Annotated in this window: 91 protein-coding genes, 2 tRNA genes, 1 rRNA gene and 1 pseudogene; 68 read left to right on the top strand and 27 right to left on the bottom strand. The window is 72.4% G+C overall.

The window, feature by feature from the left end; translation table 11 throughout:
• The 8 genes from rrf to pucL form a co-directional block, all read left to right on the top strand.
• Window positions 1-82 (top strand): 5S ribosomal RNA (gene rrf / locus IF651_RS18365); the annotation flags it as partial.
• Window positions 83-179: 97 nt separating this feature from the next.
• The gene (gene gatC / locus IF651_RS15580; RefSeq protein WP_191830051.1) at window positions 180-476 is read left to right on the top strand and encodes an Asp-tRNA(Asn)/Glu-tRNA(Gln) amidotransferase subunit GatC; all 297 of its coding nucleotides are present in this window, start codon (window positions 180-182) and stop codon (window positions 474-476) included.
• Window positions 476-1,999 (top strand): Asp-tRNA(Asn)/Glu-tRNA(Gln) amidotransferase subunit GatA, encoded by a 1,524-nt coding sequence (gatA, locus tag IF651_RS15575; protein ID WP_191830050.1) that lies wholly within the window; start codon window positions 476-478, stop codon window positions 1,997-1,999. Before gatC ends, gatA begins: the two co-directional genes overlap by 1 nt.
• Before the next feature lie 4 nt (window positions 2,000-2,003).
• Entirely contained in the window at window positions 2,004-3,533 is a 1,530-nt protein-coding gene (gatB, locus tag IF651_RS15570; protein WP_191830049.1) for an Asp-tRNA(Asn)/Glu-tRNA(Gln) amidotransferase subunit GatB, read from the top strand.
• A gap of 4 nt (window positions 3,534-3,537) precedes the next feature.
• Window positions 3,538-4,143, top strand: coding sequence for a GNAT family N-acetyltransferase (locus IF651_RS15565; protein WP_338404001.1), 606 nt, complete (start codon window positions 3,538-3,540; stop codon window positions 4,141-4,143).
• A 320-nt stretch (window positions 4,144-4,463) separates the two neighbouring features.
• A complete protein-coding gene (gene uraD, locus IF651_RS15560; RefSeq protein ID WP_191830048.1) occupies window positions 4,464-4,961 on the top strand; it encodes a 2-oxo-4-hydroxy-4-carboxy-5-ureidoimidazoline decarboxylase in 498 nt (165 codons plus the stop codon).
• Window positions 4,958-5,326 (top strand): hydroxyisourate hydrolase, encoded by a 369-nt coding sequence (gene uraH / locus IF651_RS15555; RefSeq protein ID WP_191830047.1) that lies wholly within the window; start codon window positions 4,958-4,960, stop codon window positions 5,324-5,326. Before uraD ends, uraH begins: the two co-directional genes overlap by 4 nt.
• 1 nt (window position 5,327) lies before the next feature.
• Window positions 5,328-6,239, top strand: coding sequence for a factor-independent urate hydroxylase (gene pucL, locus IF651_RS15550; RefSeq protein WP_191830046.1), 912 nt, complete (start codon window positions 5,328-5,330; stop codon window positions 6,237-6,239).
• Window positions 6,240-6,320: 81 nt separating this feature from the next.
• Here pucL and IF651_RS15545 read toward each other — a convergent pair whose 3' ends face one another.
• On the bottom strand, window positions 6,321-7,130 hold the full coding sequence (locus IF651_RS15545) for an IclR family transcriptional regulator (protein WP_191830045.1): 810 nt from the start codon (window positions 7,128-7,130) through the stop codon (window positions 6,321-6,323).
• A gap of 128 nt (window positions 7,131-7,258) precedes the next feature.
• On the opposite strand from IF651_RS15545, the gene IF651_RS15540 reads away from it, so the two are divergent.
• The 8 genes from IF651_RS15540 (at window position 7,259) to alc (ending at window position 18,220) form a co-directional block, all read left to right on the top strand.
• Complete coding sequence (locus IF651_RS15540) at window positions 7,259-8,773, top strand: NAD-dependent malic enzyme (RefSeq protein WP_191830044.1); 1,515 nt, start codon at window positions 7,259-7,261, stop codon at window positions 8,771-8,773.
• 51 nt (window positions 8,774-8,824) lie between these two features.
• Window positions 8,825-10,480, top strand: coding sequence for a malate synthase A (gene aceB / locus IF651_RS15535; RefSeq protein ID WP_191830043.1), 1,656 nt, complete (start codon window positions 8,825-8,827; stop codon window positions 10,478-10,480).
• A gap of 110 nt (window positions 10,481-10,590) precedes the next feature.
• Entirely contained in the window at window positions 10,591-11,850 is a 1,260-nt protein-coding gene (locus IF651_RS15530) for a DUF6986 family protein (RefSeq protein WP_338404003.1), read from the top strand.
• Window positions 11,851-12,089: 239 nt separating this feature from the next.
• On the top strand, window positions 12,090-12,902 hold the full coding sequence (locus IF651_RS15525) for a hydroxypyruvate isomerase family protein (protein ID WP_191830041.1): 813 nt from the start codon (window positions 12,090-12,092) through the stop codon (window positions 12,900-12,902).
• Between the two features lie 67 nt (window positions 12,903-12,969).
• Window positions 12,970-13,866, top strand: coding sequence for a 2-hydroxy-3-oxopropionate reductase (locus tag IF651_RS15520; protein ID WP_191830040.1), 897 nt, complete (start codon window positions 12,970-12,972; stop codon window positions 13,864-13,866).
• 62 nt (window positions 13,867-13,928) lie between these two features.
• On the top strand, window positions 13,929-15,716 hold the full coding sequence (gene gcl, locus IF651_RS15515) for a glyoxylate carboligase (RefSeq protein ID WP_191830039.1): 1,788 nt from the start codon (window positions 13,929-13,931) through the stop codon (window positions 15,714-15,716).
• 51 nt (window positions 15,717-15,767) lie between these two features.
• Complete coding sequence (gene allB / locus IF651_RS15510) at window positions 15,768-17,120, top strand: allantoinase AllB (protein WP_191830038.1); 1,353 nt, start codon at window positions 15,768-15,770, stop codon at window positions 17,118-17,120.
• Window positions 17,120-18,220 carry an allantoicase gene (alc, locus tag IF651_RS15505; RefSeq protein WP_191830037.1) on the top strand — a complete coding sequence of 367 codons (1,101 nt, stop codon included), beginning with the start codon at window positions 17,120-17,122 and terminating at the stop codon, window positions 18,218-18,220. The genes allB and alc overlap by 1 nt, the downstream gene beginning before the upstream one ends.
• Window positions 18,221-18,266: 46 nt before the next feature.
• On the opposite strand, the gene IF651_RS15500 is transcribed toward alc, so the two are convergent.
• Window positions 18,267-19,646, bottom strand: coding sequence for a cryptochrome/photolyase family protein (locus IF651_RS15500; protein ID WP_191830036.1), 1,380 nt, complete (start codon window positions 19,644-19,646; stop codon window positions 18,267-18,269).
• A 51-nt stretch (window positions 19,647-19,697) separates the two neighbouring features.
• On the opposite strand from IF651_RS15500, the gene IF651_RS15495 reads away from it, so the two are divergent.
• From IF651_RS15495 to ilvD (IF651_RS15485), 3 genes are all read left to right on the top strand, one after another.
• Window positions 19,698-21,239 carry a peptide MFS transporter gene (locus IF651_RS15495; RefSeq protein WP_191830035.1) on the top strand — a complete coding sequence of 514 codons (1,542 nt, stop codon included), beginning with the start codon at window positions 19,698-19,700 and terminating at the stop codon, window positions 21,237-21,239.
• A 354-nt stretch (window positions 21,240-21,593) separates the two neighbouring features.
• Entirely contained in the window at window positions 21,594-23,456 is a 1,863-nt protein-coding gene (gene ilvD, locus IF651_RS15490; protein WP_191830034.1) for a dihydroxy-acid dehydratase, read from the top strand.
• Window positions 23,457-23,734: 278 nt separating this feature from the next.
• Entirely contained in the window at window positions 23,735-25,447 is a 1,713-nt protein-coding gene (gene ilvD / locus IF651_RS15485; protein WP_191830033.1) for a dihydroxy-acid dehydratase, read from the top strand.
• A 23-nt stretch (window positions 25,448-25,470) separates the two neighbouring features.
• Here the strand turns inward: ilvD (IF651_RS15485) and IF651_RS15480 are convergent, their stop codons facing one another.
• Complete coding sequence (locus IF651_RS15480; RefSeq protein ID WP_191830032.1) at window positions 25,471-26,241, bottom strand: 4'-phosphopantetheinyl transferase superfamily protein; 771 nt, start codon at window positions 26,239-26,241, stop codon at window positions 25,471-25,473.
• 170 nt (window positions 26,242-26,411) lie between these two features.
• On the opposite strand from IF651_RS15480, the gene IF651_RS15475 reads away from it, so the two are divergent.
• Window positions 26,412-27,080 (top strand): VOC family protein, encoded by a 669-nt coding sequence (locus IF651_RS15475; protein ID WP_191830031.1) that lies wholly within the window; start codon window positions 26,412-26,414, stop codon window positions 27,078-27,080.
• A 75-nt stretch (window positions 27,081-27,155) separates the two neighbouring features.
• Entirely contained in the window at window positions 27,156-27,965 is an 810-nt protein-coding gene (locus IF651_RS15470) for a hypothetical protein (protein WP_191830030.1), read from the top strand.
• Window positions 27,966-27,983: 18 nt separating this feature from the next.
• Here the strand turns inward: IF651_RS15470 and IF651_RS15465 are convergent, their stop codons facing one another.
• A complete protein-coding gene (locus IF651_RS15465) occupies window positions 27,984-29,288 on the bottom strand; it encodes a cytochrome P450 (protein ID WP_338404000.1) in 1,305 nt (434 codons plus the stop codon).
• Between the two features lie 188 nt (window positions 29,289-29,476).
• On the opposite strand from IF651_RS15465, the gene IF651_RS15460 reads away from it, so the two are divergent.
• From IF651_RS15460 to IF651_RS15400, 13 genes are all read left to right on the top strand, one after another.
• The gene (locus tag IF651_RS15460; RefSeq protein ID WP_191830028.1) at window positions 29,477-30,541 is read left to right on the top strand and encodes a ketoacyl-ACP synthase III; all 1,065 of its coding nucleotides are present in this window, start codon (window positions 29,477-29,479) and stop codon (window positions 30,539-30,541) included.
• A complete protein-coding gene (locus tag IF651_RS15455) occupies window positions 30,538-31,290 on the top strand; it encodes a glycosyltransferase (RefSeq protein ID WP_191830027.1) in 753 nt (250 codons plus the stop codon). The genes IF651_RS15460 and IF651_RS15455 overlap by 4 nt, the downstream gene beginning before the upstream one ends.
• Entirely contained in the window at window positions 31,287-32,534 is a 1,248-nt protein-coding gene (locus IF651_RS15450) for a cytochrome P450 (RefSeq protein ID WP_191830026.1), read from the top strand. The genes IF651_RS15455 and IF651_RS15450 overlap by 4 nt, the downstream gene beginning before the upstream one ends.
• On the top strand, window positions 32,531-34,285 hold the full coding sequence (locus IF651_RS15445) for an AMP-binding protein (RefSeq protein ID WP_191830025.1): 1,755 nt from the start codon (window positions 32,531-32,533) through the stop codon (window positions 34,283-34,285). Before IF651_RS15450 ends, IF651_RS15445 begins: the two co-directional genes overlap by 4 nt.
• 66 nt (window positions 34,286-34,351) lie before the next feature.
• Complete coding sequence (locus IF651_RS15440) at window positions 34,352-36,259, top strand: alpha-glucosidase (protein WP_191830024.1); 1,908 nt, start codon at window positions 34,352-34,354, stop codon at window positions 36,257-36,259.
• A gap of 115 nt (window positions 36,260-36,374) precedes the next feature.
• Window positions 36,375-37,367, top strand: a complete 993-nt coding sequence (locus tag IF651_RS15435) for an ATP-binding cassette domain-containing protein (protein WP_191830023.1) — start codon at window positions 36,375-36,377, stop codon at window positions 37,365-37,367.
• Window positions 37,368-37,559: 192 nt separating this feature from the next.
• Window positions 37,560-38,147 carry a hypothetical protein gene (locus tag IF651_RS15430; RefSeq protein ID WP_191830022.1) on the top strand — a complete coding sequence of 196 codons (588 nt, stop codon included), beginning with the start codon at window positions 37,560-37,562 and terminating at the stop codon, window positions 38,145-38,147.
• Between the two features lie 465 nt (window positions 38,148-38,612).
• Window positions 38,613-40,511, top strand: a complete 1,899-nt coding sequence (locus tag IF651_RS15425) for an acetolactate synthase large subunit (protein ID WP_191830021.1) — start codon at window positions 38,613-38,615, stop codon at window positions 40,509-40,511.
• 13 nt (window positions 40,512-40,524) lie between these two features.
• Complete coding sequence (gene ilvN / locus IF651_RS15420; RefSeq protein ID WP_191830020.1) at window positions 40,525-41,049, top strand: acetolactate synthase small subunit; 525 nt, start codon at window positions 40,525-40,527, stop codon at window positions 41,047-41,049.
• Between the two features lie 55 nt (window positions 41,050-41,104).
• Window positions 41,105-42,130 carry a ketol-acid reductoisomerase gene (ilvC, locus tag IF651_RS15415; RefSeq protein ID WP_191830019.1) on the top strand — a complete coding sequence of 342 codons (1,026 nt, stop codon included), beginning with the start codon at window positions 41,105-41,107 and terminating at the stop codon, window positions 42,128-42,130.
• 163 nt (window positions 42,131-42,293) lie between these two features.
• Window positions 42,294-42,812 (top strand): ASCH domain-containing protein, encoded by a 519-nt coding sequence (locus IF651_RS15410; protein WP_191830018.1) that lies wholly within the window; start codon window positions 42,294-42,296, stop codon window positions 42,810-42,812.
• 100 nt (window positions 42,813-42,912) lie between these two features.
• Window positions 42,913-43,956, top strand: a complete 1,044-nt coding sequence (locus tag IF651_RS15405) for a 3-isopropylmalate dehydrogenase (RefSeq protein WP_191830017.1) — start codon at window positions 42,913-42,915, stop codon at window positions 43,954-43,956.
• A gap of 184 nt (window positions 43,957-44,140) precedes the next feature.
• On the top strand, window positions 44,141-45,277 hold the full coding sequence (locus tag IF651_RS15400; protein ID WP_191830016.1) for a branched-chain amino acid aminotransferase: 1,137 nt from the start codon (window positions 44,141-44,143) through the stop codon (window positions 45,275-45,277).
• A 66-nt stretch (window positions 45,278-45,343) separates the two neighbouring features.
• Here the strand turns inward: IF651_RS15400 and IF651_RS15395 are convergent, their stop codons facing one another.
• Window positions 45,344-45,937 carry a hypothetical protein gene (locus IF651_RS15395; RefSeq protein WP_191830015.1) on the bottom strand — a complete coding sequence of 198 codons (594 nt, stop codon included), beginning with the start codon at window positions 45,935-45,937 and terminating at the stop codon, window positions 45,344-45,346.
• A gap of 353 nt (window positions 45,938-46,290) precedes the next feature.
• Between IF651_RS15395 and cimA the strand changes: the two genes are divergently transcribed.
• The gene (cimA, locus tag IF651_RS15390) at window positions 46,291-47,940 is read left to right on the top strand and encodes a citramalate synthase (protein ID WP_191830014.1); all 1,650 of its coding nucleotides are present in this window, start codon (window positions 46,291-46,293) and stop codon (window positions 47,938-47,940) included.
• A gap of 48 nt (window positions 47,941-47,988) precedes the next feature.
• Window positions 47,989-49,038, top strand: a complete 1,050-nt coding sequence (locus IF651_RS15385; RefSeq protein WP_191830013.1) for a lipoate-protein ligase LplAB — start codon at window positions 47,989-47,991, stop codon at window positions 49,036-49,038.
• A 51-nt stretch (window positions 49,039-49,089) separates the two neighbouring features.
• On the opposite strand, the gene IF651_RS15380 is transcribed toward IF651_RS15385, so the two are convergent.
• The 3 genes and pseudogenes from IF651_RS15380 to IF651_RS15370 form a co-directional block, all read right to left on the bottom strand.
• On the bottom strand, window positions 49,090-50,151 hold the full coding sequence (locus IF651_RS15380) for a glucose 1-dehydrogenase (protein WP_191830012.1): 1,062 nt from the start codon (window positions 50,149-50,151) through the stop codon (window positions 49,090-49,092).
• A pseudogene (locus IF651_RS15375) lies at window positions 50,148-52,019 on the bottom strand (glycoside hydrolase family 15 protein); the annotation flags it as partial. The gene IF651_RS15380 and the pseudogene IF651_RS15375, both read right to left, overlap by 4 nt.
• A 72-nt stretch (window positions 52,020-52,091) precedes the next feature.
• Window positions 52,092-52,829 (bottom strand): YggS family pyridoxal phosphate-dependent enzyme, encoded by a 738-nt coding sequence (locus IF651_RS15370; RefSeq protein ID WP_191830010.1) that lies wholly within the window; start codon window positions 52,827-52,829, stop codon window positions 52,092-52,094.
• A 95-nt stretch (window positions 52,830-52,924) separates the two neighbouring features.
• Between IF651_RS15370 and IF651_RS15365 the strand changes: the two genes are divergently transcribed.
• Window positions 52,925-53,326, top strand: coding sequence for a YccF domain-containing protein (locus tag IF651_RS15365; protein ID WP_191830009.1), 402 nt, complete (start codon window positions 52,925-52,927; stop codon window positions 53,324-53,326).
• A gap of 43 nt (window positions 53,327-53,369) precedes the next feature.
• On the opposite strand, the gene ybaK is transcribed toward IF651_RS15365, so the two are convergent.
• Complete coding sequence (gene ybaK / locus IF651_RS15360) at window positions 53,370-53,885, bottom strand: Cys-tRNA(Pro) deacylase (protein WP_338403999.1); 516 nt, start codon at window positions 53,883-53,885, stop codon at window positions 53,370-53,372.
• Window positions 53,886-54,006: 121 nt separating this feature from the next.
• Between ybaK and IF651_RS15355 the strand changes: the two genes are divergently transcribed.
• Together IF651_RS15355 and IF651_RS15350 are read left to right on the top strand one after the other, a co-directional pair.
• Window positions 54,007-54,894, top strand: a complete 888-nt coding sequence (locus IF651_RS15355) for a GNAT family N-acetyltransferase (protein ID WP_191830007.1) — start codon at window positions 54,007-54,009, stop codon at window positions 54,892-54,894.
• Window positions 54,895-55,068: 174 nt separating this feature from the next.
• A complete protein-coding gene (locus IF651_RS15350) occupies window positions 55,069-55,473 on the top strand; it encodes a carboxymuconolactone decarboxylase family protein (RefSeq protein WP_191830006.1) in 405 nt (134 codons plus the stop codon).
• A gap of 42 nt (window positions 55,474-55,515) precedes the next feature.
• On the opposite strand, the gene IF651_RS15345 is transcribed toward IF651_RS15350, so the two are convergent.
• Entirely contained in the window at window positions 55,516-58,254 is a 2,739-nt protein-coding gene (locus IF651_RS15345) for a DUF3516 domain-containing protein (RefSeq protein WP_191830005.1), read from the bottom strand.
• A gap of 160 nt (window positions 58,255-58,414) precedes the next feature.
• Between IF651_RS15345 and IF651_RS15340 the strand changes: the two genes are divergently transcribed.
• The 5 genes from IF651_RS15340 (at window position 58,415) to IF651_RS15320 (ending at window position 75,437) form a co-directional block, all read left to right on the top strand.
• Window positions 58,415-62,080 (top strand): GH92 family glycosyl hydrolase, encoded by a 3,666-nt coding sequence (locus IF651_RS15340; RefSeq protein ID WP_206715361.1) that lies wholly within the window; start codon window positions 58,415-58,417, stop codon window positions 62,078-62,080.
• A 130-nt stretch (window positions 62,081-62,210) separates the two neighbouring features.
• Window positions 62,211-65,726 (top strand): GH92 family glycosyl hydrolase, encoded by a 3,516-nt coding sequence (locus tag IF651_RS15335; protein WP_191830004.1) that lies wholly within the window; start codon window positions 62,211-62,213, stop codon window positions 65,724-65,726.
• Between the two features lie 112 nt (window positions 65,727-65,838).
• Window positions 65,839-70,782 carry a glycoside hydrolase domain-containing protein gene (locus IF651_RS15330; RefSeq protein ID WP_191830003.1) on the top strand — a complete coding sequence of 1,648 codons (4,944 nt, stop codon included), beginning with the start codon at window positions 65,839-65,841 and terminating at the stop codon, window positions 70,780-70,782.
• Window positions 70,783-70,880: 98 nt separating this feature from the next.
• Window positions 70,881-74,723, top strand: a complete 3,843-nt coding sequence (locus tag IF651_RS15325) for a carbohydrate-binding protein (RefSeq protein WP_191830002.1) — start codon at window positions 70,881-70,883, stop codon at window positions 74,721-74,723.
• A gap of 108 nt (window positions 74,724-74,831) precedes the next feature.
• Window positions 74,832-75,437, top strand: coding sequence for a YdeI/OmpD-associated family protein (locus IF651_RS15320; protein WP_191830001.1), 606 nt, complete (start codon window positions 74,832-74,834; stop codon window positions 75,435-75,437).
• A 42-nt stretch (window positions 75,438-75,479) separates the two neighbouring features.
• Here IF651_RS15320 and IF651_RS15315 read toward each other — a convergent pair whose 3' ends face one another.
• Both IF651_RS15315 and IF651_RS15310 read right to left on the bottom strand, forming a co-directional pair.
• The gene (locus IF651_RS15315; protein ID WP_191830000.1) at window positions 75,480-76,301 is read right to left on the bottom strand and encodes a phosphotransferase; all 822 of its coding nucleotides are present in this window, start codon (window positions 76,299-76,301) and stop codon (window positions 75,480-75,482) included.
• Between the two features lie 111 nt (window positions 76,302-76,412).
• Entirely contained in the window at window positions 76,413-77,381 is a 969-nt protein-coding gene (locus tag IF651_RS15310) for a 3-methyladenine DNA glycosylase (RefSeq protein ID WP_422110498.1), read from the bottom strand.
• Window positions 77,382-77,586: 205 nt separating this feature from the next.
• Between IF651_RS15310 and IF651_RS15305 the strand changes: the two genes are divergently transcribed.
• Window positions 77,587-78,624, top strand: coding sequence for a DUF3824 domain-containing protein (locus IF651_RS15305; protein ID WP_191829999.1), 1,038 nt, complete (start codon window positions 77,587-77,589; stop codon window positions 78,622-78,624).
• Between the two features lie 20 nt (window positions 78,625-78,644).
• On the opposite strand, the gene IF651_RS15300 is transcribed toward IF651_RS15305, so the two are convergent.
• Genes IF651_RS15300 through IF651_RS15290 form a run of 3 tightly spaced genes read right to left on the bottom strand, consistent with a single transcriptional unit; the run spans window position 78,645 to window position 81,277 of the window.
• Window positions 78,645-79,022 carry an MmcQ/YjbR family DNA-binding protein gene (locus IF651_RS15300; protein ID WP_191829998.1) on the bottom strand — a complete coding sequence of 126 codons (378 nt, stop codon included), beginning with the start codon at window positions 79,020-79,022 and terminating at the stop codon, window positions 78,645-78,647.
• A 33-nt stretch (window positions 79,023-79,055) separates the two neighbouring features.
• Window positions 79,056-80,075, bottom strand: a complete 1,020-nt coding sequence (locus IF651_RS15295) for an aldo/keto reductase (RefSeq protein WP_191829997.1) — start codon at window positions 80,073-80,075, stop codon at window positions 79,056-79,058.
• Window positions 80,072-81,277 carry a heparan-alpha-glucosaminide N-acetyltransferase domain-containing protein gene (locus IF651_RS15290; protein ID WP_191829996.1) on the bottom strand — a complete coding sequence of 402 codons (1,206 nt, stop codon included), beginning with the start codon at window positions 81,275-81,277 and terminating at the stop codon, window positions 80,072-80,074. Before IF651_RS15290 ends, IF651_RS15295 begins: the two co-directional genes overlap by 4 nt.
• A 100-nt stretch (window positions 81,278-81,377) precedes the next feature.
• On the opposite strand from IF651_RS15290, the gene IF651_RS15285 reads away from it, so the two are divergent.
• Genes IF651_RS15285 through IF651_RS15265 form a run of 5 tightly spaced genes read left to right on the top strand, consistent with a single transcriptional unit; the run spans window position 81,378 to window position 86,549 of the window.
• On the top strand, window positions 81,378-82,268 hold the full coding sequence (locus IF651_RS15285) for a methyltransferase domain-containing protein (protein WP_191829995.1): 891 nt from the start codon (window positions 81,378-81,380) through the stop codon (window positions 82,266-82,268).
• 25 nt (window positions 82,269-82,293) lie between these two features.
• Entirely contained in the window at window positions 82,294-83,076 is a 783-nt protein-coding gene (locus IF651_RS15280) for a fumarylacetoacetate hydrolase family protein (protein ID WP_191829994.1), read from the top strand.
• 20 nt (window positions 83,077-83,096) lie between these two features.
• Entirely contained in the window at window positions 83,097-84,209 is a 1,113-nt protein-coding gene (locus tag IF651_RS15275) for a magnesium and cobalt transport protein CorA (RefSeq protein ID WP_191829993.1), read from the top strand.
• Between the two features lie 25 nt (window positions 84,210-84,234).
• A complete protein-coding gene (gltX, locus tag IF651_RS15270; protein ID WP_191829992.1) occupies window positions 84,235-85,731 on the top strand; it encodes a glutamate--tRNA ligase in 1,497 nt (498 codons plus the stop codon).
• Window positions 85,728-86,549: an HAD family hydrolase gene (locus IF651_RS15265; RefSeq protein ID WP_338403998.1), complete on the top strand. Its 822-nt coding sequence runs from the start codon at window positions 85,728-85,730 to the stop codon at window positions 86,547-86,549. Before gltX ends, IF651_RS15265 begins: the two co-directional genes overlap by 4 nt.
• A gap of 88 nt (window positions 86,550-86,637) precedes the next feature.
• On the opposite strand, the gene IF651_RS15260 is transcribed toward IF651_RS15265, so the two are convergent.
• The gene (locus IF651_RS15260) at window positions 86,638-87,858 is read right to left on the bottom strand and encodes a YeiH family protein (protein WP_206715359.1); all 1,221 of its coding nucleotides are present in this window, start codon (window positions 87,856-87,858) and stop codon (window positions 86,638-86,640) included.
• Between the two features lie 69 nt (window positions 87,859-87,927).
• On the opposite strand from IF651_RS15260, the gene IF651_RS15255 reads away from it, so the two are divergent.
• The 5 genes from IF651_RS15255 to IF651_RS15235 all read left to right on the top strand — a co-directional run bounded on the left by IF651_RS15255 (window position 87,928) and on the right by IF651_RS15235 (window position 90,766).
• Window positions 87,928-88,845, top strand: a complete 918-nt coding sequence (locus IF651_RS15255; RefSeq protein ID WP_191829991.1) for a LysR family transcriptional regulator — start codon at window positions 87,928-87,930, stop codon at window positions 88,843-88,845.
• Window positions 88,846-88,892: 47 nt separating this feature from the next.
• The gene (locus IF651_RS15250; protein WP_191829990.1) at window positions 88,893-89,888 is read left to right on the top strand and encodes an aldo/keto reductase; all 996 of its coding nucleotides are present in this window, start codon (window positions 88,893-88,895) and stop codon (window positions 89,886-89,888) included.
• 95 nt (window positions 89,889-89,983) lie between these two features.
• Window positions 89,984-90,055 (top strand) — tRNA-Gln (locus tag IF651_RS15245).
• Window positions 90,056-90,153: 98 nt separating this feature from the next.
• A tRNA-Glu gene (locus IF651_RS15240) sits at window positions 90,154-90,226 on the top strand.
• A 135-nt stretch (window positions 90,227-90,361) separates the two neighbouring features.
• Entirely contained in the window at window positions 90,362-90,766 is a 405-nt protein-coding gene (locus IF651_RS15235; protein WP_191829989.1) for a phage holin family protein, read from the top strand.
• Between the two features lie 68 nt (window positions 90,767-90,834).
• Here the strand turns inward: IF651_RS15235 and IF651_RS15230 are convergent, their stop codons facing one another.
• The 3 genes from IF651_RS15230 to IF651_RS15220 all read right to left on the bottom strand — a co-directional run bounded on the left by IF651_RS15230 (window position 90,835) and on the right by IF651_RS15220 (window position 92,891).
• Window positions 90,835-91,800 carry a PH domain-containing protein gene (locus tag IF651_RS15230; RefSeq protein WP_191829988.1) on the bottom strand — a complete coding sequence of 322 codons (966 nt, stop codon included), beginning with the start codon at window positions 91,798-91,800 and terminating at the stop codon, window positions 90,835-90,837.
• Window positions 91,801-91,804: 4 nt separating this feature from the next.
• Entirely contained in the window at window positions 91,805-91,972 is a 168-nt protein-coding gene (locus tag IF651_RS15225) for a hypothetical protein (RefSeq protein WP_191829987.1), read from the bottom strand.
• Between the two features lie 199 nt (window positions 91,973-92,171).
• A complete protein-coding gene (locus tag IF651_RS15220; RefSeq protein ID WP_191829986.1) occupies window positions 92,172-92,891 on the bottom strand; it encodes an IclR family transcriptional regulator in 720 nt (239 codons plus the stop codon).
• A gap of 161 nt (window positions 92,892-93,052) precedes the next feature.
• On the opposite strand from IF651_RS15220, the gene leuC reads away from it, so the two are divergent.
• Both leuC and leuD read left to right on the top strand, forming a co-directional pair.
• Complete coding sequence (gene leuC, locus IF651_RS15215; RefSeq protein ID WP_191830054.1) at window positions 93,053-94,534, top strand: 3-isopropylmalate dehydratase large subunit; 1,482 nt, start codon at window positions 93,053-93,055, stop codon at window positions 94,532-94,534.
• A gap of 87 nt (window positions 94,535-94,621) precedes the next feature.
• Complete coding sequence (leuD, locus tag IF651_RS15210; RefSeq protein WP_191829985.1) at window positions 94,622-95,260, top strand: 3-isopropylmalate dehydratase small subunit; 639 nt, start codon at window positions 94,622-94,624, stop codon at window positions 95,258-95,260.
• Between the two features lie 9 nt (window positions 95,261-95,269).
• On the opposite strand, the gene IF651_RS15205 is transcribed toward leuD, so the two are convergent.
• Genes IF651_RS15205 through IF651_RS15195 form a run of 3 tightly spaced genes read right to left on the bottom strand, consistent with a single transcriptional unit; the run spans window position 95,270 to window position 98,558 of the window.
• The gene (locus tag IF651_RS15205; protein ID WP_194720281.1) at window positions 95,270-96,205 is read right to left on the bottom strand and encodes an LLM class flavin-dependent oxidoreductase; all 936 of its coding nucleotides are present in this window, start codon (window positions 96,203-96,205) and stop codon (window positions 95,270-95,272) included.
• A gap of 10 nt (window positions 96,206-96,215) precedes the next feature.
• Complete coding sequence (locus tag IF651_RS15200; protein ID WP_191829984.1) at window positions 96,216-97,556, bottom strand: hemolysin family protein; 1,341 nt, start codon at window positions 97,554-97,556, stop codon at window positions 96,216-96,218.
• A 57-nt stretch (window positions 97,557-97,613) separates the two neighbouring features.
• Window positions 97,614-98,558 carry a DUF808 domain-containing protein gene (locus IF651_RS15195; RefSeq protein WP_191829983.1) on the bottom strand — a complete coding sequence of 315 codons (945 nt, stop codon included), beginning with the start codon at window positions 98,556-98,558 and terminating at the stop codon, window positions 97,614-97,616.
• Between the two features lie 192 nt (window positions 98,559-98,750).
• Between IF651_RS15195 and lpdA the strand changes: the two genes are divergently transcribed.
• Both lpdA and IF651_RS18390 read left to right on the top strand, forming a co-directional pair.
• On the top strand, window positions 98,751-100,154 hold the full coding sequence (lpdA, locus tag IF651_RS15190; protein ID WP_191829982.1) for a dihydrolipoyl dehydrogenase: 1,404 nt from the start codon (window positions 98,751-98,753) through the stop codon (window positions 100,152-100,154).
• Between the two features lie 220 nt (window positions 100,155-100,374).
• On the top strand, window positions 100,375-100,665 hold the full coding sequence (locus IF651_RS18390; protein ID WP_479682364.1) for a hypothetical protein: 291 nt from the start codon (window positions 100,375-100,377) through the stop codon (window positions 100,663-100,665).
• On the opposite strand, the gene IF651_RS15185 is transcribed toward IF651_RS18390, so the two are convergent.
• On the bottom strand, window positions 100,562-100,783 hold the full coding sequence (locus tag IF651_RS15185) for a DUF3024 domain-containing protein (RefSeq protein WP_241744518.1): 222 nt from the start codon (window positions 100,781-100,783) through the stop codon (window positions 100,562-100,564). The two genes, IF651_RS18390 and IF651_RS15185, sit on opposite strands and share 104 nt — an antisense overlap.
• A gap of 91 nt (window positions 100,784-100,874) precedes the next feature.
• Between IF651_RS15185 and IF651_RS15180 the strand changes: the two genes are divergently transcribed.
• Complete coding sequence (locus IF651_RS15180) at window positions 100,875-101,348, top strand: hypothetical protein (RefSeq protein WP_191829981.1); 474 nt, start codon at window positions 100,875-100,877, stop codon at window positions 101,346-101,348.
• Between the two features lie 262 nt (window positions 101,349-101,610).
• Here IF651_RS15180 and IF651_RS15175 read toward each other — a convergent pair whose 3' ends face one another.
• Together IF651_RS15175 and IF651_RS15170 are read right to left on the bottom strand one after the other, a co-directional pair.
• Window positions 101,611-101,922 carry a hypothetical protein gene (locus IF651_RS15175; protein ID WP_191829980.1) on the bottom strand — a complete coding sequence of 104 codons (312 nt, stop codon included), beginning with the start codon at window positions 101,920-101,922 and terminating at the stop codon, window positions 101,611-101,613.
• 31 nt (window positions 101,923-101,953) lie between these two features.
• Window positions 101,954-102,796 (bottom strand): NAD(P)H-binding protein, encoded by an 843-nt coding sequence (locus tag IF651_RS15170; protein WP_191829979.1) that lies wholly within the window; start codon window positions 102,794-102,796, stop codon window positions 101,954-101,956.
• A gap of 124 nt (window positions 102,797-102,920) precedes the next feature.
• On the opposite strand from IF651_RS15170, the gene IF651_RS15165 reads away from it, so the two are divergent.
• From IF651_RS15165 to IF651_RS15130, 8 genes are all read left to right on the top strand, one after another.
• Window positions 102,921-103,304, top strand: a complete 384-nt coding sequence (locus IF651_RS15165; RefSeq protein ID WP_191829978.1) for a winged helix-turn-helix transcriptional regulator — start codon at window positions 102,921-102,923, stop codon at window positions 103,302-103,304.
• Window positions 103,305-103,489: 185 nt separating this feature from the next.
• Window positions 103,490-103,927 carry a ribonuclease HI gene (rnhA, locus tag IF651_RS15160; RefSeq protein WP_191830052.1) on the top strand — a complete coding sequence of 146 codons (438 nt, stop codon included), beginning with the start codon at window positions 103,490-103,492 and terminating at the stop codon, window positions 103,925-103,927.
• Window positions 103,928-104,025: 98 nt separating this feature from the next.
• On the top strand, window positions 104,026-105,066 hold the full coding sequence (locus IF651_RS15155; protein WP_191829977.1) for an adenosine deaminase: 1,041 nt from the start codon (window positions 104,026-104,028) through the stop codon (window positions 105,064-105,066).
• A gap of 236 nt (window positions 105,067-105,302) precedes the next feature.
• On the top strand, window positions 105,303-106,619 hold the full coding sequence (gene murA, locus IF651_RS15150) for a UDP-N-acetylglucosamine 1-carboxyvinyltransferase (RefSeq protein WP_191829976.1): 1,317 nt from the start codon (window positions 105,303-105,305) through the stop codon (window positions 106,617-106,619).
• A gap of 94 nt (window positions 106,620-106,713) precedes the next feature.
• Entirely contained in the window at window positions 106,714-108,027 is a 1,314-nt protein-coding gene (locus IF651_RS18305) for a histidine kinase (RefSeq protein ID WP_191829975.1), read from the top strand.
• Window positions 108,024-108,629, top strand: a complete 606-nt coding sequence (locus IF651_RS15140) for a response regulator (RefSeq protein ID WP_191829974.1) — start codon at window positions 108,024-108,026, stop codon at window positions 108,627-108,629. Before IF651_RS18305 ends, IF651_RS15140 begins: the two co-directional genes overlap by 4 nt.
• Window positions 108,630-108,690: 61 nt before the next feature.
• Window positions 108,691-109,410 (top strand): 1-acyl-sn-glycerol-3-phosphate acyltransferase, encoded by a 720-nt coding sequence (locus IF651_RS15135; RefSeq protein ID WP_191829973.1) that lies wholly within the window; start codon window positions 108,691-108,693, stop codon window positions 109,408-109,410.
• Window positions 109,407-110,432 (top strand): NAD(P)H-dependent glycerol-3-phosphate dehydrogenase, encoded by a 1,026-nt coding sequence (locus IF651_RS15130; protein WP_191829972.1) that lies wholly within the window; start codon window positions 109,407-109,409, stop codon window positions 110,430-110,432. Before IF651_RS15135 ends, IF651_RS15130 begins: the two co-directional genes overlap by 4 nt.
• Window positions 110,433-110,434: 2 nt before the next feature.
• On the opposite strand, the gene IF651_RS15125 is transcribed toward IF651_RS15130, so the two are convergent.
• Window positions 110,435-111,202 carry an AMIN-like domain-containing (lipo)protein gene (locus IF651_RS15125; RefSeq protein WP_191829971.1) on the bottom strand — a complete coding sequence of 256 codons (768 nt, stop codon included), beginning with the start codon at window positions 111,200-111,202 and terminating at the stop codon, window positions 110,435-110,437.
• Window positions 111,203-111,347: 145 nt separating this feature from the next.
• The gene (locus IF651_RS15120) at window positions 111,348-112,523 is read right to left on the bottom strand and encodes a trans-sulfuration enzyme family protein (RefSeq protein ID WP_191829970.1); all 1,176 of its coding nucleotides are present in this window, start codon (window positions 112,521-112,523) and stop codon (window positions 111,348-111,350) included.
• Window positions 112,524-112,717: the final 194 nt, after the last annotated feature.

Raw genomic sequence — 112,717 nt, 5'->3', positions numbered from 1 at the left:
CATACCGAACCCGGAAGCTAAGCCCTTCAGCGCCGATGGTACTGCCCTGGAGACGGGGTGGGAGAGTAGGACGCCGCCGGACACCCTTCACCGAAGGCCCACCCCACACGGGGTGGGCCTTCGGCATGTGTGCACCCGCCCATTTCTGCACCTCGTCGTTGACCTCTAGGATGGCTTGCATGTCCACCATCTCCCGTGCCGAGGTCGCGCGCGTCGCCGCGCTGGCCCGCATCGAACTGCGACCCGAGGAGCTGGACCGGTTCGCCGGTGAGCTCGACGTCATCGTCGACGCCATCGCCAAGGTGAGCGAGGTCGCCACGGCCGACGTGCCCGCGACGAGCCACCCCCTGCCGTTGACCAACGTCTTCCGGGACGACGTGCCGGAGCCGGCACTGCCCGTCGCGGACGTCATGGCAGGTGCACCGTCCGCCGAGGACGGCCGGTTCGCGGTCCCGCAGATCCTCGGGGAGGAATGATGAGCGACCTGACACGACTGAGCGCCGCCGAGCTCGCAGCGCGGTTGGGCGCGGGCGACGTCAGCAGCGTGGAGGTGACGCAGGCCCACCTGGACCGCATCGACCAGGTGGACGAGTCGGTCCACGCCTTCCTGCACGTCAGCTCCGAGGACGCTCTCGCGACTGCGCGCGACGTCGACGCGCGTCGGGCGTCGGGCGACGAGCTCCACCCGCTCGCGGGCGTGCCTGTCGCCGTCAAGGACGTCGTGGTGACCAAGGGCATGCCCACCACGGCCGGCTCGCGGATCCTCGAGGGGTGGGTGCCGCCGTACGACGCGACGCTCGTCGAGCGCATCCGTGGTGCCGGTCTTCCCATCCTGGGCAAGACCAACATGGACGAGTTCGCGATGGGGTCGTCGACGGAGCACTCCGCGTACGGCAACACGAGGAACCCGTGGGACCTGGACCGGATCCCCGGTGGGTCCGGTGGTGGCTCTGCGGCGGCGGTCGCCGCGTTCGAGGCCCCCCTCGCGATCGGCACCGACACGGGCGGGTCCATCCGCCAGCCCGGGGCCGTCACCGGCACCGTCGGCGTGAAGCCGACGTACGGCGGGGTGTCCCGGTACGGCCTCATCGCGATGGCGTCCTCGCTCGACCAGGCCGGGCCCGTGACGCGCACGGTGCTCGACTCGGCGCTGCTCCACGAGCTGGTGGGTGGGCACGACCCGCGCGACTCCACGTCGATCCGCGAGAAGGTCCCCGCGCTCGTCGCCGCCGCCCGGAAGGGTGCTGCCGGTGATCTCGCCGGCGTGCGCGTCGGTGTGGTCCGCGAGCTGAGCGGGGACGGCTACCAGCACGGTGTCAGCGCCCGGTTCTCCGAGTCGCTCGAGCTGCTGCGCGGTCTCGGGGCCGACGTCGTCGAGGTCTCCTGCCCGCACTTCGAGTACGCGCTCGGTGCCTACTACCTGATCATGCCGAGCGAGGCGTCGAGCAACCTCGCCAAGTTCGACGGAATGCGCTTCGGCCTGCGGGTCGAGCCGGAGGACGGACCGGCGACCGCCGAGCGCGTGATGGCGGCGACCCGTGGCGCGGGGTTCGGCGACGAGGTCAAGCGGCGGATCATCCTGGGCACGTACGCGCTGTCCGCCGGCTACTACGACGCGTACTACGGCAGCGCGCAGAAGGTGCGAACGCTGATCCAGCGAGACTTCGCCACCGCCTTCGACCAGGCCGACGTGCTCGTGTCGCCCACGGCACCGACCACGGCCTTCCGCTTCGGTGAGAAGCTCGACGACCCGCTCGCCATGTACCTGAACGACGTCGCGACGATCCCGGCGAACCTTGCGGGCGTGCCCGGGATGTCGGTGCCCGCCGGGCTGTCGGACGACGGCCTTCCCGTCGGCTTCCAGGTGCTCGCACCCGCGAAGGCCGACGACCGCCTGTACCGCGTGGGAGGAGCCCTCGAGGCCGCGCTCGAGAACTCCTGGGGTGGCCCGTTGCTGGACCGGGCCCCGGTCCTCCCGACCACCGAGCAGAAGGGCTGAGGCCATGGTCGAGTCACAGAACCTCCCGGCCGCCGCCGGAGGAGTCGAGCTCGTCGACTACGCGGAGGCGACGCGCCGCTACGACCCCGTCATCGGGATCGAGGTGCACGTCGAGCTCGGGACCCTGACCAAGATGTTCTGCCCCGCCGAGGTGAGCTTCGGTGCAGGCCCGAACACCCAGGTCACCCCCGTCTCGCTCGGTCTCCCCGGTGCTCTCCCCGTCGTGAACGGCAAGGCGGTGGAGTACGCGATCCGGATCGGGCTGGCCCTCAACTGCCAGATCGCCGAGACGTGCCGGTTCGCCCGCAAGAACTACTTCTACCCGGACGTGCCGAAGAACTTCCAGACCTCGCAGTACGACGAGCCGATCGCCCACGACGGCTGGATCGATGTCGAGCTCGAGGACGGCACCGTGCACCGCGTCGAGATCGAGCGCGCGCACATGGAGGAGGACGCGGGCAAGAACACCCACGTCGGCGGCGCCGCCGGGCGGATCCACGGGGCCGAGTACTCGCTCGTCGACTACAACCGCGCCGGGATCCCTCTCGTCGAGATCGTCACCCGTCCGATCACGGGCATGGGCGACCGCGCTCCTGAGGTCGCGCGCGCCTACGTCCAGACGCTGCGCGACATCTTCCGCGCCCTGGACGTGTCCGAGGCGCGCATGGAGCGCGGCAACGTCCGGGCCGACGTGAACCTCTCGCTGCGGCCGACGGCCGAGGACCCGCTGGGCACCCGGACCGAGACCAAGAACGTCAACTCGTTCCGCTCGGTCGAGCGAGCGGTGCGCTACGAGGTCTCGCGCCAGGCCGCGGTGCTCGACGCCGGCGGCACGGTGACGCAGGAGACGCGCCACTGGCACGAGGACACGGGCATCACGACGTCGGGCCGACCCAAGTCCGACGCCGAGGACTACCGCTACTTTCCCGAGCCGGACCTGGTTCCCGTCGCCCCACCGCGCGAGTGGGTCGAAGAGATCCGGTCGGGCCTGCCCGAGCTGCCCGTCGCGCGTCGTCGGCGTCTGCAGGGCGAGTGGGGCTACGCGGACGCCGAGATGCGTGACGTGGTCAACGCGGGGGCGCTCGATCTCGTCGAGGCGACGGTAGCGGCCGGGACGAGCCCGGCCGGAGCACGCAAGTGGTGGATGGGCGAGCTCGCGCGGCGCGCCAAGCAGGACGAGCTCGAGCTCGGCGACCTGAACGTGACGCCCGCGCAGATCGCGCAGCTCCAGGGGCTCGTGGACAGCGGGCGCCTGAACGACAAGCTGGCACGTCAGGTCCTCGACGGCGTGCTCGCCGGCGAGGGCGACCCGGAGCTGGTCGTCGCCGCGCGTGGGCTGGAGATCGTCTCGGACGACGGCGCGCTCCTCGTGGCGATCGACGAGGCGCTCGCCGCGCAGCCTGACGTCGTCGCGAAGGTACGAGGCGGCAACCTCGGGCCGGTCGGGGCGATCATCGGCGCGGTCATGAAGGCGACCCGCGGGCAGGCCGACGCAGGTCGCGTGCGGGAGCTCGTCCTCGAGCGGATCGGCTGACGCCGTGACACGAGGGCCGGTCCTGCTGGGCGAGATGGTCCAGCTGCGCCCGATCGAGGCGCGCGACGCCGACCGGATGTGGGAGTCGCTCCAGGACCCGGAGTCGAGGCGGCTGACGGGTACCACCGCCTCGTTCACGCGCGAGCAGATCGACGAGTGGACGGCGACGATCAGTGACCGTCCGGGCCGCGTCGACTGGTCGATCACGTCGGGCGCGGTGCGCGACGGTCAGCTCGTCAGCGACGAGATGATCGGGGAGATCGTCCTCAACGAGATCGATGCCGCCGCACGGTCCGCGAACCTGCGGCTCGCGCTCCTGCCCAACTATCGCGGTCGGGGGTACGGGCGAGAAGCGATCTACGAGGTGCTCCGCTTCGCGTTCGACGGCACCACGGACGTCGACGGTCGTCGGCACGGGGGCCCGCACCTGCACCGCGTGAGTCTCGACGTGCTCGGCATCAACCCGCGTGCCCGCATGCTCTACGAGTCGCTCGGTTTCCGCGAGGAGGGCCGGCTGCGCGACGTCTACCCCGACGGCGACGGGTGGTCCGACACCATCGTCATGAGCATCCTCGAGGACGAGTTCCGCGCCGGGGCAGGCACGTCCTGAGCTCTCGACGCACCTGACGGCGCACGCGCACCCGACGCGCAGGTCCCCCGCAGGGGTGGGCCTGACGGCGGCCACGAGGCGCGGCCACGGGCCCGGCAGCATCCGCTGCCGGGCCCTTCGTCGTCCGCCGGTGCTTCACGTGCGCCCGCGACACCCCGCTGGGGGGAGCGCTGGCGGAGCGCGGACAGGGACGCGAGGGTGGTTGACAGCGCGGCGAGGCTCGTCGTACATTCGTAGTGCGGAAACGAACTTCCACAAAGTGGAATGAATGCGAGACGTGCAACGCAGAATCCGAGCGGTCGAGAGGCAGGGCAACGGCGATGAGGCTGGACCAGTTCAACGCTCTGACGCAGCACCAGGCGCGCGACGTCCTGCTCGCCTGTGCGGACGTCGCGCGGTGGGCGGACGAGGTCGCCGCGGCGCGTCCCTACGCGAGCGTGGGCGACGCCGTCCGGTCGGCCCGGACCGTCGCGGACCCGTGGACCGACTCCGAGATCGATGCCGCGCTCGCGCGCCACCCACGCATCGGCGAGAGAGCGCAGGGCGACGACGCGGACGCGCAGATGTCACGCACCGAGCAGGCCGCCGTCGCCACGGACGACGACGAGGTCGGCCGCCGCCTCACCGAGGGGAACCGCGCGTACGAGGAGAAGTTCGGTCACGTCTTCCTCATCCGGGCGGCCGGCCGCAGCGCCGAGGAGATCCTCGAGCACCTCACCCGGCGTCTGGACAACGACGCCTCGACCGAGCGGGCCAACGCCGCCCGCAACCTGCGCGAGATCGCCGCGCTGCGGCTGGAAGGGGTGCTGTCCGCATGAGCGCGCACGCCAGCCACATCACCACACACGTACTCGACGCGGCCAGCGGTAGGCCCGGCGAGGGGATCTCCGTCCGCCTCGAGGCGGCTCCGGGGATCGCGGACGGGACGACGGGGCAGGGATGGTCCCTGGTGGCGTCCTCCCGCACGAACGACGACGGACGGGTGCCCGAGCTCGGGCCGCAGTCCCTCGTCCCCGGTACGTACCGGCTCGTGTTCGACACAGCCGAGTACTTCGACCGGACGAGCACCGTGTCCTTCTACCCGGAGGTCGTCATCGTCTTCCGGGTGGCGAGCGCCGAGCAGCACTACCACGTCCCCGTCCTGCTCAGCCCGTTCGCCTACTCGACCTATCGAGGGAGCTGACATGAGCGAGACCCAGAGCAACGGCGCGATCGTGCTGGGCGACAACCAGTGGGGCAAGGCGGAGGTCCGCCTCGTGCGGATCGACCGCGCGACACCGCGCCACGAGATCACCGACCTCAACGTGTCCTCGCAGCTGCGGGGTGGCCAGGAGGCGACCCACCTCGAGGGCGACAACTCGAGGTGCGTCGCGACCGACACGCAGAAGAACACGATCTACGGGTTCGCGCGCGCCGGCGTCGGCGCGATCGAGGAGTTCGCGATGCGTCTCGGGACGCACTTCGTCGAAGACTTCCAGTGGATCACCGGTGGCCGGTGGGAGGTGGAGCAGTACACGTGGAACCGCATCAGCACGGCGCAGGGCGAGCACGACCACGCCTTCGTCCGTGACAACCAGGAGACGCGCACGACCGTCGTCCAGCGTGACGGCGACGAGTTCTTCGTCGTCTCGGGCCTGACGGACCTCGTCGTCCTCAAGTCGACCGGGTCGGAGTTCCACGGCTTCCCCCGGGACCGGTTCACGACGCTGGTCGAGACGGACGACCGCATCCTCGCGACGTCGGTCTCCTCGCGCTGGCGCTACACGACCACGGACATCGACTTCGACGCGGTGTACGCGAAGGTCCGCGCGATCCAGCTCGAGCAGTTCGCCACGACGCACTCCCTCGCGCTGCAGCAGACGCTGTTCGCGATGGGCAAGGCGGTCCTGGAGGCGGTCCCCGAGATCGCCGAGATCAAGTTCTCGATGCCGAACAAGCACCACTTCCTCGTGGACCTGGAGCCGTTCGGCCTCGACAACCCGAACGAGGTCTTCTTCGCCGCCGACCGCCCGTACGGGCTGATCGAGGCGACCGTCCAGCGCGAGGGCGTGCCGGCCGAGCCGCGCGCCTGGGCGACCGTCGCCGGGTTCTGCTGACCGATGACGCGACGGCGCACCCCGGAGCACCGCGGGAGCCCCGCGGCGGGCCGGGGCGCGCCGTCGTACGGTCGGCCGTCGTCAGGGCGCGGTGCTGACCAGCTCGCGCGTCAGCTCGGCGGCGACGCGCTGGAGCACGGGCACGGCGCGCTCGCCGAACTCGTAGGTGACGCGGGCCGCGGGGCCGGAGACGGACAGCGCGGTCGGGGTGGGCGTGCCGGGCACCGGCACCGCGAAGCAGCGCACGCCGAGCTCCTGCTCGCCGTCGTCGATCGCGTACCCGCGCTCGCGCGTGGCCGCGAGGTCGGCGAGCAGCGCGTCGACGTCGGTGATCGACAGGTCCGTGGCCGGCGGCATGCCGACGCGCGCGACGATCTCGCGGACGGTCTGGTCGGGGAGCTGAGAGAGCACCGCCTTGCCGACGCCCGTGCAGTGCGTGTAGACGCGCCGGCCGACCTCGGTGAACATGCGCATCGAGTGCTGCGACGAGGCCTGTGCCACGTACACGGCCATGTCGCGGTCGATCATCGCGAGGTTGGCAGACTCGCCGAGCTCGACGGCGAGGCGCTCGAGGTGCGGGCGTGCTCCCGCCCCCAGCTGGCGACCTGCCGACTCACCGAGCCGGATCAGCCGCGGGCCGAGCGTGTAGCGCCGGTTCGGCGTCTGGCGGACGTATCCCTGTGCGACCAGCGTGCGCAGCAGCCGGTGGATGGTCGGCAACGGCAGGCCGGTGTGCTGAGCGAGCTCGCTCAGCCCCGACTCGCCGCCGAAGTCGGCGAGCAGCTCGAGCAGCTCGATCGCACGGTCCACGGACTGCACGCCGCCGGACCGCGCACCGGCGCGGCCCGTCTCGTTCTCCTGGGGCTGCCTCCCCGCGGCAGTGGGGGCCATCTCCATCTCCTGTCCGCGAGGCCCGTCCCGGTACCGGGCGAGCCTCGTGCTCCGGTCGCTGGACATTCCCGCGACATTCTTCCGCATCACGGAAACCGTACGTCAGCATACGAGAAGAAGGAACGATCATGACTTCCGATTCGCAGAGCGGGACCGCATCGGCTGCGAGCCACGTGTCGACGAGTCCCAGCTACTCCATCACCTTGCGCGTCGAGGCGCCGAGCGGTCACCGCACCGCGAGCGACATCGTCGCGGCCGTGAGCGCCGCGGGTGCCGCCATCACGGGCGTCGACGTCTCGGAGTCCGGGGCGGACCGGCTCGTCGTCGACATCACCGCCGACACGGTCGACAGCGCGCACGTCGAGCGGATCCGCGACTCGCTCGGCGCGCTCGACGGCATCACGGTGCGGCACGTGAGCGACGCGACGTTCCTCATGCACCTCGGCGGCAAGCTCGAGGTCAACCCCAAGGTGCCGCTGCGACACCGCGCGGACCTCGCCCGGGCGTACACGCCCGGCGTCGCGCGCGTGTGCCTCGCGATCGCCGAGCGCCCGGAGGACGCGCGGCGACTGACCATCAAGCGCAACACGGTCGCCGTCGTCACCGACGGGACCGCGGTCCTCGGTCTCGGCGACATCGGCCCGGCCGCGGCGCTGCCCGTCATGGAGGGCAAGGCGGCGCTGTTCAAGCAGTTCGCCGGGGTGGACGCCTGGCCGGTGTGCCTGGACACGAAGGACACCGAGGAGATCATCCGGATCGTCAAGGCGATCGCGCCCGTGTACGGGGGGATCAACCTCGAGGACATCTCCGCCCCGCGGTGCTTCGAGATCGAGCGGCGCCTGCGCGACGAGCTCGACATCCCCGTCTTCCACGACGACCAGCACGGGACGGCGATCGTCGTCCTCGCGGCGTTGACGAACGCGTTGCGGGTCGTCGACAAGGCGATCGGGGACGTGCGGATCGTGGTGTCCGGCGTCGGCGCGGCCGGGTCGGCCATCATCAGGCTCCTCCAGGGTCAGGGCGCGCGGAACATCGTCGCGTTCGACCGCAAGGGCGCGGTGCACGCGGACAACGCGGGCGAGGACGAGACCAGGCGCTGGATCGCGTCCACGACCAACCCGGACGGTTTCGCCGGCTCGCTGCGTGAAGGTCTCGCCGGCGCGGACGTGTTCGTCGGGGTCTCGGGCCCGAACATCCTCACGGGGGACGACGTGGCGACGATGGCGGACGACGCGATCGTGTTCGCGCTCGCGAACCCGACCCCCGAGGTCGACCCCATCGCGGCGGCCCAGCACGCGACGGTGGTCGCGACCGGGCGCAGCGACTATCCGAACCAGATCAACAACGTCCTCGCGTTCCCGGGCCTGTTCCGTGGTCTGCTCGACGCCGGGGCGAGCGAGATCACGGACGAGATGCTGCGCGTGGCTGCGGTCGCGATCGCCGACGCCGTGGAACCGCGGGAGCTGAGCGCCAGCTACATCGTGCCCAGCGTCTTCGACGCCGCCGTCTCGCCCAACGTGGCCCGCGCCGTCGCGGAGGTCGCCGAGCGGAACCGCGCGCACCGCGAGCGCGGTACCTCGTCCGGCACCCCGTCCGACAGCCCGTCCGGCAGCTCGTCCGGCCCGGCGCGGTCGCACGGCTGACCGGTCCGATCCCGACTGTCTCGTCCGTACGTTCGAGAAAGGACGTCCATCATGACCACCACGACTCCCGCAACGGTCCGCGGTCCCGAGGTCGACCGGTCCGCCGAGATCCTCACACCGGAGGCGCTCGCGTTCGTCGCCGAGCTGCAGCGGCGTTTCGGCCCGCGGCGTGACGAGCTCCTCCGCGCCCGGCGCGACCGGCGTGAGCAGGTCTCGCGCACCGGTCGCCTCGACTTCCTGCCCGAGACCGCGGGGGTGCGGTCGGGGGAGTGGAGCGTCGCGGCGGCACCTGCCGACTTGGTCGACCGCAGGGTCGAGATCACCGGACCGCCGACGCCGAAGATGGCCATCAACGCGCTGAACTCCGGCGCGAAGGTCTGGCTGGCCGACCTCGAGGACGCGTCCACCCCGCACTGGGCGAGCGTCGTCGGCGGTCAGGTCGTGCTGCACGACGCGACCCGGCGCAGGCTCGCGTTCGCGTCGCCCGACGGCAAGCAGTACGCGCTGCGGCCCGAGACCCCCGACGACCGGCTGGCCGTCATGGTCGTCCGGCCGCGTGGTTGGCACTTCGACGAGGTGCACGTCCTGGTCGACGGCGCCCCCGCCGTCGGCGCCCTCGTGGACTTCGGCCTGCACTTCTTCCACAACGCCGCCGAGCTGCTCGCCCGCGGGTCGGGTCCGTACTACTACCTGCCCAAGATGGAGTCGCACCTCGAGGCGCGCCTGTGGAACGACGTGTTCACCTATGCCCAGGAGTCGCTGGGCATCCCGCACGGCACGGTCCGCGCGACCGTGCTGATCGAGACGATCCCGGCGGCGTTCGAGATGGAGGAGATCCTCTACGAGCTGCGCGAGCACGCGTCGGGGCTCAACGCGGGTCGCTGGGACTACCTGTTCTCGGTGATCAAGTACTTCCGCGACTCCGGTCCGTCCTTCACCCTGCCGGACCGTGGCGCGATCACGATGACGGCGCCGTTCATGCGGGCGTACACCGAGCTCCTGGTCTCCATCTGCCACCGGCGCGGCGCCTTCGCGATGGGCGGCATGGCGGCGGTCATCCCGAACCGGCGCGAGCCGGACGTGACGGCCCAGGCGTTCGAGAAGGTGCGTGCGGACAAGCAGCGCGAGGCCGCCGACGGGTTCGACGGGTCGTGGGTCGCCCACCCGGACCTCGTGCCCGTGTGCCGGGTCGTGTTCGACGCCGTCCTCGGCGACCGCCCCAACCAGCTCGACCGGCTGCGGCCCGACGTGCAGGTCACGGCGGACCAGCTCCTCGACACGGCGTCGGCCGCGGGGGCGATCACCGAGACGGGCCTGCGCAACAACCTCTACGTCTCCGTCGCCTACGTCGCCGCGTGGCTCGCGGGCAACGGTGCGGTCGCGATCCACAACCTCATGGAGGACGCGGCCACCGCCGAGATCGCCCGCTCCCAGGTCTGGCAGTGGGTGCGTTCCGGCACGACGTTCACCGACGGCCCGGGCGCGGGCGCGACCGTCACCGCCGATCTCGTGCGCACGCTGCTCGTCGAGGAGACGGCCCGGCTGCGGGACGACGTCGGGCACGAGGTGTACGACGGCGGGCCGTACGACGCCGCCCGCCGCCTCGTGGAGGAGATCGCCCTGGGCGAGGAGTACGTGGACTTCCTCACGCTGCCCGCCTACGAGGCGATCGTCCGTGCGGAGGCCGACGGCGGGGTGACCCCGTGACGGCCGGACCGCTCGCGCGACCGGCGGGCTCGGCCGGCAGCGAGAGGCCGCACGCAGCGCGGTCGCTCGACGCCGCGCTCGACGCAGAGCTCGATGCACGGCTCGAGGCCGTGGACGTGCTGCTCGAGCAGGGCTATCCGGGGGACGACGGCTCACGTCAGCCCGTGCACACGGTCTACGTGCCGGGCGACCGGTACGACCGCGACCTGCCCGCCCGGTGGGGTGAGCAGGCGCGGGCGGCCCTGCGGGCGGCCGGGGGCTCGCGCCACCTCGTGCGTGCGCTGGGTGTCGACCCTGCGCTCGGTGTCGCCCCGCTGGTGGACGCCAAGCTCGCGGCGGAGCCGATCGAGGACCTGCGGATCGACTTCGAGGACGGCTACGGCGACCACGGCGACGCGGCGGAGGACGCGGCGGCGCACGCGGCGGCGCACGAGCTCGTCGCGGCGCTCGCGGCGGGCAGCAGCCCTGCGTTCGTGGGGATCCGGATCAAGTCGTTCGAGCGCGCGACCCGTCGTCGTGGCGTGCGCACGTTCGACGTCTTCACGACGGCGCTCGTCGCGGGCCTGCGTGCGAGCGGGACCGACGCCTCCGGCGTCGGCGGGGACCTGCCCGCGGGCTACGTGGTCACGCTCGCGAAGGTGTCCGCGGTCGAGCAGGTCGAGGCGATGGTCGCGGTGTGCGAGCGCCTCGAGGCCGCGCTGGACCTCCCGGCCGGGCGGCTGCGGTTCGAGATCCAGGTCGAGACGCCGCAGGCGGTCCTGGGGCCCGACGGCACGGCGACCGTCGCGCGCATGGTGCACGCGGCGGGTGCGCGCGCCGTCGGGCTGCACTACGGGACGTACGACTACAGCGCGTCGCTCGGGATCGCCGCCGAGTACCAGTCGATGGAGCACCCCGCGGCGGACCACGCCAAGGCGGTCATGCAGCTCGCGGCCGCGGGGACGGGCGTCCGCGTCTCGGACGGGTCGACGAACGTGCTGCCCGTGGGCGACACGCGGACCGTCGGCGCGGCGTGGGTGCTGCACGGCAGGCTCGTGCGGCGCTCGCTCGAGCGCGGCTTCTACCAGGGGTGGGACCTGCATCCGGCGCAGCTCGCGAGCCGGTACGCGGCGACGTACGCGTTCTTCCGCCGCGCGGCGCCCGCGGCGGTGAAGCGGCTGCGGGACTACGTGCGGGTCGTCGACGGTCTCGGCGAGCCCGGGGGAGTGCTCGACGAGCCGGCGACGGCGAAGGCGCTCGCGTGGTTCCTGCTGCGCGCGCTCGACTGCGGCGCGCTCACGCCGACCGAGGTGGCGGGAGACGACGAGACGCTGACCCGACGTCGCCTCGAGGCGTTGCGCGACGCACGCCCGGGGGTCGACGCGCACTGAGCCGGTCGGCGATCCCGGAGGGCGGTCGTGGAGCGCCGGCTCCGCGACCGCCCTCCGTGCGTCCTCCCCGCTCCCGCACGGCGGATCGCCGTGCCCGGCGGCTCGGTGCGGGGTGCGGCGCAGGGGTTGACGATCGCCACGACCCGGCCTAGGATTTCACATAGCAGAAGAGAACTTCCACAAGACGGAATAGCGTGGGAGGCTCGACGGAACGACGACGAGACGCGAGGAGCACGACCATGGCTGAGGCGATCACCCCCACCTGGACGGTGAACTGCTCGATCCTGCTGACCAACCTGCCGCTGCTCGAGCGCCCGGCGGCCGCCGCCGCAGCCGGCTTCCGCGGCGTGGAGTTCTGGTGGCCGTTCGCGACGCCGACCCCCGCGCACGAGGAGGTCGACGCCTTCGTCGGCGCGATCGAGGCGGCGGGCGTCCGGCTCACCGGACTCAACTTCGACGCCGGCAACATGCCGGGCGGGGACCGGGGGCTCGTGTCGTGGCCCTCCCGGTCCGCGGACCTGCGCGCCAACCTCGACGTGGTGACCACCATCGGGGAGCGCACCGGCTGCCGCGCGTTCAACGCGCTCTACGGCAACCGCCAGGAGGACCAGACTCCCGAGGCGCAGGACGAGCTGGGCGCGTACAACCTCGCCCTGGCCGCGCGTGCCGTCGGCCGCATCGGCGGCACGGTGCTGGTCGAGCCCGTGAGCGGAGCGCCCGCCTACCCCCTGAAGACTGCGGCGGACGCGATCGCCGTGCTCGACCGGGTCGCGTCCGAGCACGGCGAGACGAACCTCGGTCTGCTGTTCGACGTCTACCACCTCGCCGTCAACGGCGACGACGTCGACGCGGCACTCGCCGCCCACCGCGACCGCGTCGCGCACGTCCAGGTCGCCGACGCACCGGGACGCGGCGAGCCGGGGACGGGCGACCTGCCGATCGACCGCTGGGTCGAGGACCTGCGCGCAGGCGGCTACGACGGCTGGGTCGGCCTCGAGTACAAGACCGCCGCCGCAGACCCGTTCGTCTGGCTGCCCGCCTCCGAGCGCTGAGCAGCCGGCCCGACGGATCCACGGCGCCCGACAGACCTCCCGACCTCCCCGACCGTAGGAGACAGACATGACCTCCATCGCCTTCATCGGACTCGGCATCATGGGCAGCCCCATGGCCGTCCACCTGCAGGACGCCGGCCACGACGTCGCGGGCTACAACCGCAGCCCCGAGAAGACCCGACCGCTCGTCGAGGCGGGCGGGACCGCCGCGGACTCGATCGCCGACGCCGTCCGCTCGGCCGACGTCGTCGCGATCATGGTCCCCGACTCCCCGGACGTCGAGCAGGTGCTCACCGGGGAGGGCGGGGTCCTCGAGCACGCCCGACCCGGGACGCTCGTCGTCGACTTCTCCTCGATCCGTCCCGACGTCACCGTGCGCCTCGCCGAGGCAGCCCGTGAGCGGGGGCTGCGCTACCTGGACGCACCGGTGTCGGGGGGCGAGGCCGGCGCCAAGAACGCCGCGCTGTCCATCATGGTCGGCGGTGAGCCGGCGGACTTCGAGGCCGCGCGCCCGGTCTTCGACGCCGTCGGCAAGACGGTCGTGCACGTCGGGCCGACCGGCTCCGGGCAGACCGTCAAGGCCGCGAACCAGCTGATCGTGGCTGCCAACATCCAGGCGCTCGCCGAGTCCGTGGCGTTCCTCGAGGCGTACGGGGTGGACCTCCCCAGCGCGCTCGAGGTGCTCGGTGGCGGGCTCGCCGGGTCCAAGGTCCTGGACCAGAAGAAGCAGAACATGATCGACAAGTCCTTCACCCCGGGCTTCCGCATCGCGCTGCACCACAAGGACCTCGGCATCGTCACCGCGGCGGCGCGCGAGAAGGGCGTCGTCGTCCCGCTCGGCGGCCTCGTCGCCCAGCTCATGGGCTCGGCCCTCGCGAACGGCGACGGCGACCTCGACCACTCCGGTCTGCTCCGCGGCGTCGAGCGCCTCTCCGGCCGGCTCGGCACCGACCGGACCTCCTGACCACACCGACCACGCGCCGTCGGGCCGACGACGACCCGGCGCATCCCAGCAAGGAGCGAACCATGCCTCGTATGCGTGCGGTGGACGCCGCCGTGGCGATCCTCGAGATCGAGGGAGCCACCCAGGCCTTCGGCCTGCCCGGTGCCGCCATCAACCCCTTCTACTCCGCGATGCGCGCCCACGGCGGCATCGACCACGTGCTCGCGCGTCACGTCGAGGGTGCCTCGCACATGGCCGACGGGTACTCGCGTGCCAAGCCGGGCAACATCGGCATCTGCATCGGGACGTCCGGCCCGGCCGGGACCGACATGATCACGGGCCTGTACGCCGCGATCGCGGACTCGGTCCCGATCCTGTGCATCACCGGTCAGGCGCCCGTCGCGAAGCTCGACAAGGAGGACTTCCAGGCCGTCGACATCGCGAGCATCGCCGCCCCGGTGACGAAGATGGCCAAGACCGTCCTCGAGGCCGGCCAGGTGCCGCAGGTCTTCCAGCAGGCGTTCCACCTCATGCGCTCCGGCCGCCCCGGCCCCGTGCTGGTCGACCTGCCGATCGACGTGCAGCTCACCGAGATCGACTTCGACCCGGCGACGTACCAGCCGCTGCCCGTGCACCGTCCCACAGCGACGCGCGCGCAGGCCGAGAAGGCGATCGACATGCTGCTCGCCGCCGAGCGCCCGCTGCTGATCGCCGGTGGCGGCATCATCAACGCCGGCGGCGAGGAGCTGCTCGTCGAGCTCGCAGAGACCCTCGGCGTCCCGGTGGTCCCCACCCTCATGGGCTGGGGGATCATCCCCGACGACCACGAGCTCATGGCCGGCATGGCCGGGCTGCAGACGTCGCAGCGCTACGGCAACGCGAACCTGCTCGCCTCCGACTTCGTGCTCGGGATCGGCAACCGGTGGGCGAACCGTCACACCGGCGGGCTCGACACGTACCGCGAGGGCCGCACGTTCGTGCACGTCGACATCGAGCCGACGCAGATCGGGCGCGTGTTCGCGCCCGAGTACGGCATCGTGTCGGACGCTCGCGCGGCGCTCGAGCTGTTCGTCGAGGTCGCGCGCGAGCGCCGCGACGCCGGCACGGCGCGCGACTACTCCGGCTGGGTCGGCGACTGCGCCGAGCGCAAGCGCACCCTGCAGCGCAAGACGCACTTCACCGAGATCCCGATCAAGCCGCAGCGCGTGTACGAGGAGATGAACAAGGCGTTCGGCCGCGAGACGCGCTACGTCACGACGATCGGGCTGTCGCAGATCGCGGGCGCGCAGTTCCTGCACGTGTACGAGCCGCGGCACTGGATCAACGCCGGCCAGGCGGGCCCGCTCGGCTGGACCGGCCCGGCCGCCCTCGGCGTCGCCAAGGCGCTCGCGGACGACCCGGCCGAGAAGGTCGTGGCGCTGTCCGGCGACTACGACTTCCAGTTCATGATCGAGGAGCTCGCGGTCGGCGCGCAGTTCAACCTGCCGTACGTGCACGTCGTGGTGAACAACTCCTACCTCGGTCTCATCCGGCAGGCCCAGCGGGCGTTCGACATGGACTACCACGTGCAGCTGTCGTTCGAGAACATCAACTCCCCGGAGCTGGGCGGCTACGGCGTCGACCACGTCAAGGTCGCCGAGGGCCTGGGCTGCAAGGCGATCCGCGTGACCGACCCCGAGGAGCTCGCGGAGGCCTTCGCCACGGCGCAGGCCATGACGGCGGAGTTCCGCGTGCCGGTCGTGGTCGAGGTCATCCTCGAGCGCGTGACCAACATCGCCATGGGCGCCGCGGCGCTCGGCTCGGTCAACGAGTTCGAGGCGCTGGCGCTCTCGGCGGACGACGCGCCCACGGCGACCGCCCTGCTCGACTGAGACACGCGCGACGTATCGACGAACTGCACCGACGAGCAGGAGGATCAGCCGATGAGCACGACACCCGACCACACGTTCGACCTCGTCGTGCGCGGCGAGCGCGTGCTCGTCGACGGCGCGGAGCAGCCCCGGGAGGTCGGCGTGCGTGCCGGTGCGATCACCGCCGTCGAGCCGCTCGGCACGGGGCTCGCCGGCGCTCGCGTCGTCGAGCTCGCGCCCGGGCAGGTCCTGATCCCCGGGCTCGTGGACACGCACGTCCACGTCAACGAGCCCGGGCGCACCGAGTGGGAGGGTTTCGCGTCGGCGACGCGGGCCGCCGCCGCGGGCGGCGTGACGACCATCGTCGACATGCCGCTCAACTCGATCCCGCCCACGGTCGACGTCGCGGCGCTCGAGGTCAAGCAGAAGGTCGCGCGCGACCAGGCGTTCGTCGACGTCGGGTTCTGGGGCGGCGCGGTGCCGGGCAACACGTCCGACCTGCGCCCCCTGTGGGACGCCGGCGTGTTCGGCTTCAAGTGCTTCCTGCTGCACTCGGGCGTCGACGAGTTCGGCCACCTCGAGCCCGACGAGCTCGAGACCGACCTGGCCGAGATCGCGCAGTTCGACGGCCTCATGATCGTGCACGCCGAGGACTCGCACGTCATCGACGAGGCACCCGCCGCGCACGGCGACCACTACGAGTCGTTCCTCGCCTCGCGACCGCGCGACGCCGAGAACACGGCGATCGCCCACGTGATCGACGCTGCGCGCCGCACCGGTGCGCGTGCGCACGTCCTGCACCTGTCGAGCTCCGACGCGCTGCCCATGATCCGCCGCGCCAAGGCGGAGGGCGTCCGCCTGACCGTCGAGACCTGCCCGCACTACCTGGCGCTCGCGGCCGAGGAGATCCCGGACGGCGCGACGGCGTACAAGTGCTGCCCGCCCATCCGGGAGGGCGCGAACCGCGACCTGCTCTGGGAGGCGTTGCTCGACGGCACGATCGACATCGTGGTCTCCGACCACTCGCCCAGCACGCCGGACCTCAAGGACCTCGACACCGGCGACTTCGGCACCGCGTGGGGCGGCGTGTCCTCGCTCCAGCTCGGCCTCGCGATCGTCTGGACGGCGGCGCGCGAGCGCGGCGTGGCGTTCGAGCGTGTCGTCGAGTGGATGTCGACCCGGCCCGCGCGGCTCGCGGGCCTCGCCCGCAAGGGCGGGATCGTCGTCGGGCACGACGCCGACCTGGCCGTCGTCGAGCCGGGCACGACGTTCGTCGTGGACCCGCTCGCGCTGCACCACAAGAACCCCATCACCCCGTACGCGAACCGAGCGCTGTCCGGCGCGGTCGTCGCCACGTTCCTGCGTGGCGAGGAGGTCACACCCGACCGGCCCACCGGACGCCTCCTGACGAGAGGAGACATCTGATGTCCCACGTACCCACGCCGCTCGCCGCCTTCCAGGCTCTGCCGGACCTCGCGTCCCGCGCGCTGGGCGGCAGCGTGGTCTGGGCCAGCGACGAGCTCTTCGCCCAGCGCGAGAACCTCATCCGCCCCGGCGCGCCCGCGTTCGACGTGAACGAGTTCGGCCACAAGGGCAAGGTCTACGACGGCTGGGAGACGCGTCGGCGCCGCGACGGGCTGGAGTCCGACGCCGCGATCGTGCGGCTCGGCGCGGCGGGGATCGTCCACGGCGTCGTGGTCGACACCGCGTGGTTCCGCGGCAACTACCCGCCCTACGTGTCGGTCGAGGCGACGTCGGTCGAGGGTTACCCCTCCGTCGACGAGCTGCACGACGCGTCGTGGACGACCATCGTCGCGAAGCAGGACGCGGAGGGCGACGCCCCCAACGTCTATGAGGTCACCGACCGCACGCGGTGGACCCACGTCCGCCTGACCATCTACCCCGACGGCGGCGTCGCGCGGTTCCGCGTGCACGGCGAGGTCGTCCCCGACCCGCGCTTCCTCGCCGGGACGATCGACCTCGTCGCCGCCGAGAACGGCGGCCGGCTCGTCGAGACCTCCGACGCGTTCTACTCCTCGCCCGGCAACATCATCCTGCCCGGCAAGGCCGCGCACATGGGGGAGGGCTGGGAGAACGCCCGGCGCCGCGGCCCCGGCAACGACTTCGCGGTCTTCGCGCTCGCGCAGCGCGGCGTCGTGCGCCACGTCGAGGTGGACACGACCTACTACGTGGGCAACGCGCCCGGCGCGGTCCGCCTGCAGGTGCACGACGCCGGCCCCGTGCCCGCCGAGGGCGCGGGCCTGGACGACGGTGCGCCGTCGGGTCCGTGGTCCGACGTCCTGCCGAAGGCCGACGTGCGCGCGGACACGCGCCACCGCCACGTGATCGAGGGCGCGCCCGCGGCGACGCACCTGCGACTCGACGTGTACCCCGACGGCGGGCTGTCCCGCCTGCGGGTGTGGGGGGAGCTCACCCCCGAGGACCTCGCGGCCGCGCGGCTGCGCTGGTGGGAGTCGCTGCCGCAGGCACACCGGGACCAGGTGCCGGGCGAGGCACCGGCCTGACGAGCCGCCGCCGGCCGGCCGCGGGGGTCCGGCCGGCGGCACGTCCTCAGCGGGAGTCGCGAGCCCGCTGGAAGTCGTCGAGGGAGACGCGCCGCTCCTCGGCGTGGTCCACGATCCGCTCCGGGTAGCCCTGCGGCGGGTCGTCCAGCGTCCAGGGCTCGTGCACGGCCGGGCCGTCGACGCCCCGCAGCTCCGGCACCCAGCGGCGCACGTACGCGCCGTCCGGGTCGAACTTCTTGCTCTGCGTCACCGGGTTGAAGATGCGGAAGTAGGGCGCGGCGTCGCGCCCGGTGCCCGCGACCCACTGCCAGTTGAGCTGGTTCTGCGACACGTCGCCGTCCGCGAGGTGCGCCATGAAGTGGTCCGCGCCGCGCTGCCAGCGCACGTGCAGGTCCTTGACGAGGAACGACGCGACGACCATGCGTACCCGGTTGTGCATCCACCCCTCGCCGAGGAGCTGGCGCATGCCCGCGTCGACGAGCGGGTAGCCGGTGTGCCCGGCTGCCCACGCTGCGAGGTACCGGTCCTCGTCGGTGCCGTCGGCCCACGCGTCGTCGGGCACGACGCTGCGCAGCGAGCGGTGCGCGGCACCCGGGTGGTGGAACAGGACGTCCGCGTGGAACTCGCGCCACGCGAGCTCGGAGCGGAACGTCAGGACGTCGTCGGACGGCGCGCCGTCGTGCAGCGCCGCACGCAGGTCCGCGAGGAGCGTGCGCGGGTGCACCTCGCCCCACTTGAGGGGGATCGACATGCCCGACGTCGCGGGCCGGTCCGGCCGGTCGCGCTCGCGCCCGTAGCCCGTGAGGTCGTCGGCCAGGAACGCGTGCCACCGACGGCGTGCCGCCGCCTCCCCGGCCGCGGGGAGGTCCGCGTCCGTGCCGGGGTCGGCGGGCGGCCCGTCCGAGCGGACGTCGGCCCAGGGGATCTCCCGGGGGCGGACCGCCGGGTCCCGCCACCCGTGCCCGACCCACGCGTCACGGAACGGGGTGAAGACCTGGAAGGGCGAGCCCTGCTGGTTCAGGACACGGCCGGGTGCGACCGCGTACGGGGAACCGGTGCGCACCAGGCGTCCGCCGACGTCGGGCAGCGACGCCTCGACCGCGTCGTCGCGCCGGCGCCCGTACGGCTCGTACGACGCCGCGACGTGGACCTCGTCCGCCCCGAGCTCGCGTGCGAGCGCGGGCACGACGTCGCGCGGGTCGCCGTGGCGCACGACGAGACGACCCCCGGTCGCGTCGTCGAGCGCCGCGAGGCTCTGCGCGAGGTAGGACCGGCGCGGGCCACCCGCAGACTCCCACAGCCGGGGGTCCAGCACGTACAGCGCGACCACCTCGTCGCCCGCCGCGCGCGCGGCGTCCGTCGCGGCGACGAGCGCCGGGTTGTCGGCGAGGCGCAGGTCGCGGCGCGACCACCAGATCGAGGGCATCCACCGACGCTATCGGTCGCCGGTCCCGTTCGCCGGTGGGAGCATCGCCCCATGGGGACCGGGGGTCGGGGCGACGCCGGCGAGGGCGAGGGCGGCCCCGCAGCGGGACACGTCGAGGGTGACCACGCCTTCCTCGGCCACCCGCGCGGACTCTTCACGCTGTTCACCACCGAGATGTGGGAGCGGTTCAGCTACTACGGGATGCGCGCGATCCTGCTGCTGTACCTCACGGACACCGTCGCGAACGGCGGCCTGGGGCTGGACCGCACCACGGGCAGCGCGTTCGTGGCGATCTACGGCACGTCGGTCTACCTGCTGTCGGTCGTGGGGGGCTGGCTCGCGGACCGGGTCGTGGGCGCGCGCCGCTCGGTGCTCTACGGCGGCATCGTCATCGCGGCCGGGCACGTCCTGCTGACCGTCCCGGGGTTCGGGTTCTCGATGGCGGGGATCGGGCTCGTGGCGTTCGGCACCGGCCTGCTCAAGCCGAACGTCTCGTCGATGGTGGGCGAGCTGTACGCCCGCCACGACCCGCGTCGCGACCCGGGCTTCGCGATCTTCTACATGGGGATCAACCTCGGCTCGTTCTTCTCGCCGTTCATCGTGGGGTCCGTCCAGCGCGCGTGGGGCTACCACGCGGGGTTCTCGGTCGCCGCGGTCGGGATGGCGCTCGCACTCGTGTTCTTCGTCGCCGGGTACCGGTACCTGGGCACGGCCGGCACGGACGTGCCGAACCCGATCACGCCCGACGACCGACCGGCCGTCGCGCGCCTCGGTGCGCTCGTGCTCGCCGGCGTCGTCGCGGCCACGGTCCTCGCCGCGCTCGTCGGGAAAGGCTGGGGGATCGAGACGTTCATCGACGCCGTCTCCTACCTCGCGCTCGCGACGCCGGCCGTGCTGCTCGTCGTGATGTACCGGTCGCCGCGCGTGACGGCCGCCGAACGGCCCCGAGTGCTCGCCTACGCGCCGCTGTTCGTCGCGTCCATGCTGTTCTGGATGATCTTCGAGCAGGCGGCGTCGACGCTGACGGAGTTCGCCGACGACCGCACCAGCCTGGAGCTCTTCGGGATCTCCATCTCCCCGGCGTTCTTCCAGGCCGTGAACCCGGCGTCCGTGATCCTGCTCTCGCCGGTGTTCGCGTGGATCTGGACCAGGACGCACGACCGCCCACCCACGGCGTACAAGTTCGTCCTGGGCCTGACGTTCGCCGCACTGTCGTTCGTCTTCCTCGCTCTCGCCTCCGCCGCGCTCGGGGACTCGCTCGCCTCGCCGTGGATCCTCGTCACCGTCTACGTGATCCAGACGCTCGGTGAGCTGTGCCTGTCGCCCGTCGGGATCGCCGCCACGACGCTGCTCGCACCGCGGGCGTTCCGTGGGCAGGCGATGGCGTTGTGGTTCCTGTCCAACGCCGCAGGCCAGGCCGTCACCGCGCAGACGATCGAGGCGACCGAGGGAGTCTCGGACACGGCGTACTTCGGCGGGATCGGAGCCGTCGGGCTCGTGTGCGCCTGCATCCTGCTCCTGCTCGCGCCCTGGGTCACGCGGCACATCCGCCGTGCCGACGAGCTCGAGGGCGCTGCGAGCGCGGGCGCCTGACCTCCCGGGGAGGGCGGCCACCGGGTCAGCCAGAGGCTCACGAACAGCAGCCCGCCGCTCGTCGCGGCGACGCGGATCCCGATCCCCAGCAGCAGCGCCAGCCCGGTACCGAGCATCCCGAGCATGAACGACCAGTCGGTCACGGGTCCGGCCATCGACGCGAAGGTGCTCGCGAGCGGACCCCCGGGCGCCGTGCTGGAGGTATTCCTGGGTGGGCGTCGAGCCCGCGAGCCCATGACCTGGGAAGGGACCACGTGTCGGACGCGGCCGGGGGAGGTCGTCGGGCGGGCGTAAGGTGACCCGGCGGCCAACGCCCCAGCGGCCGTGGTGACCCGTCGAAGGAGCTGACCCGACATGAGCCGTCCCCTGCGTTCTCGGACGTCCACCCACGGCCGCAACATGTCCGGCGCCCGCGCGCTCTGGCGCGCGACCGGCATGGGATCCGAGGACTTCGGCAAGCCGATCGTCGCGATCGCGAACTCGTACACGCAGTTCGTGCCCGGCCACGTCCACCTCAAGGACATGGGCGATCTCGTCGCGTCGGCGATCCGCGAGGCGGGCGGCGTCTCCAAGGAGTTCAACACGATCGCGGTCGACGACGGCATCGCGATGGGCCACGCCGGCATGCTCTACTCGCTGCCGAGCCGCGACCTCATCGCCGACTCCGTCGAGTACATGGTCAACGCGCACTGCGCCGATGCGCTCGTGTGCATCTCCAACTGCGACAAGATCACGCCGGGCATGCTCAACGCGGCGCTGCGCCTGAACATCCCCGTGATCTTCGTGTCCGGCGGGCCCATGGAGGCCGGCAAGGCGGTCGTCGCGGACGGTGTCGCGCGGACGAGCCTCAACCTGATCAATGCGATCAACTACTCGGCGGACGACAACGTCTCCGACGCCGCGCTCGCGCAGGTCGAGGAGGCCGCGTGCCCCACCTGCGGTTCGTGCTCCGGGATGTTCACCGCGAACTCGATGAACTGCCTCACCGAGGCCCTCGGCCTCTCGCTGCCCGGGAACGGCTCGACGCTCGCCACGCACGCCGCGCGCAAGGAGCTGTTCCTCGAGGCCGGTCGCACGATCGTCGACCTCGCGCGCCGGTACTACGAGGACGAGGACGACTCCGCCGCTCCGCGCTCGATCGCCACCAAGGCCGCGTTCGCGAACGCGATGGCGCTCGACGTCGCGATGGGCGGCTCGACCAACACGGTGCTGCACGTCCTCGCCGCCGCGCAGGAGGGTGAGGTCGACTTCGACCTCACCGACATCGAGCGGATCAGCCGCCAGGTGCCGTGCCTGTCGAAGGTCGCGCCGAACCACCCGGACTTCCACATGGAGGACGTGCACCGCGCCGGCGGCATCCCCGCGCTGCTGGGCGAGCTCGACCGCGGTGGTCTGCTCGACCACGACGTGACGTCGGTGCACACCCCGACCCTGCGCGCGTGGCTCGACGACTGGGACGTGCGCGGCGGCAAGGCCACGGACCGCGCCGTCGAGCTGTTCCACGCCGCGCCCGGCGGGGTGCGTACCACGCAGGCGTTCTCCACGCAGAACCGGTGGGAGTCGCTCGACACGGACGCCGAGAACGGGTGCATCCACGACGTCGCGCACGCCTACACCGTCGAGGGCGGCCTCGCGGTGCTGCGCGGCAACATCGCCGAGGACGGCGCGGTCTTCAAGACCGCGGGCGTGGACCCGGACGTCTTCCACTTCGTGGGGACGGCGCTCGTGTGCGAGTCGCAGGACGAGGCCGTCGAGAAGATCCTCACCAAGCAGGTCGAGCCCGGCCACGTCGTCGTGGTGCGCTACGAGGGGCCCGCCGGCGGTCCCGGCATGCAGGAGATGCTCTACCCGACCTCGTACATCAAGGGACGCGGGCTCGGGAAGGTGTGCGCGCTCATCACCGACGGGCGGTTCTCCGGCGGCTCGTCGGGCATCTCGGTGGGCCACGTCTCGCCCGAGGCGGCCGCGGGCGGCACGATCGGGCTGATCGAGGACGGCGACGAGATCGAGATCGACGTCGACACCCGCCTCATCCGCGTCAACGTCCCCGACGAGGTGCTGGCCGAGCGGCGCGCCAAGATGGAGGCGTCGGAGAACCCGTGGCAGCCCGTCGACCGCGACCGGTACGTCTCTCCCGCGCTCCAGGCGTACGCCGCGATGGCGACGTCCGCGGACCGTGGTGCCGTGCGCGACGTGTCGCTGATCAAGCGCCGCTGACCGCTCCTGGTCCAGGGGGCGACGAACGACGCCGCCTGGCCCGACCCCACGGCGTGCCCGGACTCACCGTGGTGTCGGGCCGAGGTCGATCGTGACCTGTTCGCCGAACCGGACGAATCCGAGACGTTCGGCCACGCGTGCAGAAGCGACGTTGCCCGGTCGGCAGCGCCACTGCGGTACCAAACCGGCGTCGACCGCATGCACGGCAGCCGCCCTGGCGGACGCGAGGACAGGTAGTCCACCGGGCCGCGGGCCGCCGTCGGCCCTAGCCTGGCGGTATGACGTCTGACACCGCTGCACCGACACCGGACCTCAAGCCGCGCTCGCGCCAGGTCACCGACGGGATCGAGGCGACGGCGTCGCGCGGGATGCTGCGCGCCGTCGGGATGGGCGACGACGACTGGGTCAAGCCCCAGATCGGGATCGCGAGCTCCTGGAACGAGATCACGCCGTGCAACCTGTCGCTCGACCGGCTCGCGCAGGGCGCGAAGGAGGGCGTGCACGCCGGCGGCGGGTACCCGCTGCAGTTCGGCACGATCTCCGTGTCCGACGGCATCTCGATGGGGCACGAGGGGATGCACTTCTCGCTCGTGAGCCGCGACGTGATCGCCGACTCGGTCGAGACGGTGATGCAGGCGGAGCGCCTCGACGGGTCCGTGCTGCTGGCCGGCTGTGACAAGTCGCTGCCCGGGATGCTGATGGCGGCCGCGCGGCTCGACCTGGCGAGCGTGTTCCTGTACGCCGGGTCGATCATGCCGGGCTGGGTCAAGCTCGAGGACGGCACGGAGAAGGACGTCACGCTCATCGACGCGTTCGAGGCGGTCGGCGCGTGCGCGCGCGGTCTGATGAGCACGGGCGATCTCGACCGCATCGAGCGCGCCATCTGCCCCGGCGAGGGCGCGTGCGGCGGGATGTACACCGCGAACACCATGGCGTCCGTCGCCGAGGCGATGGGCATGTCGCTGCCCGGGTCGGCCGCGCCTCCGTCGGCGGACCGCCGGCGCGACCAGTTCGCGCACCGGTCGGGCGAGGCCGTGGTGAACCTGCTGCGGCTCGGTATCACCGCGCGCGACATCATGACGAAGGAGGCCTTCGAGAACGCGATCGCCGTGGTCATGGCGTTCGGCGGCTCGACCAACGCGGTCCTGCACCTGCTCGCGATCGCGCACGAGGCCGAGGTCGAGCTGACGCTCGACGACTTCGACCGGGTCGCGAGCCGCGTCCCGCACCTCGGGGACCTCAAGCCGTTCGGTCGGTACGTGATGAACGACGTCGACCGGATCGGGGGAGTTCCGGTCGTCATGAAGGCGCTGCTCGACGCCGGCCTGCTGCACGGCGACTGCCTCACCGTGACCGGCCGGACGGTGGCCGAGAACCTGGCGGACATCGACCCGCCGGACCCGGACGGCAAGATCCTGCGAGCGCTCGACCGGCCCATCCACCCCACGGGCGGCATCACGATCCTGCACGGGTCGCTCGCGCCCGAGGGTGCCGTCGTGAAGTCCGCCGGTTTCGACGAGGACGTGTTCGAGGGCACGGCGCGCGTGTTCGAGCGCGAGCGTGCGGCGCTCGACGCGCTGGAGGACGGGACGATCACCGACGGGGACGTCGTCGTGATCCGCTACGAGGGCCCCAAGGGCGGGCCCGGGATGCGCGAGATGCTCGCCATCACCGGCGCGATCAAGGGCGCGGGACTCGGCAAGACCGTCCTGCTGCTCACCGACGGCCGGTTCTCCGGCGGGACGACGGGCCTGTGCGTGGGGCACGTCGCCCCCGAGGCCGTCGACGGCGGCCCGATCGCGTTCGTGCGCGACGGCGACCGGATCCGGCTCGACGTCGCGAGTAAGACGCTCGACCTGCTCGTCGACGACGCGACGCTCGCGTCGCGACACGACGGCTGGGCGCCGCTGCCGCACGCGTACACGCGTGGGGTGCTCGCGAAGTACGCGAAGCTCGTCCAGTCGGCGTCGCGCGGGGCGATCCTCGAATAGGCCGACGCGTCGGCCGAACCAGGTCAGCGTGCCTCGAGGGGTGCCGCCCGCCAGGTCGTGGCCCCCGTGAAGGGCGGGGGGAGCGCGAGGTCGGCGAGCATCCACCCCGCGCCGGGCGACCGCGGCGACGGGCCCGCGCCCACGTCGTCCGCGGCGAGGTCCCGGGACACGCCCGTGCCGAGCGCCTTGAGGTAGGACTCCTTGCGGGTCCAGGTCCGGGCGAAGGCGCCGGGACGTTCCTCGGGCGGCCGGGCGGTGATCTCGTCCCGCTCGCGCGGGTGCAGGCTTCCGGCGACCTCCTGCGCGACCGCGGGGTCGTGCGCGCGCTCGATGTCGACGCCCACCTCGCTCGCCGCGATCGCGACGGCGAACGCGCCGCGGGTGTGCGAGAGAGAGAACTCCGGACCGCCGACCAGGACCGGCCGACCGTGCGGGCCGGAGCACGAGGGGCACGGCGCGCGGTCGAGCACGAGTCCGGCCGGATCGAGATCGGGCCGCTCGTGCGCGAGGAGGAGCCGCAGGACGACGTGGGAGACCGTGTACGTCGTCCGGTCGAGCTCGTGCACCAGCCGAGCCGCCCGGTCGCGCTCCTCGGCGTCGAGGACGTCGGCCGCGAGGGGCAGGGCCCAGCGTTCGCAGTGCACCACGGAGCCCCACCAGACGTCGGGCACCGACGTTGCCGACGGTGCCGGATGTGCCCTCGCCACGGCGGGAGACTCCGACACCGCAGCGAGCGCCGCGCGCCGCAGCCCCGGCAGGGCGGCCACGTCGGCCCGGGTGCGTGCCAGGTTCACGGCCTCCCGTCCTCCCGCGGTCTCGTGCTCCGTGCCGGGCGTGGCGCAGCCGCGGCACGCGGGCCGGTGTCGGCTTCACGACCAGCATAGGGTGCGGGCGCCGACCGGGAAGGGGAGCAGGTTCCCGATCCCGACGTGCGGACGGCGAACCGGGGGGCCACGGTAGAGGCATGGCCGACGACCGGATCAGCGCCCGCGAGTTTCACGACAGCGACGGGGTCGAGGACTGGCGGGTGGTTCTCGCCAGTGCCCAGACGCGGTTCCGCACGGGGTCCTTCACGGCCGGGGTGGAGCTCGTCGACGCGATCGGAGAGCTCGCGGACGCCGCCGACCACCACCCCGACGTCGACCTCCGCTACCCCGCGGTGACCGTGCGGCTCACGTCGCACGACGTCGGCGGGCTGAGCCGACGTGACGTCGAGCTGGCCCGGCAGATCTCGGCGGCCGCGCGCGAGCTCGACCTCGTCGCGGCGCCGGAATCGGTCCAGAAGCTCGAGATCGCGGTCGACACGCTCGTAGGGCCTGCGGTGCAGCCGTTCTGGCGCGCCGTGCTCGGGTACGACGAGCAGTCGCCGGACGGGTCTGCCGCCCCGGCGCTCGCGGATGCGACGACGCACGGTCCGGGCTTCTGGTTCCAGCAGATGGACGCTCCGCGCGAGCAGCGCAACCGGATCCACGTCGACGTGTGCGTACCGCACGACGTCGCGGAGGCTCGGGTCACGGCGGCCATCGCCGCCGGCGGGCACCTCGTCTCCGACGAGAGCGCACCGGCGTTCTGGGTGCTCGCGGACGCCGAGGGCAACGAGGCGTGCGTCTGCACCTGGCAGTCCCGCGACTGAGCCCGGGGCCGTGCGTCGGGTGCACCCGACGACGGGGCGGCGGGCGTGCTTCCGCTGCTCTGGCACCCTGGTCCCATGCCTCTGACAGGTCGGACGGCCACCGTGCCCGTGTTCCTTGCGCTCGCGGTGGTGCTCGCCGGGTGCGCTCCCGGTCCCGGGACCGTACCGGTGGACCCGACGCCGAGCACGAACAGCTCGACGACCGCGACTCCGGACCCGGACGGGGACGGGGACGAGGACGAGGCTCCGGCCGAGGACACGCAGGACGACGCCGCCGGGGAGGTCGTGGACGACCCGCTCGCCGACCGTCCGACGCAGGCGCCCGAGCAGCAGGTCTCGGCAGGGACGGTCGCCGAGGGATCGGCTGCCGAGGCGAGCGGGGAGGGCAGCGCGGAGGTGACGTTCGAGCGCGACGGCGACTTCGCCGTCGTCGTGCACCTCGACTGCGGCGACTGCGCGGGGACGCGGGCGTTCATGGCCCCGACGGGCGTGACGCCCTACCCCGGCACGCTCGCCGAGAGCTCCGGGGCGTACCTCATGGACGTGTTCGAGGACAGCGCACCGAAGCAGTCGGTGTGGCTCGAGACGGACGGCGCGTGGTCGCTGAGGTTCGAGAGCTGGAACGACCTGCCGGTGGCGACCGGTGCGCAGTCCGGGACCGGCTCGACGGTCCTGCTGATCGACGGCAGCACGGCGGAGGCGGAGGTCACCTGGGCCCCTGCGGGGGACGAGGACACGTTCCAGGGGCGGTTCTTCGGGGTCGACCGGGCGGCTGCGCGCATGTTCGGAGACTCGGTGGCGTTCACGGACGTCGTCGAGCTGCCGTTGCCGGGCGTGCTGGCGATCACCACCGACGGCGAGTGGAGCGTCACGCCGCAGGGTTGACCTGCGCCCCGGGAGAGGTCAGCCGAGTGCGACGACGAGCTCGTCGTAGCCGGGGACGAGGACGCGACGCATGGCGCGCCGCGAGACGACGCGCAGGGGCGCGCCGTCGTCGTACAGCGTGTGCAGGAGCGCGGCGATCTCCGCACGCGCGAGGGCCGCACCGAGGCACAGATGCCGGCCGGCGCCGAACCAGAGCTGACGTGTCTCGCGGACGTACGGGCGGTCGGCACGGAACGCGCCCGCCGCGACGTTCGCCGACCACGTGAGGATCATGACCCGCTCGCCGGCGCGCAGCATGCGTCCGGCGACCTCGACGTCGGAGGAGACGCCGCGCCCGATGACGGACGCCGGGCTGGTGACGCGCAGCCCCTCGCGCACGGCGTTCTCGACGGCGTCCGGCTCCCCGGCGCCGCGCGCGACCGGATGCTCGCGCTCGTCGGCCATGAGGCGGAGCAGGCGGTGCTGCTCGCCGGTGTCGACCAGCAGCGCGGTCGTGCGGGCCATCGCGGACGCCGACGTCTCCGTCCCGGCGACCATGAGCAGGCTCGCGAGCCCTGTCGTCTCGTCGAGACCCAGCCCCAGCTCGCGGCAGCGGCCGAGGAGCCGGTCGGCGGGGGCGTGGCGCCAGCCGTCGGGCACGCCGCGCGTGAGCTCTGCGACGATCGCCTGCGCCGCACTCACCTGTTCCGGCGCGAGATAGGTCGAGCCCGCGCTGGCGAGCGCGATCGACGCGAGCCGCTCGCCCGTGGCGAACGCGGTCAGCGCCTCGTCGTCCGACGGCAGTCGCTCGCCGCCGCCACCGGCACCCGGGATGCCCAGCAGGGAGATCATCATGCGGCCGACGAGCACGCGGGCGAGCCGGCCGACGTCGACCGACCTGCCCGCCGCGAGCGTGCGACGCGCGTCGTGGAGCGGGCCGGACCACGCGCCGTCGACCAGCGCGGCCGCGCTCACCTCGGTGAACAGCTCGCGCGAGCGCGTGCGCAGGGCGTGGTGCCCGGGGCCGTCGAACAGGTCGAGCACCCAGTCGCCGAGGATCTGGGCCCACAGGTGCCCGACACCGCCCTCGCCCACGATCGTGAAGTGCCGGTGGTCGGTCAGGACCTGGCGGCCGACGACCGGGTCGGCCGTGACCCAGCCCAGCCCCGGGACCTTGCGCAGGCCCGCGCGTCCGCCTCTGCGCGGTCCGGCGACCGCGCCGCCGGCGAGGAGGACGGCGGCCATGGCGGGTCGCGCCGCGACGAGGAGCCGCAGCTCGTGCCGCGTCGTCGGCGGTACGACGCGCGATGTGCGCGGTCCGGTGGGGTCGGCCGTCGTGGTCACGCGGACAGTGTGCGGGATCATCACCTCGGTCGCCGTACGGTCCACCGGCGACGGCAGATCGCACCCTGCAGGTCACCGCGATCTGGTGACTATCGATCGGGGGCTAGCTTGCCCGGCCGGCCCCTGCGCCCCTGCGCCTTCCGTGGACGACAGTGAGCCACGTCTCATGCCGCAGCTACTGTGGCGCCGTGACCCAGGACCGGACCGCCCCCGCCGCGGTGCTCGCCGCCGTCGGCGTCCACCTGCCCGAGCGGACGGTCGACGTGCGCGAGGCCGAGCAGGCGCTCGCCACCCGCTGCCCGGGAGCGGCCCCGCGCGTGCCGATGGTCTCGCGGTTGACCGGGGTGCACCGGGTCCACGTCCTGCCCGACGACTGGGACGCCTCCGACCTCGCGGTCGCGGCCGCAGAGAAGCTCTTCGCGGCGCAGGGGCTTGCGGCCACGGACGTCGATTTGCTGATCTTCGCCGCGGCGAGCCAGGACATGGTCGAGCCCGCGACGAGCCACATCGTCGCCGCGAAGCTCGGGGTCCGGGCCCCCGTCATGGACGTGAAGAACGCGTGCAACTCGGTGCTCAACGCGATCGAGGTCGCCGAGGCGCTGATCGCGGGCGGGCGGTACGCGACGGTGCTGGTCGCGTGCGGCGAGGCGCCCTCGCGCGCGGTGCGCTGGGACGTTCCCGACCGCGCGACCTACCTGCTGTCCGCCCCGGGCTACACGATGTCCGACGCCGGCGCCGCGGTTCTCGTCCGCCGCGCGGTACCGGCCGACGTCGAGGCGCGCGACGCCCACGGCGCACCGTCCCCGCGCGGGATCCTCGCGAGCGCGTTCGGCGCGGAGTCGAACCACTGGGACGTGGGCATGCTGCCGGGTGGCGGGACCGCGCACCCGCGGGATCTCGAGCGCACGTACTTCGAGATCGACGGGTCGCGACTGCGCGAGGCCTTCCTCGCCCTCGGTCCGGGCGTGGTGCTCGACGCGCTCTGCCGGGCGGGCCTCACGTGGGACGACGTCGCGCTCGTCGCGGTCCACCAGGTCGCCGTGTCCTACCTCGACGACGTCCATACCGCGCTGGGCCTGCCGACCGGCCGGACGCTCGTCACCGTCGCGGACCACGGCAACGTCGCCTCGGCGACCCTGCCGCTCCAGCTCGCGACCGCGCTGGAGACGGGACGAGTCGGGCCGGGGGACGTCGTCGTGCTCGTGGGCCTCGCGGGCGGCATCAGCATCGGCGCGACCGTGGTGCGACTGTGAGACTCGCCGTCGTCGTGCCCGCGCGCGACGAGGCGCACGGCATCGTCGCGACGCTCGAGGCGCTGCGTGACCAGGAGGATGGCGACGTCGACGTCGTCGTCGTGGACAACGGGTCGTCGGACGGGACCGGCGACGTCGTGCGGCTGTTCGTGAGCCGCAACGGGCTCACGCGCTGGCGCGTCGTCGACGAGCCGCAGAAGGGCACCGGCGCTGCCGCGGACACAGGGATGCGCGCGGCGATCGCCGGGGGAGCGACGCACCTGGCCCGCACCGACGCCGACTGCCTGCCGCTACCGGACTGGACCGGGCGCGTGCGCGCCGCGTTCGACGGCGGGCACGACCTCGTGGCCGGTCGCCTCGTCGCCCGCACGGACGACCGTCCCGTCTCGCGCCTCCAGCAGGCTGTGCTGTCGGCGGCGGTGAGCGTCGCGAGCACGTTCGGGCGGTTCCGGCCGGGCAACCAGGACCCGTCCTACCTCGGCCCCTACGTCATGGCGCCCGGGTGCAACATGGCGATCACGGCCGAGCTCTACGAGGCGGCGGGCGGCTTCCCGCGCACCGCGATCGAGGACCTCCACGAGGACCGCGCGCTCGTCAACGCCGTCCGCCGGATCACGACGCGCTACGGCGCGCACCGCGAGGTCGTCGTCCGGGCCTCGACGCGCCGCGCGCACGCGTGGGGACTGGTGCGCACGCTCGGCTGGTACGCGGACCACCGCTACCGCCCCGAGGTCGTGGACATCCGATGAGCCTCGCCGACCGCTGGGAGGAACGCGTGCAGCGCGGCGCGCACCCCGTCGTCTACCCGGCGATCCGGGCGCTGCGCCACCGCGGGCCGGTCGTGCGCGTGCCGGGCATCGGCGTCGTCGTGTCCGACGCGGCGACCGCCCGCGCCGTCCTGCTCGACACCGAGCGGTTCACCAAGGTGGGTCCCGGCTCGCCGTCGGACCTGTGGACGCCCGTGCTCGGCCCGTCGGTGCTGCTCAACATGGAGGGCGCGGACCACGCCCGGCTGCGCCGCGCGCTCTCCGGGCTGTTCACGCCGCGTGCGGTCGGCGAGCTCGTCGCGGCGAGCGTGCCCGACGTGCTCTCCGGGCTCGCGCCGCGGCTGCTCGCCGGGGAGAGCATCGATCTCGTCGCCGAGACCGCGACCATGGCAGGCACCGTGATCTGCGCGATGACCGGGCTCCCGCCGACCGACGCCGCCGTGCGCGACGCGATGACCGCGGCGCAGTCCGTCGTCGGGATGGTGCGCCTGCACCGGCGCAGCCTCACGACCACACAGGTGGGCAAAGCGCGCGACGTGCTCTCGCGGCTCTCCGCACCGGCGCGTGACGCCTACCGCGACGGCGACCCTGCGACCGTCCCCGGCCGCATGCGCGAGCTCGGGCTCACCGAGGAGGAGGCGATGGGCGCGGTCGGGGCGTTCGTGCTCACCGGCACCGAGACGATCCAGTCGTTCGTGCCGCGCCTCGTCGCGCTCACCGCCGACACCGGGTGGCTCGACCGGCTCCTCCTCGCAGGCCCGGGCGCCGGCGGCGAGTCGGGTCGCGACGGCGCAGCCCTGCGTGCGCGCGTCGTCGAGGAGGCGCTGCGCGTCACCGCACCGACGCCCGCGATGCTGCGCGCGGTGCGCACCGACGCGGCCGTGGGCGACGTGCGGGTGCACGCCGGGGACCGGGTCGTCATCGCGACGGTCTCGTGCTGCAAGGACGCCGGGCCGTTCGACCCCGACGCGCCCGTCGATCCCGCCGTGCGAAACCTGTGGTTCGGCGCCGGACCGCACTTCTGCCTCGGGATGCCGCTCGCCCTGGCCCAGGTCGACGCCGTGCTCGACGCGCTGCGGCCCGTCGTCGCCGCCGGACAGTCCCTGCGCGTCCTCGACCGCGCGGTGGCCCGCGGCGTCCTCATCCCCGCCTACCGGTCGCTCGTCGTGCAGGCGGGCGAGGGCGTCGCCGTCGGGCACGGCCGTCGCGCAGCGGTGGCCACGTGACCGCACCCGAGGTCCAGGCCAGCCCCGCGGACCGGCACCTGCTCGCCCCGATCCTCGCGCACGGCGAGCCGGGGCACGCGTCGGCCGGCGAGGTCGCGCTCCGCCACTGGACCCGGCCGGGCCGCAGCGGGCGGCGGGGGACGCGCGTGCGCGAGGAGGTCACGTATGCCGATCTTGCGCGGCGCGTGACCGCGACGGCGTCAGCGCTCGCTGCCGGCGGCCTCGCCCCCGGCGACCGGACCCTGTTCTCGGTCCGTCCGCGACCAGAGGGCGTGGTGCTCGCGTTCGGTGTCGTGCGCGCGGGCGGGACGGTCGTGTTCGTCGACCCGGGCTCGACGCCGGAGCTGTTCGCCGCGCGCGTGCGTGCCGCGGGGCCGTCGCTCGCGACGACCGAGTCGTTGCTCTACGCCGTCTCGCGCGGCCCGCTGCGCCGCCTCGCCCGCTCGCGCGGGCTGCTCCTGCCCGACTACGCGGGCCTGCCGGTGCGGCACGTGCACGCCGGACCGTGGCTGCCCGGCGTCCCGCGCGGCTCGCGCTCGGCGCGCTCGCTCGCGGCCACGGCCCCCACCTCGTCGACGCTGCCGTCGCTCGACCCGGACCGTGAGGCCCTCACCGTCTTCACGTCCGGCACGACGGCGCAGCCCAAGGCGGTCGTGCACACCGCCGGTTCGCTCCTCGCCGGGACCGACCTGCTGCGCGACGTCTTCGCGCTCGCGCCGGGCGACGTCGTGCATACCGACCAGATGCTGCTCGGCGTCCCCGCGCTGCTCGCCGGGGCGACGTGGTCGGTGCCCGCGGACCCGCCGTCCCGCGACGTCCAGACGTTCGCGCGCCAGCTCGACGGTGCGGCCGGCACCTACCTCGTGCCCGCCGACGTCACCACGCTGCTCGACGCGATCGAGGCGGGCCACGTGGCGGCCAGCGGCCCACGGACCGCGCTCGTCGGTGGGGCGCCCGTGACCCGAGCCCTGCTGGAGCGCGCGACGCACGTCCTGCCCGGGACGCGCTGGGTCGCCGTCTACGGGATGACGGAGATCCTCCCGGTCGCGGTCGTCGAAGCACAGGACAAGCTCGCGCACGACGGCGACGGCGACGGCGACCTCGTCGGACGACCCCTGCCCGGCACGGTGGCACGGCTCGACCCCGTCGACGACCCGGGACAGGGCGGGCCGCAGGTCGGCGAGCTCGTGCTGTCCGGTCCGTCGCTCATGGCGGGATACCTGCACGACCTCGACACGCCCGCCCGCGGCGCCGGACCGCGGGCCGCGGCGCACCGCACCGGCGACCTCGCGAGGATCGACGCCGACGGTCGCGTCGTCCTCGTCGGACGCACCCGCGACATGATCATCCGCGGGACGACGAACATCTACCCGGGGCTGTTCGAGCCGCGGGTCGCGGCGCTCGACGGCGTCGGCGAGGCCGTCCTCGTCGGACTGCCGCAGGTCGACGGCGACGAGCGTGTCGCGCTCATCGTGACCTCCGCGAGCCCCGCGCGCGGCGCGTCCACCACCTCGGCGCCCGACGCCGGGGCCGGCGTCCACCTGGACCCGCACCACCCGCTCGTCGACCACGTGCGCGCGCGCCTGCCTGCCGTCCTCGACCACGACGCGCTGCCGGACGTCGTCCTGCACGCCGACCGCATCCCGCTCGCCGGGCGCTCGCGCAAGCCGGACCGCGCGGCCCTCGCGCGCGCCGCCGCGCAGCGGATCGATGCGGCTGGCGGGATGACGTGGCGCACTGCGTCGGGCTGAGGAGCAGCCGGGCGAAGGATCGGGCAGGGTGGAGGGGCGCAGCGGTGAGGCGAGAGGATGCCTGCGATGACCGGACAGCAGACCGTGCCCGACGACGGACCCCGGGGCGGGTCGCCGGGTGCCACGAGTCCGGGCGGTGCGCCGTGGTGGACGCGCGCCGTCGTCTACCAGGTGTACCCGCGCTCGTTCCAGGACACCGACGGCGACGGGATCGGTGACCTGCCGGGGATCACGCGACGCCTCGACCACCTTGGGCGCCTCGGCGTCGACGTCGTGTGGCTGTCCCCGGTGTACCGGTCTCCGCAGGCGGACAACGGGTACGACATCAGCGACTACGAGGACGTCGACCCGCTGTTCGGCTCGCTCGCCGACCTCGACGCGCTGGTCGCCGGGCTGCACGAGCGTGGCATAAAGCTGGTCATGGACCTCGTCGTGAACCACACGAGCGACGAGCACCCGTGGTTCCGGGAGTCGGCGACCGGCCCGGACAGCCCGCGGCGCGACTGGTACTGGTGGCGGCCCGCCCGCCCGGGCATGGAGCCGGGCACGCCCGGTGCGGAGCCGACGAACTGGCGCTCGTTCTTCGGCGGCAGCGCGTGGGCGTTCGACGCGGCCTCCCGGGAGTACTACCTGCACCTGTTCGACCCCCGGCAGCCGGACCTGAACTGGGAGAACCCCGAGGTCCGCGAGGCCGTCTACGCGATGATGCGGCGCTGGCTCGACCGCGGCGTCGACGGGTTCCGCATGGACGTCATCAACCTCATCTCGAAGGCGGTCGCGCCGGACGGCTCGCTCCCCGACGGCGAGGTGCACTGGGGCGCGTACGGCGACGGGGGCCCGCACTACACGGACGGCCCGCGCGTGCACGAGTACCTCGCCGAGATGCACCGCGAGGTGGTCGCGCCCTATCTCGCGCAGGGACGCGAGGTCCTCACGGTGGGGGAGACCCCGGGCGTGACCGTCGAGCACGGCGTGCGGTACACCGACCCGGCGCGGCGCGAGGTCGACATGGTGTTCCAGTTCGAGCACATGGGCGTCGACCACGGCGTGACCCGCTACGACCCGCGCCCGTGGCGCCTCGCGGACCTCAAGGCGACGCTCGGCCGGTGGCAGGCCGGACTCGCCGAGCGCGGCTGGAACGCCCTGTACTGGGACAACCACGACCAGCCGCGCGTCGTCTCGCGGTTCGGCGACGACTCGCCGGAGCACCGCGTCGCGTCGGCGAAGGCGCTCGCGGTCCTGCTGCACCTGCACCGCGGCACGCCGTACCTCTACCAGGGCGAGGAGCTCGGCATGACGAACGCGCACTTCACGCGGATCGAGCAGTACCAGGACGTCGAGTCGCTGGGCTACTACCGCGAGCTCACGGGCCGCACGGGCGGCCCGCGGCTGCGCACCGACGACGAGATGCTCGCCGTCCTCGCGCACGCGAGCCGCGACCACGCGCGCACGCCGGTCCAGTGGGACGCCACGCCGGCGGCCGGGTTCACCACCGGGCAGCCGTGGCTCGAGGTCAACCCGAACCACACCGAGATCAACGCCGGGGCCGCGTGGGCCGACGAGGACTCCGTCCTGCACCTCTACCGCCGCCTCGTCGCGCTGCGGCACGAGATCCCCGTCGTCGCGCTCGGCGACTTCCGCATGCTGCTGCCCGACCACGACGCGATCTACGCGTTCACGCGTGCGCTCGACGCGCCGTCTGCTGCCGACGGGGGCGAGACGGAGGGTGAGCGAGGCCGGCGGCGTGACGAGCTGCTCGTCCTCGTCAACGTCTCCGGCTCGCGGCAGGACGTCCCGGGGGAGGTCGTGTCCGGGTGGGAGGACGCGGACGTCCTCGTCGCGACGCACGGCCCCACGGACGGGATCGCGCCGGACGACGCGGGGCCGGGCTCCGGCGTCGGGCACCGGGTGCTGCGGCCGTGGGAGGCGGTGGTCCTGCGGCGCCGGGACGAGGCGAGCCATACCCAGGTATGAGATGTGGTGACTTTTCCTCACTGGGCCCTCACAGCCCCCTATGCTCCTCGCAGCCGGCGACGATGCCGGGAGGGCGCGACCGCGGTCCCGGACCTGATCGAGGGGGAGTGCAGGGGTGCAGAGCACAGCGGAGGTGCCCGCGGTCGAGACGCGGGCGCTGCGCAAGACGTACCGGAGCAGGCGGGGACGCGCGGTCGGGGTCGAGGGGCTCGACCTCGTCGTGCCGGTCGGTGGCGTCCACGGGTTCCTCGGGCCCAACGGGTCCGGCAAGACCACGACGATCCGGATGCTCCTCGGCCTCGTCCGGGCCGACTCGGGCACGGCGCGGATCTTCGGCCACGAGGTCCCGCGGCACCTGCCCGACGTCGTGGGGCGGGTCGGCGCGATCGTCGAGTCCCCGAAGTTCTTCCCCGCGTTCAGCGCGCGTCGCAACCTCGACCTGCTCGCGGCGGCGATCGGCGCTCCCGGAGGCCGCGTCGGCGAGGTCCTGGAGGAGGTCGGGCTCTGCGAGCGTGCGCGGGACCGCTACCGCGGCTACTCGCTCGGCATGAAGCAGCGGCTCGCGATCGCCGCGACCCTGCTCAAGGACCCGGACCTGCTCATCTTCGACGAGCCGACCAACGGCCTCGACCCCGCGGGCATCCGCGAGATCCGCGACACCATGCGCTCGCTCGCGGACCGTGGCAAGACGGTGCTCGTCAGCAGCCACATCCTCGCCGAGGTGGAGCAGGTCGCGGACACGGTCTCCATCATCACGCGCGGCCGCCTCATCGCGAGCGGTTCGGTCGCCGAGCTGATCGGTGCCGGCGGAGCGTCGGTGCGCGTGGGGGTCGCGGACACCGCGCTGGCGGCGACCGTGCTGCGCGAGGCGGGCTGGGTCGTCCGGCCGGACGGCCGCTCCCTGATGGTCGACGGCGTCGAGGACCCCGCGGCCATCACGCGGGCGCTCGCGGGCCGCGACCTGTGGGTCGACGAGCTCGTGCCCGTCCAGGCCGGTCTCGAGTCGGTGTTCCTCGAGCTCGTCGGCAAGGACGAGGCGGCCGGGTCTCGCCACGACCGGCGCGTCCGGGACGGTCGGCACACCACGGTCGAGGAGGTGACCGCATGATGCGCCTGCTGCGCGTCGAGCTGCGCCGGCTGCGTGCACGGCGTCTGGTCCGGTGGGCCGCGGTCGGCACGATCGCCCTCGCGGTCCTGACCGTCGCGCTCGCGTACTCCCAGAGCCTGCCGGGCGACTCCTCCGTCACCGGGCTGGCGTCGCTGCTCGTGCTCTTCGCGCTCGTCGTCCGGGGTGTCGTTCGTGACCGCGGAGATCTCCACCGGGGCGATCGGGCTGTGGCTGACGTTCGAGCCGCGACGTCAGCGCGTCTACTGGTCCAAGGTCGCGGCTGCGATGCTGGGCGTCCTGCCCGTCGTGGCCCTCGCCTACGCGATCATGGCGGGCGGGGCCTACGGCGCGTTCGCGCTCAACGACCGGCTCGGGAACGTCACGGGCGAGACCTGGTCCGAGCTCGCGTCGGTGGGCGGTCGTCTGCTGGTGGCCTCGGCCGGGACCGCAGCCGTCGGCGCCGCGCTCGGTGTGCTCCTCAAGCACGCTGCGGCCGCGCTGGGGTTCCTCGTCGTGTGGGTGGGCGTCCTCGAGAACGTGGTCGGTGCGGCGGTGCCGGAGCTCCAGCGCTGGCTCGTGCGCACGAACGTCACGGCCTGGACGGAGGGCGGGACGGCCTTCTGGATCAACGACTGCACGCCCGACGAGACGGGCGGCATGGTGTGCGAGAGCATCGAGCGGGCGGTCACGCAGACGCAGGGGGGCCTCTTCCTGCTCGGCGTCACGGTCGTGGCGTCGCTGCTCGCACTCGTGGTCTTCCGGCGGCGCGACGTGTCCTGACCTGCGGTGCCGTGCCGGCCGGCGGTACCGCGCCGACGTGCGACGGCGCCGTGCCCGTCCCACCCCCTGAGACGGGCACCTCGCCACGTGACATCCCTGAAACATGCGCGTACAGTCCCAGACGTGCAGACGATCATTCTCGTAGTACTTCCTGAGCGCGCCGGCTGAAGCCACGCACACAGGCTTCGTCAGCGCGCTCACCCCTCGATCAGCCCCTACCCGGGGTCGAGGGGTTTTTTGTTGCCACCACGAGGGCACAGCACGACCAGCACGACCAGCACGACCAGCATGATCAGCACGGCCGACGGCCAACCGAGGCCGCCACGGCTGCCGCACCGCGCGACCCGCGACCACCGGCAACCGTCCGCGCGAACAGCACCGCCGCACGACCACGGTCGGCTCCGGAACCGGCGGAGCGCCCCACGGGGCGCCCGCCGGGCCGTGGCCACGACAGCAGGAGACACCATGGCCCAGGGACCCACCCCGGCACCCCCGCGACCAGCCGCTCAGGCGGCCGTCGCAGCGCCGAAGCCCGCCCCGACGCCCGCGTCCGTCGCGCCTCGTCCCGACGCGCGCCGCGCGCAGGTCCGGCCCACGACGGCGGCGACGCCCGGAGAGGAGATGACGGGCGCCCAGTCGATCGTCCGCTCGCTCGAGGAGGCCGGTGCCGAGGTCGTCTTCGGCATCCCCGGCGGTGCGATCCTCCCGACGTACGACCCGCTCATGGACTCCACGCGGCTGCGGCACATCCTCGTGCGCCACGAGCAGGGCGGTGGCCACGCGGCACAGGGCTACGCCCACGCGACCGGCAAGGTCGGCGTGACGATGGCGACGTCCGGCCCCGGTGCGACGAACCTCGTGACGCCCATCGCCGACGCGAACATGGACTCGATCCCGATGGTGGCGATCACGGGGCAGGTCGCCGCGGGCGCCATCGGGACGGACGCCTTCCAGGAGGCGGACATCGTCGGCATCACACTGCCGATCACCAAGCACAACTTTCTCGTCACCGACCCGGACGAGATCCCGCGCACGATCGCCGAGGCGTTCCACATCGCCTCGACCGGGCGCCCGGGTCCCGTGCTCGTCGACATCGCCAAGTCCGCGATGCAGTCGCCCACCACGTTCTCGTGGCCGCAGGAGCTCCACCTGCCGGGCTACCACCCCGTGACCAAGCCCCACAGCAAGCAGATCAAGGAGGCCGCGCGCCTCCTGGCCTCCGCGCGCCGCCCGGTGCTGTACGTGGGGGGCGGCGTCGTCCGCGCGAACGCGTCGGACGCGCTGCGCCGTCTCGTCGACCTGTCGGGCGCACCGGTCGTGACGACACTGATGGCACGCGGCGCGGTGCCCGACACGCACCCGCAGAACCTCGGCATGCCGGGCATGCACGGGACCGTCCCCGCCGTCGCGGCCCTGCAGAAGGCCGACCTGATCGTGGCGCTCGGCGCGCGGTTCGACGACCGCGTGACGGGCAAGCTCTCGAGCTTCGCGCCGCACGCCGCGATCGTGCACGCCGACATCGACCCCGCGGAGATCGGCAAGAACCGCGACGTGGACGTGCCGATCGTCGGCGACCTGCACGAGGTCATCACCGACCTGGTCCCCGAGCTCGAGCGGGTGCACGCGGCCAAGGGCAAGCCCGACGTCGCGGCCTGGTGGCACCAGATCGACGACTGGCGCGAGACGTACCCCCTCGGGTACACGGAGCCCGACGACGGCCACCTCGCCCCGCAGCACGTCATCTCCCGGCTCGGCGAGCTCGCCGGCCCCGAGGCGCTGTACGTCGCAGGCGTGGGCCAGCACCAGATGTGGGCCGCGCAGTTCATTCGCTACGAGCACCCGCGCACCTGGCTCAACTCGGGCGGGCTCGGCACCATGGGCTTCTCGATCCCGGCGGCGATGGGTGCCAAGGTGGGGCGCCCGGACGCCACCGTGTGGGCGATCGACGGCGACGGCTGCTTCCAGATGACCAACCAGGAGCTCGCGACCTGCACGATCAACGAGATCCCGATCAAGGTCGCGTTGATCAACAACAGCTCGCTCGGCATGGTCCGCCAGTGGCAGACCCTGTTCTACGACAAGCGCTACTCCAACACCGACCTGCACACCGGCCACGGCACCGCCCGTGTGCCCGACTTCGTCAAGCTCGCGGACGCGTACGGCTGCGCGGGCATCCGCGTCGAGTCGGCGAGCGAGGTCGACGCAGCGATCAAGCGGGCCATGGAGATCGACGACCGTCCGGTCGTCGTCGACTTCAACGTCTCGCGCGACGCGATGGTCTGGCCCATGGTCGCGGCCGGCGTGAGCAACGACGACATCCAGTACGCGCGCGGCATCTCGCCCGCGTGGGACCGCGAAGACTGAGGAGCGCGCCGCCATGTCCCGCCACACCCTCTCCGTGCTCGTCGAGAACAAGCCCGGCGTGCTCACGCGCGTCGCCGGTCTGTTCGCGCGCCGCGCGTTCAACATCCACTCGCTCGCGGTCGGACCGACCGAGCACGACGACATCTCCCGGATCACCGTCGTCGTCGACGTCGAGGACCGCCCGCTCGAGCACGTGACCAAGCAGCTCAACAAGCTCGTCAACGTGATCAAGATCGTCGAGCTGGACCAGTCCGCGTCCGTGCAGCGCGAGCTCCTGCTCGTCAAGGTCCGGGCAGACGGCGCGACGCGCACCGGCGTGCTCGAGGTCGTCAACCTGTTCCGTGCCAAGGTCGTCGACGTCGTCCCGGACGCCGTGACCATCGAGGCGACCGGCACGGACGAGAAGCTGGACGCGCTGCTCGGCGCGCTCGAGCCCTATGGCGTCCGGGAGATCGTGAAGTCCGGGACCGTCGCCGTCGGGCGGGGCTCGCGCTCCATCACCGACCGAGCGCTGGAACGCGTCGTCCGGTCCGCCTGACCATCACCTACCCTGCAGGCAACTGCACCGCACCGAAGAACCGAGGAGATCCACCGTGGCTGAGCTGTTCTACGACGACGACGCCGACCTGTCCATCATCCAGAGCAAGAAGGTCGCGGTCGTCGGCTACGGGAGCCAGGGCCACGCGCACGCGCAGAACCTGCGCGACTCGGGCGTCGAGGTCGTCATCGCGCTCAAGGAGGGCTCGAAGTCGATCGCGAAGGCGACCGACGAGGGCTTCGAGGTGAAGACGGTCGCCGAGGCCGCGGCCTGGGCCGACCTCGTCATGATCCTCGCGCCGGACCAGCACCAGCGCTCGATCTACAACGACGAGATCAAGCCGAACCTCGCCACCGGGAAGACGCTCGCGTTCGCGCACGGCTTCAACATCCGCTTCGGGTACATCGAGGCGCCCGAGGGCGTCGACGTCATCCTCGTCGCCCCCAAGGCCCCGGGCCACACGGTGCGCCGCGAGTTCGTCGCGGGTCGCGGCATCCCCGACATCATCGCGGTCGAGAAGGACGCGTCGGGCCAGGCCTGGGACGTGGCGAAGTCCTACGCGAAGGCCATCGGTGGCACCCGGGCCGGCGTCATCAGGACGACCTTCACCGAGGAGACCGAGACCGACCTGTTCGGCGAGCAGGCCGTGCTCTGCGGCGGCGTGTCGCAGCTCGTCCAGTACGGGTTCGAGACGCTCTCCGAGGCCGGCTACCAGCCCGAGATCGCCTACTTCGAGGTGCTCCACGAGCTCAAGCTCATCGTCGACCTCATGTGGGAGGGCGGCATCGCCAAGCAGCGCTGGTCGGTCTCCGACACGGCCGAGTACGGCGACTACGTCTCCGGCCCGCGCGTCATCGACGCCCGCGTCAAGGAGAACATGCAGGCCGTCCTCGCCGACATCCAGTCGGGTGCCTTCGCCCAGCGCTTCATCGACGACCAGGACGCCGGCGCGCCGGAGTTCCACCGCCTGCGCGACCAGGCCGCCCAGCACCCGATCGAGAAGGTCGGCAAGGAGCTGCGCTCGCTCTTCGCGTGGAAGCAGCAGGACGCGGACTACGTCGACGGCTCGGCCGCTCGCTGACCTTCCTCCTGCTTGCCGTCGAGGGTGGGTGCCTCGTGTCGCACGACACGGGGCGCCCACCCTTCGTCGTCCTGCGAGGTCGATCCTGGTCCGGGGACGACACGAGCGGGACGAACGGGCGAAGACCGGGCAGATCGTCCGGTCCTGCGCAAGGATGGTGACCATGAGCGACGCGACGGTGGACGACGGAGGTCGGGACGACCAGGCGCGCGAGATCCTGGAGTTCTGGGAGGCAGCCCGCTCCAGCGCGAAGGTCTCGCGTCTGAGCGTGGTGCTCGGGATCGGGGTCGCCGGGAGCATCCCTCCGCAGGCGTGGTCGTTCGGTGACAACCCCGACCTCGCCGACGTCCTCGTCGCAGCCGTCCTCAGCGGGGCCAAGACGGCGACGTCCTCGTCGGCCTGGGAGTACGACGACGCGACCCCGTTCCCGGAGAAGGGTGAGCTCTCGATCCTGCTCGACGGCGGTGGCCGACCTCGTGCGCTCGTGCGGACGACGTCCGTGGACGTCGTGCCGTTCGCGGAGGTCGACGGCGACTTCGCGCTCGCGGAGGGTGAGGACGACGGGTCGGTCGAGGCGTGGCGAGAGGGGCACCGCCGCTACTTCTCGCGCGTGCTGGGCAAGGAGGTCCCGGACGACATGCCGGTCGTGTGCGAGCGCTTCGAGCGCCTGTACCCGCGCTGAGCAGCGCACGAGACCCGGGGGCGCCCTGGGCTCGCGGTATCGGCGTCCGAGACGTGAGACCTGGCGTCCCGACCCTCGAGTCCCGACGTACGCTCCCCGCATGACGCTCACTATCGATCTGGCAGTCGTGGCCGGGGACGGCATCGGGACCGAGGTCGTCGAGCAGGGCCTGGCCGTGCTCGAGGCCGCGGTGGCAGGGTCGGACACGAAGGTCTCGACCACCCCGTTCGACCTGGGCGCGCGGCGCTGGCACGCGACGGGCGAGACCCTCACGGACGCGGACCTCGACGCGATCCGCGGGCACGACGCGATCCTGCTCGGTGCGATCGGCGACCCGAGCGTCCCGTCCGGGATCCTCGAGCGCGGGCTCCTGCTCAAGCTGCGCTTCGCGCTCGACCACTACGTGAACCTCCGTCCGGGCAAGCTCTACCCGGGTGTCACCTCGCCGCTGGCGGACCCGGGTGACGTCGACTTCGTCGTCGTGCGCGAGGGCACCGAGGGGCCGTACGTCGGCAACGGCGGTGCGCTGCGCGTCGGTACCCCGCACGAGATCGCCACCGAGGTGTCCGTCAACACGGCGTTCGGCGTGGAGCGGGTCGTGCGCGACGCCTTCGCACGTGCGCAGGCGCGTCCCCGCAAGCACCTGACGCTCGTGCACAAGCACAACGTGCTGGTGCACGCCGGCCACCTGTGGCGCCGCACGGTCGAGGCCGTCAACGCCGACTTCCCGGACGTCACGACCGACTACCTGCACGTCGACGCCGCGACGATCTTCCTCACCACGAACCCGTCGCGGTTCGACGTCATCGTCACCGACAACCTGTTCGGCGACATCCTGACGGACCAGGCCGCCGCGATCACCGGTGGGATCGGACTGGCCGCCTCGGCGAACATCAACCCGGACCGCACCGCCCCGTCGATGTTCGAGCCGGTGCACGGCTCCGCACCCGACATCGCGGGCCAGGGCAAGGCCGACCCGACCGCGACGGTGCTGTCCGTCGCCATGCTGCTGGACCACCTGGGACTGCCCGAGGAGTCCGCACGTGTCGAGGCAGCGGTCGCGGCGGACCTCGCAGAGCGGGGGAGCCGAGTACGGTCGACGGCCGAGGTGGGGCGCGAGCTCGCAGAGCGCGTCGCCCGCTGACGGGGCGGCCGGACCTACGGGTCCGGCGCCCTGCGAGCACCACGTCGGCCGTCCGTGCCGGTCTCGTTCGATCCGTCGACCCAGACCGCTGTAGGCACGCCGGACGACCTGGCGAGGTATGGGGTCGAACTGAACCGGACGGCGTGGAAAACTACAGAGGTCGCCAGGTGAAAGGCTTCCCTCCATGAGTACTCCGCTCGCACCGCAGATCCTCTCGTCCTCGCTCGAGGACCTCGTCACGCTGTTCGACGTGCGTCCGTCCGGCAACGTCCTCGCCGACGACGCGCGCGACGCGCTCGTCGCCTCCTCGCCGACGTTCGGCACGGTGTTCACCGACCACATGGCTCGTGTCACCTGGACTGCGGACACCGGATGGCACGACCGCCGCGTCGAGCCGTACGGCCCGCTCCAGCTCGACCCCGCGACCGCCGTCCTGCACTACGCGCAGGAGATCTTCGAGGGCCTCAAGGCCTATCGGCACGCGGACGGTTCCATCTGGACGTTCCGGCCCGAGGCCAACGCGGCGCGCTTCGCGCGGTCCGCGCACCGGCTCGCACTGCCGGCGCTCAGCATCGACGACTTCATCGCGTCGATCACCGCGCTCGTGCGTACCGATGCCGCGTGGGTCCCGACGTCCGCCGAGTCGAGCCTGTACCTGCGCCCGTTCATGTACGCGTCCGAGCGGTTCCTCGGGGTGCGTCCCTCGCTCGAGGCCGAGTACCTGGTGATCGCCTCGCCGGTGGGCGCGTACTTCTCGGGCGGCGTGAAGCCCGTGTCCATCTGGGTCGACCGCGAGTACAGCCGCGCCGGTGCGGGTGGGACGGGCGCGGCCAAGTGCGGGGGCAACTACGCCTCGAGCCTGCTGCCTCAGGTCGTGGCGCAGCAGAACGGCTGCGAGCAGGTCTGCTTCCTCGACTCCGGGACGCGCACGTACCTGGAGGAGCTCGGCGGCATGAACGTGTTCGTCGTGCGTGCCGACGGAACCCTCCAGACGCCGGAGCTCTCGGGCTCGATCCTGGAGGGCGTCACGCGGTCGTCGATCCTCCAGCTCGCGGCCGACCGGGGCTACGAGACGTTCGAGGCACAGATTCCGTTCGCGGACCTGCTCGAGGGCATCCGGGACGGATCCGTGACCGAGGTTTTCGCGTGCGGGACGGCCGCCGTCATCACTCCGATCGGCCGCCTCGCGGGCTCGGACTTCGACCAAACGATCGCGGACGGCACCGCGGGCGAGCTCACGACGGCCCTGCGCTCGGAGCTCACCGACATCCAGACCGGGCGCGCGGCCGACCGGCACGGCTGGATGCGCCGCCTCGCGTGACCCGGACCTGACCGACGCCGACGCGGGCGCGCCACCCAGGGTGCGCGTCCCGCGTCGCCGCCCGGCTCAGGCGGGGGCGCGCACGATGGTGCGGCCCGCGACTCCGGCGAGGAGCGACCACGTGGCGATCCCGATGAGCAGGTTCACGAGTCCGGACAGCGACGCCGAGAGCAGGTCGTCCGTCCACGCGAACGGGAGCACCGCGATCACGACGACCACCAGTGCCATGATCCAGCCGAAGAACGAGCGGGGGCGTGGCGTGCTGAGGATCAGCAGATGGAGGAGCCCGGCCGCGAGGAGGGCGAGGATGGCGCCGTCGATCGCGAAGGCGGTCTGGTGGGACCCGGTGCCGAAGATGTCCGGCGGCGGGACGAGGGACACCGAGAAGATCCCCTCGAACACGATCACGCCGATGAGGCCCACGAGTGCGGCCACCAACGCCGTCGCGGCGGCACCGGCCCAGAACCTGCCGACCTCCACAGCGAGGCGTGGGTCGGCCGGGTTGACGGGAGGACGCTGCTCGGGGAAGTCCGCCCGGGGGTCGTTCGTCGGCGGGACCGCGGGTGGCTGACCCTGCGGAACCCCCGACGCGGGCGGACGTCCGTACTGCCGCGCGCCGGGGTTCTGCGGGTCGTAGCCCCCGGGGGTGGGGTTGCTCATCGTCACTCCTCGGTCGTTGCTGCTCGTCGAACCGGTCTCACGCGCCCACCCGGTCGCCCGGGCGCGTGCCCACAGGGTGGACGCACGCGCCCATCCTGTCGGAACGTGTGGCACCATGTGGTCTGTGACACACCTCGCCTCCCAGCTCATTATCGAGTAGCGCGTCCGGACCATCTCACCGGACGCGCCAACCTCCCGCACCTTCGGGGGGTTTTTTTGTTGCCTGGCACCACCCCGGCCGGGCGGCACGGACGCCGGGTCCTGCGCCTCACGAGGGCAACCGACCCGGCATCCTGGGGTGAGGGATGATCGCACGACCGACCTCTGAGACAGCGAACGGCAGGATGAGGGACATGACCTCCGCGACGAACCCGGTGACGAGCCCGCCGGTCTTCCACGTGTACGACACCACCCTGCGCGACGGCGCGCAGCAGGAGGGCATCAACCTCTCCGTGGCCGACAAGCTCGCGATCGCACCGCTCCTCGACGAGCTGGGTGTCGGGTACATCGAAGGCGGCTGGCCGGGTGCGGTCCCGAAGGACACGGAGTTCTTCCGTCGCGCGGCCAAGGAGCTCGACCTGCGCCACGCGGTCCTCGCCGCGTTCGGAGCGACCCGCAAGGCCGGCGTGCGCGCCTGGGACGACCCGCAGGTCCGGGCACTGCTCGACTCCGAGGCGCCGGTCGTGACGCTCGTCGCCAAGTCCGACGTCCGACACGTCGAGCGGGCGCTGCGCACCACGCCCGAGGAGGGACTCGCGATGATCACGGACACCGTGACGTTCCTCGCGGGCGAGGGCAGGCGTGTCGTCGTGGACGCGGAGCACTTCTTCGACGGCTACCGGTACGACCCGGAGTTCTCGCGCGCAGCGGTCCGCGCGGCGTTCGAGGCCGGTGCGGAGGTCGTCGCGCTCTGCGACACGAACGGCGGGATGCTCCCCGGCTGGGTCGAGCAGATCGTCGCGGAGCTGCGCGACGACCTCGCCGTTCCGCACGGTCGCGACGCCCGCCCCGGTGATCCGCTGCTCGGGATGCACGCGCACAACGACTCGGGCTGCGCCGTCGCGAACACGCTCGCCGCGGTCGACGCCGGTGCCGCACACGTCCAGGGCACCGTCAACGGCTACGGGGAGCGCACCGGGAACGTGGACCTGCTCACCGTGGTCGCCAACCTCGAGCTCAAGCACGGGCTGCGCACCCTCGCCGGTGCAGGGCTGGAGGAGACGACGCGCATCGCCCACGCCGTCAGCGAGATCGCGAACATCTCTCCCTACGCGCGCCAGCCGTACGTCGGGTCGAGCGCGTTCGCGCACAAGGCCGGACTCCACGCGAGCGCGATCAAGGTCGATCCCGACCTGTACCAGCACATCGACCCGACGGCGGTCGGCAACGACATCCGCATGCTCGTCTCCGACATGGCGGGCCGCGCGTCCATCGAGCTCAAGGGGCGTGAGCTCGGGTTCGACCTGTCGGGACAGAGCGAGCTGCTCACGCGCGTGACGAGCCGGGTCAAGGACGACGAGGCGAACGGCTACACGTACGAGGCGGCGGACGCGTCGTTCGAGCTCCTGCTGCGCGAGGAGATCACGGGCGAGCGGCCCGGCTACTTCCGCGTCGAGAGCTGGCGGACCATCGTGGCGCGCGCGGGGGGGCGGGGGACGGAGGCCGAGGCGGAGGCGACCGTCAAGCTGCGCGCGGGCGGCGAGCGCATCGTGACGACGGGTGAGGGGAACGGCCCGGTCAACGCGCTGGACCACGCGCTGCGTCTCGCGCTCACACGGGTCTACCCCGAGATCGAGGCGTTCGAGCTGATCGACTTCAAGGTCCGCATCCTCGACACCGAACAGGGCACCGGTGCGATCACGCGGGTGCTCATCGAGACCACCGACGGGGTCACCTCGTGGTCCACCGTCGGCGTCGGGCCGAACCTCATCGAGGCTGCCTGGGAGGCGCTGACCGACTCGGCGATCTTCGGGCTCGTCCACGCGGGGGTCGACCCGCGCTGACCCGCCCGGCTGGACGCTCGGTCCCGCCGTCGGGCATAGGCTGGTGCGGTGCGCGGAGAGTACAAGGTCCCCGGTGGCAAGCTCGTGGCGGTCGACGTCGAGGTGGAGGCGGGGCGGCTCGTCCACGTCTCCGTGAGCGGTGACTTCTTCCTCGAACCCGACGAGGCGCTCGAGGACATCGACGGGGCGTTGACCGGGATGCCGGAGAGCGCGACGGTCGCCCAGCTCGCGAACGCGGTCCAGGGCGCCCTCGGCGACGACGTGTCGATGGTCGGCTTCTCGCCCGACGCGGTCGCCGTCGCGGTCCGGCGCGCGCTGGGCCACGCGACGGGGTGGGGCGACCACGAGTTCGAGGTGATCCACGAGGGCCCCGAGTCGCCCGCGATGCACCTCGCGCTGGACCAGGTGCTGGTCGAGGAGCTCGCCGCCGGCCGCCGAGGTCCCACGCTGCGGATCTGGGAGTGGGCGTCGCCCGCGGTGATCATCGGCTCGTTCCAGTCGCTGCGCAACGAGGTCGACGCGGAGGGCGCCGAGCGGCACGGGGTGACGGTCGTGCGCCGCATCTCGGGCGGTGGCGCGATGTTCGTCGAGCCGGGCAACACGATCACGTACTCGCTGTACGTCCCGGGCTCGCTCGTCGAGGGGCTCAGCTTCGAGCGCTCCTACGCGTTCCTCGACGACTGGGTGCTCGGCGCCCTGGCGGACGTCGGTGTCGAGGCGACGTACAAGCCGCTCAACGACATCGCGTCGCCCGCCGGGAAGATCGCCGGGGCCGCGCAGAAGCGGCTGCGCGGGGGAGCCGTGCTGCACCACGTGACCATGGCCTACGACATCGACGCGGACAAGATGACCGAGGTCCTGCGGATCGGGCGCGAGAAGCTCTCGGACAAGGGCACGACGAGCGCGAACAAGCGCGTCGACCCGGTGCGTTCGCAGACCGGCATGGCCCGTGCGGACGTGATCGACGCGTTCGTCGCGCACTTCCGGGCGCGCTACCGCACCGTCGACGGAGCGGTCACCCCGTTCGAGCGGGAGCGGGCGGAGGACCTCGCGCGCACGAAGTTCTCCACGCCCGGGTGGACCGCCCGCGTGCCCTGACCGCACGCCGCGGCGCGCTCCTCGCCGGGTCGGCAGGCGCCGGTGCTGGTCCTACGTCGACCCGGGGGCGAGGTCCAGCACGACCTTGATGTCGCCTGGCCGGGACACGAGGGCGTCGTGCGCGTCGTCGAGGTGGACGTGCCGCGTCACGAGACCGGCGAGCCACTCGGGGTCGGCAGCGGCGAGCACGCGCGCGGCGCCCGTGTAGTGGTCGACGTTCGCGTTGACCGACCCGACGACCACGTCGTTCTCGAGCACGATGTCGCGGTTGAGAGCACCCGTGTCGACCCGCAGACGGCGTCCCGCCCCCGAGACGCCCGTGAGGCACGTGATGCCGTAGTGCGAGGTCCGTGACATCGCGTCGAGGACGACGTCGCGCGAGCCGGTCGCCTCGACGATGATCTCCGGGTCGAGATCGACCATCACGTCCTTCGCCGGCCCGGAGTGGTAGGTCGCACCCAGGCGCCTCACGAGGTCGGGCTTGGGCCCGTCCTCGACACGGTCGAGGACGTGCACGTCGAGGCCCCGCTGCACGCCGACGAGGGCCGCGAGCAGCCCGATCGGTCCTGCGCCCGTCACCAGCACGCGCTCCGGGTCGAACCACGACCGGGCACCGACGGCGAAGATCTGCTCCCACGCCTTGACGACGACGCTCGTGGGCTCCATGAGGACGCCGAGCCGCCCGACGCCGTCCGGCACGTGCACGGCGTAGTCGGCCTCGACCGTCCACAGCTCGCTCGCGTACCCGTGGCGGCCGGCGATGCCGCGTTCGGTGTACAGGCCGTTGCGGCACATGTCGAAGTGTCCGCGCGCGCACGCGCCGCACGGCACGGGGTCGGGCCGCCGGACGACGCCCACCACGAGGTCGCCCGTCGCGAAGTCGCTGCCGTCCGGCGCGGAGCGCACCCGTCCGAGGGACTCGTGACCCAGGATCAGCCGCTCGTCGCCGTCCGGTGCGCTGCCGTGCTCACCTGCGGCGATCTCGCGGTCCGTGCCGCAGATCCCGACGGCGAGCCCTTCGACCAGCAGGTCGCCGGGGCCGGGCTCCGGATCGGGCACGTCGCGGACGTCCAGGGGGCGGGCGTCACCGGGCACCAGGGTGAGTGCTCTCATCGTCGGTCCTCCTCGTCGAGCCTCGGGTCGCCGCCGGCCGGGTCGCGCAGCGCGTCTCCGTCCTCACGCGTCGTCGTCCCGCCGGTGCCCGGCGGGCTCGAGGACTGCAGCGTGAGGGCGGAGTTGACGAGCCCCACGTGACTGAACGCCTGCGGGACGTTGCCGAGCTGGCGGCCGGTGCGGTGGTCGTACTCCTCGGCGAGCAGGCCGAGGTCGTTGCGCAGGGACAGCAGACGCTCGAACAGGCGCGTCGCCTCGTCCCGACGCCCGACGCCCGCGAGGGCCTCGACGAGCCAGAACGTGCAGATCAGGAAGGCACCCTCGTCGCCGGGCAAGCCGTCGACCCGGCCGTCGGCGTCCGTCCGGTAGCGCAGGAGCAGCCCGTCCACGCTGAGCTCGCGCTGCACGGTGTCCACCGTCCCCACGACGCGCGGGTCGTCCCAGGGCAGGAACCCGACGCGGGGGATGAGCAGCAGAGCGGCGTCCACGCCGCGCGACCCGTAGAACTGGGTGAACGTGCCCCGCCGCGCGTCGAAGCCGTGGGTGAGCACGTCGTCCCGGATCGTCTCGCGCAGGGCACGCCAGCGGTCCAGCGGTCCGTCCAGCCCGCAGTCGGTCACGGCGCGCACCGCACGGTCGACACCTGCCCACGCCAGGACGCGCGAGTGCACGAACGCGCGCGGTTCCCCGCGGATCTCCCACAGCCCGTTGTCGGGCTCGGACCAGTGACCCTCGAGGTAGTCGAGCAGGTTCTTCTGGAGCTGCCAGCCGTCGTCGGTCGCGGCGATGCCCGCGGTCCGCCCGAGGTGCAGCGAGTCGAGCACCTCGCCCCACACGTCGAGCTGGTGCTGGTCGTGGGCGCCGTTGCCGATCCGCACGGGTGCGGAACCCTCGTATCCCGGCAACCAGTCGAGGGTCTGCTCGGGGAGGCGACGCCACCCGTCGATCGAGTACATGATCTGCAGGTCGGCCGGGTCGCCCGCGACCGCGCGGATCAGCCACTCGCGCCACTCGCGCGCCTCGCGCAGGTACCCGGTCGCGACCATGGCCTGGAGGGTGAAGGTCGCGTCGCGCAGCCACGTGTACCGGTAGTCCCAGTTGCGAGGACCGCCGATCTGCTCCGGGAGCGACGTGGTCGCAGCGGCCACGAGGCCGCCCGTGGGCTGGTAGGTGAGCCCTTTCAAGGTCACGAGCGAGCGGGTGACCGCGTCCTGCCACGGGCCGCTGTAGGTCGAGCGTGCGCTCCAGCCCCTCCAGAAGTCGACCGTCCGGTCCAGCGACGGTGCGGCGTCCCCGGGTACCGGTGGGTGCACGTGGGACCGGTGGTACTGGAGCACGAAAGGGACCGGGGCCCCGGGGACGGCGTCGAAGCGTGCTCGGATCGAGCCGTCCTCGTGCGTCGTGGGGACCGGCGTGTACAGCGTCACCGCGTCGGGTCCCGCCACCGCGGTGACCTTCGGGCCGGTGGAGACGGCCGGGACGATCGCCCCGTAGTCGAACCGGACCCGCAGGTCCATCTCGACGGGGACCCGCCCGCCGCGCGCCTCGACGATCCGGACGAGGTCGGGTGCGCGGTCGCGCGGGGGCATGAGGTCGGTGATCGTGAGGTCGCCCTCGGGGGTCGACCAGGTCGACTCGAGGACGAGGGTGTCGCCGACGTAGCGCCGTGACGTGCAGGGTCCGCCCGCCGCCGGCGCAAGCCTCCACCGTCCGTGCTCGGGACCTCCGAGCAGGGCGGCGAAGCACGCGGGGGAGTCGAAGCGGGGCAGGCAGAGCCAGTCGACGGAACCGTCCCGCCCGACGAGTGCCGCAGTCTCCAGGTCGCCGATCATGCCGTAGTCCTCGATGCGTCCTGCCATGCGCGCGGTCCTCCACGACCTCGGGGGTGCTCGACGCCCCGAGTATGTCGCCCGCCACCGGGGGCCGCACCTCGTGACCGGTCAGGGGGCAGGGCGCGAGCCCAGGACCGCTGTTCCCACCCGGACGATCGTCGCACCCTCGGCGACGGCGAGCTCGAGATCACCGCTCATGCCCATCGACAGCTCCCGGGCGTCCCGGGTCCGTGGGTCCCCGGCGCGCACGACGACGTCCCGCACCTCGCGCAGGCGCGCGAACCCGGCACGGACCTCGTCGTCGTCGCGCGAGCGCGCCCCGATCGTCATGAACCCGGTGAGCCTCACCCCCGGCAGGGCGGCGACCTCGCGCGCGAGGCCGGGCGCGTCGTCGGGCTCGACGCCGGACTTGGACGCCTCACCGGAGACGTTGACCTGCACCATCACGTCGATCGTGAGCGTGTCGCGCACGCAGCGCGAGGAGAGCGCCTCGGCGATCGCGAGGGAGTCGACGCTCTGGACGGCGGACGCCGTCGCGAGGACCTGGTTGACCTTGTTGCGCTGCAGGTTCCCGATCATGTGCACCGCGACGTCCCCCGCGGCGACGAGGTCCGCGATCGCGGGCGCCTTCGCGACGAGCTCCTGCACGCGGTTCTCCCCGACGAGCTCGACGCCGGCCGCGACGACGGCGCGGACGGCCTCGGGCGGCTGCGTCTTGGTCGCGACCAGCAGGCGCACGTCAGACGGGTCGCGCCCGGCGCCGCGCGCGGCACCGTCGATCCGTGCCCGGACCGCCCGGACGTTCTCGGTGACGAGCGTGAGGAGGTCCGGGGAGGAGCTGGGCATGCCGGCCAGTCTAGGTCGCGCGCCCGTGCCCGTCCGGGGGCGGGTCAGGGAGTTCCCGGATCCCGCACGGGGCCGGTTCGGGGGATCATGGTGGGGTGAAGACCCTGCTCAACATCGTCTGGCTCGTGCTCGCCGGCTTCTGGCTCGCGCTCGGGTACGTCGCGGCGGGAATCATCTGCTGCATCCTCATCGTGACCATCCCCTTCGGCATCGCCTCGTTCCGGATCGCCGGGTACGCGCTGTGGCCGTTCGGGCGCATGGTCGTGGACAAGCCGACGTCCGGCGCATGGTCCACGATCGGCAACGTCATCTGGGTGGTCGTGGCCGGGATCTGGCTCGCGATCGGGCACGTGCTCACCTCGATCCCGTTGTTCGTCTCGATCATCGGCATCCCGCTGGGCATCGCGAACCTCAAGATGATCCCGATCTCGCTCCTGCCGCTCGGCAAGGACATCGTCCCCACCGCCGCCCCGTACACGGCGTACCCGCCGAGGTAGCACCCCGGTCAGCCCGTGCCGGGCGGTGGAGGTCGCCGGAGCCCTACCTCGCGATCGGGGCCGGGCTCGCCGCCGTCAGACGGAGCAGGTCCGCCGGAGACAGGCAGACGTCGAGGCCCCGCCGCCCGCCCGAGACGTACACGACCGCGAACGTCAGCGCGCTCTCGTCGAGCACGGTGCGGTGGGCGTGCCGCTGCCCGAGCGGGGAGATGCCGCCGACGACGTAGCCCGTCGCGCGCTCGGCCGCCGCCGGCTCGGCCATGGTCGCCCGTTTGCCGCCGACTGCCCGCGCGAGCGCCTTGAGGTCGAGCTGACGGTCGACGGGCACGATCCCGACGACGAGGTCGTCCCCGTCGACGACCGCCAGCAGCGTCTTGAGCACCTGCTCCGGCGCCGCACCGATCGCTGCCGCGGCCTCCAGGCCGTAGCTCAGGTCGCTCGACGGGTCGTGCTCGTACGGGTGCAGGGTGTGGGCGACGCGCTCGCGCTCGAGCAGGGCGACGGCGGGCGTGCCGGCGTGGGCACCGGTTCTGCCGGACGACCGCGACTTCTTGGCCACTCTCCGATTCTGCCCCAGACCGGGTGCGGTCCGTCGCGGGCTCGAGCGATCAGCGGTCGCCCGTCGCTCGTGCGAGGAAAACAGGAGGCGTGCCGAGGGCGAGATGGTGTCTGATCGAGCCATGGCCATCGTGCTGGAGACCCCAGGAGTCGACGGACTGACCGACGTGGTGGGCGCGCTGCGGACGTGGCAGGACGACGACGCGCCGCTCCAGCTCCACCCGGGAGACCTCGGGTGGTTCTGGCGGTTCGGAGCCGAGGCGACTGCCGCTGCGGTCCGGACGTGGCGCCGTGGCGGGCAGCTCCTCGCCGTCGGGCTCCTCGACGGTCCGGGGCTGCTTCGCCTGGCGATCTCGCCGGACGGGCGGCAGGACGAGGAGCTCGCGCGACGGCTCGCCGACGACGCCGCTCGTCCCGAGCGCGGCGTGCTGGCCGACGGGGAGGCCTGCGTCGAAGCACCCGTCGGCGCACTGGTCGACGACCGGTTGGGCGAGGTCGGCTGGGCCTCGGGTGAGCCGTGGACGTTGCTGCGCCGCGACCTGGAGGGGCCGGTGCAGGACCCGGGGATCCAGGTCGACACGGTCACGGCCGAGCAGGCGCCCGAGTGGGCTCGCGTGCTCCGGGGCTCGTTCGACGGGTCGACGTCCACGGTCGACCGGTGGAGCACGATGGCGGCCGGGCCGGCCTTCGCCGATGCCCGGTGCCTGCTCGCGCACGACCGCGACGGCGACGCGGTGGCCGTGGTGGCGGTCTGGGCGGCAGGTCCGGGGCGACCCGGACTGGTCGAACCCCTGGGCGTGCACCGGGACTTCCGCGGTCGCGGCCACGGCAGGGCCGTCACGCTCGCCGCGGCGGGGGCGCTGCGGCAGATGGGCTCGTCGAGCGTGATCGTCGCCACGCCGAGCGACAACCTCGGCGCAGTCGCCACCTACGAGTCCGCCGGCTTCCGGCGACTTCCCGAGAGGCGGGACCGCTGCAGGCCCGGTGCGGCGGACGAGGGTGGGTCTTGACGTGGAGAGTGCCGCGTCCCCTAGCCTGTCCGACGTGACGCAGGGGGACCCCGCGGCAGACTCGCTGCCGCGGCGCGACGGAAGCGCGCGAGGCCGCACGTGCTGCCCGCGCCGGCGACCGGCAACCGGTACCACCTCGTCCTGTCGACCCACCCCGGACGAAGGAGCGGACCCATGGACGAGCCCACGACCCGCAAGGAGCGCTACGAGCACGGGCGGGCGGTGTTCGACGCGGTGGACGGTGCGGCGGGTGCCGCCCACGTCGACGCGATCGTGGACGTCTCCCCGGAGCTGGCGCACCAGATCTCCGCGTGGGCGTACGGCGAGATCTACGCGCGTCCCGGCCTGGTGGCCCGGGACCGGCAGCTCGTCACGCTCGGCATGCTGACCGCGCTCGGGGGCTGCGAACCGCAGCTCGAGATCCACGTCAACGCCGCGCTCGACGCCGGGCTCACACCGACCGAGGTCGTCGAGGCGCTCCTGCAGTCCGCCGTCTACTGCGGGTTCCCCCGCGCGCTCAATGCGACGCTCGTCGCCAAGAAGGTCCTGGCGGAGCGGGGACTGCTGGCCGTCGGGTGACCGGCCGCCGGGCGGTCGGCGCGTGCCACGGCGATCCGTGGCCTACAGCGGGCCGACGGCCAGCACGGTGATCACCGGCGCGCCGGCCTCGTCGCTCGCTCGCAGGTCGATCGTCGTCGTGAGGGCCCAGTCGTGGTCGCCCGCCGGGTCGTCGAGCACCTGGCGGACCAGCCACGTCCCCGGGGGCACGACGCCGCCGGGGACGTGGGCGGTCGTCGGACCCTCGTGCCCGGCCGGCAGCTCGGCACCCGGCTCGGTGACCTGGAACAGTCCCGTCGCCCGTGCGGAGGGGCCGATGCCGATCGCGTCGTCACCCTGCGTCTCGAAGAGCGGGTCGAGGGCGTCGCCCCACGCGTCGGCGTCCCAGCCGCCTCCCAGCGCCGCGAGCCCGTGGTAGTCCTCGCGTGCCGCGAGCTCGACCCGGCGGAACATCGCGTTGCGCACGAGCCGCCGGAACGCGCGCGGGTTGCCGGTGACCGGTCGTGCGGGAGCGTCCTCGCCCGTCCCTGCCAGGGGACCGTCCCCGGACTGGGTGCTGCCCGTGCCGGACACGTCGTCGTCCACCGGGCGGGACATCCGCTCCCACTCGTCGAGCAGTGACGAGTCGGTGCCGCGGACGAGCTCGCCAAGCCACTCGACGATCTCGTGCACGTCCTCGGTGCGGTGCTCGTCGGGCACGACCTGCCGCAGCGCGCGGTACGCGTCGGCGAGGTACCGCAGGACGACGCCCTCGGTCCGCTCCAGCCCGTACACCGAGACGAACTCCGCGAACGTCATCGCGCGCTCCACCATGTCCCGCACCACGGACTTCGGCGAGAGCTCGGCGTCGGCGACCCACGGGTTGGACTGCTTGTACGTGGCGAACGCCGGCGTGAGGAGGTCCTCGAGCGGCTTGGGCCAGGTGATCTCCTCGAGCAGCGCCATCCGCTCCTCGTACTCGTACCCCTCGGCCTTCATGGCCGCGACGGCCGTGCCCTTCGCGGTGTTCTGCTGCGCGTAGAGCACCTGACGCGGGTCGTCCAGCGTCGCCTCGATGACGGAGACGACGTCGAGGGCGTGGCCCGGTCCCTCGACGTCGAGCAGGTCGAGGGCGGCGAGCGCGAAGGGGGACAGCGGCTGGTTGAGCGCGAACTCGCGCGGCACGTCGACGGTCAGACGCACGCTCGGGCGGTACCCCGCCGGCGTGGACGGGTCGGGGACGCGCACGCGCTCGACGATCCCCGCGACGCGCAGGGAACGGTAGATGCGGAACGTCTGGCGCACGTGCTCGCGGCGCTGGGACTCGGTGTCGTGGTTGGCGAGCAGGAGGTGGCGCATCGCGGTGACGGGGTCGCGCTGGCCGGCGTCGGGGTCGGTGGAGTGACCGTGCCCGTGGCGCTCCGACCGGGCGAGGACGTTGAGCACCATCGCGTGGGTCACGCGGAAGTGGCTCGACAGCGGTTCCGGATCGGCGTCGCGCAGGCGCTCGAACGTCGCGTCGGTCCAGTTCACGGACCCCTGCGGGGCCTTCTTGCGCACGATCTTCTTGAGCTTCTTCGGGTCGTCGCCCGCCTTGGCGAGCATCTTGCGGTTCTCGACGACGTGCTCGGGCGCCATGACGAGCACCTCGCCGAGCGTGTCGTACCCCGCGCGCCCTGCGCGCCCGGCGATCTGGTGGAACTCGCGTGCCGTGAGGTGGCGCATGCGCTCGCCGTCGAACTTGACGAGCGACGTGAGCAGGACCGTGCGGATCGGCACGTTGATCCCCACACCGAGCGTGTCCGTCCCGCACACGACCTTGAGCAGACCGCGCTGCGTGAGGCGTTCGACGAGGCGCCGGTACTTGGGGAGCATGCCTGCGTGGTGCACCCCGACGCCGGCCCGCAGGAACTTGCTGAGCGTCTTGCCGAAGCCGGTGCCGAACCGGAAGTCGCCGAGCTCGGTGGCGATGGCGTCCTTCTCGGCGCGCGAGGAGAGCTTCGTCGACAGGAGCGACTGGGCGCGCTCGACCGCGTCCTTCTGCGTGAAGTGCACGACGTACACGGGAGCGCGGTACGTCGTGACGAGCTCTTCGATGACCTCGGTCAGGGGCTCGACGACGTACGAGAAGTGGAGCGGGACGGGACGCTCGGCCGTGCTGACCTCGGCTACCGCTCGTCCGGTGCGCTCGGTGAGCTCGTCGACGAACCGCGTCGTGTCACCGAGCGTCGCGGACATCAGCAGGAACTGGGTGTCCGTGAGCTCGAGGAGCGGGACCTGCCAGGCCCAGCCGCGCTGGGGGTCCGCGTAGAAGTGGAACTCGTCCATGACGACCTGGGAGATCGCGTCGTCCGCGGACCCGCTGGCTCGGTCGCCGCGGCGCAGGGCGAGGTTCGCGAGGATCTCGGCGGTGCAGCAGATGATCGGTGCGTCGGCGTTGACGGCGGAGTCGCCGGTCATCATGCCGACGTTCGTCGACCCGAACGCTGCGACGAGCGCGAAGAACTTCTCGCTCACGAGGGCCTTGAGCGGCGCGGTGTAGAACGTGCGCCCGCCCCGACCTGAGCGGTGTGCGGCCAGGGCCGCGAACTGCGCACCCATGGCGACGAGCGACTTGCCCGACCCCGTGGGCGTGGCCAGGATGACGTGCGAGCCGGTGACCAGCTCGATGAGCGCCTCGCTCTGGTGGGGGTAGAGCTCGAGGCCCTGCTCGCCCACCCAGGTGGTGAACCCCTCGTACAGCGCGTCCGGGTCGGGCGTCCTGCCCGTGGGCGCGGGGACGTGGGCGAGGAGCGAGGCGGTCCGGCCGGTCGTCGTGGTCACGCCCCGAGTGTCTCAGGTCCGAACTGCCTCGGTTCGATCAGATTCCACCCACGACCGGCTTGATAGCGCTGTCAACCTGTGTCAGGGTAAGCGGTGTCGGCACAGCCGCCGGCAGCTGGACGATTCCCACGAGGTCGTGGAGCACGAAGGAGTGACCTGCATGCGGGTACAGAGCGTCGTACGGACGTCGACGGGTCGAGCGCCGATCGGTCGAGCACAGCCACCCGGCGGAGGGGCGAGAGACTCCCGACGAGCGGTCGGGGCGGCTGTCGCCGCCCTCACGGTCGTCGGGCTGGTCGTCCCCGGTCTGACCACCTCGGCGTCGGCGGCCCCTGCCGACCCGGCAGCGACGGAGTCCGACGCCGCCGCTGCGGCCGTCGAGGACCCGCTGGTCGACTACGTGAACCCGTTCATCGGGACGAAGGACGACGGGAACACGTACCCGGGCGCGGCCGTGCCGTTCGGGATGGTCCAGCTCTCGCCCGACAACGGGCACAACGTCGGCTACGACTACGACCGCACGGCAATCCGCGGCTTCTCGCTCGTCCACCTGTCCGGCGTCGGTTGCGGCCTCGGGGGCCCGCTGCCCGTCCTGCCCACGACCGGTGACATCACGTCGACCGACTACGCGCAGTACGCGCTCGGCTTCTCGCACGACGACGAGGACGCCTCGCCCGGCTACTACCGTGTCGGGCTCGAGGGCGCCGAAGGCACCATCGACGCGGAGCTCACCGCGACCGAGCACACCGGTGTCCAGCGCTACACGTTCCCCGCGACCGAGCAGGCGAACGTGCTGCTCAACGCGGGACAGGCGCTCAACCGGGTCACCGGCTCGACCGTCCACGTCGTCGACGACCACACGGTCGAGACCGAGATCACCGTGCGCGGGTTCTGCCAGGACACCGAGCCGCAGACCATCTGGACCCGCACGACGTTCGACCGCCCCTTCACGGCCCACGGCACGTGGGACGGCGACACCGTCACGGCGGGGGCGGACGAGTCGATCGGCGGCGAGGGCCGTCGCGGTGCATACGTCACGTTCGACACCACCGGCGGCGACCTCGACGTCGAGGCCGTCACCGCCATGAGCTACGTCGGTCCCGACGGCGCCGCGGCGAACCTGGCCGCAGAGACGGGCACGTTCGACGACCTGCACGACGCCGCGCGCGCCGCCTGGGAGGAGCGCCTCGGTCTGGTCAAGGTGGCGCAGGGGGACGAGACCGACCTGCGGACGTTCTACTCGTCGCTGTACCGCAGCTTCCTCGCGCCGAACGTCGGGTCCGACGTCGACGGCCGCTACCGCGGCTGGGACCAGGAGGTCCACTCCGCGGGCGTGGCGGGCGAGCCCTCCGTGTACTACCAGAACTACTCGCTGTGGGACACGTACCGCACGCAGCAGCAGCTGCTCTACCTGCTGGCTCCGAAGGAGTCGGCGGACATGGCGCTCTCGCTCGTGCGTCAGGGCGAGCAGAACGGCTGGCTCCCGCGCTGGGGCTACGGGACCGTCGAGACCAACATCATGACCGGTGACCCGGGCACGGTGTTCCTCGTCAGCGCGTGGAAGCAGGGCCTGCTCGCGGGCCACGAGGAGGAGGCGTATGCCGTCCTGACGCAGAACGCCGACGGTGTCCCGCCGGCCGACTCGCCGGACAATGGGCGCGCGGGGAACGTCGAGTACCTGCGCGACGGGTTCGTCCCGCACGAGCCGTCGCGCCACGGCGACCCGGGTGACTACGACCTGCAGCACGGCGGCTCCGCCACCATGGAGTACGCCCTCTCCGACGCGATGCTGTCGACCATGGCCGACGGCCTCGGACACGACGACGACGCCGCCCGCTACGCCGCGCGCGGCCAGAGCTTCCGCAACGTGTTCGACCCGCGCACCGGCAACTTCCGGGCCCGCAACGCGGACGGGTTCTTCGTGGGCGACCCCGACCCCGCGCAGTCCGACGGGTTCCACGAGGGCACGGCCGTGCAGTACCAGTGGCTGGCCCCGCAGGACTTCCCCGGGCTGTTCGACCTCATGGGTGGCACGGACGCGGCGACCGACCGGCTCGACGACTTCTTCGCGTACGACCAGCTCGTCAAGGACCCGGCGCGCGTCGCGCGCGACGTCTGGGTCAACGGCACGTACGACTACTACGGCTGGAAGACCTACAACCCGAACAACGAGCCCAACCTGACCGCGCCGTACACGTACCTGTGGACGGGCCAGCCGTGGAAGACCACGGACGTGGTCCGCGCGGCGTCGACGCTCTTCACCGACGGCCCGGACGGCGTCACGGGCAACGACGACCTCGGCACGATGTCGGCGTGGAACGTGCTCTCCTCGATCGGCGTCTACCCGATCGTCCCGGGCACCGACATGTGGGGCCTGACGACGCCGGCGTTCGACGACGTGACCGTCACGCTCGACCCGGAGGTCTTCGGCAAGGACGCGCTCCACCTGACGGCCGACGGCGTGTCGGACGACGCGCACTACACGCAGTCCGTCTCCCTCGACGGCGACGACCTCGACCGCGCATGGGTCACCGGTGACGAGCTCACGTCGGCCGGCACGCTCGACGTGAGCGTCGGTTCCGAGCCGTCCGCCTGGGCGACGGACGCGGCGGCCTCGCCGGGCGCCGTCGTGCCGGCCGACGGGACGGTCGAGCGGCTGTTCGTCGGCGCCTCGCCGCGCCAGCCGGTCCTCGCACCCGGCGGCTCGACCGAGATGTCCGTCCAGGTCGTCGCCCAGGGCGAGGGCACCAAGGAGGGCACGCTCGAGGTGTCGTCCGACGACGCTGTCCAGGCCACGACGGACCTCGCGGACTGGTCCGCGGAGTCCGACGGGCTCCCGGCCACGGTCGAGGGCACGATCACGCTCACGGCTCCCGCGGACGCGGAGCCCGGACTGCACACGGTCCGGCTCGTCGTGAGCGACGACGCCGGGATCGAGACCACCCGTGAGGTGAAGGTCGTGGTCTCGGGCGAGTCGTGGATCGCGGACACGTTCGACAACGTCGGCATCGGCGACGAGGGCAAGGGCAACGCGGACCTCGACGGCCTCGGCTACTACCTGCTGCGCGGCGCCCTTGCCGACGCGGGTGCCGTGCAGGGCCTGGAGCTCAGCGTGCCCGGGACGGACCTGACCTACACCCTCGGCGCTCCCGCCGCGGGCGAGCCGGACAACACCCTGGCGGACGGCCAGGTCCTGAAGGTCCCCGAGGAGCTGCGTTCCGCGCGGACGATCTCGGTGGTCGGGACCGCCACGAACGGCACGCACGGCGGTGACCTGGTGCTCGGCTACGCCGACGGCACCACCTCCACGGCAAGCGCGCGGCTCAGTGACTGGTGCACCGGGAACCCGGAGAAGGACAACATCCTCGTCGCCAAGGCCGGGGCGCGCGGTGACGGCACGGGCACCCAGAACATCGGGTGCGGGCTCTACGCGACGTCGCCGATCGCGCTGCCCGAGGGCAAGGTGCTCACGTCGATCACGCTGCCCGAGGACAAGCAGCTGCACGTGTTCGCGATCGCGACCGACGCGACGGGCGCCGAGCCCGCCCCGCAGGTCGAGGTCACCGCGCAGGCGCGCTGCCTGGCGGGCAAGGCGTTCGTGGCCGTGCGGGCGACGAACACCGGCGAGGAGACCGCGGCGATCGAGCTCGCGACCGCCTACGGCGCGAAGTCGTTCGCCCAGGTGGAGCCGGGCAAGAACGCCTACCAGTCGTTCGCCGTGCGAGCCGCGGACGTCGAGGCCGGCGAGGTCACCGTCACGGTGACGACCGAGGGCGGCGAGCCGCAGCAGGTCACGACCGCCTACGACGCCGCGTCCTGCTCGTGACGGACGCCCGATGAGGACCGCGGCGGTGCGAGGTGTGCTGCCCCGCACCGCCGCGATCTCCCACCGGCCGGGCACGACTCCCGGACCGACGAGACCTGACGACCACATGAGACCCGAGGACAGCATCCCCATGAACCCCATCCCGCCTCGCCGCCGAGGTGCCCGTCGCATCGTCGCGACCGCCTCCGCTGCGGCACTGCTCGCCGCAGGGCTCGGCGCCGCGCCCGCGCTGGCCGCCTCCCCGGCGCCGATCGCGGCGCCCGCGGCCGCGGACGACGCGGCACTCGTCTCCGACCCGCTCGCCTACGTCGACCCCATGGTGGGAACCGGTCAGGCGACCGGCGTCGTCGGCGAGATCAACAACTTCCCCGGCCCGTCGATGCCGTTCGGCATGATGCAGCTCTCCCCGGACACGCAGGTCTCCGTCGACAACGGCGACAAGGCCTATGCCGGGTATCGCTACTCGCACTCCGCGATCCGCGGCTTCTCCATGACGCACGCCGCGGCGGGCTGCTGGATCTTCGGTGACGTCCCGATCCTGCCCGTGACGGGCGACGTCGGCACGTACCCGTGGGACCGCAAGGAGACCTTCAGCCACGACTCCGAGAACGCCGAGGTCGGGCGGTACTCGGTCACGCTCCAGGACTCGGGCATCGAGGCCGAGCTCTCGGCCGCGACGCGCTCCGGCGGACTGTCGTTCGAGTACCCGGACGACGGCAAGGACGCCCAGATCATCATCAATGCGGCGGGCTCGCTCGCGAGCGTGAAGAACGCGACCATCGACGTCGAGGACGCGCGCACGATCACGGGATCGGTGACGACCGGCGGCTTCTGCGGCAAGAACAACACGCAGACCACGTACTTCGCGATCGAGCTCGACCAGGACTCGGAGTCGTACGGCACGTGGGAGGGCTCGACCGTCTCACCCGGTGATGCCTCCTCCGACGGCGACGGCGCCGGCGCGTGGCTGACGTTCGCGCCGGGCAGCACCGTCCAGGCCAAGGTGGGCATGTCCTACGTCAGCGTCGACGGGGCCCGCGCGAACCTCGCCGCGGAGATCCCGGGCTTCGACTTCGACGCCGTGCGGGACGCCACGCGCGCGGCGTGGTCCGACCTGCTCGGCAAGGTCCGCGTCGCGGGCGAGGACGAGGACGCGACGACCATGCTCTACACGTCGCTCTACCACTCGCTCCTGCACCCCAACACGTTCAACGACGTGGACGGTCGATACATCGGTTTCGACGGCGAGATCCACGAGGTCGAGCCGGGCCACACCCAGTATGCCAACTTCTCCGACTGGGACACCTACCGCTCCCTGGGTGCGCTGCAGTCGGTGCTCGAGCCGGAACGCGCGTCGGACATGGCACAGTCTCTCGTGAACGACGCCGACCAGAGCGGCTGGCTGCCGCGCTGGCCGGTCGCGAACCAGCACGTCGGCCAGATGACGGGTGACTCGTCGGTGCCGCTCATTGCGAGCATGTACGCGTTCGGCGCCCACGACTTCGACGTCGAGTCGGCGCTCGAGCACATGGTGAAGGGCGCGACGAGCGCCGCGCCGACCGACAACGGGTACGTGCAGCGCCGGGGGATCGAGACGTACCTCGAGCGCGGCTACGCGCCGCAGACCGAGGAGTTCCGGGGTGACCACCAGGTCGTGGGCGCCTCGATCACGCTCGAGTGGTCGATCGCCGACTTCGCGATCGGTCAGGTGGCGAGCGCCCTCGGGCACGACGATGTCGCCACGCAGTTCGCCCAGCGCGGGCAGTGGTGGCAGCACGTCCTCGACCCGGTGACGCGCACGTCGGCGGCGCGCAACCCCGACGGCACGTTCGTGCGTGCCGACGGTGGGGCCGGGTTCGGCCAGGCGGGGTTCGACGAGGGCAACTCCGAGCAGTACACCTGGCTCGTCCCGCAGAACGTGGCCGGCCTCGTCGAAGGCCTGGGTGGGCGCGACGCCGTCACGCAGCGGCTCGACGCGTTCACGAGCAAGCACAACGTCGGAGCGAACGAGCCGTACCTGTGGATCGGGAATGAGCCCGACTTCGGCGTGCCGTGGCTGTACGACTACGTCGGACAGCCGTGGCGCACGAGCGAGCTCGTCGACGAGCTCACTTCGACGCTCTTCCGGCCCGAGCCGGACGGCAAGCCGGGCAACGACGACCTCGGTGCCCAGGCCGGCTGGTACGTGTGGGCTTCGCTCGGCCTGTACCCGACGACGCCGGGCACGGACGTGCTCGCGCTGAACGCGCCGCGCTTCGACCGCGTCGTGATCGACCTTGGCGAGGGCAAGACTCTCGACCTGCGCGCCGACGGCGCGTCCACGGGCGCGCGCTACATCAGCGGCGTCACGGTGGACGGCGAGCGGTGGGACTCGACGGCCCTTCCGCGGGACCTGGTCCACGACGGCGGCGTCGTCGAGCTCGGGATGTCGACTGAGCGCGACACCACGTGGGGCGCCGACGAGGCGGCCGCTCCGCCGTCGTGGCGCGATGGCGAGGACGCGGTCACGGCCGCGGCCGACCCGAGTCTCGTCTCGGTCGTGCCCGGGGAGAGCGTCGACGCCACGGTCGTGGCACAGCTCTTCGGCTCCGCACAGCTCGGTGACGTCTCGGTGTCGGTCGACGCTCCCGACGGGATCGAGGTCGGCACCCCCGACCTGGTCGACGACGGGACCGGGAAGCTGAGCGGGTCGGTGCCGGTCGTGGTCTCCGACGATGTGCCCGACGGGTACCACGACGTCACGCTCGTCGTGTCGGCGGGCGGGCAGGGCGTGGACGTCCCGCTGACGGTCCTCGTCGCCCCCGAGGGGTCGTTCGTCGCCGCGCTCGACACGGTCGGGTCCGCACCCGAGGCAAACCGGGGCGTCGGGAACTTCGACGGCGCGGGGAACTCGTTCTCGCGCGAGGCGCTCGGCGAGGCGGGGCTGACCCCGGGCTCGCAGCACGAGGTCGACGGATTGACGTACACCTGGCCGGCGTCGGGCGTCGGCCGTCCGGACTCCCTTACCACGAGCGGTGAGACCGTCCGGCTCGGCGCTGCGACGACGGGGCTGTCCTTCGTGGGGGCCGCGACCAACGGGACCCAGCGCGGCGACGTCGTCGTCACCCTCGACGACGGGTCGACCGTGACGACCGAGCTCGCGTTCGGTGACTGGGTGCTCCCGAGCGCCGACGGCTCGCCGGTCGCCGGTAATTCGGTCGTCGCGCAGATGAACCGGCGCAACGGGGACATGGACTCGGCGTTCGTCTTCGCGACGGAGCCCTGGACCGCCCCCGAGGGTCGTCGAGCGGTGTCGGTGACGTTCCCGAACCAGGGAGAGCTGCACGTCTTCGCGATCGCGACGGACCCCGACGCGGTGGACCCGGAACCCCAGGTCGAGGTCACGGCGCAGGCACGGTGCCTCGCGGGCGGGGCCTACGTCGCGGTCCGTGTGACGAACACGGGCGACGAGCCTCTTTCGATCGATCTCTCGACCGCCTTCGGGTCGAAGACCTTCGCCGAGGTCGCGCCCGGTAGGAACGCCTATCAGTCGTTCGCCGTGCGGGCGGGTGAGGTCGCCGCAGGGGAGGTGACCGTGTCCGTCACGGCTGACGGCGGCGAACCTCAGGTGCTCACCGCTGTGCACGACGCAATCACCTGTTCGTAACCAGTCCCTGGCAAGGTGACGCGGGCCACGGCCCGCGCCACCGCTGTCAGAATCACACGTGCCGTCCAGGCACTCTCCATACCGTCACGTCCCCCGAGCATCGAGGAACACCATGAACGACAGGCTCCTGCACCCCAGCGGTGCACGACCCGCCACCGCAGTCGGCGTGCCACCCGCAGCCGACGGGACCGTCCTGCGCCGTCGAGGCCGCCGGCTGGTCGCCGGGACGCTCGCCGCCGCTCTCGCGGTCGTCGGGCTCGCTCCCGTCGCTTCAGCGGCCCCGGCGGCCCCGGCGACCGCAGCGACCGACGACGCCGACCAGGACCTTGCGTCCCTCGTCGACGTCTTCGTCGGCACGGAGGGGGACTTCGGTAACGACATGCCCGCGGCCCAGGCGCCCAACGGCCTGGCGAAGGTCAACCCGCGCACCATGCCCGGCCGCAACAACACGGGCTACGACTACGCGCAGCCGCAGATCTCAGGGTTCACGCACACGAACCTCGACGCCGTCGGCGGCTCCGGCGCCGGTGGCGACATCCTGGTCGTCCCGACGTCGGGCAGCTACACCGCCCGCCCGGGCACGAGCACGTACGCGCACGCGTTCTCCCACGACGACGAGGACGCCGGGCCGGGCTACTACTCCGTCGGGCTGGGCAACATCGCGGGCAGCGACGGGTCGATCGAGGCCGCCGGCGGCACGATCGACGCCGAGGTGGCGGCGACGACGCGCTCGGGCGTGCACCGGTACGACTTCCCCGAGGGCTCGACGCCGAGCCTCGTCCTCGACCTGTCGACGAACAACACGAGCCGCATCGCATCGTCGCTCGATGTCACGACGTTGGACGACGGCCGCACCGCGATCAGCGGCAGCTTCACCGGCCACTTCTACAACGCCGACTACCAGATGTACTACTACGCGACGACGACGCAGCCCGTCGCGGACGTGCAGACCTGGGGCGACGACAAGGCGCTGACCGACGCGACCGCCCAGGACGGCCGTGACACGGGCGCGATCCTCACGTTCGACGCGGACGATGCGGACGACGTCGGCCTCGAGGTGACCCTCTCCCCGGTGAGCGCGGCGCAGGCGAAGGTCGACCAGGCGAACGAGCTCGGCGATCTCGGGTTCGACGCGATCCGCGAGCGCACCCGCGCCGAGTGGAACGCACAGCTCGGCAAGGTCGAGGTGTCCGCGTCGGTCGCGACCGACCCGACGGGCGACCTCAAGAAGCTCTTCTACACGCACCTGTACCGGATGTTCGCGATGCCGATGAACGCGACGAGCACCTCGGGCACGTACCGCGGCGTCGACGGCGTGGTCCACCGAGCGCAGGGCTTCACGTACTACGACTCGTGGACCACGTGGGACGACTTCCGCAAGTTCTCGGTCATCGCGTACATCGACCCCGAGACGTACCGTGACATGATCCAGTCGCTGATCTACCTGTACGCGGACGCCGAGGCCGAGGGGTCCGGCAGCTCCATCGGCGATCTCCTGCACACCGTCCCGACGGTGCGCTGGGAACGCTCGGCCGTCGTGGTCGCCGACGCGATCGGCAAGGGCTACACGGGCTTCGACCGCCTTGACGAGGCCTACCCTGCGCTGGAGCGACTCGTCGGCGGATACAGCGACGCAGACCGCGAGCGCGGCTACCTTCCCGGGAACCCGGGTTCGTCCGTCCAGCTGGGCTACGACCAGTGGGCCCTGTCGATCATCGCCGACGAGCTGGGTCGCACCGACGACGCGCAGTCGCTGCGTGACCAGGCCGCGCTGCCGATCGAGAACCTCATCAAGCCCGGCGCGTGGACGGCCGACGACGGCACCGAGGTCGGTGTGCTGATGCCGCGGGCCGCGGACGGTTCCTGGCAGGACGCCGACCTCGAGAAGTTCGAGACGGCGCGCCTCTACCAGGGCACGCTGTGGCAGTACAACTGGTACGACGCCTACGACATGGCCGGCCTGATGGACGCGATGGGCGGCACGGAGGCGGCCCGCCTCGCGATGCGGCACATGTTCGGCGAGGATTCCGACGTCGACGACGGCTCGGGGATGCTGCACTCCAACGCGAACGAGATCGACCTGCAGGCGCCCTACCTGTTCAACTACGTGGGCGAGCCGGCCCTGACGCAGAAGTGGACGCGCGCGATCTACACGAAGGAGACCTGGAACCGGTACATCGGCACCGGGTCCACGAGCTTCTTCCCGAGCGGCGGGGGCGAATTCACCCCGCCGATCAAGACGCACGTGTACAAGCTCGACCCGCGCGGCATGCTCGCGACGATGGACAACGACGCGGGCACCATGTCCACGATGTTCGTCGCCGCCGCGATCGGCCTGTTCCCGGTGACCGCCGGCTCGGACGAGTACCAGATCGGCTCGCCGATCTTCGACACGGCGACGATCCGCCACGACGACGGCACCTCGTTCCAGGTCACAGCCGAGGGGGTGTCGGAGGACGACTTCTACATCCAGTCCGCCACGCTCGACGGCGCCGACCTCGACAACACCTGGGTCGACTACGCCGCGGTCGTCGGCGACGGCGACCTCACGTTCGCGATGGGCGCCCAGCCCAGCGACTGGGGCACCGACACCGAGCCCGCGTACTCGATGAGCACGGACGACGGTGACGACGACACCCGCTACCCGGTCTCGGCAGAGCCGAGCACCGTGCAGGCGGGGGCGGACGGCGCCGTCGACGGCTCCGTCACGCTCACCCTCGGTGGCGGCGCGGCCCTCGCGGCCGAGCCCGGCACCGAGCTGGTGGCGAGCGGCGACGCGAGCGTCGAAGGCCTGCCGGACGGCGTGGACGCGACCGTCACGGTCGCCTCCGGGTCGACCCTGACCGTCGCGCTGTCGGGCACGGCCGCCGACGAGGCACGCTTCTACGTCCGGCTGCGCGACTCGGCCCTGGCGGACGGCGTCGCGGCGTCGTCGCTGGGAGGCGACGGCGTGTCGCTGCGCTCACCGCTCCGGCTGTCGGTCGCCGGCACCGAGCGCGCGGAGCTCGCCGACCTCGTGGCCGACGCCACCCCCGTGCGCAAGGGGAACTACTCCTCCGTGTCGTTCACGCGCTTCTCGGCCGCGCTCGACCGCGCGCAGGACCTGCTCGCGGACGACGCGTCGTCGAGCGTGGACCTGCGGTTCGCCGCGGACCGGCTCTCGGCCGCGATCGACGCCCTCGACATCACCGGGGGTGGCTACCGCATCCTCGAGGGCGAGAAGTCCGAGGAGTGGTCCGGGGGTGAGCTCTCGAACGAGGCGAACAGCTCCGCCGGCAACCTTGGCGGCGTGCGGTCGGGGTCGTGGATCCAGTACGGGGACATGACGTTCGACGACGCCGCGCAGCCCGGGTACCTGACCGTCGACTACGCCACGAGCTTCGGCTCGGGCGACGCACCGAGCACCCTCGTCGTGCACGGCGGCGACGTCGACGGCCCCGTGGTCGCGACGACCGACCTGACGGGCACCGGTGGCTGGGGGAACTACCGCGAGCTCACGGTCGCCCTCGACGACGCGCAGGCGCTCGCCGACGCGGGCACGGTGACGTTCGAGTTCATCACCGTCGCCGGCCGGGACTGGGTCGGCAACTTCGACCGGTTCCGCTTCAGCGAGGACGACCCGGCCGAGACCGAGGACCCCGACGCCACCGCCGCGGTGACCGTCGAGTCCGAGGACTGGACCGCGACCTCGGGCGGCGGACTGAAGAAGGAGTCGTCCACCTGGGCGAGCGGCCCCGTCACCAACGTGGGCGGCACCGCGGACGGCGACTGGCTCGCCTACGGCGAGGTCGACCTCGGCGAGCTCCCGCTCGGCGAGCTCTCCGTGCACTACGTGCACAACTCCGGTCGGTGCGGGGCGGACTCGGCGCTCGAGGTGTACCTCGACGAGTTCGACCCCGAGAACCCCGGCGAGCCGTTCGCCACGGTCCCGCTGGCGACGACCGGCTCGAGCTGGACGGCGGACGGCACCGCGACGGTCGCACTGCCCGAGACCGTGTCGGGGACGCACGAGGTGTTCGTGCGGCTCACCACGCAGGCGGACGCCGCGCACCCGTACGTCGCGAACCTCGACAGCATGACGTTCGCGCCCGGCGGACCGACCGACGTCCTCGTCGAGTCGGAGGCCTGGACGGAGAACTCGGGCGGTGGGCTCAAGAACGAGAGCTCGACGTGGGACAGCGGGGCCGTGACGAACGTCGGCGGCACCGCGGACGGCGACTGGCTCGCGTACGGCGAGGTCGACCTCGGTTCGGCGGCGCTGGGCCAGCTGTCGGTGCACTACGTGCACAACTCCGGCAGGTGCGGGAACGACTCGGCGCTCGAGGTGTACCTCGACGAGTTCGACCCGCAGGACCCGGGCGATCCGTTCGCCCGCGTACCGCTGCCGTCGACCGGTTCCGGCTGGTCGAACGACGGCGTCGCGACGATCGAGCTGCCGAGCACGGTGCGCGGGACGCACGAGGTGTTCGTGCGCCTGACGACCGAGGCGTACGCCAACCACCCGTACGTCGCGAACCTCGACAGCATGACGTTCTTCACGGACGCCTACGACGTCGAGGTCCCCGAGACGGACACCGCGGCGCTCGCCGCCGTCGTGACGGACGTGGAGCACCTGGCGGACGAGGCGGACCGGTACAACCGGATCGACTTCGGGGTGTTCACCCGCGAGCTCGCCGCGGCCCGAGCCCTGCTGGGCGCGGACGACGCCACGCAGGAGCAGGTCGACGAGCAGACGCGTCGTCTGACGCTCGCGGCCGAGCAGCTCGTGCCGGTGCCGGACGTCGAGCTGGTCGAGGTCACCGTGAGCCCGCGCTGCCTCGCCGGCAAGGCGTACGTCGCGGTGCGTGCGACGAACGTCTCGGACGCGGCGGTCGACGTCGAGCTCGCGAGCGCACTGGGTACGCGGTCGTACGACGGCGTCGAGCCGGGCGCGAACGCCTACCAGTCGTTCGCGGCGCGCTCGGTCACGGGTGACCTCGACGTCACCGTCACCGCGACCGGAGCGGAGGGGGAGCAGACGGTCGAGCAGACCGTCACGGTCTCCAGCTGCTCCTGACCTGACGGGTCCCGTCGCCGTGGTGTCGTCCGGACGCCGCGGCGACGGAACCCGTCGTCAGTGCACGACCAGGCACGACGACACACGAAGGGGACGACATGACAGGGACGACGATGTTCCACAGGTCCGACGCAGCCGCGCCGGACGGTCGGCGGGGGGCCGCGGCCGCGGCGCTCGCCGCACTGACCACGCTCGCGCTGCTGGGCACCGGTGCGCTGCAGGCGCCGAGCGCCCACGCGGCTCAGGACGCGGCCGGGGCCGAGGCCGTGTCGGCCGTCGCCGCGGGCGACCAGGTGGTCGGTGCCGACACGACCTGGCGCTACCTCGACGACAACACCGACCCGGCGGCGGGGGAGACCGACCGCACGGCGTGGACGGAGCCCGGCTTCGACGACGCGGCCTGGCAGACCGGGACCCCCGGGTTCGGCGCGGTGAACGGGACGGCGTCGGGCATCGGTGGGGACAGCTCCATCGAGACCCTGCTGAGCTACTGGATCACCCAGGACCCGAAGAAGGTCGTCCCGGCGTACTTCTTCCGGACCACCGTCACCCTGGACGCCGCCACGCTCGAGGGCGCCACCGGCCTCGCCGGCACGCTCGTGTACGACGACGCCGCGACGGTCTACGTCAACGGTGAGCGTGTCGCCGGCTGGGGTGACGACATGATCACCCAGAACTTGCAGTACCAGGGCGTGAGCGGGGCGAGGGACCCGCTGCGCGAGCACCTCGTCATCCCCGCGGACCTGCTGGTCGAGGGCGAGAACACGATCGCGGTCGAGATACACCAGTGCAACGACACGAGCTCGGACGTCTTCTTCTCCCTCGAGCTCGCGACGACGGACAGCGCTGCGCCCACGCCGTTCCCCTCCGGCGTGCTCGGCCTGGAGTACGCGTCCGACTCGACGCCCCGGGCGCCCGGGGACGAGGACTGGTTCACGTGGATGCTGCGCGGGTTCGCGGACCTGCGGGACGACCACCCGGAGATCCTCTCGCCCAACGAGCCGGGCGAGCCGACGAGCGCGAACGACCTCGGCTCGCTCGCGCGCAACAACGCGTACGAGGCCGGTGACGCCCAGGTCGAGCGCGCGCTGACCGACGGGCGCGGCTCGCCGTACACGACCATGGCGGACGGGCTGGGCAGCGAGCTCGGGCCGCTCTACCTCGACGCGCTCGACGCCGGCGAGCTGCCCCGGACGAAGGCGCTGCTCTCCGGTCGCGTCGAGGAGTCCGTGGGCGACCACGAGCCCGCGAAGGCCGCGTACAACTACAAGCGCCCGTTCGCGCGGATGGGCTTCACGGCGGACGGCGGGCACGTCAACGCCTTCGAGTCGTCGGGCAGCTACGAGGGCTTGCGCAACAACGGGTCCTTCCCGAGCGGGCACACCAACCACGGGTACGCGCAGGGGACGATCCTCGCGACCCTGCTGCCGGAGCTGGCGCCGCAGATCCTCGCACGGGCGTCCGAGTACGGCGACAACCGTCTCGTGCTGGGCTTCCACTACCCGCTCGATGTCATGGGCGGGCGCATGACCGGGCAGAACATCGCCCAGCTGCGCTGGTCGGACCCGGAGTTCCGCGAGCTGCTCGAGCAGTCGCGCACCGAGCTGGTGGACGTTCTCGAGGACGAGTGCGGCGACGTGCTCGCCGTGTGCGTGAGCGACCAGGAGCAGTACCTGCCGACCGACGCCGCGCTCGACGTCTACGCCGACCGCATGACGTACGGCTTCCCGACCGTCGGTGCGACCGGCCGAGAGATCGACGTGCCCGACGGCGCGGAGGACCTCCTGCGCACGGCGTTCCCCGACCTGACCGGCGACCAGCGCCGCCTGGTGCTCGGTGCGACCGCGATCGACTCGGGCTACGCGCTCGACACCGCCGGAGCGGGCGAGTGGCAGCGCATCGACCTCGCCGCGGCCATGGCTGCCGACGTCACGGTGAACGAGGACGGCACGCTCACCGTCGACGGCGACGTCGTGGGCGAGCCCACCCAGCCGGGCGACGCTCCCTACGTCGCAGCGGACCCGCTCACGGTGGAGTCCGACGCCGAGGGCGGGGTCGACGGTGCGGTGACGCTCACGCTGAGCAACGGTGCGCGGTTCGCCGCCGACGCCGGGACGGACCTGGTCACGAGTGGTGGCGCGAGCGTCGTGGGACTGCCCGAGGGCGTCGACGCGAGCGTGACGGTCCAGTCCGAGACCGCCGCGGTCGTCGCCGTCACCGGATCGACCACGGTCGACGCCCGCTTCCACGTGGTGCTCGCGGACTCCGCCCTGGCCGACGACGTCGTGGCGTCGTCCCTGCAGGGGTACGGGATCTCGGCGCACGCGCCGCTGCAGCTCTCCGCGACCGAGGCGGCGCGGACCACGCTGTCGGACCTCGTGGACGACGCGAGCGGTGTGGTCGAGGGGAACTACTCGTCGGCCTCGTTCGCCGCGTTCTCCGCGGCGCTCGGGCGGGCTCAGGACATGCTCTCGGACGACGACGCGGCGACCACGTACCTGCAGTTCGCCGCCGACCGCCTGCAGTCGGCGATCGACGGGCTCGACATCGCCGGCGGTGGCTTGCGCATCCTGCAGGCCGAGGAGTCCGAGGCCTGGTCCGGAGGCGACCTGTCGAACGAGGCGAACAGCTCGTCAGGCAACCTGGGTGGTGTGCGGTCGGGGTCGTGGATCCAGTACGGGGACATGACCTTCGACGGCGACGCCCTTCCCTCCTACCTCACGCTGAGCTACGCGACGAGCTTCGCGTCCGGCGAGGAGCCGAGCACGCTCGTCGTGCACGGCGGCGACGTCAGCGGTCCGGTCGTCGCGACGGTGGACCTCGACGGCACGGGCGCGTGGGCGAGCTACCGCGACGTCACGACAGAGCTCGACGACGCGCAGGCGCTCGCGGACGCGGGCGTGGTGACGTTCGAGTTCCGCACGGTCGAGGGCCGCGACTGGGTCGGCAACTTCGACTGGTTCACCTTCAGCGAGAACGATCCCGCGGCCGAGCCCCGGGTCACCGTCGAGTCGGAGGACTGGACGCAGAGCTCCGGCGGCGGGCTCAAGAACGAGAGCTCGACCTGGACGAGCGGTCCGGTCACCAACGTGGGCGGTACCGCGGACGGCGACTGGCTCGCGTACGGCGAGATCGACCTCGGCTCGGCGGCGCTGGACCAGCTGTCGGTGCACTACGTGCACAACTCGAGCCGCAGCGGCGAGAACTCGGCGCTCGAGGTCTATCTCGACGAGCTCGACCCGCAGGACCCGGGCGACCCGTTCGCCCGCGTAGCGCTGCCCACGACCGGTTCGAGCTGGACCGAGGACGGCACGGCGACGATCGACCTGCCCGAGCCGGTGCGCGGGACGCACGAGCTGTTCGTCCGCCTGACGACCGAGGCGTACGACGGCCACCCGTACGTCGCCAACCTCGACAGCATGACCTTCTTCGCCGACGTGGAGACCGGCCCGGTCGACACGACGGCGCTCGCGGCAGTCGTCGCGGACGTCGAGGACCTGGAGGGCGAGGGCGGCCGGTACAACCGGATCGACTTCGGTGTGTTCACGCGTGAGCTCGAGGCGGCGCGTGCGCTGCTGGAGGCGGACGACGCGACACAGGAGCAGGTCGACGAGCAGGAGCGCCGGCTGCGCCTGGCAGCCGAGCAGCTCGTCCCGACCGGCGAGGACGTCGAGCTGGTCACGGTGGACGTGAGCCCGCGCTGCCTGGCGGGCACGCCGTACGTCGCCGTCCGCGCGACGAACACGTCCGACGGCCCGGTGGACGTCGGACTCGTCACCGACGTCGGGTCGCGCGCGTTCGACGACGTCGCTGCGGGAGCGAACGCCTACCAGTCCTTCCGCGTGCGCGACGCCGAGGGCGACGTCTCCGTGGCGGTGACGGCCGGTACCGGCCAGGACACCCAGACCGTCACGGAGGAGGTCGCCGTCCCGGCCTGCTGACGGTCCCCGTCGGGCGACGCCTCGCCCACGGTCCCGCGCTCACCGCGCCCGACCGTGGGCGAGACGCTACCGTCCGAGCACCGCCGAGAACGAGGAGGCACGGACGTCATGACCGTCGAGCCGCTGACGACCTACCGGGACGAGCCCGCGTTCCAGGCCGAGGACCCCGGGCAGTGGCGGAGCTGGCTCGCCGCGCACCACGACGATCCCTCACCCGGCGTCTGGCTCGTGACATGGCGCCGGGGGAGCGGGCACCACGTCCCCGGCTACGAACCCTGGATCGAGGAGGCTCTCGCCTTCGGATGGATCGACGGTCAGGCGTCCGTCGTCGACGACGGGAGGCACGCGCTCTGGTTCACGCGTCGGCGGCGCGGCAGCCGGTGGACCCGGCTCAGCAAGGAACGCGTCGCACGCGTCGAGGCGGACGGCCGCATGACCGACGCGGGGCGCGCCGTCGTCGACGCGGCGAAGGCGGACGGGTCGTGGACCCGGCACGACGACGCCGAGGCGCTCGTCGTGCCGGACGACCTCGCCACGGCGCTCGCGGACCGCCCGTGTGCGCGTGAGAAGTTCGACGCGTTCACGCCCGGTGCGCGGCGCGCGATCCTCGGCTGGATCGTGGAGGCCCGCCGGCCGGAGACCCGTGCACGCCGGGTCGCGGAGACCGCCGAGCTCGCCGAGCAGGGCGTCCCGGCGCACCAGCCGCGTCGGTAGCGGGCGTCGTCGGCGGGTGCGGCGCCCGGGTAAGGGTTCCCCTCAGGACAGGTCCCAGAGGAGCCGGTAGAACGCGATGCGCTCCGGGTCGGGCTCGACCCCGTAGCCCGCGTAGACATGGCCGTCGAACCCCGGGCCGTAGTTCCACTCCGTGCTCCAGGCCGCGACGGCGAGGTCGGCCCAGCGGTCCGCCACCCCGAGCGAGCCGAGGTCGACGTGCGCGGCGAACGTCCCGTCGTCGTGCAGGAGGGTGTTGGGGACGCACGCGTCGCCGTGGCACACGACGAGGCGGTCGACGGCGGGGGGTGCGTCGAGCCGGGCGCGCGCCGCGGCGACGGCCAGGTCGCGGTGCTCGGGGAACCACTCGTGCGGGCCGCTCCCACCCGCGAGACGGGCGTCGGCGTTCGCGACGCGCTCCTCGACCGACCAGGAGAAGGGGCACGAGTCGACCGGGAGCGCGTCGTGCAGCGCGCGCAGTCCGCGCCCGATCGCGCGGGCCGCGGTCGCCGGGTCGGCGATCCAGCACGGGTCGACGGCGGACCGGCCGGGCAGTGCGCGCGTGACGAGCCACGCGCCGTCGGCGCTGCCGCCCTGGTCGAGGACGACGGGGACCGGCGAGCGCCTGCCGACCCACAGGATGCGGGCGGCCTCGCCCGCGAGGTCGATCTCGGGGGTCCCGACGGCGACCCACTTGACAAACCGCCCCGGCCCGGCGCCGTCGGCCGGGTCGAGCCGGAAGGTGAGGCCGCCGAGCTGGTTGCGCCAGACGGGAGCGATCGCGTCGTCCCGGGCGATCTCGCGGACCGCCGCGGGGACGGTGACGGGGGCGCCCGGTACCGAGGCGAGTGCTGGGGAACGGTCCACCTGGTCGATGCTCGCACGTCGACCGGGTGTGAGCGGGGCAGGATCTCGCGGCCGTCCCCCGGAGAAAGCGGGATGCCGTGGCGTGCGGAAGGCCGGCCCGAGCGGGTCTCGTCAGCGGGAGGCTGTCGCAGCGGCGACCGGCGCGATCGGGGCGTCCAGCAGCGCCGTGCACACGTCGAGCAGCCGCGCCCGCAGCGTCGCACCTCGTTCGGCGAACGCGCGCTGGTGCCGGACGTACTCGGCCTTGCCCTCGGGGGTCTCGATCGCGATCGCGCCCAGACCGTAGGCGGAGACGTCGTAGGGCGAGGCCCGCATGTCGGTGACGCGTACGTCCCGCGCGAGCTCGAAGCAGTCGAGGAGGAGCCCGCCCGGCGTCGCCGGGCCGAGCTTGGTCGCCCACTTGTACAGGTCCATGGTCGCGTGGAGGCATGCGGGCTGCTCGAGGTCCGGCTGGGACGCGCGCGTGGGCTGCAGCCGGTTGCGCGGCGCGGCCTCGGGGGTGAAGAAGCGGAACGCGTCGAAGTGCGTGCACTGCACCGGGTTCGACTCCACCACCCGGTCGGTGCCCTCGGGGCCGAGCCGCAGCGGCAGCGGGTGTCGCCGGTCCCGACCGGCCTCGCGGTCCCGGTAGACCATCGCCCACTCGTGCAGGCCGAAGCACCCGAACCGGCCGGTACGGGACGCGGTCGCGGACAGCAGCCGGTGGACGTAGCGCACCGTCTCGCCCCGGTCGGCGAGGAACGCGTCGACGTCGAGCGTGACCCCCGTCGCCGTCTCGCGGTACCACCGCCACGTCGTACGGTCGGCGTAGGAGCCCGACGCCGCGTCGCCGGCCTGCGTCCGCGGGTGCTGCGGCGTCCGGGGGCGGGCGAGCACGGCGCCGGCCCCGGGGTGCCATCGCCGCAGCTGTGCCGGGCGGGTGGGGTAGTAGGTGAAGAGGAAGTCCTCGATCGCGTGCTTCTCAGCGCGGTCCTTGCGGTGGCGCCACCCGGCGGTCAGCGCGTCGGCGCGCTCGCTGTGGGCGCGGTCCCGTTCGAGCCACGTCTGGGGCGGCAGGAGCGCGGTCCCGGGCGCCAGCACCGGGCCGGAGGGGCGAGCCGACGGATCGTGGACGCCCGGGTCGACGACGGGACGTGACCCGCTAGGATCTGCCGCGGTCGGGAGAGGGGTCACCGTCCCAGGCTAGCAAGCCGGGTCGAGGTGGCCGCGGTCTTCGGACGACACAGGTTCACGACGCCGCGAGCAGCGGCGAGCCCGAGCACGCGGCGCGGCCGCGGAGGAGATCATGACGCAGCCCCCGACAGGTCAGGACCCGTACCAGTACGACCCGTACCGTCCGCAGGACGGTTCGGCCCCGGTGCCCACGGGCGAGCCGTCGGGTGGCGGGAACCCGCCGTACGGGTCCCAGGGAACGCCCCCGCAGCAGCCCGTGCCGGACCCGTACGCCCCGGGCGCCCCCTACGGCGGCGGCGCACCCCAGCAGGACCCCTATGGCCAGCAGCCGTACGGTCAGCCGCAGGACCCCTACGGTCAGCAGCAGCCCTCCTACGGTGGCGGGTACGGGGGCTATACCCCGCCGCCGCCGTCGACGACCAACGTCTTCGCGATCATCGGTCTCGTCCTGGCCGGCCTCGGCCTGCTCGGCTCGTGGATCCCGGGGTTCAACTTCTTCGCGGCGTTCATGGCGCTCGTGGGCATCGTGCTCGGGATCGTCGGCCTGACGCAGGTCAAGAAGGGCAAGTCGGGCAAGGGCCTCGGTCTCAGTGCCATCATCGTCGGTGCCGTCGCGATCATCGTGACGATCCTGTCGTGGGTCCTGCTCCTCGCCTGGGCGGACAGCTACGAGTACGAGTACGACGACACGACGACGCAGTCGCAGGAGGAGCCGACCCAGGACTCGACGGAGGGAGAGCAGCCTCCGGCGGACGACGAGGAGGCCCCTGCTGACGCCGACGGCGAGGTGCCCTCCACCGACGAGATCATGGACGACCTCGACCGCATGTCGGGTGACGCGTCCGACGTCATCCTCGCGGAGGACGTGACCCTCGAGTGGGGCGAGTTCACCGCGTCGGACGACGACGGCTGGGTCGAGACCGAGCTGCCGGTGACGGTGACGAACAACGCCGACGAGGCCAAGATGTACGACATGGACGTGCAGGCCCTCGACGCGGACGGCAAGGTCATCGACGAGGACTTCCTCTACACCGACACGCTCGAGCCGGGGGAGTCCGAGACGGTGACGGTCTTCGACTTCGTCCTGCCCGAGGACGTCGACGCGCTGAAGGCCGCGACGTTCGAGATCTCCGAGGCTCGCCAGTACTGACGTGCGTGGCCGTCCGAGACCTACTCGGAACGGTCGAGGTACTGCGCCGCGATCCGACGAGGTGCCCGCGCGAGCCACGCGTCCTGGACGATCTCCTCGAGCTCGGGGACCGGGACGCGGTCGAGCCGGGCGAGCACGATGGGATACCCGTCGAAGTGCGACGTCGTGAAGAACGTCTGCGGGTCGTCGCCGACGAGCGCCTCCTTCTCGCCCTCGTCGGCGACGCGGAACGCCGCTGGTGCTTCGGCGGGCGCGGTGTCGCCGAGCTCGGCACGGTCCCTCGCTCGCAGGGCGCGCTCCCACACGAACAGCTTGCCGTGCACCCGCCACGCGCGTCCGTCCGCAGCGGTGTCGGGCAGGACCGCGGCGATGCGGTCGACGTCGTCCCACGTGGCCATGCCTCCACGGTACGACCGTCCGCCTCCTGCGCGTCAGAAGGGTGCGACCTTCCGGGCCGGCGGGAAGATCTCGTCGAGCTCGGCCAGGTCGTCGGGCGAGGGCTCCCAGGCGCCTGCGGCGGCGTTCTGACGGACCTGGTCGGGCGTCGTCGCGCCGGCGATCACGCTCGACACCTGCGGTCGGGACAGCAGCCAGCCGAACGCGACCTGCACCTCCGTGATGCCCCGCACCGCGCAGAACGCGTGCAGCCGGTCGAGCGCCTCCCACGGCGCCGTCTCGAGGAGGTGCGGCTTGGCGCGGACGAGGCGGCCGTCCGCGGGGCGGGCGCCGCCCGCGTACTTGCCGGTGAGCAGCCCGTTGGCGAGCGGGAAGAAGGGGAGCACACCGATCCCGTAGGCAGCGGCGGCGGGCAGCACCTCGAGCTCGGCCGCCCGGTCGATGAGGTTGTACTGGTTCTGCGCCGAGACGAACCGGGTGGTCCCGGTCGCACGCGCCGTGAGCTCCGCCTCCGCGATCTGCCAGCCCGCGCGGTTGGAGTGCCCCACGTATCGGACCTTGCCCTGGCGGACGAGGTCGTCCAGGGCGGACAGGGTCTCGTCGATCGGGGTCTGGTCGTCGGGCGTGTGGAACTGGTACAGGTCGAGGTAGTCCGTGCCGAGGCGGCGCAGCGAGCCCTCGACCGCCTTCATGACGTAGCGGCGTGAACCGCGCGCCCGGAAGTCGGGCCCGTTGAGCCCCCGGACGCCCATGCCGAACTTCGTCGCGACGACGACGTCCTCGCGGCGCGAGCCCAGCGCCCGGCCGAGGAACTGCTCGCTCAGGCCCGGCTCGGCCCCGTAGTTGTCGGCGGTGTCGAAGAACGAGATGCCGGCGTCGAGCGCGGCGTGCACGACGTCGCGGCTCCCCTCGAACGTGGTCGTCGCTGCGTCTGTCCGGCCCAGGTTGTTGCACCCGAGCCCGACGGCCGACACGGCCAGACCGGACCGGCCCAGCCGTCGCGTGGAGGGGACGGGAGCGTCGGTGCCGGCGGGCGTGGTGAAGGAGGCTGTCATGGTTGCGAGGCTACCGGCGCTGCGCTCGCGACCGTCGCGGTCCGCCCGGCCACGCCGGCGAGGAGACGCTCGAGCGGACCCCTGCCGAGCGCCCACCGCCAGAGCGTGGCCGCGGCGAGGGTCGCGAGCACGAGGGCGAGCAGCGGGCCGTTCGTCGTCTGCTCGAAGGCCTCCTCGCCCCAGAGCCACACCACGACGATCTGCGCGCTGTAGACGCTGAGCGCCATCGCCCCGACCGCGGCGACGGGCGCCAGCGCCCACCTCCCGATGCGTCCGGCGAAGAGGCACAGGCCGAGCACCGCGACCGCGAACCCACCCGACCCGATCACCTCGGGCAGGGTGTCGGTGTGCGGTCCCGCCAGCCACAGGTACGCCGACGTGGGCCAGGGGTCGGTCCGGTCGAGGGCCTCCGGTCGGAACGCGCTGGACCACGTCGCCGCCGCGTCGTCGACCGCCTGCGCGCCGCCCAGCGGCCCGACCATCGTGGCCGACAGGCCGTACCCCACGACCGTCGCGAGCAGCCCGCCGGACACCAGCGCGACGCGCACGGGCGTCGACCGGAGGTCGAGCCGGCCGACCGCCATGCCTGCGAGCACGTACGCCATCCAGACGCCGGCCGGGTAGTGGCCCGAGAGCAGGAAGTCGGTCAGCGACCCGGAACCGTCGTCGGGCAGGTGCAGCCCGGCTCGCGCCAGCACCTCGGGGCCGTAGTACGCGAGCACCGGGCCGACGACCGCGACCGTCCCGGCCAGCACGGCGAGCCGACCGGCCGACCAGCGCAGGAACGGCAGCGCGAGCACGAAGTACGCGGCGTAGAACCCGAGGATGAGCAGCACCCGCGTGCCCAGCAGGTCCAGCAGCCCGACGAGCCCGAGCAGCATGACCGCCCGGACCAGGATCCGGGTGCGGGCCTGCAGCAGCGGCAGTCCGTCGAGCGGCACCCGGCCCCCGGACACGAGCGCCAGCGACACCCCCGCGACGAGCGCGAACAGGATCGACGACCGACCGTGCGAGACGTCGAGCACCGCAGCGAGACCACCGGCGTCGGTGTCGGTGAACCCCACGTGCGCGGTGAACATGCCGAGCACCGCGACCCCGCGCGCGACGTCGACCCCCGTGATGCGGCCGGGCCCGCCGACGAGCAGCTCGGCGTGACGGCGCCACGACGACGTCGGGGCGTGGGCGGTGACGTCGGCGACCATGCGTGCGATTCTCCGTCAGCTGCTCGGGTGCGCACGAGGGGAGCGCCCAGAGTGTGAGAACGCGGTCGAGAAGCCACCACGTCCGGCATACCGTGCGGGTATGACGCACACTCCCCTCCACGGCGACGCGACCGGACCTCGCAGCGAGGCTCCTACCGGGGCGACCGGGTCCGTCCCGTCGAAGGAGTCCGAGTCCTACACCCACGGGCACCACGAGTCCGTGCTGCGCTCCCACCGCTGGCGCACGGCCGAGAACTCGGCCGGCTTCCTCCTGCCGCACCTGCGCGAGGACATGAGCGTGCTCGACGTCGGGTGCGGCCCCGCGACGGTCACCGTCGACCTCGCGGCGCGCGTGCCGTCCGGCAGGGTGGTGGGCGTCGACGCGTCGGCGAAGGTCCTCGGCAGCGCGCGCGAGCTCGCCGCGCGGCGCAGCACGCCGAACATCGCGTTCCAGCAGGCCAACGCGTACGAGCTGCCCTTCGCCGACGACACGTTCGACGTCGTCTACGCCCACCAGCTCCTGCAGCACCTCTCCGACCCGATCGCCGTCCTGCGCGAGATGCGTCGCGTCGCGAGGCCGGGCGGCCTCGTCGCGGTCCGCGACGCCGACTACGCGGCCATGACCTGGTACCCCGAGTCCTCCGGCCTGACGGAGTGGAACACGCTCTACCACGAGGTCACGCACGACTACGGGTACGAGGCCGACGCCGGGCGTCGCCTCTTCGCGTGGGTGCAGGAGGCCGGGTTCGACCCGGCCGGCATCGTCCCGTCCGCGAGCACGTGGTGCTACGCGACGCCCGAGGACCGGACCTGGTGGGGCGGGCTGTGGGCCGAGCGGTGCGTCGCGTCGAACTTCGCCGCCCAGGCCAAGGAGTCGTCGCTCGCCGACGACGTCGCGCTCGAGCAGCTCGCGCAGGACTGGCTGCGCTGGGCCGAGGAGCCCGCCGGGTGGTTCGCGGTGCTCAACGGCGAGGTGCTCGCCCGCGCCTGACCGCGTGCCCGGATAGTCTGGGCCCGTGCGCATCGCGAGATTCACCACCGGAGACGACCCCCGCTACGCCCTCGTCCAGCAGGAGGGGGACCGCACGTATCTCGCGGTCCTCACGGGTGACCCGCTCTACATGCCGGTCACGCCGACGGGGGAGCGGATCGAGCTGGGCGACGGCGTGCGGCTCCTCGCCCCCGTGATCCCGCGCTCCAAGGTGGTCGCGGTCGGTCGCAACTACGCCGACCACGCCCAGGAGATGGGTACCGACGTCCCCTCGCGCCCCCTGATCTTCCTCAAGCCCAACACGTCCGTGGTCGGTCCGGACGACCCGATCGTCCTGCCGGACTTCTCGCAGGAGGTCTCGTACGAGGCCGAGCTCGCCGTCGTCATCGGACGGCTCGCCAAGGACGTGGCGCCGGACGCCGCGGCGTCGTACGTCCTGGGCTACACCGTGGCCAACGACGTCACCGCGCGCGACGCGCAGCGCACCGACGGCCAGTGGGCGCGCGCCAAGGGGTTCGACTCCTCGTGCCCTCTCGGCCCGTGGATCGACACCGACCTCGACCCCGAGGACGTCGGCGTGCGCAGCCGCGTCAACGGCGAGGTCAAGCAGGACGGCCGCACGCGCGACATGGTGTTCGACGTCGCGTACCTCGTCTCGTACATCTCCGAGGCCATGACTCTCCTGCCGGGGGACGTCATCCTCACGGGCACGCCGGCGGGCGTCGGCCGCATCGACGTCGGCGACCGCGTCGAGTGCGAGGTCGAGGGCATCGGCGTGCTCGGCAACCCGGTGGTCCGGCGGGCCTGACGTCCCAGGGAGGCATCGCCATGAGCGCACGCCGCACCGAGGGCCCTCCGGCTCGTCGCCGCGATCTCCTGCGCCGCCGTCCCGCGGGCGAGCCCGAGACCGTCGACCTGCCCCGCATCATGCGGTACGTGGACGCGGGGCGGGTCCTGCGTGCCCCGGACGAGGACAGCGTCGCGGACGGCCTGCGGTTCGCCGCTGCGGCGCCCGACCACATGACCATGCTGCTCTACCCGGCCCCGGACGCGGCGGCGGTGCAGGAGCTCGCACAGGCGTGGGACCTGCACCCGGTCCTCGTGGACGACCTGCTGCACGCCCACCAACGTCCCAAGCTCGAGCGCTACGGGGACGTGCTGTTCCTCGTCGTCCGCTCCGCCCGGTACGTCGACGAGCTCGAGGAGGTCGACTTCTCCGAGTTCCACGTCCTCGTGCGCCCGGGCGCGATCGCCATCCTGTGCCAGGACGCGCGGTGGATCGACGGCACGGCGGGTGCTGCGCTCGAGGAGAGCATCGCCGACGTGCTGGCTCGCGGCGACCGCTCCCTGCTCACCGAGGAGCACCTGCTGAACCAGGGTCCGGAGGCTGTCGTGTACCGGGTCCTGGACACGATCGTCGACGGCTACGCGCCCGTCCTGCGGGGCATCGACATCGACAAGGAGCAGATCGAGCGGCAGGTCTTCAGCGGGGACGCGGCCGTCGCCGAGCGCATCTACCGGCTCAGCCAGGAGGTCATCGACACGCAGCACGTGACGTCGTCGATGATCTCCGTGGTGCGCTCGCTCAGCGAGGGATTCGGCAAGTACGACGTCCCCCAGGAGCTCCAGACCTTCCTGCAGGACGTCTCCGACCATCTCGCCCGCGCGCACGCCCAGGTGTCCGAGTACCGCGACGCGCTCGCGCAGATCCTCGACGTCAACGCGACCCTCGTGGCCCAACGGCAGAACGAGGACATGAAGAAGATCTCGGGCTGGGCCGCGATCCTGTTCGCGCCGACGCTGGTCGCCGCGATCTACGGCATGAACTTCGACGTGATGCCCGAGCTGCACTGGACGCTCGGCTACCCGTCGGCGGTCGTCGCGATGGTCGGTTTCGCCGGCGCGCTCTACTGGATCTTCAAGCGGCGCAAGTGGATGTGACGTCGTCGGCCACTACGCTGGGCCCGTGATCCCCGCACCTGGTTCCTCGCCCGTCCGTGTCCGCTTCTGCCCGTCCCCGACGGGGACCCCGCACGTGGGGCTGATCCGCACCGCGCTGTTCAACTGGGCGTACGCGCGGCACGTGGGGGGCACGTTCGTCTTCCGCATCGAGGACACCGACGCGGCACGCGACTCGCTCGAGAGCTACGAGCAGCTGCTCGACGCGCTGCGCTGGCTCGGCCTGGACTGGGACGAGGGCCCCGAGGTCGGGGGCCCGCACGAGCCGTACCGGCAGTCGCAGCGCGCGGACCTCTACCAGGACGTGATCCGCCGGCTCGTCGAGGGCGGGTACGTCTACGAGTCGTTCTCCACGCCCGAGGAGGTCGACGCGCGCAACGCCGCGGCCGGCATCAAGACGAAGGGGTACGACAACTTCGACCGCACCCTCACCGACGAGCAGCGGTCCGCATTCCGTGCCGAGGGCCGCGAGCCCGTGCTCCGCCTGCGCATGCCCGACGAGGACGTGACGTTCACGGACCTGGTCCGTGGCGAGATCACGTTCAAGGCCGGCTCCGTCCCGGACTACGCGATCGTGCGCGCGAACGGCCAGCCGCTGTACACGCTCGTCAACCCGGTCGACGACGCGCTCATGGGGATCACCCACGTGCTGCGCGGCGAGGACCTGCTCTCCTCGACCCCGCGCCAGATCGCGCTGTACCAGGCACTGCTGGAGATCGGCGTCGCGACGGTGATGCCGGAGTTCGGCCACCTGCCGTACGTCATGGGCGAGGGCAACAAGAAGCTGTCCAAGCGGGATCCGGAGTCCAACCTGTTCCTGCACCGCGAGCGCGGGTTCACGCCGGAGGGGCTGCTCAACTACCTCGCGCTGCTCGGCTGGTCCATCGCGCCGGACAACGACATCTTCTCCGTCGACGAGATGGTCGCGGCGTTCGACGTGCACGACGTCCTGCCCAACCCCGCGCGCTTCGACCTGAAGAAGGCCGAGGCCATCAACGCCACGCACGTGCGCATGCTCGCCCCCGACGACTTCCGCGACCGCCTCGTGCCCTACCTGCACGCGGCCGGCCTGGTCCCGGCCGACTCGTTCGCCGACCTCTCCCCGCGTCACCGCGACCTGCTCACCGCGGCTGCGCCGCTCGTGCAGGAGCGCATGGTCCTGCTCGGGGAGTCCGTGGGGATGCTGGGCTTCCTGTTCACGCCCGACGACGTGCTCGAGGTCGAGGAGGACGCGCGCAAGGGGCTCAAGGAGTCGGCGCCGCAGGTGGTCGACGCCGCCGTCGCCGCGCTCACCGGTCTCGACGACTTCACCGCCGAGCCGATCCAGGCCGCGCTGACCGCCGCGATCGTCGAGGACCTGGAGATCAAGCCGCGCCTCGCGTTCACCCCGCTGCGTGCTGCCGTGAGCGGGAGGCGCGTCTCGCCGCCGCTGTTCGAGTCCATGGAGCTGCTCGGCAAGGGATCCACGCTCGCGCGCCTCGCGCGGCTGCGGGCCACCCTGTGAGCGCGCGCGTCGAACGCGTGCGGGTCGACCCGGCAGGTGCCACCGCGGACGCCGTCGTCGACGCAGCGGCGCTCGCCGGGACGGTGGACGGTGTCCTGTTCGACGTCGACGACACGCTCGTCGACACGCGGGCCGCTTTCGCCGCGGCCATCGCCGCGGCATCGCGCGTCTGGCTGCCCCACCTGCCTGCGGACCGCTACGACGAGGTGCTCGCCCTGTGGCGCGCGGACCCCGACGGGCACTACCGCGCCTACACGCGCGGCGAGGTCGACTTCGACGCCCAGCGCATGGCGCGCGCCAACGAGCTGCAGGCGGCGTTCGGCGGCGAGCTGCTCGACGACGCGACGTACGTGGACTGGAACGCCGTGTTCTGGGGGACCTTCGAGCAGTCGTGGACCGCGTTCGACGATTCCCGACCGGTCGTCGACGAGCTCGTCGCCGCCGGGGTGGCCGTCGGGTCGCTGTCCAACGCGCGCGTCGAGCTGCAGACCCGCAAGCTCGCCGCCGTCGGGCTCCCCGACGTGCCGCTGCTCGTCGGCGTGGACACGCTCGGCTTCGGCAAGCCCGACCCGCGCGTGTTCGCCGAGGCGTGCCGGCGGCTCGGCACGGACCCGGCCCGCACGGCGTACGTCGGCGACGAGCTCGACGTCGACGCGCGCGCCGCGCTCGCCGCCGGTCTCGTCGGCGTGTGGCTCGACCGCCCCGGCACCCGCCGCGGCGGGCCGCACCCCGAGGACCCGTCCGCGGCGCGCGCGTCGGGCGTCGTGGTGGTCCACGGCTTGGCGGAGCTGCCCGCGGTGCTCGCTCCTACCCGCTGACCCTCGGGCGTGGACCACCAGGCCCCGCCACCTTCGTCGAGGTCGCCGTCGACCACGTCCGCGTGAGCTGCCGCCCCAGATCGGTGGGTCAGGTCAGGAGGAGGACACCGAGCAGGGCGGTGGTCGTGACGGTCAGGGCCGAGGCTGCACCCAGGACCAGGGTGCTGCGGCCCGTGCGGAGCAGGCGCGGGAGGTCGACGCCCAGGCCCATCGCGAACATCGCCGCGACGAACGCGACTGTCGTGACGGTCGCCGCGGCGTCGAGCACCGGGGCCGGCAGCAGCCCGAGGCTGCGCACCGCGACGGCGACCACGAACCCGACCACGAACCACGGGACCGGGGCCACACGGCGCGCGCGGTCGGTGTCGGGCGGGATCCCCCCGACGCCCGACGCCGCGTCCTCGCCCGGCCTGCTCGTCCCCCGGGCCGTGGCGCGACCCGAGACGATGCCGGCGGCCGTGACGATCGGCGCGAGGAGCGCGACCCGAGCGAGCTTGGCGACGGTCGCGGTCGCGAGGGCGGTGGCGGACACCGCACCGGCGGCCGTGACCACCTGGGCCACCTCCTGGACGCTCGCCCCGATCCAGAGCCCGGCGCGGTCGTCGTCGAGGCTCATGACCCCGGCGAGCCAGGGCAGGGCCACGATCGCGAGCGTCCCGTAGACGGTGACGAGCGCGAGGGCGCCCGCCACGGCGTCGTCGTCCTCGCGCACCTGCCGCGGCGATCGACCCGGCCGCGCGACGACGCTCTGCATCGCGGAGATCGCGGCGGCGCCGCAGATCGAGAACCCGGTCGCTACGAGCAGGCCGGTCGTGCGGGGCACCTGCAGGAGGCGCGCGAGCGCGAGCGTCGCGGAGAACGTCACGGCGAGCGTCGTCGTGACCACGACCAGACCCTGCCACCCGAGCGCGAGCACCTCCGGGATCGACAGCTGCAGGCCGAGGAGCACGACGCCGGTGCGCAGCACGTTCGACGACGTCCACGCGATCCCCGGCCGCAGCGCGGCGACCGTCGCCGTCGCGCGCCGTCCGCTGGCGCGGCCGACGACGGACGAACCGACGACCGCGCCGAGCGCGAGGGCCACCACCAGCGGCGAGACGGTCAGGACGGCCCGGGACCCGACCAGCACCGCGACGGTAGCGAGCGCGACCATGCCGAGGCCGGGCAGCACGCCCCGCACCCGAGCGGTCCGCGACGTGCGGGACTCCGGGGCTGCGGGCGCCGGGCTGGTCCGCGAGGTCCGCTGCACGGACGACATGCCGGCGGTGGGCGTCGGGGCGCGCGTCGTCCGGGGTCGGGTGTGGGCCATGGCTCCAGCCTGCGTGGTGCCGCACGACCTCGGAAGGCCGAGCTCCCTCGGGACCCATAGGATCAGACTATGGCTGAGGCGAGAGCGGACCGGACCGCGCTGCGGGCGCTCGAGCTGCTGGTCGCGACCGACTCGCACGGCTCGATCAGCGCCGCGGCGCGCGCGCTGGGGGTGTCGCAGCCGACGGCGTCGGCGGGCCTGCGCTCGCTCGAGCGCCGGCTCGGGCTCGAGCTCCTGGAGCGCACGACCCGCGGCGCCCGGCTCACCGAGACCGGACGGGCAACCGCGGCCTGGGCGCGCGAGGTCGTCGAGGCGTCCGACCGCTTCGAGCGCGCGACGGCGGCGCTGCGCGACGCCCCCACCGCGCGCGTGCGCGTCGCGGCGAGCCTGACGGTGGCCGAGTACCTCGCGCCGCGCTGGCTCGCGCGACTCGCCCTCGACGGGCGCACCACGCCGGGTTCGCCCGACGTCGAGCTCGTCGTGCGCAACTCCACCGACGTGACGGACCTCGTGCTCGACGGCGGCGTGGAGCTCGGGTTCGTGGAGAGCGCGTCGGTGCGGCGCGGCCTGCGCACGCGGACGGTGGCGCACGACGAGCTGGTGGTCGTGGTCGGTCCGAGCCATCCCTGGGCGCGGCGCAGCGCCCTGCGCGTCGACGAGCTCGTCGCCGGGGGCCTCGTCGTCCGCGAGTCCGGCTCGGGCACGCGCGAAACGCTCGAGCGTGCCCTCGCCGCGCACGGGACGCGCCTGCCCGACCACCTGCCCCACCTGGGGTCCACGGCCGCGCTCAAGACGGCGGTGCAGCACGGGGGAGCGGTCGCGGTCCTGTCGAGCCTCGCGGTGTCCGACGACGTCGCGCACGGCACGCTCGTGACGGTCGCCGTCCCGGGGCTCGAGCTCGGGCGGCGGTTGCGGATGGTGTGGAAGGACGGTGTCGCGCTCTCGGCCGGCGCCCGGCGCGTCGCCGGTGCTGCGACGGGCACGTGAGAGCGCAGCGGTTGCGCGGTGCAGGCCGACCCGCACAGGGTGGTCCGATGCGAACCCTCGACATCGGCACGCGCGTGCCCGCCTCCGTCATCGGCCTCGGCACCTGGCAGTTCGGCTCCAAGGAGTGGGGGTACGGCGACGACTTCGTCGAGCGCGCCGGCGAGATCGTGCGACGTGCGCTCGACCTCGGCGTCACGTTCTTCGACTCCGCCGAGCTCTACGGGTTCGGCCGCAGCGAACGGATCCTCGGCGAGGCGCTCGGCGATCGTCGCGAGGACGCCGTGGTCGCGACGAAGATCTTCCCCCTGCTCCCCGTCGCGCCCGTGGTCGAGCAGCGCGCCGTCGCGTCCGCCGACCGGCTCGGGGTGCAGCGCCTCGATCTCTACCAGGTGCACCAGGCGAACCCCGTCGTTCGCGACGGCACGACGATGCGCGGGATGGCGGCGCTCCAGCGCACTGGCCTCGTGGACCAGGTCGGGGTCTCCAACTACCCGCTGCAGCGCTGGCAGGAGGCCGAGCTGGCGCTCGGGGGGCCGGTGATGACGAACCAGGTCCAGTACTCGCTCGTCCACCGTGACCCCGAGCAGGACCTGCTGCCCTGGGCGCGCGAGCAGGGACGCGTCGTCGTCGCGTACAGCCCGCTCGGCCAGGGGGTGCTCTCGGGCCGCTACACGCCCGAGAACCGGCCGCAGAACTCCGTGCGACGCGCGAACCCGCTGTTCTGGCCGGAGAACCTCGAGCGTGTCGTGCCGCTCGTGGACGCGCTCCGCGAGGTCGGGGACGCGCACGACCTCACGCCCGCCCAGGCCGCGCTCGCCTGGGTCGTGGCGCGTCCCGGCGTCCTCGCGATCCCTGGGGCCTCGAGCGTCGAGCAGCTCGAGAAGAACGTGGAGGCGGGGTCCGTCACCCTCGCCGAGGACGAGGTGGCCGCGCTCGACCACGCGTCGGCCGCATTCCGACCCGTCGGCCTCGGCGAGCGGGTGCGCAGCTCGGTGCGGAGCCGCCTGAGCCGCGCATTTGGCGACGGACCACTCGTCCGGTAATGTTCTCGCCCGGTAAGACCTCCACGTGAGGGAGTCCAGGGACAGGTGTCAGTCGGTCCGGAACGGCTCCCGAACGAGCGGCGGTCATACCCCCATGGGGTATGGTGTAATTGGCAGCACGAGTGGTTCTGATCCACTTAGTCTAGGTTCGAGTCCTGGTACCCCAGCGATGAGCTTCGATTCCTGCTCCGGGCGGTCAGACCGTCTCGGGACATGAGGTAGAGTTCTCACCGGCAAACGAGCCCGCACGGTTCGTTCTCCACAGGCCCCCATCGTCTAGCGGCCTAGGACGCCGCCCTCTCACGGCGGTAACACGGGTTCAAATCCCGTTGGGGGTACACGATCAAGGCCCGGTCACCCGCGAGGGTGTCCGGGCCTTCGTCATGCCCAGACCTGACGCGGTGCCCGGCTCTCCGTGGACCGAGCCGTCGGCAGCACGAGCAGGGTGTGACCTACGTCGCTATGCTCACCATATGCTGCGACTGCTCATCAGGACCGTCATCTTTCTCGCCTCCGCGGCACTGGGGCTGCTCGTCGCGTCCTGGGTGATCGACGGCGTCAACCTCACCGTGACGGGGTTCGTCGTCGCCGTCGTCGTGTTCACCGTCGCCCAGGCGATCCTGGCGCCGTTCATCGCGAAGACCGCTGCGCGCTACGCGCCGGCGCTGCTCGGGGGGATCGGCCTGGTCTCGACCTTCGTCGCCCTGCTCATCGCGTCACTGGTCGGTGACGGGCTGTCGATCACCGGCGGTGTCGTGCCGTGGATCCTCTCGGCGCTCGTCGTGTGGCTGGTCACAGCCCTCGCGACCTTCCTGCTCCCGATGTTCTTCCTCAAGGAGAAGGTCGAGGAGCGGCGCAGCGGTCCGGCGAAGCGCTGACGGGTCCTTCGCGCTGAAGGACCTCCGCGTGAGGCTCCGCCGTCGTCGCGGTGCGCCCCTCGGCTCGCTCAGGGGGCTTCGTCGCGACCGGGCCCGGGCTCGTACGGCTTGGGCAGCGGCGGGCCCTGCGGGTGCACGACGGGTACGTAGGTGGCGCGGTGCTCTCCGGACACGGTCCACCCGCGCTCGTCGTCGGTGTCCTCGTCCGCGGGGCGCGAGGCCCTGGCGCGGGACGCGTGCACGGGTATCGGCTGGGTGGAGCTGCTCGCCGGCTCATGCCGGTCGGTCGTCTCCCGTCCAGGGACGACGACGACCGGTCGGTCCGCACGGGGCGACGGCTCCGGGAGTGGCGCCGACTCGACCGGAGACCGCCCGTCCCACGGCTCGACGGGCTCCACCTCGTGCGCCTCGGCAGGTCCGGCGTCCTGCTGGACCTCCGGGTCGGCACGCCGCCGAGCGGTGGGCGTGCGTCCGGGCCTCGCGCCCGGTGCCGGAGCCGGCACCGGGGAGTCGTCGTCCAGGTCGGGACCGGACGGGCCGAAGAGGGTGTCGCAGAGCCGTCGGTACGTCTCGTCCGGCTGCGCGACCCAGTCGATCTTGCGCAGCGCCTGGTCCTGCCCCGCCGACTCGAGGAGGAACTGGCCGTAGCCCAGGACGCGCCCGGTGGGGGAGCGCCCGTAGTTCATGTCGGTGACCTTCTTGAGCGGCATCATCGCCACCTTGTGCGTGATCAGCCCGTAGAGCAGGAGCAGCCGCTTGTCCGTCGCGACGAACCACTCGTTGCGCCACTCCATGACGCGCCAGACGAGGCGGCCGAGCAGGATCAGCCAGAGCCACCACAGGACGAGGACGCCGTCGCCCACGGCGGGCCCGACCTCTACGACGATCCATGCGACGGCCAGCAGCGCGACCAGCGTCGTCGCCACGGGCTCGAAGAGCATTCCCCAGTGGTGGCGGGTCGCGAACACGACCTGCTCGCCGCCGATGACGTAGCGGTCGAGGATCTTGCCGCGCGGGCCCCCGCGAGAGGACACGAGGTCAGTCCAGCAGCGAGTTGAAGAACTGCCCGATGCTGCGGAACGCGCCGACGATCACGTCCCAGATCCCTTCCAGGATGCCGGCTGCCTTGTCCGGGCTCGTGATGATCGCGTACACGGCGAAGATCACCAGCGCCCAGATCAGGATCGCCTTCACCTTCGGATGCATCAGGTCTCCTCGCAGGTCGTCGGTCGGTGCCGTCAGGTGCCCCTGCACCCTGCTGCGCAGCTCGGGTCGAGCAAGCGTGCCCCAGCATGGCAGCAGTGCGTGCCATTTTGACAGGGCCCGTCCTGATTGGTCCCCACGGCGCGCCGAGGGGTCGACTTCCCGGCCGGGCCGGGTAGCACGTGCTCCGGTGGCGGTACGGCTACTCGCCGGCGCGGCGCAGGACCTCGGTGAGGCGGTTCGCGGCGGCGGCCACCGAACCCGAGTGGAGGCGACCCGGCTGGCGCGAGAGGCGCTCGACGGGGCCGGAGATCGAGACCGCGGCCACGACGCGTCCCGACGGACCCCGCACGGGGGCCGAGACCGAGGCCACCCCGAGCTCGCGCTCCGACACGGACTGGGCCCAGCCGCGGCGTCGGACACCGGAGAGGATCGTCGCGGTGAACTTGGCCTCGCGCAGGCCGCGGTGCAACCGGTCCGGCTCCTCCCACGCGAGCAGGATCTGCGCGGCCGAGCCGGCCTGCATCGTCAGTGTCGCGCCGACGGGGATCGAGTCGCGCAGGCCGACCGGGCGCTCGGCCGCGGCCACGCAGATGCGGTGGTCGCCCTGGCGGCGGTAGAGCTGCGCGCTCTCGCCCGTGTGGTCGCGCAGCGCGGTGAGCACCGGGTTGGCCGCGGCGAGGAGCCGGTCCTCCCCGGCGGCGGTGGCGAGCTCGTTCAGGCGCGGCCCGAGGACGAATCGGCCCTGCATGTCGCGCGTGACCATGCGGTGGTGCTCGAGGGCGACGGCGAGGCGGTGCGCCGTCGGGCGGGCGAGGCCCGTGGCGGTGACGAGCTGTGCGAGGGTGGCCGGGCCGGACTCGAGGGCGCCCAGGACCGACGCCGCCTTGTCGAGCACGCCGACTCCGCTACTATTGTCCATAGGTCGATACTGACGTCTCACGCAATGAGATGCAAGTTCGTGGCGTACATTCCACCCGCTGGACGGTCCGCCCATCCGGCGACCCGAGGACGGACCATCGTCCGACGGCCCCCCGTAACCCGTGGGAGCGGCCGTGGCAGAAGACTGAGGAGATGAGCAACATGGCCGGCACGCTGGCAGAGAAGGTCTGGGACGCGCACCTGGTGCGACGCGGCACCGACGGGTCGCCCGACCTCCTCTACATCGATCTCCACCTCGTGCACGAGGTCACCAGCCCGCAGGCGTTCGAGGGCCTGCGCCTCGCCGGTCGCCCCGTCCGTCGCCCGGACCTCACGATCGCGACCGAGGACCACAACACGCCGACGCTCGACATCGACCTGCCGATCGCCGACCTCACGAGCCGCACGCAGATCGACACGCTGCGCAACAACGCGCGCGAGTTCGGCGTGCGCATCCACTCGCTCGGTGACGCCGACCAGGGGATCGTCCACCAGGTCGGCCCGCAGCTCGGCCTGACCATGCCCGGCCTGACGGTCGTGTGCGGCGACTCGCACACCTCGACCCACGGTGCGTTCGGTGCGCTCGCGTTCGGGATCGGCACCTCCGAGGTCGAGCACGTGCTCGCGACGCAGACCCTGCCGCTCGCGCCGTTCAAGACCATGGCGATCAACGTCGACGGTGCGCTGCCCCCCGGTGCGACGAGCAAGGACATCATCCTCGCGATCATCGCCAAGATCGGCACCGGTGGCGGCCAGGGCTACGTCCTGGAGTACCGCGGCGAGGCGATCCGCACGCTCTCGATGGAGGCGCGGATGACCGTCTGCAACATGTCGATCGAGGCCGGCGCCCGCGCGGGGATGATCGCCCCCGACGACACGACGTTCGAGTACCTCAAGGGCCGCCCGCACGCGCCCGAGGGTGCCGACTGGGACGCCGCCGTCGAGTACTGGCGCACGCTGCGCTCCGACGACGACGCCGTCTTCGACACCGAGGTCACCCTCCACGCGTCGGACCTCGAGCCGTTCGTCACGTGGGGCACCAACCCGGGTCAGGGCCTGCCGATCTCGGCGACCGTGCCCGTCCCCGCGGAGATCGCCGACGAGAGCGAGCGCGTTGCCGCGGAGCGCGCGATCGAGTACATGGGCCTCACCCCGGGCCAGCCGCTGCGCGAGGTCCCGGTGGACACGGTCTTCATGGGCTCGTGCACCAACGGGCGCATCGAGGACCTGCGGTCGATCGCGAAGGTCGTCCAGGGCAAGCAGAAGGCCGACAGCGTGCGTGTGCTCGTCGTGCCCGCGTCCGCCCGGGTGCGCCTGCAGGCCGAGGCCGAGGGCCTCGACGTGATCTTCAAGGAGTTCGGCGCCGAGTGGCGCAACGCCGGGTGCTCCATGTGCCTGGGGATGAACCCCGACCAGCTCGCACCCGGAGAGCGCGCGGCCTCGACGTCGAACCGCAACTTCGAGGGGCGCCAGGGCAAGGGCGGCCGCACCCACCTCGTCTCGCCGCTCGTCGCGGCCGCGACCGCGATCCGCGGCACCCTCTCGTCCGTCTCGGACCTCGACCTGCCCGACGACGTCGACCTCACCTCGTTCGACGGCACGCCGCTCGCACCGCTCGACCCGGGCGTCCTCGTCCAGGTCTGACGCCCCGGCGCTACCCGGCGCCCGCGACCGTGCCACCTGGTGCCACCTGGTGCCACTCAGTCCTTCCCTTCACGAAGAGGTCCCATCATGGAGAAGTTCACGACCCACACCGGCGTCGGCGTCCCGCTGCGTCGCAGCAACGTCGACACCGACCAGATCATCCCCGCCGTCTACCTCAAGCGCGTCACCCGCACAGGCTTCGAGGACGCGCTGTTCGCGGCGTGGCGCAGCGACCCGGCGTTCGTCCTCAACCAGGACGCCTACACGTCCGGCTCCGTGCTGGTCGCCGGCCCCGACTTCGGCACCGGCTCGTCCCGTGAGCACGCCGTGTGGGCGCTCAAGGACTATGGCTTCCGCGTCGTCCTCGCGTCCCGGTTCGCCGACATCTTCCGCGGAAACTCCGGCAAGCAGGGCCTCGTCGCGGGGATCGTCGCGCAGGAGGACATCGAGCTCCTGTGGAAGATCCTCGAGAACGATCCCGGCACCGAGGTGACCGTCGACCTGGCCGCGCGGACCGCGTCGGCCCAGGACGTCACCGTGTCGTTCCAGATCGACGACTACACGCGCTGGCGGCTCATGGAGGGCCTCGACGACATCGGCCTGACCCTTCAGCACGCGGACGAGATCACCGCGTTCGAGGCGACGCGTGCGTCGTGGCGACCGCTGACGCTCCCGGCCAAGACGCTGCCGAAGGTCGAGATCGAGGCTGCTCGGCCCGCCCGCTGACCCATCGCCTCAGGGGCGGGGCGGGCCTGCCTGGATCGCGTCGAGCAGCGACGTCGGGGTCGCGGTCTCGGGGTTCCAGCGGGACTCGACCCACCAGGTCGCGCCCGCGGCCCGGAGGGCCGCGAGCTGGTCGGCGGCCGCGGCGCGGTCCGTGGGCAGCACGCCCTGGACGACGACGTCGTACGGCCCGTCCGCGACGTCCAGCTCGGCGCGGCGGGCAGTGAGCCACGCCACGAGCGACGCGACGTCGTCGGGCGTCGGCACGTCGAACCCGCGCTCGCCGCGGAGCTGGAGCACGATCCCGTCGTGGCGCAGCGTACGGTCGAGGGACCTCGTCGGGGGGCGCTCGGCGTCCCAGACGCCCACCGGCCAGACCGGGACGCGCCGGCCGACGCCCTCGCGATCGACCGGTCGCGGCAGGAACTGCATCTGTGCGGTCGACAGCCGCCTACCGGAGAAGTCGAACGGCTCGCCGGCCCAGGCACGATCGAGGAAGTCGAGCGCGTCGTCGAGCTGCTGAGCGCGGTCGCGCAGCGCCTGCGGCTGGTCGGGGACCGCGGAGAACCCGCCGTCGTCCAGCACGCCCACGCCTACCGGCAGGACGAGGCGGCCGCCGGACAGGTGGTCGACCGTCAGGGCCTGGCGGACCACCTCCCAGGGCTTGCGCCGGGGGAGGGCGAACACCATCGCGCCCAGCGCGATGCGTTCGGTGCGTACCGCCGCCGCCGCGAGGATCGACCACGGGTCGAACGTGTCGACGGCCATGATGCTCATGCCGTCCCACGAGAAGAACCCTTCCCAGCCCGCGTCCTCGGCCGTTACCGCCATGTCGACGACCTGCGGCGCCGACCCGAAGCTCCCGACGAACCCGACCCTGATGCCCGCCGTCGTGTCGGCCCGGCCCGCCCGGCCGGCCCCTGTCTCGGTCTCCGTCGTCGTGTCCATGGCGATCACGCTAGGCGTCGCCACCCACATCCGGGGCGGCGACGGCGGTGACGTCGACCCGCACGATCCGCCGCCGCGCGACGTCGGTCACCGTGAGGCGGTGGTCGCCGACGTCGACGTGGTCGCCGACGCCCGCGAGCCTGCCGAGGTCCGCGATGACGAACCCCGCCACGGTCTCGTACGGGCCGTCGGGGAGGGAGACGCCCGTGCGGCGCGCGAACTCCTCGATGGTCTGACCGGCGTCGACGCTGGTCGCGCCGGCGTGCTCGCGCGCCGCGGACGGCTCGTGCGGGTCGTACTCGTCGCGGATGTCGCCGACCAGCTCCTCCACGAGGTCCTCGAGCGTGACGATCCCGTCGGTGCCGCCGTACTCGTCGACCACGACGGCGATGTGCACGCCCTCGCGCCGCATGCGGGACATCGTGGGCAGCACCGTGTTCGTCGCGGGCAGCTCGAGGACGGGCCGGACGACGTCGCGCACCGTGCGGGGCCGGACCTCCTGCGGTCCTGCGGTCCCGACCGCTCCCTCGGCCCACGGTTCGGGGCCGAGCAGGTCCCGCACGTGGAGGAACCCGATGATGTCGTCGAAGTCCTCGCCCGTCACGGGGTAGCGCGAGTACGGACCGGAGGCCACCTCACGCGCGGCGTCGGCGAGGCTCGACGCCGCGGGGAGGAACGCGACGTCCGCGCGCGGCGTCATGGCTTCGGCGAGCGAGCGGGAGCCCGCCTCGAAGACGTCGCCGAGGATCTGCCGCTCGTCCTCGGGCAGGTCCTCGTGGTCGAGGACGAGCTGGCGCAGCTCGTCCTCGCTCATCTCCTCGCTCCGTGCGGACGGGTCGCCCCCGACGAGGCGGACCACGGCGTCCGTCGACCTCGACAGCAGCCAGATCACGGGACGCATGAGCGTCGCGAAGCGGTCGAGCGGCGGGGCGACGGCGAGGGCGACGGGGGCCGATCGCTGCAGCGCGATGCGCTTGGGCACGAGCTCGCCCAGGACGAGCGACAGGTACGCCACGACGAGCGTGAGCAGCACGAGCGCGACCGTCGAGGCGAGCGACTCCGAGAGGCCGAGGCCCTCGAGCACCGGCGCGAGGTCGGGGGCGAGGGTCGACGCGCCGTACGCGGCCGAGAAGAAGCCCGCGACCGTCACGCCGATCTGGACGGCGGCGAGGAAGCGGTTCGGGTCGCGCGCCACGCTCGCGACGCGCGCACCGCGGGGGGACTGCTTCGCGAGCTGCGCGACCTGGCTCTCGCGCAACGAGACGAGGGCGATCTCGGTCCCGGCGAAGACGCCGCCGACGAGGACGAAGAGCAGGACGAGGGCGATGTTGGTCCAGGTGCCGGAATCCATCGGACCATCCAACCAGGCGTGAGCGCCGCTCGCGGGTCGGCCGCGTGCGCCGCAGGCTCAGGCGTGCGTGCGCCCCCCGCGCACGTGCTGGACCAGGTGCACCACCGCCACGACCACGCCCCCGACCACGATGCCGACGACCGCCGACCCCGCGGTGTCGACGAGCCACGTGAGGAACCCGCCCACCCCGGAGACACCGTCGACGAGGCCTTCGAGGTGGTGCAGCACGTCGTAGGGACCGTGCCAGCCGAGGTCGTACGCGCCCTGCAGCAGGATGTGGCCACCGACCCAGAGCATCGCGATGACGCCGACGAACGAGATGACAGCCATGACGCGCGGCATCGCCCTGACGATCCCGCGGCCGAAGGACTGCACCCACGAGGTCTCCCGGCCGGCGAGGTGCAGGCCGACGTCGTCGGCCTTCACGATGATCGCGACGACGCCGTACACGAGCGCGGTGATGAGCACGGCGACGATCGCGAGGATGATCGCGCGCGCCCAGAAGCCTTCGCCCGCGACCTCGTTCAGCGCGATGACCATGATCTCCGCGCTCAGGATGAAGTCGGTGCGCACGGCGCTCGACACGACCTGGTCCTCGTCGACGGCCTTCTTCGCGGCAGCGTCGTCGACCGCGGCGTGGTGCGTGCCCGACACCATCTCCCACACCTTCTCGGCGCCCTCGAACGCGAGGTACGTGCCACCGAGCATGAGCAGGGGCGTCAGGAGCCACGGCAGGTACTCGCTGAGCAGCAGCGCGGCCGGGAGGATGAACAGGAGCTTGTTGCGCAACGAGCCGGTCGCGATGCGCCGGATGATGGGCAGCTCGCGCTTGGCGGCCAGGCCCTCCACGTACCGGGGCGTGACGGCCGTGTCGTCGATGACGACGCCGGTCGCCTTGACGCTCGCGCGACCCGCGGCGGCGCCCACGTCGTCGACGGACGCCGCGGCGAGCTTGGCGAACGCGGCGATGTCGTCGAGGAGGGCAGCGAGGCCGATTGCCATGGTGTGCTCCGTCGTGTCGTCGGCTGCCTGTGTCGCCGCCCACGGGCATGCAGGTCGGGTTCGACGCGGCTGCAGCGCATCGTAGCGACTCGGGGGTACGTGACGGGGGAGCGTCCGGTGCCGGGCGGGGTGTGGCGGACGTCGCCCGCGCGCAGGGTTCGCGAGCGCTCTCGCGCCAGTAGGCTGGGAACCATGGCATCCCACTACGACGTCGTCGTCCTCGGTGCAGGCCCCGGTGGTTACGTGGCCGCGATCCGTGCAGCCCAGCTGGGCCTGTCGGTCGCGGTCGTGGAGGAGAAGTACTGGGGCGGGGTGTGCCTGAACGTGGGCTGCATCCCCTCCAAGGCGCTCCTGCGCAACGCCGAGCTCGCGCACATCTTCACCCACGACGCGAAGACCTTCGGCATGTCCGGTGACGTGAGCTTCGACTTCGGCGCGGCGTTCGACCGCTCGCGCACGGTCGCGGACGGTCGCGTCAAGGGCGTGCACTTCCTCATGAAGAAGAACAAGATCACCGAGTACGACGGGCGCGGCACGTTCCGCGACGCGCACACGATCGACGTCTCGCTGTCCGACGGCTCGACGGACCAGGTCACGTTCGACGACGTGATCATCGCGACGGGCTCGACCGTGCGGCTCCTCCCGGGCGTCGAGCTGTCCGAGAACGTCGTGACGTACGAGAAGCAGATCCTCACGCGCGAGCTGCCGAAGTCGATCGCCATCGTCGGCGCCGGTGCCATCGGCATGGAGTTCGGGTACGTCCTGAAGAACTACGGCGTGGACGTCACCATCATCGAGTTCCTCGACCGCGCGCTGCCCAACGAGGACGCCGACGTGTCCAAGGAGATCGCCAAGCAGTACAAGAAGCTCGGCGTGAAGCTCCTGACCTCGACGGCGGTCCAGACCGTCGAGGACAACGGGTCGTCCGTCACCGTCTCCTACAAGGGCGTCAAGGACGACGAGCCGGGCCAGCTCGAGGTCGACAAGGTCCTCATGGCCGTCGGGTTCGCGCCGAACGTCGAGGGCTTCGGCCTCGAGAACACCGGCGTGGAGCTCACCGAGCGCGGCGCCATCGCGATCGACGACGTCATGCGCACCAACGTCGAGCACGTCTACGCGATCGGTGACGTCACCGCGAAGCTCATGCTCGCGCACGTCGCCGAGGCGCAGGGCGTCGTCGCGGCCGAGACCATCGGCGGCGCCGAGACCCTCACGCTCGGCGACTACCGCATGATGCCGCGCGCGACGTTCTGCCAGCCGCAGGTCGCGAGCTTCGGCCTCACCGAGCAGCAGGCGCGCGACGAGGGCTACCAGGTCAAGGTCGCGAACTTCCCGTTCATGGCCAACGGCAAGGCCCACGGGCTCGGCGACCCGACCGGGTTCGTCAAGCTCATCTCGGACGAGACCTACGGCGAGCTCCTCGGCGGCCACCTCATCGGTCCTGACGCGTCCGAGCTGCTGCCCGAGCTCACGCTCGCGCAGAAGTGGGACCTCACGGTCTTCGACGTCGCGCGCAACGTGCACACGCACCCGACGCTGTCCGAGGCGGTCCAGGAGTCCGTCCACGGCCTCGCGGGGCACATGATCAACTTCTAGCAACCGGGACGAATCGGTCACCGGTCGACCCTCTGGTCAGAGGCCCGGATCCGCGGAGTTCCGTGGATCCGGGCCTCTTTCTGTCTGGAGGTCCGTGCACACCTGAGGACGGGCGTGCCCCTGCGTGCCACTCGAAGTGGCACGGAGCGGGCACGAGAACAGGAGGGTCGAGATGGCAAAGAAGTGAGAAACTCGGCAGCACCGCGAGGCATGGGGACGGCTGCGCCAGCTGCCGTCGAAGCGGTGGCAGGCGCGGTACAGGGGCCCCGACGGAGAGGCGTACTCGGCGCGCACGGCCGACGATCGGCCGCTGAGGTTCCTCACGAAGACCGACGCGCGGGCGTTCCTCAACCAGACGCATGCCGCGTCAGGACCTTGTACTCGTGGAACCTCAGGTTCCGGTCGCGTCAGGAGATGCTCCACTGGCCCGTCGTGGCGGTGTAGCGCAGTCGGGCGATCGGGAAGCGTGTCCAGACGCCCTGACCGTCCCACGGCAGACGTGTCTCGATGATCGTCACGTGCCGGTCGGCGATCTCGGCCTCGACCCGAACGTGGTCCCACAGGTGCTCTGGAACCTGCTCCCGGCACCACCGTCCGATGCGCAACAGGTCGGCCTCGGGCATCGTCATGCTCGTCCTCCTGGACGACAGCGCCGCCACCCGCGCAAGTACGCGCCGCCTCGCGACATGATGTGGACGACGGACCACATGGGGAGGAGCGATGGCGCCATCCGACAGTGACCGACCGGCACCGGAGCGCTCGCGGCGCCTGCGGCTACCGCCCTGGGCGGCGGTGGCGGCGCTCGGCATCGTCGCGCTCACCGTCGTCGCCGCCGTCGTGGCACCCGACGTGCCCGGGACGCAACGGGCGTGCCCGGCGATCGGCTACTCCAGCGTGCTCGAGGTGACGCTCGACGGGGACACGTCCGAGGTGGCCGTCCTCCAGGTGCGCGACGGCGACCACTGGCAGCCGCTGTACCCGCCGGACGCGGAGGTGCCCGCCATCCCGACGTCACACGATGGCGACACCTGGACTTTCACCCTCTTCTACCCACCGAACCTGATCGCGCTCCGCGCCCTGGACGACGACGGGGACGTGCTCGAGCAGACGGAGTTCGACGTCGGCTGGGTGCGCGTCGGCGGGACGGCCGAGTGCGGAGGGCCGACGGAGGCCGAGGTCACCTGGGTGCGGTGACTGCCGCGGCCGCCCGGTCGGTGGTCCCCTCCGTCGGGGACCGTGTCAGGAGGGCGGAGTTCCTTCTGGGCTCCGGGTTCGCGAACGCTGACCGAGACGGAGCTGTGAGGGCATCGCGGCGCGGCTACGAGAGCGGTGCGTCACGTGCTCGAGCGAGTGGCTCACCGTGGCCGGCTCGTCGGGGGTGAGGACGTCGGTGAGGCGGTCGTTCAGCTCGGCGAGCGCCGTGCCTCCGGCGACGACGAAGGCGGATCGCGCAGGGTCATGCGGCAGGCCGGGTGAGCGCGACGTACGCCAACGCCGCGGCGACGGGTGAGGTCCGGTGCTCGGTCCGCCGGTTGAACGGCGGTGCGGCGACGTTCATGAGCACGTCGAGGGCGTTGCCCTCGAAGCCGCGGAGCGCGTGGGCGTCGACCGGGCGCCCGTCGGAGTGCTGGTAGCCGAGCGAGTCCAGGGTCTCGGCGATCTGCCGACGGGGAAGGTCTTTGCCGGCGCTGACGGCGGCGTAGGCGAGCACGAGCATGTTGGCGTCGCGGGCGCAACGCCCAGTGGTCTCGACGGCCTCGGTGGACACCCCCGGATGTCGAGGTGCCCGCGCAGGATCGTCAACGGAATGCCTCGATGTTGCGGCGGGCCCAGGTGGCGAACGACGTGGCGGGGCGTCCGAGCACGGACTCGATGTCGGGGCTGACGCGGCGTTCGTCGGGCGTCGGCCGGCCGAGGATGGCGAGCGTGCCGTCGGCGACCCGTTCGGGCATCACGTGCAACAGCTGATCCCTGGCCTGGGCGTGTTCGAGCTCGACGAAGGCCAGCTCCTCGCCGAGCGCGTCCGCGAGGATCTCCGTCCGGCCTCGCGGGCTGGTCGTCTCGGGCCCGGTGAGCGTATAGCTCCGGCCCGTGTGGACGTCGTCGGTGAGCGCCGCCGCTGCGACGTCGGCGATGTCGAGGGGGTCCACGGCTGGGAGCGCGACGTCGGCGTAGGGCGCGAAGACGGTGCGCAGCTCGCGGATCGATGGCGTCCAGGCGAACGCGTTGGTGGTGAATCCTCCAGGGCGCAGGATCGTCCAGGCCATGCCGGACGACCGGACCTGCTGCTCGAGGGCGGCGAGCGGTGCGTGCGAGACCGCGTCCGGCCGAGAGCCGGCGGCCTGGGAGGACTGGAGGACGACGCGCTCGACGCCGGCCTCGGCCGCGCGCCGCAGCACGGCGGGGCCATCGACGTGCGCGCCCGCTCCGGAGACCAGGACGTAGAGCGCTGTGGCTCCCTTCAGCGCGGACGTCAGGCTGGGCGGGTCGGCGAGATCCGCGGTGATCGAGGTGACGCCTGGGAGCGTGGGTGGCGGCGACGAGATCCCGCGGGAGACGGCGGTGACGGCGTGGCCGGAACGTGCGAGTGACTCGACGAGCGGCCGGCCGACATTGCCGGTAGCACCTGTGACGACGATCATGATTTGCTCCTCGGTGAGATGCTTCCGATGCGGGAGATGCACCGGATCGCTGCCGTGCGGCGGCGACACGAGGAATCTAGGAGCCGACTCCGAGCAGGTTCCCCCTGGAAAGTACTGGAGCGAGATGGACAGCACCGACGCGATCACCGTCGTCGACGCCCCGGTCGTGTGCCGGATCAGCCCGACGGTGGACCTGCTCTTCAGTCGCTGGACGACCCCGATCCTGTGGACGCTCCACCGGTCGGGGCGGCTGCGCTTCGGCGAGCTCGAACGGCGACTCGGCACCATCACGCCGAAGGTCCTCACCGAGCGGCTTCGCCAGCTCGAGCGCGACGGCCTGGTGCGACGGCAGTACTTCCCCGAGGTGCCGCCCCGCGTCGAGTACGAGATCACCGATCTCGGAGAGAGCCTGTCGCCCGTCTTCGCCGCCCTCGCCGATTGGACCGACGACCACCTGCCCGCCGTCGAGCAGGCCCGCAGCGCGTACAACGGCCCGCTGCCGCGGTAACCCGGCTGTCACGCACCGTCGAGGCCCGCCCCCCGACCACACACCGTGCGTCGACGACTTTCGGGCCGAGACCCTTTCGCCACGGCGTCTAGTGTGGTCTTGTGCCTGACTCGGAGCCCGACCTCGTGACCACGCCGCGCATCGACGGCGGTGCCACGGCGACGGACGCCCTGACCGTCGTGGAGATGTGGACCGACGGCGCGTGCAAGGGCAACCCCGGCGTCGGCGGGTGGGGCGTGCTCATGCGCTCGCAGGGCCGCGAGCGGGAGCTCTTCGGCGGGGACCCCATGACGACCAACAACAAGATGGAGCTGACCGCCGTCATCGAAGGGCTGCGTGCGCTCACCCGGCCGTGCGACGTCACGCTCCACGTCGACTCGTCGTACGTCATGAACGGCATGACGTCCTGGATCGTCGGCTGGAAGCGCAACGGCTGGCGCACCAGCGACAAGAAGCCGGTCAAGAACGTCGAGCTCTGGCAGGCGCTCGACGCCGAGGTGGCGCGGCACGAGGTGCGCTGGGTCTGGGTCAAGGGGCACGCCGGTGATCCGGGCAACGAGCGCGCGGACGAGCTCGCCAACCGTGGTGTCGACCAGGTGCGCGACCGCGCGTCCTCTTCCTGAACCGCGCGACGACGCGCTGCACCGCTCGCGCTCGGGTGACCCCGGCGTCGGGCAGGGGGGAAGATGGGCGAGGACGACCCGACCCGAGAAGGAGAACCATGGCTCTGCCGACGACGCCGACGCGCGAGTTCATCACCGGCCTGCCGAAGGCCGAGCTGCACCTGCACCTGGAGGGGACGCTCGAGCCGGACCTCAAGCTGCGCCTCGCGGACCGCAACGGGATCGACATCGGCCAGTCGACCGTCGAGGACGTCCGCGCCACGTACGCGTTCGACTCGCTCGCGAGCTTCCTCGCGGTCTACTACCCGGCGATGGAGGTGCTGCAGACGGCGGACGACTTCTACGAGCTCGCCGACGCCTACCTCGCGCGTGCCGCCGCCGACGGCGTGAAGCACGTCGAGATGTTCTTCGACCCCCAGGCGCACACGTCGCGCGGTGTGCCGTTCGAGACCGTCGTGACCGGCTACCACCGGGCGGCTGCCGAGGCGCCGGAACGGCACGGCGTCGACGCGCACCTGATCCTGTGCTTCCTGCGCGACATGTCGGCCGAGAGCGCCGCGGAGACGCTCGAGGCGTCGGTGCCGTTCCGGGACCGGATCCTCGGCGTCGGGCTGGACTCGGACGAGCGTGGCAACCCGCCGGAGAAGTTCGCCACCGTGTTCGCGCGGGCGCGCGACCTCGGCTACCGCCTGACGATGCACTGCGACATCGACCAGGCCGGCAGCATCGACAACATCCGCACGGTGCTGGAGCAGGTCGTGGTGGACCGGGTGGACCACGGCACGAACGTCGTGGAGGACCCGGCGCTCGTGGAGGTCCTGCTCGAGCGCGGGCTCGGGCTCACGTGCTGCCCGATCTCGAACTCGTTCGTCTCCGACGACATGAAGGCGACGGAGATCGTCGGGCTGCTGCGCTCGGGGGTGCGCGTGACCGTCAACTCCGACGATCCCGCGTACTTCGGCGGGTATGTCGCGGACAACTACCTCGCGCTCGCCGAGGCCGCCGGCCTGACGTGCGAGGAGGTCGTGCGGCTGGCACGGAACTCGTTCGCCGCCTCGTGGCTGGGCGTCGCGCAGCGCGACGCGTACCTCGCGGAGGTCGACCGGTACGTCGCGTCCTACGGCCTGGACGCCGGCTGAGGGGGCCGTGAGCTCCTGCCGGGGCGTACCGCCGGGTAACGTGGAGCCCGCCGGGACGAGGTTCTCGTATGACGGAAGCACCGTCTCACGATGCGGGTCCGGCGCGAGGCGGGATCGTCGTGCCCGCCCGAACAGGTGAATAATCTCCGGGTGCCGTGTACGGGCACCAGGGAGCAGGGCGGTCTGCGCCGCTCCACCTGGACCACCAACTGCTGTCGAGAGGGCGATCCGAGCTCATGAACGATGTGCTGTACGTGAACGGCGGGACCCCGCTGGACGGGACCATCACCGTCCGCGGCGCGAAGAACTTCGTGTCCAAGGCGATGGTGGCGTCGTTGCTGGGCGAGTCGCCGAGCGTCCTGCGCAACGTGCCGCAGATCCGCGACGTGGGAGTAGTCACCGGGCTGCTGGAGCTGCACGGCGTGTCCGTGAAGTCCGACCCCGACGCCGGCATCCTCGACCTCGACCCGTCGAACGTGGAGTCGGCGCACGTCGCGGACATCGACGCGCACGCCGGGTCGAGCCGCATCCCGATCCTGTTCTGCGGCCCGCTGCTGCACCGCCTCGGCGAGGCGTTCATCCCCGACCTCGGCGGCTGCCGGATCGGCGACCGGCCGATCAACTACCACCTGGACATCCTGCGCCAGTTCGGCGCGGTCGTGGACAAGCGCGAGAACGGCATCCACATCCGCGCACCGCGACGGCTGCAGGGCACCAAGATCGAGCTGCCCTACCCGTCGGTGGGCGCGACCGAGCAGCTGCTCCTGACCGCCGTCCGCGCCGAGGGCATCACCGAGCTCGCGAACGCGGCGATCGAGCCCGAGATCATGGACCTCATCGCGGTGCTGCAGAAGATGGGCGCGATCATCTCGGTCGACACCGACCGGGTCATCCGCATCGAGGGCGTCGACCGCCTCGACGGCTACAACCACACGGCGCTCGGCGACCGCATCGAGGCCGCGTCGTGGGCGTCCGCCGCCCTCGCCACGGGTGGCGACATCATGGTCAAGGGCGCGACGCAGCCTGAGATGATGACGTTCCTCAACACGTTCCGCAAGGTCGGCGGCCGCTTCGACGTCCAGGACGACGGCATCCGGTTCTGGCACCCCGGCGGCGACCTGACCTCGATCGTGCTCGAGACCGACGTGCACCCCGGCTTCATGACCGACTGGCAGCAGCCGCTCGTCGTCGCGCTCACGCAGGCCACCGGCCTGTCGATCGTCCACGAGACGGTCTACGAGAACCGGTTCGGGTTCACCGAGGCTCTGCGCGGCATGGGCGCGCACATCCAGGTCTACAAGGAGTGCCTGGGCGGACGGGCGTGCCGGTTCGGGCAGCGCAACTTCCGCCACTCGGCCGTCATCTCGGGCCCGACGCCGCTCGCCGCGGCCGACATCGAGGTCCCCGACCTGCGGGGCGGGTTCTCCCACCTCATCGCCGCGCTCGCCGCGAACGGCACCTCCACGGTGCGGGGCATCAGTCTCATCGACCGCGGGTACGAGAACTTCCAGGACAAGCTCGTCGCCCTCGGCGCCGACGTCAGCCGCGACTGAGCGGCTGCTCGCACCCGCCGCGTCCCGACGGCGGCCCGGAGGTCGTGACGCCTGTCACGGCCTGCGGGCCGCCGTCCGTGACAGGCTGGTGCCCGTGCGCAGCAGACCCCGGACCTTCCTCGAGGTGTGGTCCCGTCGGACCGCGCCCGAACGGTTCGACACCTACACGCGCTGGTCGCTGTATCTCATCTCCGGGTCCGAGCCGCTGCTCGCTCTCGCGCTCGTCGGGGTCGACCCGACGTTCTCGCGCGACACCCTCGGCGTCTGGCTCGTCCTCGTCCTCGCGCACACGGCCGTGTGCCTCGCGTCGCTGCGTGCCGGGATCTCGCACTTCCTCGGCGGTCAGGTCCCGCGTCGGACACTCCTGGCCGCGCTCGCGATCCTCTCGCTCGCCGTCGGGGTCCTCGGGTTCTGGACGTTCCCGGTCGGGTCGCCCGAGGACGTCGTCGCCAGCTCGCGCTACTACGCCCTGCTCCTGGGGCTCGGGTTCGGCACGCTGGCGGCGGTCCCGCTCCTGTCGTTCCGCCGGCTCGCGCTCCTCGGGCTCGTGCTCTCCGCGGGCACGGGATGCTCCGTGTGGGTCGGGACCGGTCCCATCACCGCGACGAGCGCCGGGATGGCGGTCGGGCTCGGGCTCTCGACCGCACTCATGCTCGTCGCGATCTTCGGCTCCTACCGCGTGTCGGTGTGGATGCTCGGCGTCGTGTGGGAGCAGGAGCGCCATCGCGTCGTGCACGCGCGTCTCGCCGTCGCCGAGGAGCGGCTGCGCTTCTCGCGCGACCTCCACGACGTGTTCGGGCGCACGCTGTCCGTGGTCGCCGTCAAGAGCGAGCTCGCCGCGGAGCTGGCTTCCCGCGGGCGGCCGGGCGCGGAGGAGCAGATGCTCGAGGTGCGGCGTATCGCGCAGGACGCGCTGCGCGAGGTGCGTGCCGTCGTGGCCGGCTACCGCGCGACCGACCTCCCGGCCGAGCTCGCGGGCGCGCGCAGCGTGCTGCGCTCCGCCGGGATCGACACCACGGTGCACGGCGAGGGGACGCCGGTGGGGGCACAGGCGCAGGAGGCGCTGGCCTGGGCCGTGCGGGAGGCCGTGACGAACGTCGTGCGGCACTCGGACGCGCGGTCCTGCACGATCACGCTGCACCGCGACGACGCGTCGAGCGTCGTCGAGGTCGTGAACGACGGCGTCCCGGTGGGCGCGGTCGCGGGGCGGGGCTCTGGACTGGTCGGCCTCGCTGAACGGCTCGACGGTGCGGGCGGCAGGATCGAGACCTGGAGCGACGGCGACCGGTTCGGTCTCGTCGCCCGCGTCCCGGACCGTCGTGCCCCCGTGGTGGGCACGTCCGGCCCGGGGCGAGCGGACGACCTGGCCCTTCCCGTCCCAGGCCCGACGACGAAGGACCGCCCGTGATCCGCATCCTGCTGGCCGACGACGAGACCCTGATCCGTGACGCGGTCGCGTCCCTGCTCGCGCTCGAGGACGACCTCGACGTCGTCGGGGTCGCCGCGTCCGGTCCGGAGGCCGTCGCCGCTGCGACGAGGTACGAGCCCGACATCGCCGTGCTCGACCTGCAGATGCCGGGGCTCGACGGTGTCGAGGTCGCGCGCCGCCTCGGAGTCGAGCTGCCGGCGTGCGGGGTGGTCGTCGTCACGAGCCACGGCCGGCCGGGCTATCTCAAGCGCGCGCTGGAGGCGGGAGCGCGGGGGTTCCTGCCGAAGACCGTCTCCGCGCGCGTCCTCGCGGACGTCGTACGGACGGTGCACGACGGCGGCCGGTACGTCGACCCCGAGCTCGCCGCGGAGGCCGTCGCCGCCGGTGAGAGTCCGCTGACCGAGCGCGAGGCCGACGTCCTGGAGCTCGCCGCCGGTGGCGCACCGGTCGAGGAGATCGCCCACCGTGCCCATCTCGCGCCGGGTACGGTGCGCAACTACCTCTCGTCGGCGGCGGCGAAGCTGGGTGCCGCGAACCGGCACGAGGCGGTGCACGTCGCACGTCGGCACGGCTGGATCTGAGGCCGCCGTCGCCCGCCGGGGGATCCCGACGGTGCGGCTCCTACCGGTAGGCTCGGTGCTCGTGTCGACCCCGCCCCAGACCCCGCGCGCGTACCGCGCCCTGGCCTCCGTCCTGCGACCGCTCCTCTTCGCGATCACCCGACGTGACTGGCGCGGGACCGAGAACCTCCCGGCCTCCGGCTTCATCGCCGCGGCGAACCACGTCACCCAGGTCGACCCGATCACGCTCGCGCACTACCTGTACGACCAGGGGCGTGCGCCGAAGATCACGGCGAAGTCGTCGCTCTGGGACGTGCCGGTCCTGGGCAAGATCCTGACCGGCACGGGCATGATCCCCGTGCACCGGGGGACCAAGGGTGCTGCCCAGTCGCTCGTGGACTCGACCGCCCAGCTCGACGCGGGCGAGTGCGTCGTCTTCTTCCCCGAGGGCACGCTCACGCGTGACCCGGGCCTGTGGCCCATGGTCGGCAAGACCGGCGTCGCGCGGCTCGCGCTGACCAGCCGTGCGCCCGTCGTGCCGATCGCGCAGTGGGGCGCCCAGGACCTGCTCGCGCCGTACGGCAAGGTGTTCAAGCCGATCCCGCGCAAGCACGTCGCGGTGCACGCCGGCACCCCCGTCGACCTGTCCGACCTGTACGACCGCCCGCAGGACACGGCGACGCTGCGCGAGGCGACGGCACGCATCATGGCCGCCATCACCGCCCAGCTCGCGGAGATCCGCGGCGAGGAGCCCCCGGTGGAACCGTTCGACCTGCGCAAGAAGCCGGAGCGCGACGCGTGAGCGCGGCACCGACCGTCGCTGCCGTCCTCGGGTCCGGCAGCTGGGGGACGACGTTCGCGTCCGTCCTCGCCGACGCCGGGTGCGAGGTGCGGCTCTGGGGTCGGGACGCCGACGTCGCGGACCAGGTCAACACCGAGCGGCGCAACGACAAGCGCCTCCCGGGCATCGAGCTGCCCGCCGGTATCCGCGCCACCACCGACCCACGTGCCGCCCTGGACCGCGCGGATCTCGTGGTCGTGGCCGTCCCGTCCCAGGTCGCGCGCGCGACGCTGACCGAGCTACGTCCGCTCGTCGGGCCGGACGCCGTCGTCGTCTCGCTCATGAAGGGCGTCGAGCTGGGCACGGACCGCCGGATGAGCGAGGTCGTCGTCGAGGCGCTGGGGATCGCACCCGAGCGCGTGGCCGTCGTGTCCGGGCCCAACCTCGCGCGCGAGATCGCGCACCGCCAGCCGACCGCGACGGTCGTCTCGTGCATCGACGAGGACGTCGCGCGTCGCGTCGCCGCGGCGTGCTCGTCGTCCTACTTCCGGCCGTACACCAACACCGACGTCGTGGGCGTCGAGCTGTGCGGCGCGGTGAAGAACGTCATCGCGCTCGCGGTGGGGATCGCCCAGGGGCGGGGTTTCGGCTACAACACGACCGCGACGGTGATCACGCGCGGTCTCGTGGAGATCACGAGGCTCGGACGAGCGCTGGGCGCGGACGCCGAGACGTTCTCCGGCCTCGCGGGCATGGGGGACCTCGTCGCGACGTGCTCCTCGCCGCTGTCGCGCAACCACACGCTCGGCAAGCACATCGGTCAGGGGATGAGCCTCGACGAGGCCGTCGCGGCGACGGGCGGGACGGCGGAGGGCGTGAAGTCCTGCCGTTCCGTGCTCGAGCTCGCACGCTCGACCGGGGTCGACGTGCCGATCACGGCCGGCGTGGTCGCCGTCCTGCACGAGGGCATGCCGGTCGACGAGATGGCGCGGGGGCTGCTGTCCCGGCCGCAGAAGGCGGAAGGGCTCTCGGCGGAGGGCTGAGATCAGCCGTCGTCGCGGACGTCCACCACGACCCGCGTGGGGTCCTCGAGCAGGAAGGCGCGGAAGGGTCGGGGTCCGTCGTCGACACCGATGAACGCCTGGGTGTAGCCCTCGAACACACCGCGCAGCCTGACCTCCTCGATCACGCCGGAGTCCGTGGCCTCGACCGGGTCGGGGCCCGAGTACTCGTCGACCCCGGTGTCCGTCGGGTACCCGCTGCCGGAGATGCTGACCTGCACGAACGTGTCGCCGTCGATGTCGACGGGACTGCCGCTGCCGTCGTCGGCGGGGGAGCCGACGTACTCGACACGCCACCCGGGGGTGCCCTCGCCGTCGAGCTCGAACACCACGCGGTCGTAGCCGTCGTGATGGCCGGTGCGGACGTCCGTGACCGTGAGCATGGCCCCGGAGGACGGGTCCTCGGTGTCCGGGTCGGTGTTCGCGGGGAACGGGACGGGCGCCTCGGCGTCGTCGTCCCCGGTCTCGCCCGAGGTCTCGTCACCGTCGGTCGACCCGTCGTCGTCGGTGCCCTCGTCCGTGGGCGAGGACTCGTCGGTCGCGGTGTCGTCGTCCGACGGTTCGGGCGTGACCTCGCTGGTCACCGTGACCGTCTCGGTGTCGTCGGGTCCATCCCCACCGCACGCGCCCAGCGTGAGCACGAGGCCGACCGCACCGAGCAGCGCGGGCAGGGCCCGGCGCCGTGGCGAGCGCGAGCCCCGGGAAGGCCGCCGCACTGCTGACCTCTCCCACACCAGTCGCATCGTGTCCATCCGTCGATCGTACCCAGGTAGGCCCGTGAACGTCGTCTGGCGCAAGCCTCGATCAGGTCACGAAAAGGCCGCTGAAGAGTCACGCCGTCCCGCGTGCCGGCGAGGAGCGACGAGGCCTCGACGGATCCCTCGGTGGGACCCCGACCTATCGGCCGGCTGAGCGCAACGCCTGGTCCAGGTCGCTCCACAGGTCCTCGACGTCCTCGACGCCGACAGACAGCCGCAGGAGGTCCTCGGGTACGGTGACCGACTCCGTGGGGAAGCGACGGCGGCGCTCGAGACTGGACTCGACGCCGCCGAGGCTCGTGGCCGGGACCCACAGCCGCACGGCGGCGACGACGGCGTCCGCGGCCTCGCGGCCGCCGAAGGGGCGCAGGCCGATGACCGACCCGAAGCCCGACATGGTCCGCGCCGCGACCTCGTGGCCGGGATCGTCGGGCAGGCTCGGGTGACGGACGTCGACGACGGCCGGGTGCACGGCGAGACGTCTCGCCAGCTCGGCGGCGTTCGCCTGCGAGCGCTCGACGCGCAGCGCGAGCGTGCGCAGCCCCCGCAGCGCGAGCCAGATCTCGAACGGGCCCGGGATCGCGCCGTGCAGCGTTCGGTAGGCGCGCACGCGCTGCGCGAGCTCGTCCGACGCCGCGACCACGGCGCCCAGGACCACGTCCGAGTGGCCTGCGAGGTACTTCGTCACGGAGTGCACGACGAGGTCGGCCCCGTGCTCGAGCGGTCGCTGGACGAGCGGGGTCGCGAACGTGTTGTCGACCGCGGTCAGCACCCCGCGCCGTCGGGCCTCCGCGAGCAGCACGGGCAGGTCCGCGACCTCGAGCATGGGGTTCGTGGGCGACTCGACCAGCAGGAGCGACGCGCCGTCGAGCGCCGCGACGACCTGGTCCGTGTCCGCCACGTCGACGCGTCTGATGTCGACGCCCGCGCGCTGCGCGAGGTCGTCGGCGAAGCCGAGGGTCACCTGGTAGGCGTGGCGCGGGACGACGACGACCCCACCCGCGGGCACGAACGAGAAGATGGCGGCGATCCCCGCCATGCCCGACGCGAAGGCCACGGCGGGCACCGGTGAACCCTCGAGCGTGGCCAACGCTTCCTCGAACGGATGCCAGGTCTCGGTGTCCATCCGGGCGTACAGGAACTCTCCGGGTCCTTGTACGCCCTGGGAGACGTAGGTCGACGACAGCACGATCGGCGGGTTCACGGGCGCGCCCTGCGACCGCTCGGGCCGCCCGGCCGCGACGACGACCGTCGCGGGCGACAGCGAGCCGGGCACGTCGTCACCACGCCGACAGAGAACCTCACGCGAAGTCATCCCAGCAGGCTACGCGGAACCCCGCCGCCGCCGAACATGTGCCTACGTCTCGTCAGACTGGTCCGACAGTTGAGTCCCTGATAGTGGTGTAGCGCGGTCGTCGGGTTCGTCGGCGTCGTCGTTCGACGCGACGTAGAGCGGCCACCGCGTGATCCTTCGAGTGAACCTTCCACAGCACCCTCGAACGGAGCATC

Source organism: Cellulosimicrobium arenosum (genome assembly GCF_014837295.1).
GTDB classification, from domain to species: domain Bacteria; phylum Actinomycetota; class Actinomycetes; order Actinomycetales; family Cellulomonadaceae; genus Cellulosimicrobium; species Cellulosimicrobium arenosum.
Note: the sequence above shows the minus strand (reverse complement) of the source record. Positions and strands in the feature narration are given on the sequence as shown.

What these genes read in the sequence shown, in the direction of transcription:
- IF651_RS15180 (WP_191829981.1), top strand. Translation starts at nt 100,875, where the DNA reads ATGGCGCCATCCGACAGTGACCGACCGGCACCGGAGCGCTCGCGGCGC.
- IF651_RS15350 (WP_191830006.1), top strand. Translation starts at nt 55,069, where the DNA reads ATGGACGAGCCCACGACCCGCAAGGAGCGCTACGAGCACGGGCGGGCG.
- IF651_RS15170 (WP_191829979.1), bottom strand. Translation starts at nt 102,796, where the DNA reads ATGATCGTCGTCACAGGTGCTACCGGCAATGTCGGCCGGCCGCTCGTC.
- IF651_RS15330 (WP_191830003.1), top strand. Translation starts at nt 65,839, where the DNA reads ATGAACGACAGGCTCCTGCACCCCAGCGGTGCACGACCCGCCACCGCA.
- leuD (WP_191829985.1), top strand. Translation starts at nt 94,622, where the DNA reads ATGGAGAAGTTCACGACCCACACCGGCGTCGGCGTCCCGCTGCGTCGC.
- IF651_RS15295 (WP_191829997.1), bottom strand. Translation starts at nt 80,075, where the DNA reads ATGACAGCCTCCTTCACCACGCCCGCCGGCACCGACGCTCCCGTCCCC.
- IF651_RS15165 (WP_191829978.1), top strand. Translation starts at nt 102,921, where the DNA reads ATGGACAGCACCGACGCGATCACCGTCGTCGACGCCCCGGTCGTGTGC.
- IF651_RS15205 (WP_194720281.1), bottom strand. Translation starts at nt 96,205, where the DNA reads ATGGACACGACGACGGAGACCGAGACAGGGGCCGGCCGGGCGGGCCGG.
- murA (WP_191829976.1), top strand. Translation starts at nt 105,303, where the DNA reads ATGAACGATGTGCTGTACGTGAACGGCGGGACCCCGCTGGACGGGACC.
- IF651_RS15320 (WP_191830001.1), top strand. Translation starts at nt 74,832, where the DNA reads ATGACCGTCGAGCCGCTGACGACCTACCGGGACGAGCCCGCGTTCCAG.
- IF651_RS15335 (WP_191830004.1), top strand. Translation starts at nt 62,211, where the DNA reads ATGAACCCCATCCCGCCTCGCCGCCGAGGTGCCCGTCGCATCGTCGCG.
- IF651_RS15380 (WP_191830012.1), bottom strand. Translation starts at nt 50,151, where the DNA reads ATGAGAGCACTCACCCTGGTGCCCGGTGACGCCCGCCCCCTGGACGTC.
- IF651_RS15285 (WP_191829995.1), top strand. Translation starts at nt 81,378, where the DNA reads ATGACGCACACTCCCCTCCACGGCGACGCGACCGGACCTCGCAGCGAG.
- leuC (WP_191830054.1), top strand. Translation starts at nt 93,053, where the DNA reads ATGGCCGGCACGCTGGCAGAGAAGGTCTGGGACGCGCACCTGGTGCGA.
- IF651_RS15275 (WP_191829993.1), top strand. Translation starts at nt 83,097, where the DNA reads ATGAGCGCACGCCGCACCGAGGGCCCTCCGGCTCGTCGCCGCGATCTC.
- IF651_RS15200 (WP_191829984.1), bottom strand. Translation starts at nt 97,556, where the DNA reads ATGGATTCCGGCACCTGGACCAACATCGCCCTCGTCCTGCTCTTCGTC.
- uraD (WP_191830048.1), top strand. Translation starts at nt 4,464, where the DNA reads ATGAGGCTGGACCAGTTCAACGCTCTGACGCAGCACCAGGCGCGCGAC.
- gcl (WP_191830039.1), top strand. Translation starts at nt 13,929, where the DNA reads ATGCCTCGTATGCGTGCGGTGGACGCCGCCGTGGCGATCCTCGAGATC.
- IF651_RS15155 (WP_191829977.1), top strand. Translation starts at nt 104,026, where the DNA reads ATGGCTCTGCCGACGACGCCGACGCGCGAGTTCATCACCGGCCTGCCG.
- IF651_RS15520 (WP_191830040.1), top strand. Translation starts at nt 12,970, where the DNA reads ATGACCTCCATCGCCTTCATCGGACTCGGCATCATGGGCAGCCCCATG.
- IF651_RS15410 (WP_191830018.1), top strand. Translation starts at nt 42,294, where the DNA reads ATGAGCGACGCGACGGTGGACGACGGAGGTCGGGACGACCAGGCGCGC.
- IF651_RS15500 (WP_191830036.1), bottom strand. Translation starts at nt 19,646, where the DNA reads ATGCCCTCGATCTGGTGGTCGCGCCGCGACCTGCGCCTCGCCGACAAC.
- IF651_RS15220 (WP_191829986.1), bottom strand. Translation starts at nt 92,891, where the DNA reads ATGGACAATAGTAGCGGAGTCGGCGTGCTCGACAAGGCGGCGTCGGTC.
- alc (WP_191830037.1), top strand. Translation starts at nt 17,120, where the DNA reads ATGTCCCACGTACCCACGCCGCTCGCCGCCTTCCAGGCTCTGCCGGAC.
- IF651_RS15305 (WP_191829999.1), top strand. Translation starts at nt 77,587, where the DNA reads ATGACGCAGCCCCCGACAGGTCAGGACCCGTACCAGTACGACCCGTAC.
- ilvD (WP_191830033.1), top strand. Translation starts at nt 23,735, where the DNA reads ATGACGTCTGACACCGCTGCACCGACACCGGACCTCAAGCCGCGCTCG.
- IF651_RS15495 (WP_191830035.1), top strand. Translation starts at nt 19,698, where the DNA reads ATGGGGACCGGGGGTCGGGGCGACGCCGGCGAGGGCGAGGGCGGCCCC.
- IF651_RS15540 (WP_191830044.1), top strand. Translation starts at nt 7,259, where the DNA reads ATGACTTCCGATTCGCAGAGCGGGACCGCATCGGCTGCGAGCCACGTG.
- IF651_RS15440 (WP_191830024.1), top strand. Translation starts at nt 34,352, where the DNA reads ATGACCGGACAGCAGACCGTGCCCGACGACGGACCCCGGGGCGGGTCG.
- IF651_RS15405 (WP_191830017.1), top strand. Translation starts at nt 42,913, where the DNA reads ATGACGCTCACTATCGATCTGGCAGTCGTGGCCGGGGACGGCATCGGG.
- gatB (WP_191830049.1), top strand. Translation starts at nt 2,004, where the DNA reads ATGGTCGAGTCACAGAACCTCCCGGCCGCCGCCGGAGGAGTCGAGCTC.
- IF651_RS15120 (WP_191829970.1), bottom strand. Translation starts at nt 112,523, where the DNA reads ATGACTTCGCGTGAGGTTCTCTGTCGGCGTGGTGACGACGTGCCCGGC.
- IF651_RS15450 (WP_191830026.1), top strand. Translation starts at nt 31,287, where the DNA reads ATGAGCCTCGCCGACCGCTGGGAGGAACGCGTGCAGCGCGGCGCGCAC.
- ilvN (WP_191830020.1), top strand. Translation starts at nt 40,525, where the DNA reads ATGTCCCGCCACACCCTCTCCGTGCTCGTCGAGAACAAGCCCGGCGTG.
- pucL (WP_191830046.1), top strand. Translation starts at nt 5,328, where the DNA reads ATGAGCGAGACCCAGAGCAACGGCGCGATCGTGCTGGGCGACAACCAG.
- aceB (WP_191830043.1), top strand. Translation starts at nt 8,825, where the DNA reads ATGACCACCACGACTCCCGCAACGGTCCGCGGTCCCGAGGTCGACCGG.
- gatA (WP_191830050.1), top strand. Translation starts at nt 476, where the DNA reads ATGAGCGACCTGACACGACTGAGCGCCGCCGAGCTCGCAGCGCGGTTG.
- IF651_RS15125 (WP_191829971.1), bottom strand. Translation starts at nt 111,202, where the DNA reads ATGGACACGATGCGACTGGTGTGGGAGAGGTCAGCAGTGCGGCGGCCT.
- IF651_RS15370 (WP_191830010.1), bottom strand. Translation starts at nt 52,829, where the DNA reads ATGCCCAGCTCCTCCCCGGACCTCCTCACGCTCGTCACCGAGAACGTC.
- IF651_RS15185 (WP_241744518.1), bottom strand. Translation starts at nt 100,783, where the DNA reads ATGACGATGCCCGAGGCCGACCTGTTGCGCATCGGACGGTGGTGCCGG.
- IF651_RS15425 (WP_191830021.1), top strand. Translation starts at nt 38,613, where the DNA reads ATGGCCCAGGGACCCACCCCGGCACCCCCGCGACCAGCCGCTCAGGCG.
- IF651_RS15225 (WP_191829987.1), bottom strand. Translation starts at nt 91,972, where the DNA reads ATGCATCCGAAGGTGAAGGCGATCCTGATCTGGGCGCTGGTGATCTTC.
- lpdA (WP_191829982.1), top strand. Translation starts at nt 98,751, where the DNA reads ATGGCATCCCACTACGACGTCGTCGTCCTCGGTGCAGGCCCCGGTGGT.
- ilvD (WP_191830034.1), top strand. Translation starts at nt 21,594, where the DNA reads ATGAGCCGTCCCCTGCGTTCTCGGACGTCCACCCACGGCCGCAACATG.
- cimA (WP_191830014.1), top strand. Translation starts at nt 46,291, where the DNA reads ATGACCTCCGCGACGAACCCGGTGACGAGCCCGCCGGTCTTCCACGTG.
- IF651_RS15290 (WP_191829996.1), bottom strand. Translation starts at nt 81,277, where the DNA reads ATGGTCGCCGACGTCACCGCCCACGCCCCGACGTCGTCGTGGCGCCGT.
- IF651_RS15395 (WP_191830015.1), bottom strand. Translation starts at nt 45,937, where the DNA reads ATGAGCAACCCCACCCCCGGGGGCTACGACCCGCAGAACCCCGGCGCG.
- IF651_RS15355 (WP_191830007.1), top strand. Translation starts at nt 54,007, where the DNA reads ATGGCCATCGTGCTGGAGACCCCAGGAGTCGACGGACTGACCGACGTG.
- IF651_RS15340 (WP_206715361.1), top strand. Translation starts at nt 58,415, where the DNA reads ATGCGGGTACAGAGCGTCGTACGGACGTCGACGGGTCGAGCGCCGATC.
- IF651_RS15400 (WP_191830016.1), top strand. Translation starts at nt 44,141, where the DNA reads ATGAGTACTCCGCTCGCACCGCAGATCCTCTCGTCCTCGCTCGAGGAC.
- IF651_RS15255 (WP_191829991.1), top strand. Translation starts at nt 87,928, where the DNA reads ATGGCTGAGGCGAGAGCGGACCGGACCGCGCTGCGGGCGCTCGAGCTG.
- IF651_RS15475 (WP_191830031.1), top strand. Translation starts at nt 26,412, where the DNA reads ATGGCCGACGACCGGATCAGCGCCCGCGAGTTTCACGACAGCGACGGG.
- uraH (WP_191830047.1), top strand. Translation starts at nt 4,958, where the DNA reads ATGAGCGCGCACGCCAGCCACATCACCACACACGTACTCGACGCGGCC.
- IF651_RS15250 (WP_191829990.1), top strand. Translation starts at nt 88,893, where the DNA reads ATGCGAACCCTCGACATCGGCACGCGCGTGCCCGCCTCCGTCATCGGC.
- allB (WP_191830038.1), top strand. Translation starts at nt 15,768, where the DNA reads ATGAGCACGACACCCGACCACACGTTCGACCTCGTCGTGCGCGGCGAG.
- IF651_RS15470 (WP_191830030.1), top strand. Translation starts at nt 27,156, where the DNA reads ATGCCTCTGACAGGTCGGACGGCCACCGTGCCCGTGTTCCTTGCGCTC.
- IF651_RS15300 (WP_191829998.1), bottom strand. Translation starts at nt 79,022, where the DNA reads ATGGCCACGTGGGACGACGTCGACCGCATCGCCGCGGTCCTGCCCGAC.
- IF651_RS15260 (WP_206715359.1), bottom strand. Translation starts at nt 87,858, where the DNA reads ATGGCCCACACCCGACCCCGGACGACGCGCGCCCCGACGCCCACCGCC.
- gatC (WP_191830051.1), top strand. Translation starts at nt 180, where the DNA reads ATGTCCACCATCTCCCGTGCCGAGGTCGCGCGCGTCGCCGCGCTGGCC.
- IF651_RS15545 (WP_191830045.1), bottom strand. Translation starts at nt 7,130, where the DNA reads ATGGCCCCCACTGCCGCGGGGAGGCAGCCCCAGGAGAACGAGACGGGC.
- IF651_RS15525 (WP_191830041.1), top strand. Translation starts at nt 12,090, where the DNA reads ATGGCTGAGGCGATCACCCCCACCTGGACGGTGAACTGCTCGATCCTG.
- IF651_RS15325 (WP_191830002.1), top strand. Translation starts at nt 70,881, where the DNA reads ATGACAGGGACGACGATGTTCCACAGGTCCGACGCAGCCGCGCCGGAC.
- rnhA (WP_191830052.1), top strand. Translation starts at nt 103,490, where the DNA reads ATGTGGACCGACGGCGCGTGCAAGGGCAACCCCGGCGTCGGCGGGTGG.
- IF651_RS15235 (WP_191829989.1), top strand. Translation starts at nt 90,362, where the DNA reads ATGCTGCGACTGCTCATCAGGACCGTCATCTTTCTCGCCTCCGCGGCA.
- IF651_RS15195 (WP_191829983.1), bottom strand. Translation starts at nt 98,558, where the DNA reads ATGGCAATCGGCCTCGCTGCCCTCCTCGACGACATCGCCGCGTTCGCC.